The organism is Pseudomonas sp. TE3552 (assembly GCF_056278945.1).
Genome location: NZ_JBWBQJ010000001.1, coordinates 3,439,425 through 3,551,085, shown reverse-complemented (window position 1 = coordinate 3,551,085; position 111,661 = coordinate 3,439,425). Strand labels below are relative to the sequence as shown.

At 58.7% G+C, this 111,661-nt stretch carries 103 protein-coding genes, 4 tRNA genes, 5 pseudogenes and 1 riboswitch (2 of these 113 only partly in view); of the genes and pseudogenes, 67 read left to right on the top strand and 45 right to left on the bottom strand.

Features of this window, described 5'->3' with window-relative positions; all coding sequences use genetic code 11:
- Window positions 1-429: the final stretch of a DUF808 domain-containing protein gene (locus ACZ9BB_RS15915; RefSeq protein WP_476214562.1), read on the top strand. It extends 486 nt beyond the left edge of the window; only the last 429 of its 915 coding nucleotides appear in the window; its start codon lies off the left edge, out of view; its stop codon occupies window positions 427-429.
- Between the two features lie 85 nt (window positions 430-514).
- On the opposite strand, the gene ACZ9BB_RS15910 is transcribed toward ACZ9BB_RS15915, so the two are convergent.
- Together ACZ9BB_RS15910 and ACZ9BB_RS15905 are read right to left on the bottom strand one after the other, a co-directional pair.
- Complete coding sequence (locus tag ACZ9BB_RS15910; protein WP_018925098.1) at window positions 515-1,303, bottom strand: MlaA family lipoprotein; 789 nt, start codon at window positions 1,301-1,303, stop codon at window positions 515-517.
- The gene (locus ACZ9BB_RS15905) at window positions 1,296-2,594 is read right to left on the bottom strand and encodes a serine/threonine protein kinase (RefSeq protein ID WP_476214561.1); all 1,299 of its coding nucleotides are present in this window, start codon (window positions 2,592-2,594) and stop codon (window positions 1,296-1,298) included. Before ACZ9BB_RS15905 ends, ACZ9BB_RS15910 begins: the two co-directional genes overlap by 8 nt.
- A gap of 221 nt (window positions 2,595-2,815) precedes the next feature.
- Between ACZ9BB_RS15905 and ACZ9BB_RS15900 the strand changes: the two genes are divergently transcribed.
- Window positions 2,816-3,184, top strand: a complete 369-nt coding sequence (locus tag ACZ9BB_RS15900; RefSeq protein WP_476214560.1) for a hypothetical protein — start codon at window positions 2,816-2,818, stop codon at window positions 3,182-3,184.
- Between the two features lie 113 nt (window positions 3,185-3,297).
- Here ACZ9BB_RS15900 and ACZ9BB_RS15895 read toward each other — a convergent pair whose 3' ends face one another.
- Window positions 3,298-4,893, bottom strand: a complete 1,596-nt coding sequence (locus tag ACZ9BB_RS15895; RefSeq protein ID WP_476214559.1) for a glycoside hydrolase family 17 protein — start codon at window positions 4,891-4,893, stop codon at window positions 3,298-3,300.
- A 284-nt stretch (window positions 4,894-5,177) separates the two neighbouring features.
- Between ACZ9BB_RS15895 and ACZ9BB_RS15890 the strand changes: the two genes are divergently transcribed.
- The 3 genes from ACZ9BB_RS15890 to ACZ9BB_RS15880 all read left to right on the top strand — a co-directional run bounded on the left by ACZ9BB_RS15890 (window position 5,178) and on the right by ACZ9BB_RS15880 (window position 8,192).
- Window positions 5,178-6,029: a glycine betaine ABC transporter substrate-binding protein gene (locus ACZ9BB_RS15890; RefSeq protein WP_476214558.1), complete on the top strand. Its 852-nt coding sequence runs from the start codon at window positions 5,178-5,180 to the stop codon at window positions 6,027-6,029.
- A 196-nt stretch (window positions 6,030-6,225) separates the two neighbouring features.
- Window positions 6,226-6,537, top strand: coding sequence for a DUF485 domain-containing protein (locus ACZ9BB_RS15885; protein WP_367374776.1), 312 nt, complete (start codon window positions 6,226-6,228; stop codon window positions 6,535-6,537).
- Complete coding sequence (locus ACZ9BB_RS15880; RefSeq protein WP_476214557.1) at window positions 6,534-8,192, top strand: cation acetate symporter; 1,659 nt, start codon at window positions 6,534-6,536, stop codon at window positions 8,190-8,192. The genes ACZ9BB_RS15885 and ACZ9BB_RS15880 overlap by 4 nt, the downstream gene beginning before the upstream one ends.
- Before the next feature lie 197 nt (window positions 8,193-8,389).
- On the opposite strand, the gene gltA is transcribed toward ACZ9BB_RS15880, so the two are convergent.
- A complete protein-coding gene (gltA, locus tag ACZ9BB_RS15875) occupies window positions 8,390-9,676 on the bottom strand; it encodes a citrate synthase (protein ID WP_008071464.1) in 1,287 nt (428 codons plus the stop codon).
- A 363-nt stretch (window positions 9,677-10,039) separates the two neighbouring features.
- Between gltA and sdhC the strand changes: the two genes are divergently transcribed.
- From sdhC to ACZ9BB_RS15815, 12 genes and pseudogenes are all read left to right on the top strand, one after another.
- Complete coding sequence (sdhC, locus tag ACZ9BB_RS15870) at window positions 10,040-10,414, top strand: succinate dehydrogenase, cytochrome b556 subunit (protein ID WP_015096190.1); 375 nt, start codon at window positions 10,040-10,042, stop codon at window positions 10,412-10,414.
- Window positions 10,408-10,776, top strand: a complete 369-nt coding sequence (gene sdhD, locus ACZ9BB_RS15865) for a succinate dehydrogenase, hydrophobic membrane anchor protein (RefSeq protein ID WP_008071469.1) — start codon at window positions 10,408-10,410, stop codon at window positions 10,774-10,776. The genes sdhC and sdhD overlap by 7 nt, the downstream gene beginning before the upstream one ends.
- A 3-nt stretch (window positions 10,777-10,779) precedes the next feature.
- A complete protein-coding gene (sdhA, locus tag ACZ9BB_RS15860; RefSeq protein WP_476214556.1) occupies window positions 10,780-12,552 on the top strand; it encodes a succinate dehydrogenase flavoprotein subunit in 1,773 nt (590 codons plus the stop codon).
- A gap of 11 nt (window positions 12,553-12,563) precedes the next feature.
- Window positions 12,564-13,268: a succinate dehydrogenase iron-sulfur subunit gene (locus tag ACZ9BB_RS15855; RefSeq protein ID WP_007936040.1), complete on the top strand. Its 705-nt coding sequence runs from the start codon at window positions 12,564-12,566 to the stop codon at window positions 13,266-13,268.
- A gap of 262 nt (window positions 13,269-13,530) precedes the next feature.
- Complete coding sequence (locus ACZ9BB_RS15850) at window positions 13,531-16,362, top strand: 2-oxoglutarate dehydrogenase E1 component (protein ID WP_476214555.1); 2,832 nt, start codon at window positions 13,531-13,533, stop codon at window positions 16,360-16,362.
- 42 nt (window positions 16,363-16,404) lie between these two features.
- Entirely contained in the window at window positions 16,405-17,622 is a 1,218-nt protein-coding gene (odhB, locus tag ACZ9BB_RS15845; RefSeq protein WP_476214554.1) for a 2-oxoglutarate dehydrogenase complex dihydrolipoyllysine-residue succinyltransferase, read from the top strand.
- Window positions 17,623-17,732: 110 nt separating this feature from the next.
- Window positions 17,733-19,170 (top strand): annotated as a pseudogene (lpdA, locus tag ACZ9BB_RS15840) (dihydrolipoyl dehydrogenase).
- A gap of 199 nt (window positions 19,171-19,369) precedes the next feature.
- Complete coding sequence (sucC, locus tag ACZ9BB_RS15835; RefSeq protein ID WP_007919879.1) at window positions 19,370-20,536, top strand: ADP-forming succinate--CoA ligase subunit beta; 1,167 nt, start codon at window positions 19,370-19,372, stop codon at window positions 20,534-20,536.
- Window positions 20,536-21,417 (top strand): succinate--CoA ligase subunit alpha, encoded by an 882-nt coding sequence (gene sucD, locus ACZ9BB_RS15830; RefSeq protein ID WP_007919877.1) that lies wholly within the window; start codon window positions 20,536-20,538, stop codon window positions 21,415-21,417. The genes sucC and sucD overlap by 1 nt, the downstream gene beginning before the upstream one ends.
- Before the next feature lie 476 nt (window positions 21,418-21,893).
- Entirely contained in the window at window positions 21,894-23,207 is a 1,314-nt protein-coding gene (gene brnQ, locus ACZ9BB_RS15825; protein WP_476214553.1) for a branched-chain amino acid transport system II carrier protein, read from the top strand.
- Between the two features lie 166 nt (window positions 23,208-23,373).
- Window positions 23,374-24,111: a DUF599 domain-containing protein gene (locus ACZ9BB_RS15820; protein WP_476214552.1), complete on the top strand. Its 738-nt coding sequence runs from the start codon at window positions 23,374-23,376 to the stop codon at window positions 24,109-24,111.
- Window positions 24,111-24,512 (top strand): MAPEG family protein, encoded by a 402-nt coding sequence (locus tag ACZ9BB_RS15815; protein WP_476214551.1) that lies wholly within the window; start codon window positions 24,111-24,113, stop codon window positions 24,510-24,512. Before ACZ9BB_RS15820 ends, ACZ9BB_RS15815 begins: the two co-directional genes overlap by 1 nt.
- A gap of 77 nt (window positions 24,513-24,589) precedes the next feature.
- Here ACZ9BB_RS15815 and ACZ9BB_RS15810 read toward each other — a convergent pair whose 3' ends face one another.
- Window positions 24,590-24,835 carry a hypothetical protein gene (locus tag ACZ9BB_RS15810; RefSeq protein WP_476214550.1) on the bottom strand — a complete coding sequence of 82 codons (246 nt, stop codon included), beginning with the start codon at window positions 24,833-24,835 and terminating at the stop codon, window positions 24,590-24,592.
- Window positions 24,836-24,992: 157 nt separating this feature from the next.
- Between ACZ9BB_RS15810 and ACZ9BB_RS15805 the strand changes: the two genes are divergently transcribed.
- From ACZ9BB_RS15805 to ACZ9BB_RS15790, 4 genes are all read left to right on the top strand, one after another.
- Complete coding sequence (locus ACZ9BB_RS15805; protein ID WP_476214549.1) at window positions 24,993-25,469, top strand: PaaI family thioesterase; 477 nt, start codon at window positions 24,993-24,995, stop codon at window positions 25,467-25,469.
- Window positions 25,466-25,918, top strand: a complete 453-nt coding sequence (locus ACZ9BB_RS15800) for a PaaI family thioesterase (RefSeq protein ID WP_476214548.1) — start codon at window positions 25,466-25,468, stop codon at window positions 25,916-25,918. Before ACZ9BB_RS15805 ends, ACZ9BB_RS15800 begins: the two co-directional genes overlap by 4 nt.
- Before the next feature lie 81 nt (window positions 25,919-25,999).
- The gene (gene htpG, locus ACZ9BB_RS15795) at window positions 26,000-27,904 is read left to right on the top strand and encodes a molecular chaperone HtpG (protein WP_476214547.1); all 1,905 of its coding nucleotides are present in this window, start codon (window positions 26,000-26,002) and stop codon (window positions 27,902-27,904) included.
- A 67-nt stretch (window positions 27,905-27,971) separates the two neighbouring features.
- Window positions 27,972-28,700 (top strand): dienelactone hydrolase family protein, encoded by a 729-nt coding sequence (locus ACZ9BB_RS15790; RefSeq protein ID WP_476214546.1) that lies wholly within the window; start codon window positions 27,972-27,974, stop codon window positions 28,698-28,700.
- 109 nt (window positions 28,701-28,809) lie between these two features.
- On the opposite strand, the gene ACZ9BB_RS15785 is transcribed toward ACZ9BB_RS15790, so the two are convergent.
- The 5 genes from ACZ9BB_RS15785 to purM form a co-directional block, all read right to left on the bottom strand.
- The gene (locus tag ACZ9BB_RS15785; protein WP_476214545.1) at window positions 28,810-29,670 is read right to left on the bottom strand and encodes a pirin family protein; all 861 of its coding nucleotides are present in this window, start codon (window positions 29,668-29,670) and stop codon (window positions 28,810-28,812) included.
- A gap of 61 nt (window positions 29,671-29,731) precedes the next feature.
- Window positions 29,732-30,148: an OsmC family protein gene (locus ACZ9BB_RS15780; protein WP_476214544.1), complete on the bottom strand. Its 417-nt coding sequence runs from the start codon at window positions 30,146-30,148 to the stop codon at window positions 29,732-29,734.
- A gap of 78 nt (window positions 30,149-30,226) precedes the next feature.
- Complete coding sequence (locus ACZ9BB_RS15775) at window positions 30,227-30,940, bottom strand: DUF3108 domain-containing protein (protein ID WP_476214543.1); 714 nt, start codon at window positions 30,938-30,940, stop codon at window positions 30,227-30,229.
- Window positions 30,941-30,948: 8 nt separating this feature from the next.
- Window positions 30,949-31,599: a phosphoribosylglycinamide formyltransferase gene (gene purN, locus ACZ9BB_RS15770; protein WP_476214542.1), complete on the bottom strand. Its 651-nt coding sequence runs from the start codon at window positions 31,597-31,599 to the stop codon at window positions 30,949-30,951.
- On the bottom strand, window positions 31,599-32,657 hold the full coding sequence (gene purM / locus ACZ9BB_RS15765) for a phosphoribosylformylglycinamidine cyclo-ligase (RefSeq protein WP_476214541.1): 1,059 nt from the start codon (window positions 32,655-32,657) through the stop codon (window positions 31,599-31,601). The genes purN and purM overlap by 1 nt, the downstream gene beginning before the upstream one ends.
- Window positions 32,658-33,030: 373 nt before the next feature.
- Here purM and ACZ9BB_RS15760 point away from each other — a divergent pair, with 373 nt between their 5' ends.
- The 6 genes from ACZ9BB_RS15760 (at window position 33,031) to ACZ9BB_RS15735 (ending at window position 38,860) form a co-directional block, all read left to right on the top strand.
- Window positions 33,031-34,089 carry a DUF2066 domain-containing protein gene (locus ACZ9BB_RS15760; RefSeq protein WP_476214540.1) on the top strand — a complete coding sequence of 353 codons (1,059 nt, stop codon included), beginning with the start codon at window positions 33,031-33,033 and terminating at the stop codon, window positions 34,087-34,089.
- A 29-nt stretch (window positions 34,090-34,118) separates the two neighbouring features.
- Window positions 34,119-35,192, top strand: coding sequence for an AI-2E family transporter (locus tag ACZ9BB_RS15755; RefSeq protein WP_476214539.1), 1,074 nt, complete (start codon window positions 34,119-34,121; stop codon window positions 35,190-35,192).
- A 503-nt stretch (window positions 35,193-35,695) separates the two neighbouring features.
- On the top strand, window positions 35,696-36,400 hold the full coding sequence (gene hda, locus ACZ9BB_RS15750) for a DnaA regulatory inactivator Hda (RefSeq protein ID WP_007898944.1): 705 nt from the start codon (window positions 35,696-35,698) through the stop codon (window positions 36,398-36,400).
- Between the two features lie 224 nt (window positions 36,401-36,624).
- Window positions 36,625-37,263: a C40 family peptidase gene (locus tag ACZ9BB_RS15745; RefSeq protein ID WP_476214538.1), complete on the top strand. Its 639-nt coding sequence runs from the start codon at window positions 36,625-36,627 to the stop codon at window positions 37,261-37,263.
- Window positions 37,264-37,429: 166 nt separating this feature from the next.
- On the top strand, window positions 37,430-37,966 hold the full coding sequence (locus ACZ9BB_RS15740; RefSeq protein WP_007936074.1) for a C40 family peptidase: 537 nt from the start codon (window positions 37,430-37,432) through the stop codon (window positions 37,964-37,966).
- A 231-nt stretch (window positions 37,967-38,197) separates the two neighbouring features.
- Window positions 38,198-38,860 (top strand): O-methyltransferase, encoded by a 663-nt coding sequence (locus ACZ9BB_RS15735; protein WP_476214537.1) that lies wholly within the window; start codon window positions 38,198-38,200, stop codon window positions 38,858-38,860.
- Window positions 38,861-38,891: 31 nt separating this feature from the next.
- On the opposite strand, the gene ACZ9BB_RS15730 is transcribed toward ACZ9BB_RS15735, so the two are convergent.
- Window positions 38,892-40,205: a PQQ-dependent sugar dehydrogenase gene (locus tag ACZ9BB_RS15730; protein ID WP_476214536.1), complete on the bottom strand. Its 1,314-nt coding sequence runs from the start codon at window positions 40,203-40,205 to the stop codon at window positions 38,892-38,894.
- 68 nt (window positions 40,206-40,273) lie between these two features.
- Window positions 40,274-40,858: a hypothetical protein gene (locus ACZ9BB_RS15725; RefSeq protein ID WP_476214535.1), complete on the bottom strand. Its 585-nt coding sequence runs from the start codon at window positions 40,856-40,858 to the stop codon at window positions 40,274-40,276.
- Between the two features lie 154 nt (window positions 40,859-41,012).
- Window positions 41,013-41,247, top strand: a riboswitch (cobalamin riboswitch).
- Window positions 41,248-41,328: 81 nt separating this feature from the next.
- Between ACZ9BB_RS15725 and cobO the strand changes: the two genes are divergently transcribed.
- The 13 genes from cobO to ACZ9BB_RS15660 are packed head-to-tail and all read left to right on the top strand — an operon-like array spanning window position 41,329 to window position 52,037.
- The gene (gene cobO / locus ACZ9BB_RS15720; RefSeq protein WP_476214534.1) at window positions 41,329-41,940 is read left to right on the top strand and encodes a cob(I)yrinic acid a,c-diamide adenosyltransferase; all 612 of its coding nucleotides are present in this window, start codon (window positions 41,329-41,331) and stop codon (window positions 41,938-41,940) included.
- Window positions 41,937-43,262 (top strand): cobyrinate a,c-diamide synthase, encoded by a 1,326-nt coding sequence (locus ACZ9BB_RS15715; RefSeq protein WP_476214533.1) that lies wholly within the window; start codon window positions 41,937-41,939, stop codon window positions 43,260-43,262. Before cobO ends, ACZ9BB_RS15715 begins: the two co-directional genes overlap by 4 nt.
- Entirely contained in the window at window positions 43,259-43,909 is a 651-nt protein-coding gene (gene bluB, locus ACZ9BB_RS15710; protein WP_476214532.1) for a 5,6-dimethylbenzimidazole synthase, read from the top strand. Before ACZ9BB_RS15715 ends, bluB begins: the two co-directional genes overlap by 4 nt.
- Window positions 43,906-44,814: an adenosylcobinamide-phosphate synthase CbiB gene (gene cbiB, locus ACZ9BB_RS15705; protein WP_476214531.1), complete on the top strand. Its 909-nt coding sequence runs from the start codon at window positions 43,906-43,908 to the stop codon at window positions 44,812-44,814. Before bluB ends, cbiB begins: the two co-directional genes overlap by 4 nt.
- Window positions 44,807-45,799: a threonine-phosphate decarboxylase CobD gene (gene cobD, locus ACZ9BB_RS15700; protein ID WP_476214530.1), complete on the top strand. Its 993-nt coding sequence runs from the start codon at window positions 44,807-44,809 to the stop codon at window positions 45,797-45,799. The genes cbiB and cobD overlap by 8 nt, the downstream gene beginning before the upstream one ends.
- 8 nt (window positions 45,800-45,807) lie before the next feature.
- Window positions 45,808-47,268 (top strand): cobyric acid synthase, encoded by a 1,461-nt coding sequence (locus ACZ9BB_RS15695; RefSeq protein ID WP_476218331.1) that lies wholly within the window; start codon window positions 45,808-45,810, stop codon window positions 47,266-47,268.
- 48 nt (window positions 47,269-47,316) lie between these two features.
- Window positions 47,317-47,838, top strand: a complete 522-nt coding sequence (cobU, locus tag ACZ9BB_RS15690) for a bifunctional adenosylcobinamide kinase/adenosylcobinamide-phosphate guanylyltransferase (protein ID WP_476214529.1) — start codon at window positions 47,317-47,319, stop codon at window positions 47,836-47,838.
- Entirely contained in the window at window positions 47,835-48,890 is a 1,056-nt protein-coding gene (cobT, locus tag ACZ9BB_RS15685) for a nicotinate-nucleotide--dimethylbenzimidazole phosphoribosyltransferase (protein ID WP_476214528.1), read from the top strand. Before cobU ends, cobT begins: the two co-directional genes overlap by 4 nt.
- Window positions 48,887-49,462 carry an alpha-ribazole phosphatase family protein gene (gene cobC / locus ACZ9BB_RS15680; RefSeq protein WP_476214527.1) on the top strand — a complete coding sequence of 192 codons (576 nt, stop codon included), beginning with the start codon at window positions 48,887-48,889 and terminating at the stop codon, window positions 49,460-49,462. The genes cobT and cobC overlap by 4 nt, the downstream gene beginning before the upstream one ends.
- A gap of 2 nt (window positions 49,463-49,464) precedes the next feature.
- A complete protein-coding gene (locus tag ACZ9BB_RS15675; protein ID WP_476214526.1) occupies window positions 49,465-50,202 on the top strand; it encodes an adenosylcobinamide-GDP ribazoletransferase in 738 nt (245 codons plus the stop codon).
- Window positions 50,203-50,252: 50 nt separating this feature from the next.
- Complete coding sequence (locus ACZ9BB_RS15670; RefSeq protein WP_476214525.1) at window positions 50,253-50,657, top strand: MarR family winged helix-turn-helix transcriptional regulator; 405 nt, start codon at window positions 50,253-50,255, stop codon at window positions 50,655-50,657.
- A 52-nt stretch (window positions 50,658-50,709) separates the two neighbouring features.
- Window positions 50,710-51,918, top strand: a complete 1,209-nt coding sequence (locus ACZ9BB_RS15665) for an MFS transporter (protein WP_476214524.1) — start codon at window positions 50,710-50,712, stop codon at window positions 51,916-51,918.
- Window positions 51,915-52,037 carry a hypothetical protein gene (locus ACZ9BB_RS15660; RefSeq protein WP_476214523.1) on the top strand — a complete coding sequence of 41 codons (123 nt, stop codon included), beginning with the start codon at window positions 51,915-51,917 and terminating at the stop codon, window positions 52,035-52,037. Before ACZ9BB_RS15665 ends, ACZ9BB_RS15660 begins: the two co-directional genes overlap by 4 nt.
- A gap of 208 nt (window positions 52,038-52,245) precedes the next feature.
- On the opposite strand, the gene ACZ9BB_RS15655 is transcribed toward ACZ9BB_RS15660, so the two are convergent.
- The 3 genes from ACZ9BB_RS15655 to ACZ9BB_RS15645 all read right to left on the bottom strand — a co-directional run bounded on the left by ACZ9BB_RS15655 (window position 52,246) and on the right by ACZ9BB_RS15645 (window position 54,644).
- A complete protein-coding gene (locus ACZ9BB_RS15655; RefSeq protein WP_476214522.1) occupies window positions 52,246-53,517 on the bottom strand; it encodes an OmpP1/FadL family transporter in 1,272 nt (423 codons plus the stop codon).
- A gap of 147 nt (window positions 53,518-53,664) precedes the next feature.
- Window positions 53,665-54,147: a hypothetical protein gene (locus ACZ9BB_RS15650; protein ID WP_476214521.1), complete on the bottom strand. Its 483-nt coding sequence runs from the start codon at window positions 54,145-54,147 to the stop codon at window positions 53,665-53,667.
- A gap of 272 nt (window positions 54,148-54,419) precedes the next feature.
- Window positions 54,420-54,644 (bottom strand): hypothetical protein, encoded by a 225-nt coding sequence (locus ACZ9BB_RS15645; protein ID WP_476218329.1) that lies wholly within the window; start codon window positions 54,642-54,644, stop codon window positions 54,420-54,422.
- A gap of 998 nt (window positions 54,645-55,642) precedes the next feature.
- Here ACZ9BB_RS15645 and ACZ9BB_RS15640 point away from each other — a divergent pair.
- Both ACZ9BB_RS15640 and ACZ9BB_RS15635 read left to right on the top strand, forming a co-directional pair.
- Window positions 55,643-55,966, top strand: a complete 324-nt coding sequence (locus tag ACZ9BB_RS15640; RefSeq protein WP_476214520.1) for a sel1 repeat family protein — start codon at window positions 55,643-55,645, stop codon at window positions 55,964-55,966.
- Window positions 55,967-56,141: 175 nt separating this feature from the next.
- Entirely contained in the window at window positions 56,142-57,506 is a 1,365-nt protein-coding gene (locus ACZ9BB_RS15635) for a DNA recombination protein RmuC (RefSeq protein WP_476218328.1), read from the top strand.
- Window positions 57,507-57,683: 177 nt separating this feature from the next.
- On the opposite strand, the pseudogene ACZ9BB_RS15630 reads toward ACZ9BB_RS15635, so the two are convergent.
- A pseudogene (locus ACZ9BB_RS15630) lies at window positions 57,684-61,155 on the bottom strand (hybrid sensor histidine kinase/response regulator).
- Window positions 61,156-61,358: 203 nt separating this feature from the next.
- The gene (locus ACZ9BB_RS15625; RefSeq protein WP_476214519.1) at window positions 61,359-61,898 is read right to left on the bottom strand and encodes a TetR/AcrR family transcriptional regulator; all 540 of its coding nucleotides are present in this window, start codon (window positions 61,896-61,898) and stop codon (window positions 61,359-61,361) included.
- Window positions 61,899-61,989: 91 nt separating this feature from the next.
- Between ACZ9BB_RS15625 and ACZ9BB_RS15620 the strand changes: the two genes are divergently transcribed.
- The 4 genes and pseudogenes from ACZ9BB_RS15620 (at window position 61,990) to ACZ9BB_RS15605 (ending at window position 66,768) form a co-directional block, all read left to right on the top strand.
- A complete protein-coding gene (locus ACZ9BB_RS15620) occupies window positions 61,990-63,183 on the top strand; it encodes an MFS transporter (protein ID WP_476214518.1) in 1,194 nt (397 codons plus the stop codon).
- 42 nt (window positions 63,184-63,225) lie between these two features.
- Complete coding sequence (locus tag ACZ9BB_RS15615; protein WP_476214517.1) at window positions 63,226-63,537, top strand: cupin domain-containing protein; 312 nt, start codon at window positions 63,226-63,228, stop codon at window positions 63,535-63,537.
- Window positions 63,538-63,642: 105 nt separating this feature from the next.
- On the top strand, window positions 63,643-64,794 hold the full coding sequence (locus ACZ9BB_RS15610) for a TDT family transporter (protein WP_476214516.1): 1,152 nt from the start codon (window positions 63,643-63,645) through the stop codon (window positions 64,792-64,794).
- A 98-nt stretch (window positions 64,795-64,892) separates the two neighbouring features.
- Window positions 64,893-66,768 (top strand): annotated as a pseudogene (locus ACZ9BB_RS15605) (MFS transporter).
- Window positions 66,769-66,886: 118 nt separating this feature from the next.
- Here the strand turns inward: ACZ9BB_RS15605 and sugE are convergent.
- The 3 genes from sugE to rdgC form a co-directional block, all read right to left on the bottom strand.
- Window positions 66,887-67,201 carry a quaternary ammonium compound efflux SMR transporter SugE gene (gene sugE / locus ACZ9BB_RS15600; protein ID WP_476214515.1) on the bottom strand — a complete coding sequence of 105 codons (315 nt, stop codon included), beginning with the start codon at window positions 67,199-67,201 and terminating at the stop codon, window positions 66,887-66,889.
- A gap of 118 nt (window positions 67,202-67,319) precedes the next feature.
- Complete coding sequence (locus ACZ9BB_RS15595; RefSeq protein ID WP_476214514.1) at window positions 67,320-68,285, bottom strand: bile acid:sodium symporter family protein; 966 nt, start codon at window positions 68,283-68,285, stop codon at window positions 67,320-67,322.
- A gap of 114 nt (window positions 68,286-68,399) precedes the next feature.
- Window positions 68,400-69,320, bottom strand: a complete 921-nt coding sequence (gene rdgC / locus ACZ9BB_RS15590) for a recombination-associated protein RdgC (protein WP_476214513.1) — start codon at window positions 69,318-69,320, stop codon at window positions 68,400-68,402.
- 160 nt (window positions 69,321-69,480) lie between these two features.
- On the opposite strand from rdgC, the gene ACZ9BB_RS15585 reads away from it, so the two are divergent.
- The 4 genes from ACZ9BB_RS15585 to ACZ9BB_RS15570 all read left to right on the top strand — a co-directional run bounded on the left by ACZ9BB_RS15585 (window position 69,481) and on the right by ACZ9BB_RS15570 (window position 70,006).
- Window positions 69,481-69,556 (top strand) — tRNA-Val (locus ACZ9BB_RS15585).
- 18 nt (window positions 69,557-69,574) lie between these two features.
- Window positions 69,575-69,651, top strand: a tRNA-Asp gene (locus ACZ9BB_RS15580).
- A 187-nt stretch (window positions 69,652-69,838) separates the two neighbouring features.
- Window positions 69,839-69,914: transfer RNA gene (locus ACZ9BB_RS15575), tRNA-Val, on the top strand.
- A gap of 15 nt (window positions 69,915-69,929) precedes the next feature.
- Window positions 69,930-70,006, top strand: a tRNA-Asp gene (locus ACZ9BB_RS15570).
- A gap of 318 nt (window positions 70,007-70,324) precedes the next feature.
- Here ACZ9BB_RS15570 and ACZ9BB_RS15565 read toward each other — a convergent pair.
- Together ACZ9BB_RS15565 and ACZ9BB_RS15560 are read right to left on the bottom strand one after the other, a co-directional pair.
- On the bottom strand, window positions 70,325-71,461 hold the full coding sequence (locus tag ACZ9BB_RS15565) for a catalase family protein (protein ID WP_476214512.1): 1,137 nt from the start codon (window positions 71,459-71,461) through the stop codon (window positions 70,325-70,327).
- A gap of 31 nt (window positions 71,462-71,492) precedes the next feature.
- The gene (locus ACZ9BB_RS15560) at window positions 71,493-73,298 is read right to left on the bottom strand and encodes a di-heme-cytochrome C peroxidase (protein ID WP_476214511.1); all 1,806 of its coding nucleotides are present in this window, start codon (window positions 73,296-73,298) and stop codon (window positions 71,493-71,495) included.
- A 270-nt stretch (window positions 73,299-73,568) separates the two neighbouring features.
- Between ACZ9BB_RS15560 and ACZ9BB_RS15555 the strand changes: the two genes are divergently transcribed.
- The 8 genes from ACZ9BB_RS15555 (at window position 73,569) to ACZ9BB_RS15520 (ending at window position 77,898) form a co-directional block, all read left to right on the top strand.
- Complete coding sequence (locus tag ACZ9BB_RS15555) at window positions 73,569-74,282, top strand: FKBP-type peptidyl-prolyl cis-trans isomerase (protein ID WP_476214510.1); 714 nt, start codon at window positions 73,569-73,571, stop codon at window positions 74,280-74,282.
- A gap of 294 nt (window positions 74,283-74,576) precedes the next feature.
- Window positions 74,577-75,032 (top strand): YkvA family protein, encoded by a 456-nt coding sequence (locus ACZ9BB_RS15550; RefSeq protein ID WP_476214509.1) that lies wholly within the window; start codon window positions 74,577-74,579, stop codon window positions 75,030-75,032.
- 111 nt (window positions 75,033-75,143) lie between these two features.
- Window positions 75,144-75,485: a helix-turn-helix domain-containing protein gene (locus ACZ9BB_RS15545; RefSeq protein ID WP_476214508.1), complete on the top strand. Its 342-nt coding sequence runs from the start codon at window positions 75,144-75,146 to the stop codon at window positions 75,483-75,485.
- Window positions 75,482-75,853 carry a hypothetical protein gene (locus tag ACZ9BB_RS15540; RefSeq protein ID WP_003223109.1) on the top strand — a complete coding sequence of 124 codons (372 nt, stop codon included), beginning with the start codon at window positions 75,482-75,484 and terminating at the stop codon, window positions 75,851-75,853. The genes ACZ9BB_RS15545 and ACZ9BB_RS15540 overlap by 4 nt, the downstream gene beginning before the upstream one ends.
- Window positions 75,854-76,261, top strand: a complete 408-nt coding sequence (locus tag ACZ9BB_RS15535; RefSeq protein ID WP_476214507.1) for a sel1 repeat family protein — start codon at window positions 75,854-75,856, stop codon at window positions 76,259-76,261.
- 84 nt (window positions 76,262-76,345) lie between these two features.
- Entirely contained in the window at window positions 76,346-76,570 is a 225-nt protein-coding gene (locus ACZ9BB_RS15530) for a hypothetical protein (protein ID WP_476214506.1), read from the top strand.
- Window positions 76,571-76,708: 138 nt separating this feature from the next.
- Entirely contained in the window at window positions 76,709-76,984 is a 276-nt protein-coding gene (locus ACZ9BB_RS15525) for a hypothetical protein (protein WP_476214505.1), read from the top strand.
- Window positions 76,981-77,898, top strand: coding sequence for a DHH family phosphoesterase (locus tag ACZ9BB_RS15520; RefSeq protein WP_476214504.1), 918 nt, complete (start codon window positions 76,981-76,983; stop codon window positions 77,896-77,898). The genes ACZ9BB_RS15525 and ACZ9BB_RS15520 overlap by 4 nt, the downstream gene beginning before the upstream one ends.
- Window positions 77,899-78,308: 410 nt before the next feature.
- Here the strand turns inward: ACZ9BB_RS15520 and ACZ9BB_RS15515 are convergent, their stop codons facing one another.
- A complete protein-coding gene (locus ACZ9BB_RS15515; RefSeq protein WP_476214503.1) occupies window positions 78,309-79,214 on the bottom strand; it encodes a LysR family transcriptional regulator in 906 nt (301 codons plus the stop codon).
- Window positions 79,215-79,321: 107 nt separating this feature from the next.
- On the opposite strand from ACZ9BB_RS15515, the gene ACZ9BB_RS15510 reads away from it, so the two are divergent.
- From ACZ9BB_RS15510 to ACZ9BB_RS15500, 3 genes are read left to right on the top strand one after another with little or no spacing between them, the layout of a single operon-like run.
- The gene (locus ACZ9BB_RS15510) at window positions 79,322-80,563 is read left to right on the top strand and encodes a D-amino acid dehydrogenase (protein WP_476214502.1); all 1,242 of its coding nucleotides are present in this window, start codon (window positions 79,322-79,324) and stop codon (window positions 80,561-80,563) included.
- Between the two features lie 27 nt (window positions 80,564-80,590).
- Window positions 80,591-80,941 (top strand): RidA family protein, encoded by a 351-nt coding sequence (locus ACZ9BB_RS15505; RefSeq protein WP_019582769.1) that lies wholly within the window; start codon window positions 80,591-80,593, stop codon window positions 80,939-80,941.
- A gap of 30 nt (window positions 80,942-80,971) precedes the next feature.
- Window positions 80,972-81,874, top strand: coding sequence for a transporter substrate-binding domain-containing protein (locus ACZ9BB_RS15500; protein ID WP_476214501.1), 903 nt, complete (start codon window positions 80,972-80,974; stop codon window positions 81,872-81,874).
- A 220-nt stretch (window positions 81,875-82,094) separates the two neighbouring features.
- Here ACZ9BB_RS15500 and alr read toward each other — a convergent pair whose 3' ends face one another.
- The 6 genes from alr to ACZ9BB_RS15470 all read right to left on the bottom strand — a co-directional run bounded on the left by alr (window position 82,095) and on the right by ACZ9BB_RS15470 (window position 88,189).
- The gene (alr, locus tag ACZ9BB_RS15495) at window positions 82,095-83,336 is read right to left on the bottom strand and encodes an alanine racemase (protein ID WP_476218326.1); all 1,242 of its coding nucleotides are present in this window, start codon (window positions 83,334-83,336) and stop codon (window positions 82,095-82,097) included.
- Window positions 83,337-83,682: 346 nt separating this feature from the next.
- Window positions 83,683-85,110, bottom strand: a complete 1,428-nt coding sequence (locus tag ACZ9BB_RS15490; RefSeq protein ID WP_476214500.1) for an amidase — start codon at window positions 85,108-85,110, stop codon at window positions 83,683-83,685.
- Between the two features lie 4 nt (window positions 85,111-85,114).
- Window positions 85,115-85,798, bottom strand: a complete 684-nt coding sequence (locus tag ACZ9BB_RS15485; RefSeq protein ID WP_349746877.1) for an amino acid ABC transporter permease — start codon at window positions 85,796-85,798, stop codon at window positions 85,115-85,117.
- A complete protein-coding gene (locus ACZ9BB_RS15480; protein ID WP_019582764.1) occupies window positions 85,795-86,451 on the bottom strand; it encodes an amino acid ABC transporter permease in 657 nt (218 codons plus the stop codon). Before ACZ9BB_RS15480 ends, ACZ9BB_RS15485 begins: the two co-directional genes overlap by 4 nt.
- On the bottom strand, window positions 86,451-87,239 hold the full coding sequence (locus ACZ9BB_RS15475) for an amino acid ABC transporter ATP-binding protein (RefSeq protein WP_086945812.1): 789 nt from the start codon (window positions 87,237-87,239) through the stop codon (window positions 86,451-86,453). Before ACZ9BB_RS15475 ends, ACZ9BB_RS15480 begins: the two co-directional genes overlap by 1 nt.
- Window positions 87,240-87,316: 77 nt before the next feature.
- Window positions 87,317-88,189: an ABC transporter substrate-binding protein gene (locus ACZ9BB_RS15470; RefSeq protein WP_476214499.1), complete on the bottom strand. Its 873-nt coding sequence runs from the start codon at window positions 88,187-88,189 to the stop codon at window positions 87,317-87,319.
- Between the two features lie 98 nt (window positions 88,190-88,287).
- Between ACZ9BB_RS15470 and ACZ9BB_RS15465 the strand changes: the two genes are divergently transcribed.
- Window positions 88,288-89,409, top strand: a complete 1,122-nt coding sequence (locus tag ACZ9BB_RS15465) for a GlxA family transcriptional regulator (RefSeq protein WP_476214498.1) — start codon at window positions 88,288-88,290, stop codon at window positions 89,407-89,409.
- Between the two features lie 1,734 nt (window positions 89,410-91,143).
- Entirely contained in the window at window positions 91,144-91,590 is a 447-nt protein-coding gene (locus ACZ9BB_RS15460; protein WP_476214497.1) for a GNAT family N-acetyltransferase, read from the top strand.
- 168 nt (window positions 91,591-91,758) lie between these two features.
- Here ACZ9BB_RS15460 and ACZ9BB_RS15455 read toward each other — a convergent pair whose 3' ends face one another.
- Entirely contained in the window at window positions 91,759-91,929 is a 171-nt protein-coding gene (locus ACZ9BB_RS15455) for a hypothetical protein (protein WP_476214496.1), read from the bottom strand.
- Between the two features lie 294 nt (window positions 91,930-92,223).
- Here ACZ9BB_RS15455 and ACZ9BB_RS15450 point away from each other — a divergent pair, with 294 nt between their 5' ends.
- Complete coding sequence (locus tag ACZ9BB_RS15450; RefSeq protein ID WP_476214495.1) at window positions 92,224-92,547, top strand: hypothetical protein; 324 nt, start codon at window positions 92,224-92,226, stop codon at window positions 92,545-92,547.
- A gap of 107 nt (window positions 92,548-92,654) precedes the next feature.
- Here the strand turns inward: ACZ9BB_RS15450 and ACZ9BB_RS15445 are convergent, their stop codons facing one another.
- On the bottom strand, window positions 92,655-94,445 hold the full coding sequence (locus ACZ9BB_RS15445; protein ID WP_476214494.1) for a bifunctional diguanylate cyclase/phosphodiesterase: 1,791 nt from the start codon (window positions 94,443-94,445) through the stop codon (window positions 92,655-92,657).
- 134 nt (window positions 94,446-94,579) lie between these two features.
- Window positions 94,580-96,661 carry a carboxy terminal-processing peptidase gene (locus tag ACZ9BB_RS15440; protein WP_476218324.1) on the bottom strand — a complete coding sequence of 694 codons (2,082 nt, stop codon included), beginning with the start codon at window positions 96,659-96,661 and terminating at the stop codon, window positions 94,580-94,582.
- Window positions 96,662-96,799: 138 nt separating this feature from the next.
- Between ACZ9BB_RS15440 and ACZ9BB_RS15435 the strand changes: the two genes are divergently transcribed.
- Entirely contained in the window at window positions 96,800-97,762 is a 963-nt protein-coding gene (locus tag ACZ9BB_RS15435; RefSeq protein WP_476214493.1) for a zinc-binding dehydrogenase, read from the top strand.
- Between the two features lie 167 nt (window positions 97,763-97,929).
- Here the strand turns inward: ACZ9BB_RS15435 and ACZ9BB_RS15430 are convergent, their stop codons facing one another.
- The 6 genes from ACZ9BB_RS15430 to ACZ9BB_RS15405 form a co-directional block, all read right to left on the bottom strand.
- Window positions 97,930-98,583 (bottom strand): HAD family hydrolase, encoded by a 654-nt coding sequence (locus ACZ9BB_RS15430; RefSeq protein WP_192346996.1) that lies wholly within the window; start codon window positions 98,581-98,583, stop codon window positions 97,930-97,932.
- A 34-nt stretch (window positions 98,584-98,617) separates the two neighbouring features.
- Window positions 98,618-99,607 carry an ABC transporter ATP-binding protein gene (locus tag ACZ9BB_RS15425; RefSeq protein WP_476214492.1) on the bottom strand — a complete coding sequence of 330 codons (990 nt, stop codon included), beginning with the start codon at window positions 99,605-99,607 and terminating at the stop codon, window positions 98,618-98,620.
- Window positions 99,604-100,404: an ABC transporter permease gene (locus ACZ9BB_RS15420; RefSeq protein WP_476214491.1), complete on the bottom strand. Its 801-nt coding sequence runs from the start codon at window positions 100,402-100,404 to the stop codon at window positions 99,604-99,606. Before ACZ9BB_RS15420 ends, ACZ9BB_RS15425 begins: the two co-directional genes overlap by 4 nt.
- The gene (locus ACZ9BB_RS15415) at window positions 100,391-101,236 is read right to left on the bottom strand and encodes an ABC transporter permease (RefSeq protein WP_476214490.1); all 846 of its coding nucleotides are present in this window, start codon (window positions 101,234-101,236) and stop codon (window positions 100,391-100,393) included. The genes ACZ9BB_RS15420 and ACZ9BB_RS15415 overlap by 14 nt, the downstream gene beginning before the upstream one ends.
- The gene (locus tag ACZ9BB_RS15410) at window positions 101,233-102,039 is read right to left on the bottom strand and encodes an alkaline phosphatase family protein (protein ID WP_476214489.1); all 807 of its coding nucleotides are present in this window, start codon (window positions 102,037-102,039) and stop codon (window positions 101,233-101,235) included. Before ACZ9BB_RS15410 ends, ACZ9BB_RS15415 begins: the two co-directional genes overlap by 4 nt.
- A gap of 214 nt (window positions 102,040-102,253) precedes the next feature.
- Window positions 102,254-103,321, bottom strand: coding sequence for an ABC transporter substrate-binding protein (locus tag ACZ9BB_RS15405; RefSeq protein WP_476214488.1), 1,068 nt, complete (start codon window positions 103,319-103,321; stop codon window positions 102,254-102,256).
- A gap of 350 nt (window positions 103,322-103,671) precedes the next feature.
- Here ACZ9BB_RS15405 and ACZ9BB_RS15400 point away from each other — a divergent pair, with 350 nt between their 5' ends.
- Window positions 103,672-104,385 carry a UTRA domain-containing protein gene (locus ACZ9BB_RS15400; protein ID WP_095633750.1) on the top strand — a complete coding sequence of 238 codons (714 nt, stop codon included), beginning with the start codon at window positions 103,672-103,674 and terminating at the stop codon, window positions 104,383-104,385.
- A gap of 3 nt (window positions 104,386-104,388) precedes the next feature.
- Here ACZ9BB_RS15400 and ACZ9BB_RS15395 read toward each other — a convergent pair.
- From ACZ9BB_RS15395 to minC, 7 genes and pseudogenes are all read right to left on the bottom strand, one after another.
- Window positions 104,389-106,526, bottom strand: a pseudogene (locus tag ACZ9BB_RS15395) (mechanosensitive ion channel domain-containing protein).
- 76 nt (window positions 106,527-106,602) lie between these two features.
- Window positions 106,603-106,779 carry a hypothetical protein gene (locus ACZ9BB_RS15390; protein ID WP_007898847.1) on the bottom strand — a complete coding sequence of 59 codons (177 nt, stop codon included), beginning with the start codon at window positions 106,777-106,779 and terminating at the stop codon, window positions 106,603-106,605.
- Between the two features lie 229 nt (window positions 106,780-107,008).
- Window positions 107,009-108,299, bottom strand: a pseudogene (locus tag ACZ9BB_RS15385) (M18 family aminopeptidase).
- A 239-nt stretch (window positions 108,300-108,538) separates the two neighbouring features.
- A complete protein-coding gene (locus tag ACZ9BB_RS15380) occupies window positions 108,539-109,174 on the bottom strand; it encodes an RluA family pseudouridine synthase (RefSeq protein WP_030131660.1) in 636 nt (211 codons plus the stop codon).
- Window positions 109,175-109,405: 231 nt separating this feature from the next.
- Complete coding sequence (gene minE, locus ACZ9BB_RS15375; protein ID WP_223487640.1) at window positions 109,406-109,660, bottom strand: cell division topological specificity factor MinE; 255 nt, start codon at window positions 109,658-109,660, stop codon at window positions 109,406-109,408.
- A complete protein-coding gene (gene minD / locus ACZ9BB_RS15370) occupies window positions 109,660-110,472 on the bottom strand; it encodes a septum site-determining protein MinD (protein WP_030131659.1) in 813 nt (270 codons plus the stop codon). Before minD ends, minE begins: the two co-directional genes overlap by 1 nt.
- A 201-nt stretch (window positions 110,473-110,673) precedes the next feature.
- Window positions 110,674-111,411 carry a septum site-determining protein MinC gene (gene minC, locus ACZ9BB_RS15365; protein WP_105339951.1) on the bottom strand — a complete coding sequence of 246 codons (738 nt, stop codon included), beginning with the start codon at window positions 111,409-111,411 and terminating at the stop codon, window positions 110,674-110,676.
- Between the two features lie 118 nt (window positions 111,412-111,529).
- On the opposite strand from minC, the gene ACZ9BB_RS15360 reads away from it, so the two are divergent.
- Window positions 111,530-111,661, top strand: the beginning of a protein-coding gene (locus ACZ9BB_RS15360; protein ID WP_476214487.1) for a lipid A biosynthesis lauroyl acyltransferase. It continues 801 nt past the right edge of the window; only the first 132 of its 933 coding nucleotides appear in the window; it begins with the start codon at window positions 111,530-111,532; its stop codon lies beyond the right edge, outside the window.

Sequence of the window (111,661 nt, the reverse complement as noted above, 5' to 3'; positions counted from 1 at the left end):
GGCACCGTGGCTGACGCCTCCTTGACTCAGCAAGTGATCGTGCTCTCGGGTATCGCCATCGTCATGACCATCGGTGTCTACGGCTTGGTGGCCGGCATCGTCAAGCTCGACGACCTCGGTCTGTGGCTGACCCAGAAGCCTGGGCAAATGGCCAAAAGCATCGGCGGCGGGATTCTGCGCGCGGCGCCGTACATGATGAAAAGCCTCTCGGTGATCGGCACGGCGGCGATGTTTTTGGTCGGCGGCGGGATTCTGACCCATGGCGTGCCGGTGGTTCATCACTGGATCGAGAGTGTCACCGCAGCGTCTGGTGGGGCCGGGTTTATCGTGCCGACGTTGCTCAATGCAGTGGCCGGGATTGTCGCGGGCGCGGCGGTGTTGGTGGGGGTGATGGCGGTAGGCAAGCTCTGGAAAACGGTGAAAGCCTGAAGCTCTGGGAGCTGGTGTTTGATACGCCGCGCATGAAAAAGGCCATTCGAGGCAAATCGAATGGCCTTTTTTGTTGCCGACGAAGTTACTCGGCGATCTGCAGCTTGCGCGCCTCGGTATACACGTAACGCACTTTTTCATACTCGAACGGTGTATTCATCTGCCCGTAGCGGAAGCCGTTCTGATAGCGCTTGTCGATGCCGCGCAGTACCCAGATTTCCGGGTGGTTGGAGCTGACTTCGGACACGTTCAGGAAGTTGATCGCCGATTCGCCGGTGTAGTCGACCGCCAGGCCTGCGGTGTCACGCAGGTTCGACGGGCCGAGGATCGGCAGCACCAGGTAGGCGCCGCCCGGTACGCCGTAGAAGCCCAGGGTCTGGCCGAAGTCTTCATTGCGGCGCGGCAGGCCCATGGCGGTGGCCGGATCCCACAGGCCGGCGACACCGATGGTGGTGTTGAGCAGCAGGCGCGCGGTGGTGTCCAGCGAGCGCTGCCCCTTGAATTGCAGCAGGCTGTTCACCAGGTTCGGCACATCACCGAGGTTGTTGAAGAAGTTGCTGACGCCGGTGCGCAGGAAACTTGGAGTGACGTAGCGATAGCCGTTGACCACGGGCAGGAACACCCATTCGTCGAACCGGTAGTTGAAGTGGTAGACGCGGCGGTTCCACTCTTCCAGCGGGTCATAGACGTTCAGTGCGTTGAGCGATGAGCGTTCGAACTCGCGCTGGTCCAGCCCCGGGTTGAATTTGAGTTTGCTCAGCGGTTCCTTGAAGCCGTCTTTATCGATCACCACTGGGGCATTGGCTTTGCTGTTGTCGGCATTGGCGACGCCTGCACAGAGTAACGCTGCGATCAGCAGGAGGTATTTAGCCACGGAAAAACTCCAGCATGGCGTCGCTGTTGACGCGATAGTTGAGGTTGCCGCAATGGCCGCCCAATGGATAAACAGTCAAACGGTCGCCAAAGGTGCGGCGCAGAAAGCCCAGGTCGCCAGGGCCGAGGATCACGTCGTCGGCGTTGTGCATGACGGCGATTTTCGGGCTGTCGTGCAGGTAGTCCTTCAGTGCATACAGGCTGACCTGATCGATCAGTTGCAGCAGGCTGCCACCGTCGGTTCGGGCGCGCCACATCGGGATGACCTGCTCGGTGATGTAGCAGTCGAAGTCGCACTGCAGCGCGCGTTTGAGGAACGGCGTGAGGGTGGTGCCTTCGGTGATCGGGAATTTCGGTGGCGTGATCAGGCCGCGACGGTTGATCAGGTCCGAGGTAAAGGCGATGTCCGCGGCCGAGAAACGGAACGAAGTGCCGATCAGCATCGCCATCTGCTCGTTGCTCAGGTGTTGCTTGGACTGCTGGAAGTCGTAGAGCAGCGCATCGTTGAGGTCGATGTAGCCCTTCTGTTGGAAGTAGCGGGTCAGTTTGTCCAGCACCAGTTCATAGAAAGTGGTGGTGTTGTTGATGCCTTTCACCTCTGTCTGTACCAGCTTGTCCAGGTTGGTGACCGAGGTGTAAAGGTTGACCGGCGGGTTGAGCAGCAAGACTTTCTTGAAATTGAAGCTGCGACGGGTTTCATCCAGGTGCGCAACAAAGGCCGCATCCAGCGCGCCAAGGCTGTAACCGGTCAGGAAAAAATCGGTGACCGGCAGTTTCGGGTTTTGTGCCCGTACGGCCTGCATCACCCGGTACATGTCTTCGGCATCTTCCTTGGTCACGCCCGGGGTGGCGAATCGCGAGGCAGCGGTCATGAAGTCGAAGCTGGTGGGCGATGACAGCTGCACCACGTGATAGCCGGCCTTGTAGTAGAGCTTTTTCAGGTATTCGTTGAGGGTGCTGTCATAGCGCGCACCGGTGCCGGAGATCAGGAAAATCAACGGTGCAGCATGATCTTGTGTGGCGATGCGGTAGGTGAGTTTCTTCACCGGCCAGAAGTTGTCCGGCAGGCTGAACTCACGCTCCGGGCGCAATGTGACGCTGCGATCTTCTTGATTGATATCGTCGTCCAGCGGTAATTCCGGGCGCAACTCCGGCGGTGTCGTGGCGATGGTCGCCTCGAACGGGTTGGTCAGGGGATAGCCATAGCTGGCGGCGTCGATGTCGGCCGCCAGTACGGACGCACTTAAAATCAAGCCGCCAAACAGGGCGGCGAAGCGCAAGGAACGGAGCATGACTAGATCCCTTAGAGGAAGGTGCCGGATGAAGTTCGCAGGCTATGACCATCGGATTTGGGCCAAAGTGCCATGCATCGGCAGCAAACAGGCCTGATTTCGGAGCAACGGTAGCGAAACGATACACTTTGCAGTTATTTCATGAACAGTTAATTGATGTTATTTGCTTACCACGGGCGGGGGATTAAGCTGGCCGCCGATTTCGTTTATTGGAGTGCTTCATGTCCCGCCGTCTACCCGTGATTCTGCTGCTCGTTCTCCTGCCGTTATGGCTGGCCGCCAGTTATGGCGCGCGTTATGGCTTCATGGAGGATGCGCAATGGGTCGGCATCTGCGTTGACGAGGCCAGTCGCTGGGAATGCCAGATTCGTTCGAATCTGGGCTTTATGATTCATTTCAAGGTATTGGGCTGGACGGCAGTGGTCGCCGCCGTGATCGGTTTTGTTCTGCCAGGGCGGGCGGGGTGGTGGCTGGCGGTGCTGGCGCTGGTGTTCGGGTTTCCGGCGCTGGCGTTGTACAACACCACATTGGCGGTGTTTGCGGTGGTGATCGCTGGTTTGCGTCTGGTCAGGGCCTCCCGCAGCGTTTGATAGTCCGTCATCGCGGGCAAGCCCGCTCCCACACTCGACCGCATCTAGCATGAGAACGCGGTTAAATGTGGGAGCGAGCCTGCTCGCGATGGGGCCGGTAGCCACGCTGAAGATCAGCCCTTGCGAACCCGCAAACTGCGCCACAACGCCGCCACCATCAATACACTTACCAGCGCCCAACCCCAGGCCTGCTGGTTCTGCAAACCTTCTTGATACAGTTGCGGCGCAATGCCGGCGCCGATGATGAAGGTCAGCAGAGCAATTTCCCGGCGCGGCACACTCACCGGGCGGCACAGGTACACCAGCGCGGGCAGGATGAGCGCGACACTCGGGAAGCTGCGATAACGCGGGTCGAATACCAGTTCCAGCATCATCACCGCCACGGCAAACCCTGCCGCTGCCAGCCACCAGCCGGCTCGACGTTCCAGTGCATTGAAGGCGCGCTCACGCCAACCGGTACGAGCGCTCAAGGTCAGCGCGGCATGGGCCAGCACCAAAAGATTCAAACCTGTCAGCAAGGCGACCCACAACCATTCACTGGCAAACCGGGTGGTGACACGAGCCAGATCACCCCAGGCACCAATCGAGCAGGCCGCCAAAGCACCGAGCAGTGGTAGAACCAACGCCGCGCGGGTGCTGCGAACGCGACCGCCGAGTAACAACGTGCCAATGAAGATCAAGCCACCCACCGCCAGCCATTGCGACCAGTACGGCACGTTCGAGACTGGCCCGGCGAGTACGCCCTTGTCCTGGCGGTCGGCATCGAACAGCCCCCAATAACCGCCCACCGCACCTTCGCTGGCGCGTTTCCAGGGCTGGTCGAAAGCCTCGATCAGGTTGTAGTGCCAGCCTTGCTGCTCGGCCATGATCACAAAGCTGCGAATGAATTTTGCTTCGTTGACCCGGCTCGGCAGCGCCGTTTCGCGCTGGCGACCTTCGCTCGGCCAACCGGTTTCGCCAATCATCACGTCCTTGGGCGCAAACCTGTTACCGAACACCTGACGCACGTCGGCCACATGCTGCAGCGCGGCGTCGATGTTCGATGGCTCGTCTTCCCAATACGGCAGCAGATGAATGGTCAGGAAGTCCACCGCCGGGGCGACTTCCGGGTGCTTGAGCCAGAATTCCCAGACGTCGGCGTAGGTCACTGGCTGTTTGACGTGGCTTTTGACTTTGTTGATCAGCTGCACCAACTGTGCCCCGGTGACTTCCTTGCGCAGCAGGGTTTCGTTGCCGACGATCACCGAGGTCACCACATCCGCGTTGGCATTGGCCGAGGCGATCAGCAGGTCGACTTCCTTGGCCGTGTCCACCGGATTGCTGTTGACCCAGGCGCCGATCATCAGCTTCAAGCCATGCTTGCGCGCCAGATCGGGCAAGGCCTCGAGGCCGGTCATGGAATAGGTGCGGATGCATTCGAAGCGCGTAGCCAGCAACGCGAGGTCAGCGTCCATGCGCTCGGGGCGCAGTTTGAACGGCACATCGAACGGCGATTGGTCTTTGTCGAACGGGGTGTAGGAGGCGCATTGCAGCTTGTGCGTCGCGCTGGCCACGTCCGGCAGGATCACCGGTTTGCCGAGGCCGTACCAGAAGCCGCCGAGGGCAAATAGCCCCAGCAGGCAAGCGAAAAGATAAGCCAAAAAAGGAAAGCGTGATGTCGCGGGCATGGTCAGGCCGTCTGGGAACAAAGCGGGGCATGTTACCTGCATTTGTCCCGTGCTTGGTGGCCTGCATGGTTTTGACATGCAAAGTTCAGGCGGGATGGCCTATGCATTTTTAGCGGTTGCGATTAATGGCCTTCTGATGTCGTTTCTCGATGCCTTGAGGTCGCTGACAGAGCAGGTCGCCGATGGCGTCAGGTTGATGATCGATACGTCAGTACTCCGCTGATGTTCGAACGAGTTTGAGGTGGCGTGATGGGGGCGCTGTGCACCATAAAAATACGTTGAGCGACTCGGCATCCGCCGGGTGCAGCACTTTCGGGGAAGTAACGATGAAGATGCGACGACTCTTGGGCGCAGGTGCCGCTTTGGTGCTGGCGATCAGTTCTACCGTAGCCAGCGCTGAAAGCAAGGCAGTAACGATCGGTTATGTCGACGGCTGGTCGGACAGCGTCGCCACGACCAACGTGGCTGCTGAAGTGATCAAACAGAAACTCGGTTATGACGTGAAGCTGCAAGCCGTTGCCACCGGGATCATGTGGCAGGGCGTGGCCACTGGCAAACTCGACGCCATGCTGTCTGCGTGGCTCCCCGTGACTCATGGCGAATACTGGGCCAAGAACAAGGATCAGGTCGTCGATTACGGCCCGAACTTCAAGGACGCGAAAATCGGTCTGATCGTACCGGAGTACGTCAAGGCCAAGTCTATTGCTGATCTGAAAACCGACGACAGCTTCAAAAATCGCATCGTTGGCATCGACGCCGGTTCAGGCGTGATGCTCAAGTCCGAGCAGGCGATCAAGGACTATGACCTGACCGGGTATCAACTCAAGGCCAGTTCCGGCGCCGGCATGATTGCCGAGCTGACCCGTGCCGAGAAGAAAAACGAATCCATTGCCGTCACCGGTTGGGTGCCGCACTGGATGTTCGCCAAGTGGAAACTGCGCTTCCTGGAAGACCCGAAAGGCGTTTACGGCGCAGCTGAAACCGTGAACAGCATCGGCAGCAAAGAACTGGCAACCAAAGCGCCTGAAGTTGCGAAGTTCCTGAAGAACTTCCAGTGGGCGTCGAAAGACGAAATCGGCCAAGTCATGCTGGCGATTCAGGACGGTGCCAAGCCTGAAGCCGCAGCGAAAGACTGGGTGGCTAAACACCCGGATCGCGTTGCTGAATGGACCAAATGATTTGAGCTGAAACGTCTGGTCAGCACCTCTCAAGGCCCCTTGGCTTAAATGCCAAGGGGCTTTTTGCTTTCTGTGGAAATTCGGCGGGGGAGAAGCAGTCATGTCGTTCTAATACTAAGGTCGTCTGGAACCTGTCCGGCAGCCGCATAGAGTGGATAACGTTCCAACTAAAATCTGTGCTGCGAGGATAAAAACAATGAACGACAGCATTTACCTCTCGATTCAAAACAGCTCGCGCTTCAAGGAGCTGGTTAGCAAGAGGGAACGATTCGCCTGGATTCTCTCGGCGATCATGCTTGGGCTGTACTCCGGATTCATCCTTTTGATTGCGTACGGGCCGCATATTCTGGGCGCGAAAATCAGCCCTGAATCGTCGATTACCTGGGGCATTCCGATCGGTGTCGGGCTGATTGTTTCGGCCTTTGTCCTGACAGGCATCTACGTGCGACGGGCCAACGGCGAATTCGACGACCTGAACAATGCGATTCTCAAGGAGGCTCAGCAATGATCCGGCGTCTAATGGCTCTATTGAGCATCGCAGCCTTTGCACCTGGCGCCTGGGCGGCTGAAGCCCTGACGGGGGCCGTGCAAAAACAACCGCTCAACGTATCCGCGATCATGATGTTCGTGGTGTTCGTGGGCGCAACCTTGTGCATTACCTACTGGGCGTCCAAACGCAACAAATCGGCGGCCGACTACTATGCGGCGGGTGGCAAGATCACTGGTTTCCAGAACGGTCTGGCGATTGCCGGTGACTACATGTCCGCGGCGTCCTTCCTGGGTATTTCCGCCCTGGTGTTCACCTCCGGCTACGACGGCCTGATCTACTCGATCGGTTTCCTGGTGGGCTGGCCGATCATCCTGTTCCTGATCGCCGAGCGCCTGCGTAACCTGGGTAAATACACCTTTGCCGACGTGGCGTCCTATCGCCTGGGGCAAACCCAGATCCGTTCGCTGTCGGCGTGCGGTTCGCTGGTAGTGGTGGCGTTCTACCTGATCGCGCAAATGGTCGGTGCCGGCAAACTGATTCAACTGCTGTTCGGCCTGGACTACCACGTTGCGGTGATCCTGGTGGGTATCCTGATGTGCCTGTACGTACTGTTCGGCGGCATGCTGGCGACCACCTGGGTGCAGATCATCAAGGCGGTGCTGTTGCTGTCCGGGGCCTCGTTCATGGCGCTGATGGTGATGAAGCACGTCAACTTCGACTTCAATGCGCTGTTCTCCGAGGCGATCAAGGTTCACCCTAAAGGTGAAGCGATCATGAGCCCTGGCGGCCTGGTGAAAGATCCGGTCTCGGCGTTCTCCCTTGGCCTGGCGCTGATGTTCGGTACCGCTGGCTTGCCGCACATTCTGATGCGCTTCTTCACCGTGAGTGACGCCAAAGAAGCGCGTAAAAGCGTGCTGTATGCAACCGGCTTCATTGGCTACTTCTATATCCTGACCTTCATCATCGGCTTCGGCGCGATCCTGCTGGTCAGCACCAACCCGGCCTTTAAGGATGCGGCTGGCGCGCTGTTGGGTGGCAACAACATGGCGGCGGTGCATTTGGCCAACGCGGTGGGTGGCAGCGTGTTCCTGGGCTTCATCTCCGCGGTGGCGTTCGCGACCATCCTGGCGGTGGTGGCCGGCCTGACCCTGGCGGGTGCCTCGGCGGTGTCCCATGACCTGTATGCCAGCGTGATCAAGAAGGGCAAGGCTAACGAGAAGGACGAGATCCGCGTCTCGAAAATCACCACGATTGCCTTGGCGGTGCTGGCGATCGGCCTGGGCATTCTGTTCGAGAAGCAGAACATCGCGTTTATGGTGGGCCTGGCGTTCTCCATTGCGGCGAGCTGCAACTTCCCTGTGCTGCTGCTTTCCATGTACTGGAAGAAACTGACGACTCGCGGTGCGATGATCGGTGGCTGGCTGGGGCTGGTCAGCGCTGTGGGCTTGATGGTGTTGGGGCCAACCATCTGGGTGCAGATCATGGGTCACGAGAAGGCGATCTTCCCGTATGAATACCCGGCGCTGTTCTCGATGATCATTGCCTTTATCGGGATCTGGTTCTTCTCGATCACCGACAAGTCGGCTGAGGGTGTAAACGAGCGGGCGCTGTTCTTCCCGCAGTTTGTGCGTTCGCAGACCGGGTTGGGGGCGAGTGGGGCGGTTTCGCACTAAGGCTTCTATATATAAGCCGCGCTAAAAAGAATGCCCCGGTCGAGAGATCGGGGCATTTTTTATTGGGCGGTTATCGCCCCCTCGTAGGAGCGAGGCTTGCCCGCGAAGGCCCACAAGGCCCACAAACAAAAACGGCCTCTATTTAAATAGAGGCCGTTCCCGGTACAGCTCAAGACGTTATCGCAAGACAGCTCTTATCAGCGGTCTTCAAGCCGAGTGATATCACGCGACTCGTAGCCGGTGTACAGCTGGCGCGGACGGCCAATCTTGTACGGGCTGGAGAGCATTTCTTTCCAGTGGGAAATCCAGCCGACGGTCCGCGCCAGGGCGAAGATCACGGTGAACATGCTGGTTGGAATGCCAATCGCCTTGAGGATGATCCCCGAGTAGAAATCGACGTTCGGGTACAGCGAGCGCTCGATGAAATACGGATCGGTCAGGGCGATCTCTTCCAGGCGCATGGCCAGTTCGAGTTGCGGATCGTTGGTGATACCCAGTTCTTTCAGTACTTCGTCGCAGGTCTGCTTCATGACGGTAGCGCGCGGGTCACGGTTTTTGTAAACCCGGTGACCGAAGCCCATCAGTTTGAACGGATCGTTCTTGTCCTTGGCCTTGGCGATGTACTTGTCGATGTTCGAAACATCGCCAATCTCGTCAAGCATGGTCAGAACAGCCTCGTTCGCGCCGCCGTGGGCAGGGCCCCACAGTGCAGCGATGCCGGCGGCGATACAGGCGAACGGGTTGGCACCCGACGAGCCGGCCAGACGTACGGTAGAGGTCGATGCGTTTTGCTCGTGGTCGGCATGGAGGATGAAGATCCGGTCCATGGCCTTGGCGAGTACCGGGCTGATCGGTTTGATCTCGCACGGGGTGTTGAACATCATGTGCAGGAAGTTTTCCGCGTACGACAGGTCATTGCGCGGGTACATCATGGGTTGGCCCATGGAGTACTTGTAAACCATTGCAGCCAGGGTCGGCATCTTGGCAACCAGGCGGATCGCGGAGATTTCGCGATGCTGCGGGTTATTGATGTCGAGGGAGTCGTGGTAGAAAGCCGAAAGGGCGCCGACTACACCGCACATGACGGCCATCGGGTGGGCGTCGCGACGGAAGCCGTTGAAGAAAGTCTTCAGCTGCTCATGGACCATGGTGTGGTTCTTCACGGTGCCGACGAACTGGGCCTTCTGTTCTGCGGTTGGCAGCTCGCCGTTGAGCAGCAGGTAGCAGGTTTCCAGGTAGTCCGACTTTTCAGCCAGCTGTTCGATCGGGTAGCCGCGGTGCAGCAGGATGCCGTTGTCGCCGTCGATATAGGTGATCTTCGACTCGCAGGAGGCAGTCGACATGAAACCAGGGTCAAAGGTGAAACGGCCCGTGGCCGTCAGGCCCCGAACATCGATAACATCGGGACCAACGGTGCCGGTTAAAATGGGCAGCTCGACGGGGGCTGCGCCCTCGATGATCAACTGCGCTTTTTTGTCAGCCATGTGGCCTCCTATTTATGCTTGAAATCATCAGACAGACCCCCCACGCAGGGCCCGCACCACTATAGTGAGATAAATTCGAATGTCAATTTGCCTAAAGTCTTGCTCCAGAAGGCTTTAACCGGACTTTTTCCTCGAAATTGACTGCCATTTACGCCTTTTATGTCTCTTGTGCAATCAGCTATTAGGGGAAGGTGAACGCGTTGTCATTAGTAGCCTAACTGTCTATACTCGGCCACCGACCGCCAGGGGCTTTTGGGCCTGCTTTATTGGGGGTCGCATCCCTGGGTGGTGGTTACCTGACCAGTGCACTCCCCAACAACTTTGCCCTGATTGTTAGGGGCTCTTCAGTGTGAAAAAAAAGCCGTGAAAAGCCAACGACCTGTAAACCTAGACCTAAGGACCATCAAACTCCCCATCACCGGCGTTACGTCGTTTCTTCACCGTGTTTCCGGCATCATCCTCTTCCTGGGCCTTGGCTTCATGCTTTATGCATTGGGCAAGTCTCTGGGTTCCGAGGAAGGTTTTGCCGAGGTGAAGGCATGCTTGACCAGCCCGCTGGCCAAGTTCGTAGCATGGGGCCTCCTGTCCGCTCTTCTGTATCACCTGGTAGCCGGCGTGCGCCATTTGATCATGGACATGGGCATCGGTGAGACGCTGGAAGGCGGCCGCCTGGGCTCGAAAATTATCATCGCCGTTTCCGTGGTGTTGATCGTTCTGGCAGGAGTTTGGATATGGTAACCAGCGTTACGAACCTTTCGCGTTCGGGCCTCTATGACTGGATGGCGCAACGTGTGTCTGCGGTTGTTCTCGCGGCTTATTTCATTTTCCTGATCGGATACCTCGTTGCGAATCCAGGCATTGGCTACGACCAATGGCATGCCCTGTTCGCCCACAACGGGATGCGTATCTTCAGTCTGCTGGCCCTTGTGGCCCTGGGCGCTCACGCCTGGGTCGGCATGTGGACCATCGCGACCGACTACCTGACGCCGATGGCGCTGGGCAAGTCCGCGACTGCAGTACGTTTCCTTTTCCAGGCAGTATGCGGCGTTGCAATGTTCGCTTACTTCGTCTGGGGTGTGCAGATTCTCTGGGGTATCTGATCCATGGCTAACATTCCAACGATTTCTTTCGACGCCATCATTATTGGTGGTGGCGGTGCCGGCATGCGCGCAGCGCTGCAACTGGCACAGGGCGGTCACAAGACTGCCGTGATCACCAAGGTTTTCCCGACTCGTTCGCACACCGTATCGGCCCAGGGTGGCATCACCTGCGCCATCGCGTCTGCCGACCCGAACGATGACTGGCGCTGGCACATGTACGATACCGTCAAGGGTTCCGACTACATCGGTGACCAGGACGCTATCGAATACATGTGTCAGGAAGGTCCGGCCGCCGTCTACGAGCTGGACCACATGGGTATGCCATTCTCGCGTACCGAGCAAGGTCGTATCTATCAGCGTCCGTTCGGTGGTCAGTCCAAGGACTACGGTAAAGGTGGCCAGGCTGCCCGTACCTGCGCCGCTTCCGACCGTACCGGTCACGCGCTGCTGCACACTCTTTATCAGGGCAACCTGAAAGCCGGTACCGTGTTCCTGAACGAGTACTACGCTGTTGACCTGGTGAAGAACCAGGATGGCGCGTTCGTCGGCGTGATTGCCATCTGCATCGAAACCGGTGAAACCACCTACATCCGTTCGAAAGCCACCGTACTGGCTACCGGCGGTGCAGGTCGTATCTACGCTTCGACCACCAACGCCCTGATCAACACCGGTGACGGCGTTGGTATGGCGCTGCGTGCCGGCGTGCCGGTACAAGACATCGAAATGTGGCAGTTCCACCCGACCGGCATCGCCGGCGCCGGTGTGCTGGTGACCGAAGGTTGCCGTGGTGAAGGTGGTTACCTGATCAACAAGCACGGCGAGCGTTTCATGGAGCGTTATGCTCCGAACGCCAAGGACCTTGCCGGTCGTGACGTTGTTGCCCGTTCGATGGTTAAAGAAATCATCGCCGGCAACGGTTGCGGTCCGAATGGCGACCACGTGATGCTCAAGCTCGACCATTTGGGCGAGGAAGTGCTGCACAGCCGTCTGCCAGGCATCTGCGAACTGTCCAAGACTTTCGCACACGTTGACCCAGTGGTTGCTCCGGTTCCGGTTGTTCCGACTTGCCACTATATGATGGGCGGCGTTGCCACCAACATTCATGGCCAAGCGATGACCCAGAACGCCGAAGGCGTCGACGAGATCATCCCTGGTCTGTTCGCGGTGGGCGAAGTGGCTTGCGTATCGGTTCACGGTGCCAACCGCCTGGGCGGCAACTCGTTGCTCGACCTGGTGGTATTCGGTCGTGCAGCTGGCCTGCACCTGGAAAAAGCACTGACCGACGGTATCGAATACGACGATGCTACCGACGCCGATATCACTGCGGCCCTGTCGCGTCTGTCCGCTCTGAACGAGCGTACCGAAGGTGAAGATGTAGCAACCCTGCGTCGCGAACTGCAAAACTGCATGCAGAACTACTTCGGTGTGTTCCGCACTGGCGAATACATGCAGAAGGGTATTGCTCAGCTGGCTGATCTGCGCGTGCGTATCGCCAACGTCAAGATCAACGACAAGAGCCAGGCGTTCAACACCGCGCGTATCGAAGCGCTGGAACTGCAGAACCTGCTGGAAGTGGCTGAAGCTACCGCCATCGCTGCAGAAGTACGCAAAGAGTCCCGCGGTGCTCACGCCCGTGAAGACTTCGAAGACCGTGACGACGAAAACTGGCTGTGCCACACCCTGTACTTCCCGGGTGAGAAGCGCGTTGCCAAGCGTGCAGTGAACTTCTCGCCGAAGACTGTTCCGACTTTTGAACCTAAGATTCGGACTTATTAAGGGTGGCCGCCATGTTGAAAGTCAGTGTTTATCGTTACAACCCTGATCAGGACGCTGCGCCGTTCATGCAGGAATTCCAGGTTGATACCGGTGGTAAAGACCTGATGGTGCTGGACGTGCTGGCCCTGATCAAAGAGCAGGACGAAGGTTTCTCCTATCGTCGCTCTTGCCGTGAAGGTGTTTGCGGTTCCGACGGCATGAATATCAACGGCAAAAACGGTCTGGCGTGCATCACGCCGCTGTCTGCCGTCGTAAAAGGTAACAAGCTGATCGTTCGTCCTCTGCCAGGTTTGCCGGTTATCCGTGACCTGGTCGTCGATATGAGCATCTTCTACAAGCAATACGAAAAGGTGAAGCCATACCTGCAGAACGACACGCCGGCTCCGGCCATCGAGCGTCTGCAGTCCCCAGAAGAGCGTGAAAAGCTCGACGGTCTGTACGAGTGCATCCTGTGCGCTTGCTGCTCGACTTCGTGCCCGTCCTTCTGGTGGAACCCGGACAAGTTCCTGGGCCCGGCTGCTCTGCTGCAAGCGTACCGCTTCCTGGCAGACAGTCGCGACACCAAGACGTCCGAGCGTCTGGCTTCGCTGGATGACCCGTTCAGCGTATTCCGCTGCCGGGGCATCATGAACTGCGTCAACGTTTGTCCGAAAGGCCTGAACCCGACTAAGGCCATCGGTCACATTCGTAACATGCTGCTGCAAAGCGGCGTGTGATTCAGCTGCTGTACCCGTAGGACCGCAATACCCGTAGATGCTACGGCGCAGGCTTCAACCGGCGCCGTAGTTTTAACCTGAGCAGCAGCCCATAAGGCTGCGGCTCTTATTTTGAAGAAATGAGACAAGCAGGGGCATCCGGGCTGGTACCCGGACTATCAGCGTGATCCTAAGTGGCTTGTTTTAGTCGCTGCATTCGGACTTCTGCAAGTTTGCTCGGTGTCGACGCCGGTGGTGTTCCCCTAACCGAGGGTGACCAAGCATGCAAGAAAGCGTGATGCAGCGCATGTGGAACAGCGCCTACCTTTCCGGTAGTAACGCTGCCTATGTGGAAGAGCTCTACGAGCTCTACCTGCACGACCCTAACGCTGTGCCAGAAGAGTGGCGCACCTACTTCCAGAAGTTGCCTGCTGATGGCAACACTGTCACCGATGTTTCGCACTCCACAATTCGCGATCATTTCGTCTTGCTGGCAAAGAACCAGCGCCGCGCCCAACCGGTTTCCGCCGGCAGCGTGAGCAGTGAGCACGAGAAGAAGCAAGTTGAAGTGCTGCGATTGATCCAGGCCTACCGTATGCGTGGCCACCAGGCAGCCCAGCTTGACCCGCTGGGGCTGTGGCAGCGTCCTGCACCTGCAGACCTGTCAATCAATCATTACGGCTTGACCAATGCCGATCTTGATACGACCTTCCGTGCCGGCGACCTGTTCATCGGCAAAGAGGAGGCGAGCCTACGCGAAATTCACGAAGCGTTGCAGCAGACATATTGCCGCACCATCGGCGCTGAATTTACGCATATCACCGATTCCGAGCAGCGCCAGTGGTTCCAGCAGCGTCTGGAAAGCGTGCGCGGCCGTCCGACGTACTCCGCCGACATCAAGAGCCACTTGCTCGAGCGCGTGACCGCCGGTGAAGGCCTGGAAAAATACCTGGGCACCAAATACCCGGGTACCAAGCGTTTCGGTCTGGAAGGCGGCGAAAGCCTGATTCCAATGCTTGACGAACTGATCCAGCGTTCCGGTTCCTACGGCACCAAGGAAATCGTCATCGGCATGGCCCACCGTGGTCGTCTGAACGTATTGGTCAACACCTTCGGCAAGAACCCGCGCGAGCTGTTCGACGAGTTCGAAGGCAAGAAGAAGGTCGAGCTGGGTTCCGGTGACGTTAAATACCACCAGGGCTTCTCGTCCAACGTGATGACCGCCGGCGGTGAAGTTCACCTGGCCATGGCGTTCAACCCGTCCCACCTGGAAATCGTTTCTCCGGTGGTCGAGGGTTCGGTTCGCGCCCGTCAGGACCGTCGTAACGATCCTACCGGTGAGAAAGTCCTGCCGATCTCCATCCACGGTGACGCTGCATTCGCAGGTCAAGGCGTGGTCATGGAAACCTTCCAGATGTCGCAGACCCGTGGTTTCAAAACCGGCGGCACCGTGCACATCGTGATCAACAACCAGGTCGGTTTCACCATCAGCAACCCGCTGGACTCGCGTTCCACCGAGTACGCCACCGACGTCGCGAAAATGATCCAGGCGCCGATCCTCCATGTGAATGGTGATGATCCGGAAGCTGTATTGTTCGTGACCCAGCTGGCCATCGACTACCGCATGCAGTTCAAGCGTGACGTGGTGATCGATCTGGTCTGCTACCGTCGTCGCGGCCACAACGAGGCTGACGAACCAAGCGGTACCCAGCCGATCATGTATCAGCAGATCACCAAACAGCGCACTACCCGTGAGCTGTATGCCGATCGCCTGACCCAGAGCGGTGTGCTGGACGCAGAGCGTGTGCAGTCGAAAATCGACGAATACCGCAACGCGCTGGACAACGGTCTGCATGTTGTAAAAAGCCTGGTCAAAGAGCCGAACAAAGAGCTGTTCGTGGACTGGCGTCCGTATCTGGGCCATGCCTGGACTGCGCGTCACGACACTCGCTTTGATCTGAAAACCTTGCAGGAACTGTCCGCCAAGCTGCTGGAAATTCCTGAAGGCTTCGTGGTTCAGCGCCAGGTCGCGAAAATCTACGAAGACCGTCAGAAGATGCAAGCCGGCGGCCTGCCGATCAACTGGGGTTACGCCGAAACCATGGCGTACGCGACCCTGGCGTTCGAAGGTCACCCGATTCGCATGACGGGTCAGGACATCGGTCGCGGTACGTTCTCGCACCGTCACGCTGTCTTGCACAACCAGAAAGACGCGGGCACCTACATCCCGTTGCAGAACCTGTATAACGGCCAGCCACGTTTCGACCTGTACGATTCGTTCCTGTCCGAAGAAGCCGTACTGGCGTTCGAATACGGTTACTCGACCACCACGCCTGATGCGCTGGTGATCTGGGAAGCCCAGTTCGGCGACTTCGCCAACGGTGCCCAGGTGGTTATCGATCAGTTCATCACCAGTGGCGAACACAAGTGGGGCCGTCTCTGCGGTCTGACCATGTTGCTGCCGCACGGTTATGAAGGTCAGGGTCCTGAGCACTCCTCGGCTCGTCTGGAGCGTTACCTGCAGCTGTGCGCCGAGCACAACATTCAGGTAGCCGTGCCGACTACGCCGGCTCAGATCTATCACTTGCTGCGTCGTCAGGTGATTCGCCCGCTGCGCAAGCCATTGATCGTTCTGACTCCAAAGTCGCTGTTGCGCCACAAACTGGCCATTTCGACCCTGGAAGATCTGGCCGAAGGTTCGTTCCAGACCGTTATCCCGGAAATCGATGCGCTTGACCCGAAAAAGGTCACTCGCATGATCCTGTGCAGCGGCAAGGTCTACTATGACCTGCTGGAAAAACGCCGTGCCGAAGGTCGTGAAGACATCGCCATCGTGCGTATCGAGCAGCTGTATCCGTTCCCTGAGGACGACCTGATGGAGACGCTCGCCCCTTACACCAACCTCGAAAACGTGGTCTGGTGCCAGGAAGAGCCGATGAACCAGGGCGCCTGGTACAGCAGCCAGCATCACATGCGTCGCAGCCTGACCAACCACAAACAAGGCCTGGTCCTGGAATACGCTGGTCGTGAGGCGTCTGCCGCACCTGCTTGCGGTTACGCTTCGATGCACGCCGAGCAGCAGGAACAACTGCTGCAAGATGCTTTCACTGTTTAACGCCTTCGCGCACCTGAAACCGAATTTAAGGACCCACAGATAATGGCTATCGAAATCAAAGCCCCCACTTTCCCGGAATCGGTTGCCGATGGCACCGTTGCCACCTGGCACAAAAAACCGGGCGACGCCGTCAAGCGTGACGAACTGATCGTCGACATTGAAACCGACAAAGTCGTACTGGAAGTTCTGGCCACCGCTGATGGCGTGCTGGGCGCGATCGTCAAGAACGAAGGCGACACCGTTCTGTCCGACGAAGTTCTGGGCTCCATCGGCGAGGGCGGTGCTGCCGCCGCTCCAGCCGCTGCTGCTGCACCTGTCGCCGCTGCCGCTGCTCCTGCCGAAGCGGGCGAAGACGATCCTGTTGCTGCTCCGGCTGCTCGCAAACTGGCTGAAGAAAACGGCATCAACATCGCTTCCGTTGCCGGCACCGGCAAAGGCGGTCGTGTGACCAAGGAAGACGTGGTAGCAGCTGTTGCTGCCAAGAAAGCCGCTCCGGCTGCTGCACCTGCCAAAGCGGCTGCACCGGCTGCTTCGGCTCCGGTATTCGCTGCCGGTGACCGCGTTGAAAAACGCGTTCCGATGACCCGTCTGCGTGCCAAGGTTGCCGAGCGTCTGGTTGAAGCTCAGTCGAACATGGCCATGCTGACCACGTTCAACGAAGTCGACATGACCGAAGTCATGGCCCTGCGTTCGAAGTACAAGGACCTGTTCGAGAAGTCCCACAACGGCGTGCGCCTGGGCTTCATGTCGTTCTTCGTGAAAGCGGCCACCGAAGCGCTGAAACGCTTCCCGGCTGTCAACGCGTCGATCGACGGTGCCGACATTGTTTACCACGGCTACGCCGACGTCGGTGTCGCAGTTTCCAGCGACCGCGGTCTGGTTGTACCGGTTCTGCGTAACGCCGAACTGATGAGCCTGGCTGAAATCGAAGGCGGCATCGCTACCTTCGGCAAGAAAGCCCGTGACGGCAAACTGTCGATGGAAGAAATGACCGGCGGCACGTTCACCATCACCAACGGTGGTACTTTCGGTTCGATGATGTCGACGCCGATCGTCAACCCGCCGCAGGCTGCGATTCTGGGTATGCACAACATCATCCAGCGTCCTATGGCGATCAACGGTCAGGTGGTTATCCGTCCGATGATGTACCTGGCGCTGTCCTACGATCACCGTCTGATCGATGGCAAAGAAGCTGTGACCTTCCTGGTGACTATCAAGAACCTGCTGGAAGACCCGGCTCGTTTGCTGCTGGATATCTGATTTCGTTGCTCGGGCCGCCCAGTGATGGACGGCCCTTCTGTAATGACCAGCTTCGTCCCACGACGGTCCTCAAAAGGGGCCGTCCGGTTTGATTCGAGAAGGAATGACACATGACTCAGAAATTCGACGTGGTAGTGATTGGCGCGGGCCCTGGCGGCTACGTGGCTGCCATTAAAGCAGCGCAACTGGGCCTCACCACTGCCTGCATCGAGAAATACACCGACAAGGAAGGCAAACTGGCCCTCGGCGGTACTTGCCTGAACGTCGGCTGCATTCCATCCAAGGCGCTGCTGGACAGCTCCTGGAAGTTTCACGAAGCGCAAGACGGCTTCGCGATCCACGGTATAAACCACGCTGGCGTGACCATGGACGTGCCAGCAATGGTCGGCCGTAAAGCCAACATCGTCAAAGGCCTGACCTCCGGTGTTGCGACCCTGTTCAAGGCTAACGGCGTTACTTCGATCCAGGGCCACGGCAAACTGCTGGCCGGCAAGAAAGTCGAAGTCACCAAGCCTGACGGTTCGGTTGAAGTCATCGAAGCCGAAAACGTCATCCTGGCTCCGGGCTCGCGTCCGATCGACATTCCACCGGCTCCGGTCGACCAGAATGTGATCGTCGATTCGACTGGCGCTCTGGAATTCCAATCCGTACCAAAACGCCTGGGCGTGATCGGCGCTGGTGTTATCGGTCTGGAACTGGGTTCGGTATGGTCCCGTCTGGGCGCCGAAGTCACCGTTCTCGAAGCGCTGGATACCTTCCTGATGGCAGCGGACACCGCTGTTTCCAAGGAAGCGCTGAAAACCCTGACCAAACAGGGTCTGGACATCAAGCTGGGCGCTCGCGTGACCGGTTCCAAAGTGAACGGCGACGAAGTCGTTGTGAACTACACCGATGCCAACGGCGAACAGAACATCACTTTCGACAAGCTGATCGTAGCCGTTGGTCGCCGTCCCGGTGACCACTGATCTGCTGGCTGCCGATTGCGGCGTGACCCTGGACGAGCGCGGTTTCGTGCACGTTGACGATCACTGCGCCACCACCGTACCGGGCGTTTACGCCATCGGTGACGTGGTTCGCGGCATGATGCTGGCTCACAAAGCCTCGGAAGAGGGCATCATGGTTGTCGAGCGCATCAAGGGCCATAAAGCCCAGATGAACTATGACCTGATCCCTTCGGTTATTTATACTCACCCGGAAATCGCGTGGGTCGGTAAAACCGAGCAGGCCTTGAAAGCTGAAGGCGTAGAAGTTAACGTCGGCACCTTCCCGTTCGCAGCCTCTGGCCGTGCCATGGCCGCCAACGATACCGGTGGTTTCGTCAAGGTCATCGCTGATGCCAAGACTGACCGCGTATTGGGCGTCCACGTGATTGGCCCGAGCGCTGCAGAACTGGTTCAGCAGGGCGCGATCGGCATGGAATTCGGCACCAGTGCTGAAGACCTGGGCATGATGGTTTTCTCCCATCCGACCCTGTCTGAAGCCTTGCACGAAGCAGCGTTGGCAGTGAATGGCGGCGCCATCCACATCGCCAACCGCAAGAAACGCTAAGCGGATAATAAGAAACCACGGCGGTACGGCCCGTCGTGAGCCTTGCATGCAAGACTCACCGCGGAAAGTCCGCTGGACGCAGTCTTGCGTAGCTGCACCGGGTAGCCGGAAAGGTTACGCAAGCAGCAGTCACAGGTGGTGCGGCACTTGAATGAGTGCAGCACCGAATGCGCAGTACCTAACGAAGACGGTAATAAGCATGAATCTTCACGAGTATCAGGGTAAGCAGCTGTTCGCTGAGTACGGCCTGCCAGTATCCACCGGTTACGCGGTAGACACCCCGGAAGCAGCAGCAGAAGCTTGCGACAAAATCGGCGGCAGCGAATGGGTTGTCAAAGCCCAGGTTCACGCCGGTGGTCGCGGTAAAGCGGGCGGCGTAAAGCTGGTTCGCAGCAAAGAAGACGCTAAAGCATTCGCACAGCAGTGGCTGGGCAAGCGTCTGGTGACTTACCAGACTGACGCCAATGGTCAGCCAGTCACCAAGATCCTGGTTGAATCGTGCACTGATATCGCTAAAGAGCTGTACCTGGGCGCTGTCGTTGACCGTTCGAGCCGTCGCATCGTGTTCATGGCTTCCACCGAAGGTGGCGTGGACATCGAGAAAATCGCTCACGACACTCCAGAAAAAATTCTGAAAGCCACTATCGATCCACTGGTTGGCGCTCAGCCATTCCAGGGTCGCGAGCTGGCATTCCAGCTGGGTCTGGAAGGCAAGCAAGTTGCTCAGTTCGCCAAGATCTTCGTAGGTCTGGCCAAGCTGTTCAAGGATCACGACCTGGCTCTGCTGGAAGTGAACCCGCTGGTGATCAAGGCTGACGGCGATCTGCATTGCCTCGACGCCAAGATCAACATCGACGCCAACGCCATGTACCGTCAGCCTAAGCTGAAGACTTTCCATGATCCGTCGCAAGACGATCCGCGCGAAGCGCACGCTGCCAAGTTCGAACTGAACTACGTAGCGCTGGAAGGCAACATCGGTTGCATGGTCAACGGTGCTGGCCTGGCCATGGGTACCATGGACATCGTCAACCTGCATGGCGGCAAACCAGCCAACTTCCTCGACGTGGGCGGCGGTGCTACCAAAGAACGCGTGACCGAAGCGTTCAAGATCATCCTGTCCGACACTAACGTCGCTGCAGTACTGGTCAACATCTTCGGCGGCATCGTTCGTTGCGACATGATTGCCGAAGGCATCATCGGCGCTGTGAAAGAAGTCGGCGTGAAAATCCCGGTTGTTGTTCGCCTTGAAGGCAACAACGCTGAGCTGGGCGCTAAAGTACTGGCAGAAAGCGGTTTGAACATCATCGCTGCTACCAGCCTGACCGACGCTGCTCAACAAGTTGTCAAAGCTGCGGAGGGCAAATAATGAGCGTCCTGATCAATAAAGACACCAAAGTTATCTGCCAGGGTATTACCGGTTCGCAAGGTAGTTTCCACACCCAGCAAGCCATCGAGTACGGCACCAAGATGGTTGGTGGTGTAACTCCGGGCAAAGGCGGCACCGAGCACCTGGGTCTGCCAGTGTTCAACACCGTGAAAGACGCTGTAGCTGCCACTGGCGCCACCGCCAGCGTGATCTACGTTCCAGCTCCTTTCTGCAAGGACTCGATCCTGGAAGCTGCCTTCGGCGGCATCAAGCTGATCGTGTGCATCACCGAAGGCATTCCTACCCTGGACATGCTGGACGCTAAAGTTAAGTGCGACGAGCTGGGCGTAGTCCTGATCGGCCCTAACTGCCCAGGCGTGATCACCCCAGGCGAATGCAAGATCGGCATCATGCCAGGTCACATTCACTTGCCAGGCAAGGTCGGTATCGTTTCCCGTTCCGGCACCCTGACCTACGAAGCTGTGAAGCAGACTACTGACGCCGGTTTCGGTCAGTCGACTTGCGTCGGCATCGGTGGTGACCCGATCCCGGGTTCGAACTTCATCGACATCCTGAAGCTGTTCCAGGAAGACCCGAAGACCGAAGCGATCGTGATGATCGGCGAGATCGGCGGTTCGGCTGAAGAAGAAGCGGCTGCCTACATCAAGGCACACGTGACCAAGCCGGTTGTTTCCTACATCGCTGGTGTGACTGCTCCTCCGGGCAAGCGCATGGGCCATGCTGGCGCAATCATCTCTGGCGGCAAAGGCACTGCAGACGAGAAATTCGCTGCTCTGCAAGACGCAGGCGTTAAAACCGTGCGTTCGCTGGCAGACATCGGCAAGGCCCTGGCCGAGCTGACCGGTTGGGCTGTCAAGTAAGCCTCGCGCTTAACTGACGCTTCACCAAACAAAGGCCGCCTTCGGGTGGCCTTTGTCGTTCCCGGGGTTTGAGATATTCGCAGCGCTTATTGTGGCGAGGGAGCTTGCTCCCGCTGGGTTGCGAAGCGACCCCAAAACCTGCACTCGCGTTACATCAGGCAGTGTGTGTTTGTCTGTTTGCGTCTGCTGCGCAGCCGAGCGGGACGGTGCGGCGATCCGACAAGCTCCCTCGCCACAGGGCGGTTGTGAAATTTAGATATGTAAACGCGACATTGAAATGTCGCGTATCGGATAGTTCGCCCTGTAATAGTGCGTTTGTCAGACAAATTCGTTACGCTAGCCGCCATTTTTGCGTCTGCGGCCCACAAGGCAGCGGCGCGCTAAACGGGTCAGTCCTATACGGATCGACAGCATTTCCCTCACCCATAAGGGAAATCCCTCTCTAAATTCCGATTCAGTAGTGTGGTATTTCCTTAATGAAAGTGTTGAAAGGCCAGGACATCCTGGCACTGGGTTTTATGACGTTTGCCCTGTTCGTCGGGGCTGGCAACATCATCTTCCCGCCTATCGTCGGTTTGCAGTCCGGGCCTAATGTCTGGATGGCGGCGCTGGGTTTCCTGATCACTGCGGTCGGCCTGCCGGTGATCACCGTAGTCGCCCTGGCCAAGGTCGGTGGTGCAATGGATGCATTGAGCAGCCCGATCGGTAAAGTTGCCGGTGGCCTGCTGGCCGCTGCGTGCTACCTCGCTGTCGGCCCGTTGTTCGCGACGCCGCGCACCGCGACCGTGTCGTTCGAAGTGGGCCTGGCGCCGATAACCGGCGAGAGCCCGTTGGCACTGTTCCTCTATAGCTCGGTGTATTTCCTGCTGGTGTTCTTCATCTCGCTTTACCCGGGCCGTCTGCTGGACACCGTAGGACGCTTCCTCGCACCGCTGAAGATCATCGCCCTGGCCGTTCTCGGCATCGCGGCGTTCGCGTTGCCGGCTGGCGATATCGGCGTGGCCACCCCTGAATATGTGGCGGCACCGTTCTCCCAGGGCTTCATCAATGGTTACCTGACCATGGATACGCTGGGCGCCTTGGTATTTGGCATTGTCATCGTCAATGCCATTCGCTCTCGTGGTGTGGAATCGCCAGCCCTGATCACCCGTTACGCGATCATTGCCGGGCTGATTGCCGGTGTGGGCCTGGCGCTGGTTTACGTCAGTCTGTTCCGACTCGGTTCGGGCAGTCATGAAGTGGCCGTCGGTGCGACCAACGGCGCAGCGGTATTGCACGCCTACGTTCAACATACTTTCGGCTCCCTGGGCAGTGGTTTCCTTGCGGTGCTGATTTCGCTGGCCTGTCTGGTCACAGCGGTCGGCCTGACCTGCGCCTGTGCTGAATACTTCAGCCGTGTACTGCCGCTGTCCTACAAGACGCTGGTGATCATCCTGGCTGCGTTCTCCCTGCTGGTGTCCAACCTGGGCCTCACCAAGCTGATTGCGTTCTCGATTCCGGTGCTGACCGCCATCTACCCGCCGTGCATCGCCTTGGTGGCGCTGAGCTTCTGCAAGGACTTCTGGCATGAGCAAAGTCGTATCGTCGGGCCGGTGATGCTGGTGTCGTTCATCTTCGGCATGATCGATGCGCTCAAGGGCGCCGGTCTGGCAGACTGGATGCCGACTCAACTGGCTCACCTGCCGCTGAGCGAGCAGGGCCTGGCATGGCTGGTGCCGTCGGTCATGACACTGGTGGTTGCGGTGGTCTGCGACCGCCTGCTGGGCAAGCGCGAAGAAGTGCTGGCTTAAGCTGCTACCGGGCCCGCCACAAGCGGGCTTGAGCTGCAAATGAAATGCCCCGTATCAATCGATACGGGGCATTTTTTATGCGTGTGATGCAGTGTCTTTTTCCATGAGCTAACGTCGAAGCACTATCCGCAGGTTTCATCATCGCCTACACATCACAAGGAACTGCATGTCGTTCATTCACACCAATCTGATCCATCTCATCGCCGCGCTCTGGTTTGTCGTTTGCTGGGGCGGCTACACCCGTTATGCGACATGGAAGGGCCGCGACACCGCGTGCCTGGCCAGCGTGCTGCACCTGTATCGCGAAGACTGGATGCGCCGCATGCTGCTGCGTGACAACCGTATTGCCGATGCCAGCGTGATCGGTAACCTGGAGCGCAACGCCTCGTTCTTCGCCTCCAGCACATTGATTATCCTGGCCGGTATTCTCACGGTGCTGGGGGCGTCTGAAAGAGCCGTGTCGTTGCTGGCGGATATCCCGATGGTGCAACAGGCATCCCAGGGCATGTCGGAGATCAAGTTGTTGTGCCTGGCGCTGGTGTTCGTCTATGCGTTCTTTACGTTCAGCTGGTGTATGCGTCAGTACAACTTTGCGGCCATTCTCGTGGGTTCCGCACCGATGATCGGTGAGCGCCATGTGTCCGAGCAAGAACGTAAAGCCTTCGCTTCCCGTGCAGCCCGTGTCATCTCCATGGCGGCCAACCAGTTCAACTTCGGCCTGCGTTCCTATTACTTCGGCATGACCATGCTGGCGTGGTTCGTTAGTCCCTGGTTGTTTATGTTGATGAGTGCCGGCGTCGTGCTGGTGTTGTATCGCCGCGAATTTCACTCCGACGTTCTCGATGTGATGGTCTATACCCCCACAGAGGCGCCATTGCCTGAAGTTAACAAGGAGGCTGCTTGATGAGTATTCCGTTCTGGTGTGTGTTTATCAGTGCATTGTTGATTTTCGTGGCAAAGATCCCGGTGGCCAAAGCCATGAACGAGCAGGGTGGTTACAACAATCACCTGCCGCGCCAACAGCAGGCGCAACTTACAGGCTTCGGTGCCCGTGCATTGGCGGCCCATCAGAACAGTTTCGAGGCGTTCATGATCTTTGCGGTGGGGGTGTTGATGGCGCACACCACGCAGACGGCGGGATGGCTGATCGATGCTCTGGCGATAGTCTTTGTGATCGCGCGCATCATATATCTGTTGTGCTATTGGGCGGACTTGGCCTGGCAGCGCAGCCTGGTGTGGTTCGTCGGCTTAGTGTGTTCGTTGTTGCTGATGATTAGTCCGACTTTTAGGACGATTTTGATCTAATACTGCATTGCAAACAAAAGCCGCAGATAAAAGAAAACCCGCACTTGGCGGGTTTTCTTTTGTCACTAAAAACGTTTTTAGTTTTTAGGAGCTTCTGGCGCGGCTTCTTTTGTCGCTGCTGCGTTCGATTCGGCCTGAGCTTTGGCAGCTTCGGCGTTTTCTTTTGCTGCCTCGTTCACTTTATCCTGAGCTTCGCTCATTTTTTCTTGAGCTTGCTCAGCATGTTTGGTGGCTTCTTGAGCTTTGTCCTCGGATTTTTTATCGCAGGCAGCGAGACCGAGGGAAGCGGTCAACATCAAGGCAATAGCTAAAGTCTTACGCATGGGGTGTTTCTCCTGATGGAAAGTATCTACTGGCCTTTCGAGCGCAGCCGACAGCTTTAAGTTCCTCAATTCGTTCAGATATATAAGTTTGTTTTTCTGCGGAACTTTTACCCACTAGCCTGCTACTTTGCCGGGACACTAAGAAGAGTTTTATCAAATGGCCGAAAACCCCGTTTTTGAGCGTGCGACGCGATTCCTGTCGGCGTTGCGGCATTGTCAGGTACTCGGAATGCGCGTACACAGCGCGAGCAGCGAAGGGTTGACGGTGATTCTGCCGTACAGCCCACAGATCGTTGGCAACCCACAAACCGGGGTGATACATGGCGGCGCGCTGACCTCGCTGATGGACACCGCCTGCGGCATGGCCACCCTCTGTGTACTGCCTGAGTTCGAAGTCTGCCCGACGCTCGATTTGCGCATCGACTACATGCACGCCGCCGAGCCGCACAAGGATGTGTACGGTTTTGCCCAATGCTACCGAGTGACCACCGACGTGATCTTCGCCCGCGGTTTTGCCTATCAGGACGATCCCGAACAGCCCATCGCCCATGTGGTGGGTACGTTCATGCGCATGGGCAAAGGCGTAAAAGGTACCCAAGGTTTTGCCGGTGCGATTGCCGGAGGTGCGAAATGACCGACACGTTCAAGGAGCAATTTCAACAGGCTCATGCGCAGGGGGACTACGCTTCGCTGCTGCAGATGATTCCCTACGCCGGGTTGATTGGTGTCGAATGTTCGCGAGTGGGGGATGAGCTGCTGTTTCGCCTGCCAGCCAACAAGGACAACATCGGCAATCCTTTATTGCCGGCGATCCATGGTGGGGTGATTGCCGGGTTCATGGAGCTGTCGGCGGCGCTGCACCTGCTGATTTGCACCGGTTCGCCCGGCGTGCCGAAAATTATCGACTTTTCCCTCGACTACCTGCGTACGGGGCAGTTTCGCGATACCTGGGCCAGATGTCAGGTTTGCCGACAGGGGCGTCGGGTGGCAAACGTGGCGATTACCGCTTGGCAAAGCACTGAATCCGAACCCATTGCCACGGCCCGTGCCCACTTCAAAATCGAAGAGCCCTTGAAATCCTGATCTCAGCCCCCAACTTTGATGACAACCCGCCGCCGACCCTCAAGGTCGCGGCCACTGCCATCTGATTGGAGTTTGATGACCATGAGTGTGGAAACTCAAAAGGAAACCCTGGGCTTCCAGACCGAGGTGAAGCAACTGCTGCACCTCATGATCCATTCGCTGTATTCCAACAAGGAAATTTTCCTTCGCGAATTGATCTCGAACGCCTCTGACGCTGTCGACAAATTACGCTTTGAAGCGCTGGCCAAGCCTGAATTGCTGGAAGGTGGCGCTGAACTGAAAATCCGTGTGAGCTTCGACAAGGACGCGAAAACCGTCACCCTCGAAGACAACGGCATTGGCATGAGCCGCGAAGACGCGGTCACCCATCTGGGCACCATCGCCAAGTCCGGCACGGCCGATTTCATGAAACACCTGTCTGGTGATCAGAAAAAAGATTCGCACCTGATCGGTCAGTTCGGTGTCGGTTTCTACTCGGCGTTCATCGTCGCCGACAAAGTTGATGTATTCAGCCGCCGTGCCGGCCTTGCTACCAGCGAGGGTGTGCACTGGTCGTCCAAGGGCGAAGGCGAATTCGAAATCGCCACCGTCGAGAAAGCCGACCGCGGTACGCGCATTGTCCTGCACCTGAAGTCCGCTGAAGACGAGTTCGCCGATGGCTGGCGTCTGCGCAACATCATCAAGAAGTACTCCGATCACATCGCCTTGCCGATCGAGTTGCCGAAAGAAGTGGCAGCCGTCGAAGGTGAAGAGCAGCCGGCCGTTGAGTGGGAAACCGTCAACCGCGCCAGCGCCCTGTGGACTCGCCCTCGCACTGAAGTGAAGGACGAGGAATACCAGGAGTTCTACAAGCACGTTGCCCATGATTTCGAAAACCCGCTGAGCTGGAGCCACAACAAGGTCGAAGGCAAGCTCGAGTACACCTCGCTGCTGTATGTGCCGACCCGTGCGCCGTTCGACCTGTACCAGCGTGAAGCGCCGAAAGGCCTGAAACTGTACGTACAGCGCGTGTTCGTGATGGATCAGGCCGAGTCGTTCCTGCCGCTGTACCTGCGCTTCATCAAAGGCGTGGTCGACTCCAACGACCTGTCGCTGAACGTGTCGCGGGAAATCCTGCAGAAAGATCCGATCATCGACTCGATGAAGTCGGCGCTGACCAAGCGCGTCCTGGACATGCTGGAAAAACTGGCGAAGAACGAGCCCGAGCAATACAAAGGCTTCTGGAAGAACTTCGGTCAGGTCATGAAAGAAGGCCCGGCAGAAGATTTCGCCAACAAAGAGAAAATTGCTGGCCTGCTGCGTTTTGCATCCACTCAGGGCGATGACGGCGAGCAAGTTGTAGGTCTGGCCGACTACCTGGCCCGCGCCAAGGAAGGTCAGGACAAGATCTACTACCTGACTGGCGAAACCTACGCGCAAGTCAAAAACAGCCCGCACCTGGAAGTCTTCCGTAAGAAAGGCATCGAAGTGCTGCTGCTGACCGACCGCATCGACGAGTGGCTGATGAGCTACCTCAGCGATTTCGACGGCAAGAGCTTTGTCGACGTGGCGCGCGGTGATCTGGACCTCGGTAACCTGGACTCGGAAGAGGACAAGAAAGCCGCGGAAGAAGTCGCCAAGTCCAAAGAAGGTCTGGTTGAGCGTCTGAAGACTGCACTGGGCGATTCTGTTGCTGAAGTGCGGGTTTCCCACCGTCTGACCGATTCCCCGGCGATTCTGGCCATCGGCGAGCAGGACCTGGGCCTGCAAATGCGTCAGATCCTGGAAGCCAGCGGTCAGAAGGTTCCGGATTCGAAGCCGATTTTCGAATTCAACCCGGCTCACCCGCTGATCGAGAAGCTCGACAACGAGCAGAGCGATGAGCGCTTCGGCGACCTGTCGCACATTCTGTTCGATCAGGCGGCCCTGGCGGCCGGCGACAGCTTGAAAGACCCGGCCGCTTATGTGCGCCGTCTGAACAAGCTGCTGGTTGAACTGTCGGTTTAACCAAGTTGTATAAAAACCCGCTTCGGCGGGTTTTTTCATTCTGGTGCTTTTTTACTGGGAGTCAGTTATGAGCCAAATCACTGTTCGTTCCGTTGCCTATCAGATTGATGGCCAGTCGTATGAAAGCCGTCTGGCCTTCGATGCCGACCATAAAGGCCCGCGCCCGGGTCTGTTGATGGCGCCGAACTGGATGGGCGTCAGTGCCGGTGCCGAAGAAATCGCCAGGTCGGTGGCCTCCAAGGGCTACGTGGTATTGATCGCGGACCTCTACGGCCAAGCGGTTCGTCCGCAGAACGGCGACGAGGCAGGCGCGGCGATGATGCCGTTGAAGAATGATCGCGCCTTACTGCGCAAACGCATGCAGGCTGCCTTCGAACAGCTGCAAAGTCAGGGCGAAGCGGCGGTCGATACCTCGAAACTGGCGACGTTCGGTTTCTGCTTTGGTGGTTGCTGTGCGCTGGAATTGGCGCGTGCCGGTGCGCCAGTGAAAGCGGCGGTGTCGTTCCACGGCACCCTCGATACGCCGAACGTGAACGATGCGAAAAACATCAAGGGCTCGGTGCTGGTGCTGCATGGCGCTGCCGATCCGTTGGTGGCGAAAGAGCAGCTGCCGGCGTTTGAAGCTGAAATGAATGCCGCTGGTGTGGATTGGCAATTGCTGAGCTACGGTGGCGCAGTGCATTCGTTCACCGATCCCCGTGCCAACGTGCCGGGGACGATGATGTATGACGCGAAAACGGCCGCTCGTGCGTTTACGTCGATGCATAACTTGCTGGATGAAGTGTTCAAGGGCTGATTGCCCTTCAGATCAAAAGATCGCAGCCTCGTTTCACTCGACAGCTCCTACAGGGGGCGCGTACCTCTGTAGGAGCTGTCGAAGGCTGCGATCTTTTGATGTTTACGCGCTACGGCAACTCAATCCGTTCGCTTTCCCCCGGCACTGTCGGCCAATCCCCGGCCGCCCAGCGCCGACGTGCCTCATCGATCAATGCCGGGTCACTGGCCACGAAATTCCAGTTGATCCGTCGCGGCCCATCCAGTGGCGCTCCGCCAAACAGCACGGCATGACAGTCGCTCTCGGCGAACAGCGTCATCTCTTCCCCGGTCGGCAGCACCACTAGTGTGTAGGGTTCCAGCAGCTCGCCATCGAGCTGCGCCGCGCCGCTCAACACATACAGCGCTCGCTCTTCGTGCTCAGTGGGTATGAGCAACGTGGTCGCCGTTTGCAGGTTCAATTCGGCATACAGCGTAGGGGAAAGCACCGGGACCGGCGATTCGAGGCAAAAGCCTGACCCGGCGATCATTCGTATCTTCACCCCAAGGTTATCGCTGACTGGCAGCGTGGCGGCCGGATGGTGGCTGTAGTGCCCCGGACCGTGTTCACGGTCCTTGGGCGAAGCCAGCCAGATCTGCAAGCCGTGCATGGTGAAGCCGCTTTCCTTCAATGCTTCGGGCGTGCGCTCGACGTGGGCGATTGCACTGCCGGCGGTCATCCAGCTGGCATCACCGGTGTCCACCACCTGATCGGAACCGAGACTGTCCTTGTGCTGGATTTTCCCTTCGAACAGGTAGGTGAGGGTGGACAGACCGATGTGCGGATGCTGACGGATGTTCATGCCTTTACCCGGTGGATAGCGGGTTTCGAGCATGTGGTCGAAAAACACGAAAGGTCCGACGTTGCGGCATTTGGCTGACGGCAAAGGCCGAAGGATCGGCTGGCCTTCGACATCTTCGGCGCGGGGACGGATCACGAGCGGAGTGTTCATGGTGCATTCCAGGCTGAGCGGGTGACGCAGGGAGCATAACCCGCTTGCGCGGCCCTTGCCGCTATTGGCTGAAGGCACCTTCGGACAGATGGGTTTCGATACTGACTTCAGAGGTGGTCATCAGCTTGTGTACCGGGCAGCGGTCAGCCACACGATGCAGCTCGTCGCGCTGGGCGTCGGTGAGTACGCCTTTGAGTGTGAGTTCGACGTGCAGGGCGTATTTGCCTTTCTGTTCTTCACTGTTGTCGCGCTTTACCTCAACCTCGACGCCTGTCAGCGGGATGTTCTTTTTCTTGGCATACATTTTCAGCGTCAATGCCTTGCAGGCACCGAGGGCTGCGTCGAAGTAGTCGTGTGGTTCAGGCGCGGAGCCTTCGCCGCCAGAGGTTTTCGGCACATCGGCAAAGAGTTCGTGGTCATCGATCTGGACGCTGTGACGAAAACCTTCGGCAGAGACTGTATTGACGGTAACGGTCATGGAAACCTCGCAGGCATTAGGAAGAAGTCATTCGATCAAAAAAGCCCCGCGTTTGCGGGGCTTTCGTGTCGTTGCGGATCAGCTGCCTTTGACTGTCTTGCCGTTGACCGTACCGTCGAGGAGCATGATGTTGTACTCCTTGCCGTCGGTTTCGACTTGTTGCAGACGGACCAGCAGGTAATCCCAGTCCTTGGCGAACCACAGCACGGTGATGCGCTTGCTTTGTGTCGGATCGCGCACGCGCTCGACCTTGATCGCATCGATCTGGCCAGCCTTGGTGTCGACCTTCTCCGAACCCAGTACGCGGAAGTCATAGGTATCGACTTCGCCGCCATCGACGACCGGGTAGCTCATGGTCTTTTTGCCGGCCGCCACATCGTGCTGCAAGGCCAGTTGATAGGTGGATTTGTCGACCATGCCGCGATTGAGCGGGATCTTGACCGGATCGCCGCGATCAGTGCCGGTGACCATCTTGTTGGTCCAGTCGAAGTCCAGATCAGCTTTCTTGGCTTTGCCCAGGCCACCGCGTTCGAAGTGGTAGGACTGTGGCAGCAGCGTGTCCTTGTCCAGGGTCAGGGTGCTTTCTTCGGTCAGGCTGGCGATCATCATCGACGCCTTGAAGCTGAGTTTCCAGACGCCGTTGGCTGCCTTGGTCAGGCTGCGCTCGGCGGTGCCGCTCATGGGCAGTTGCTTCCAGTCGGCGGTGTAGCTGGCGGAGAACGGTTGAAGGTCTGCGGCCTGCGCAAACGGCAGGGCAAGCAGAGCACAAGCGAAGAGCAGGGCACGACGCATAAAATCTCCTAGGTTCGAATCAAGTGGCCGCTGGCCGCGAGCAACTGTCCATCCAGTAAAGCACCTTGTTCGTCGAGCGCTAAACGACCTTCGGCAAACCAGCGTACGGCCATCGGGTAGATCAGGTGTTCCTGGGTATGGACTCGCTGCGCCAGGCTCTGCGGCGAATCGTGCAACTCTACCGGTATTACTGCCTGTACGACCAGTGGTCCGCCATCGAGTTCCTCGGTGACGAAGTGCACGGAACAGCCGTGTTCAGTATCGCCGGCCTCCAGCGCGCGCTGATGAGTGTGTAACCCTTTGTATTTGGGCAGCAGCGAGGGATGGATATTGAGCAGGCGACCCGAATAGTGGCGCACGAAGTCAGCGCTGAGAATGCGCATGAAACCGGCCAGTACCACGAGTTTTGGGTTGAAGGCGTCGATCAGTTCGATCAGCGCGGCATCGAAGGCCTCGCGACCTTCGAAAGCCTTGTGATCCAGGGTGCGGGTGTCGATACCCGCGTCCCTGGCGCGTTGCAGGCCGTAGGCGTCGGCGCGGTTGGAAATCACCGCAGCGATGCGGACCGGGCTGTCGCCGGTCCGCGTGCTGTCGATCAAGGCCTGCAAGTTACTGCCGGTGCCGGACAGCAGCACCACCACATCACAGGTCTGGGACATTAATGAGCCTTGAGGTTCTTCAGTTCGACCTGGGCCGCGCCTTCGGCAGCGGTGGAGATCTGACCGATGACCCATGGTTGCTCGCCGGCTTCACGCAGGACCTTCAGCGCGGATTCAACGTGCTCTTGAGCGACGCAGATAACCATGCCGACGCCGCAGTTCAGCACGCGGTGCATTTCGGTTTCGTCGACGTTGCCTTTCTCTTGCAGCCAGTCGAACACGGCAGGGCGAGTCCAGCTTGCAACGTCAACCACCGCTTGAGCGCCTTTTGGCAATACGCGCGGGATGTTGTCCAGCAGGCCGCCACCGGTGATGTGGGCCATGGCTTTGACAGCGCCGGTGTCCTTGATCAGCTTGAGCAGCGGCTTCACGTAGATACGGGTCGGGGCCATCAGCAGGTCAGTCAGCGGTTTGCCGTCGAGCTGGATGTTCTCGATGTCGGAACCCGACACTTCGATGATCTTGCGGATCAGCGAGTAGCCGTTGGAGTGTGGGCCAGAAGACGGCAGGGCGAGCAGGGCATCGCCGGCAGCGACTTTGGAACCGTCGATGATTTCGGATTTTTCCACGACGCCGACGCAGAAACCGGCCAGGTCGTAGTCTTCGCCTTCGTACATGCCAGGCATTTCAGCGGTTTCGCCGCCGACCAGGGAGCAGCCGGACAGTTCGCAGCCGGCGCCGATGCCGGTCACAACTTGTGCGGCGGTGTCGACGTTGAGTTTGCCGGTGGCGTAGTAGTCGAGGAAGAACAGCGGCTCGGCGCCGCATACCACCAGGTCGTTCACGCACATGGCCACCAGGTCGATGCCGATGCTGTCGTGCTTGTTCAGGTTCAGCGCCAGGCGCAGCTTGGTACCGACGCCATCAGTGCCCGAGACCAGTACTGGTTGCTTGTAACCGGCCGGGATTTCGCAGAGGGCGCCGAAACCGCCCAGGCCGCCCATGACTTCCGGGCGCGCAGTGCGCTTGGCGACGCTCTTGATGCGTTCGACCAATGCTTCACCGGCGTCGATGTCTACACCGGCGTCCTTGTAGCTCAGGGAGGGTTGCTTGCTCATGATCCAGGCCTTTAGGGGGGATTCAGGGGTAACGACCGAGTCCAGTGGGGCCACTGAAGCTGGCGAAGGGCAATGCCGTACGCGAATTTCAGGGCGCCCGGCTGTTGCCGGTCTGCGAAGGCGCGCGATTTTATCAGGCTTGAGGGGCAGCGGCCATCCTCGTGCCGACGGGCAGGGGCATATCGCGTTAAAAAAACCGATATTGCCCGTGTTAGTGGCGTCCCGGTTGGCTGTATAAGGTATCGACGTTAACCGTCTATCGTTATGACAGTGCGAAAACTTACCGGGACCGGGTGAATGTTTTGCGTGGGCGTGTGGTCACAGCCTAGTTCATGCGGTCTGTTCCAGCCGCTCTTGTCGTCAGGAATCTTTCATGCGTTTTCTTAAATTCATGTTCGTGGGCTGTTTATCCGTGGTCAGCCTGAGCAGTCATGCTGAAACCGTCAAAGGCCTCTATCAAGTGCGCCAACCTGTTAGTAGCCAGACGCCGGAGGAGCGCGATCAGGCGACTCAGCGGGCGCTGGAAACGCTGGTGTTGCGCCTGACCGGCGATCCCAAGGCTGCGCAGAGCCCCGGTCTGGCGGCCGTGCGTAAAGACCCTCAGCAGATTATCAGCCAGTTCGGTTACGACGCCGGGCCGCCGGAGGTCTTGAAAGTCGATTTCGATCCGGCCACCACCGAACAGGCGTTGCGCCGTGCCGGGTTGCCTGTGTGGAGCGCCAATCGGCCATCGATCCTCGGCTGGTGGTTGAACGACTCCACCGAAGGTTCGAGCCTGGTGGGCGATGGCCAGGCCAGCGCAGCGCCCCTGCGTCGGGCGGCTCAGCACCGTGGGCTGCCGTTGCGTCTGCCGCTGGCGGACCTGAATGAACAGATCGTCGCCACTGCGCCGAATCTGGAAAGTGCAGACCCTGCGCCGCTGCAGGGCGCATCCGACCGTTACAATGCTGATGCCTTGCTGGCGGTGCATGCCCGTGAAGAGGGTGGCCAATGGCAAGCCAAGTGGCGTTTGTGGCTGGGCGATCAGAAAGAAGCCGGTAGCGTGCAGGGCGCCGATACCGCCGCTGTGGCCGATGCGGTGATGCTGGCGGTCAGCGAGCGTCTGGCAACGCGTTTTGTCGCCAAGCCGGGTGTGTCGAGCGAGCAATTGCTGGAAGTGCAGGGGATGAATCTGGAGCGTTATGCGACGCTCGGGCGTTTGCTGGAGCCATTTGGCGCGCGTCTGCAAAGCGTCGATGGTGACCGCGTGCTTTATCGCGTCAATGGCAGCCCCGATCAGCTGCGGGCGCAATTGTCGCTGGCGAAGTTGCAGGAAGTTCCGGCCGGTGAGGCGCCGGCATCCGTGGCACCTGTTCAACCCGTGGCTGCTGGCTCGGCACCGGCCGTAGCGCCAGCCCCGGCCCCGATGCCGCAGTTACGTTTTCGCTGGTAGTTTTCTTTATATAGAAGCAGGAGTGGTACATGGCCGATACACGGCGTTGGTTCTGGCTCGGTGGGGTGGTCCTGCTTTGCGCGTTTGTTTACCTGTTGCACCCGATCCTGACGCCGTTCCTGGTGGCGCTGTTGCTGGCTTATCTGTTCGACCCGTTGGTGGATCGCCTGGAGAAGTTCGGTCTGTCACGGACCTGGGGCGTGGTGGCGGTGTTCGCGCTGTTTACCTTGATCTTCACGACCTTGCTGTTGGTGTTGGTGCCGATGCTCGCCAAGCAGCTGTTTCGCTTGTACGAACTGGCGCCGCAGATGCTCGATTGGTTGCAGCACACCGCATTGCCGTGGGCGCAATCGAAATTTGGGCTATCGGATAATTTCTGGAAATTCGACAAGCTCAAGGCGGCGATCAGCGAGCACATGGGCCAGACCTCTGACATTGTTGGCGTGGTGCTGAGTCAGGCGACCGCTTCCGGTCTTGCGTTGATCGGTTGGCTGGCCAATCTGGTGCTGATCCCGGTGGTGAGTTTTTATCTGCTGCGCGATTGGGACCTGATGATGGCCAAGGTCCGTAGCCTGCTGCCGCGTGATCGTGAAAAGCGTGTCATGTCCCTGGCGGGCGAGTGTCATGAAGTGCTCGGGGCGTTCGTGCGCGGGCAGTTGCTGGTGATGCTGGCGCTGGGCGTGATCTATGCCGCAGGCTTGATGATGGTCGGGCTGGAACTGGGGCTGTTGATCGGTCTGATCGCGGGGCTGGCGGCGATCGTGCCGTACATGGGATTCGTTATCGGGATTGGTGCGGCATTGATCGCCGGATTGTTCCAGTTCGGTGGCGATCTGTATCCCATGATCGGTATCGTCGCGGTGTTCATGGTTGGCCAGGCGCTGGAAGGCATGGTCCTGACACCGTTGCTGGTGGGCGACCGGATCGGCCTGCACCCGGTGGCGGTGATCTTCGCCATCCTGGCAGGCGGCGAGCTGTTCGGTTTTACCGGTGTGCTGCTGGCATTGCCGGTGGCGGCGGTGATCATGGTCCTGGTGCGCCACGTGCATGATTTGTATAAGGACTCGGATATCTACGGCGGTGCCGACAAACTTGAACCATAAGGTTTTTTGATCGTTCGTAGCGGGCATTCCGGTTTCATGCCAGGTTTGCCCGCCTCCCTGGTCCGGCTGTCACTTGCGTGCGCCAAAGAAACTGTCATAAAACCAGTGCATCAGGGGGCGCTCTCAATTAGTTTTCCCGCCGCGTTGTCGCCTTAAAGCGGGCCAGGCAAGGCGCAGGCCGCTGGGAATGGTTGTTCCCTTTCCAAGGCCTGCAACGCAGCCTGGCCCGCTTTAAGGCACAACCCGAAGGGCCGGGCCTGCTGTTGTGCAGGGCTGCGTTGCTCGAAGCTTATTTGGAATGACCAAACTACGCTTCTCGCGCCTTGCCCTGCACAACAGCAGACCCGGCGCGGCGGGAAAACTAATTGAGAGCGCCCCCTAACTAACGCAAACCTTTGATTTTGCTTGTGGTCTGTCGCATTGTGCGGTCAGCTTCACGGGTATAAACTTCGCAAACTTTACACAGAGGCCACTAACGGTTCCTTTGGAACTGTTCAGTCAGCATGAAACCGATTCAGCTGCCCCTAGGTGTGCGTCTGCGTGATGACGCTACCTTTATCAATTACTACCCAGGCGCCAATGCCGCTGCACTCGGCTATGTCGAGCGGCTATGCGAAGCCGATGCCGGCTGGACGGAAAGCCTGATTTACCTCTGGGGCAAGGACGGGGTAGGGCGCACGCATTTGTTGCAGGCGGCGTGTCTTCGCTTCGAGCAGTTGGGGGAGCCGGCGGTGTACCTGCCGTTGGCCGAATTGCTGGATCGCGGTATCGAAATCCTCGATAACCTCGAACAATACGAACTGGTCTGCCTGGATGATCTGCAGGCGGTTGCCGGCAAGGCGGATTGGGAAGAGGCGCTGTTCCATCTGTTCAATCGTCTGCGGGACAGCGGTCGGCGTCTGCTGATCGCCGCCTCGACGTCCCCGCGCGAACTGCCGGTGAAACTGGCGGACCTCAAGTCGCGCCTGACACTGGCCCTCATCTTCCAGATGCGTCCGCTCTCTGACGAAGACAAATTGCGTGCCTTGCAGTTGCGCGCATCCCGTCGTGGCCTGCACCTGACCGACGAAGTCGGGCATTTTATTTTGACCCGTGGCACCCGCAGCATGAGTGCACTTTTCGAGTTGCTTGAGCGCCTCGATCAGGCTTCCCTCCAAGCTCAGCGCAAGCTGACAATCCCGTTCCTGAAAGAAACCCTGGGTTGGTAAAAAATCTGCCAAGCCCAGGTTTTACGCGGGGTTCGGCATATTCCAGGCGTCAAAAAAGCCGCTTTCCTGCATGGGGGCAGGCTGCGTCAAGATTCAAAATGGGCTTAAGCGCTTAGATGTAAACGGGAAACCGATAAGTCACATAAAGATCGATTGAATTTGCAAATGAGGTTGATAGCGGGCATAGTCTCGGCTTCTTCAAACTATCAGCCACGGTCGTGCCCATGCTAAATCGCTTCGCACCCCTCGTGCCTCTCGCACTCGTCACCCTGTTGTTCGGTTGCGCTGCCCACTCTCCAGTGTCCCAGCAAGAGCAACAACAGCGGGCTACAAATTCAGTTACCGCGCAATCTTCCGTGCTTTTCCAGCAAGATCTTTACCAGGAAGAAGTGGCCACCAATAAAGAACTGGCAGACTTCGCCGGCGGCAAGTCGTACCAGCTTCCGGTTCTGGCCGACAGTATCCTCGAACGTGGCATGTCCCTGATCGGTACCCGTTACCGTTTCGGCGGCACCTCCGAGGCAGGCTTCGACTGCAGCGGCTTCATCGGTTATCTGTTCCGCGAAGAAGCCGGTATGGACTTGCCGCGCTCTACTCGCGAAATGATCAACGTGAATGCTCCGCTGGTCGCTCGCAATAATCTCAAGCCGGGTGACCTGCTGTTCTTCGCTACCAATGGTCGTCGCGGTCGTGTCAGTCACGCCGGGATCTACTTGGGCGACAACCAGTTCATCCACTCCAGCAGCCGCAAAAGCGGTGGTGTCCGGGTCGATAACCTGGGCGACAGCTACTGGAGCAAGACCTTCATCGAAGCCAAGCGCGCACTCGCGATGGCGCCGACTATGGTCACTGTACGCAAGTAAACGTACGACTTGTAAGGCGAAGTTAAAGTCTTACTTGAAGTTTGCCGCGTAGCCGCTAGAATCCTGATCTATTATTGATGGCAAACCGCCTGCGTTCTGCGCAGGCGGTTTTCTTTTCTGTCTTCGGGGCAGAAAAAAGCCGCAGCCAGATCAGGATGTTCTGTTTATGACGATGTCGGCCCGCCTCGCACTCATGTTCTTCGCAGCGCTGCTCAGCGCCTGTGCCAGCCGTACACCACCCCCGGCGCCGGTGGTTCGCGCGCCCATTGTTTTCGGTTCCTCCCAAGCCTTTTCCCCTGCGGCAGAAGACGTGCTGTTTCGCGCGCTTGGTCTGGTGGGAACGCCTTATCGCTGGGGCGGCAACACGCCGGATTCCGGGTTCGATTGCAGCGGCCTGATCGGTTATGTCTATCGCGATGTTGCCGGCATTTCCTTGCCGCGCTCCACACGCGAGATGATCGGCATGCAGGCCCCCAATGTCGGCAAGGAAGGCCTGCAAACCGGTGACCTGATTTTCTTCGCCACCAATGGTGGTTCCCAGGTCAGCCACGCCGGGATCTACGTCGGCGAAGGCCGCTTCGTTCATGCGCCGGCCACGGGCGGCACAGTCAAGCTGGACAGCTTGTCCAAAGCTTACTGGCAGAAAGCCTATCTGAGCGCCAAGCGCGTCTTGCAGCCTGAGCACTTGGCACATAATCCCTAGGGCCCCCCCTAACGGTAATGCTGTTCATTTAGGCGCGCTCTTGGATCGTGCGTCCCTTTGTGGCGAGCGAGCTTGCTCGCGCTGGGCTGCGTAGCGGCCCCAAAAGTCTGACAATCATCGCCAATTTTTGTGAGTGCTACGCACTCAAGCGGGAGCAAGCTCCCTCGCCACAGGTTTCTCTGATTCAAGACTCTCTTAAGTGAATAGCATTACCCGCTGACGGAGGTTGTCATGACCGCTCGCACACTCAATCTCGACGATTCTCTCTACCAATACCTGCTCGACGTTTCCCTGAGGGAAACGCCACTGCTCAAGCGTCTGCGTGACGAAACCCAGGCGCTGCCCATGGCTCGCTGGCAGGTGGCGCCGGAGCAGGGGCAATTCCTCGCGTTGCTGGTCAAGCTCATTGGCGCCAGGCGTTTGCTGGAAGTCGGCACCTTCACCGGTTACAGCGCCTTGTGCATGGCCGCTGCATTACCAGATGACGGTTCGCTGATCTGTTGCGACATCCCCGGCGATTACAACGCCACGGCGCGCCGTTACTGGCAGGAAGCAGGCCTGGCCGGGCGCATTGATTTGCATCTGGCGCCCGCGCTGGAAACTCTCGCCCAGCTAGAGCAGCAAGGGCAGGGCGAGAACTTTGATCTGATATTCGTTGATGCCGACAAGGCTAACTATCCGGCTTATCTGGAGCATGCGTTGCGTTTGTTGCGGGTCGGCGGTCTGGCGGTGTTCGATAACACGCTGTGGAGCGGGCGGGTGCTTGAGGCGAATCCTGAGAGTGAAGACACCCGAGCCATCCAGGCGCTCAATCGCGCCTTGAAGGATGACTCGCGGGTGGATCTGTCGCTGTTGCCGTTGGGTGATGGCCTCACCCTCTGTCGCAAGCGCTGATCCCCCGCTCCCACAGGAATGTGTGTTGCAGTTATTGGGCTGCGCAAACGCGCCAAATCTTGTTCCCCACATCATCCGCCACCAACAGGCCGCCCTGCTGATCGATCACTACGCCCACCGGCCGGCCCATGGCTTTTTCGTCGTCGGTGAGGAAGCCAGTGAGCACATCCACCGGCTGCCCGGTCGGTTTGCCGGCGCTGAATGGCACGAAAATCACTTTATAGCCACTGTGTGGTTTGCGGTTCCATGAGCCGTGTTGGCCGATGAAGGCGCCTTGGGTGAATGGCGCTGGCAACTTGCTGCCTTCGGCGAACGTCAGGCCCAGCGATGCGGTATGTGGCCCCACCGCGTAGTCTGGCGCGATCGCCTTGGCCACCCGTTCGGGATTTTGCGGCGTTACACGCACGTCGACGTGCTGGCCGTAGTAACTGTAAGGCCAGCCGTAGAACCCGCCATCCTTCACTGAAGTGATGTAGTCCGGCACCAGGTCGCTGCCGATTTCGTCACGCTCGTTGACCGCCGTCCACAGCGCGCCGCTCTGCGGTTCCCAGGCCAGGCCGTTTGGATTGCGAATCCCCGAGGCGAAGATCCGATGGCTGCCGGTGGCGCGATCCACTTCCCAGATCGCTGCGCGTCCTTCCTCCTGATCCATGCCGTTTTCACCGACGTTGCTGTTCGAGCCCACGGTGACGTACAGCTTGCTGCCGTCCTTGCTGGCGATGACATTTTTGGTCCAGTGGTGATTCAGTGTGCCGCCCGGCAAATCAACCACCTTGATCGGCTGTGACTTGATCGCCGTCTCGCCGTTTTCGTAGTGGAAAAGCAGCAGGCGGTCGGTGTCGGCGACGTACAGGTCCTTGCCGACCAGCGTCATGCCGAAGGGCGAGTTGAGGTTTTCCAGGAATACCGTGCGGGTTTCGGCAATGCCGTCGTGGTTCTGGTCCCGCAGCAGGGTGATGCGGTTCGGGCTGGGAACGCCGGCACCGGCGCGGCCCATCACTTTGCCCATGACCCAGCCGCGTATGCCTTTGCCGTCATCGGGTTTGGGCGGCGCATTGGTTTCGGCCACCAGTACATCACCGTTGGGTAGCACATAGAGCCAGCGCGGATGATCGAGGCCTTCGGCAAATGCCGCGACTTGAGTGCCTGGCGCGGCGATGGGTTTCGCGCCAGCAGGCCAGCCGATCGCCGGGGCAATGTTCACCGTCGGGATCAGGGTTTTATTCGGTTCTGGCAGCTTGGGCGAGGGGCCTGTGCCATCCGAGACTTGCAGGCTGGAGGTTTCACCACAAGCGGCGAGCCCTCCGGCGAGCGCGATGATGAAAACGAGTTGGGGTTTGCGCATTACTGATCTTCCCTATGAATGCATTGACGTAATCATAGAGAAGCGTAGACACCCGATGGTTCAACCGGTCAGCCGCGGGCTTCCTTGAACAGTACGGCGATCCCCGGATGGTAGTTGCCGGCTTCATTGTGCAACTTGCGGTAGGCGTAGGGAAAATACCAGGCCACGGCGCAGGTGTGTTCCTTTTGCAGGTCGTCGAGCATGTCCTGGAGTTCTTCCGGGGTGGCGCTGTGCTGGGCTTTTTGTGGGGCGACAAACAGGCAGCCGAGTTTCAGGTCGCTGGCGTAGCTGATGCGCTTCGCATCGCTGGTGATGTCCGCAAGTGCCTGGGTCAGGTTCAAGCTATTGACCCGCGGCCAGCGTTGGGTGGCCTGGAGGTACGCGCGCTCTTCGCTGGTGGCGATAAACAGATCGGCGCGGGCGTTGCGTTCGCCTTCTTCGGTCTGTTTGCGCGTCGGTGTTTGCTGCAGCGTGACCATTTCCGCCATCCAGGCCGCGGCGCAGAGCAGGCCGAGGTTGGCCTTTTCGTCGTACCAGTAAGGCGTATCGTTATCGCCGCGCACGGCGTTGTAGCGGTCGATACAGTCAAACCAGCGTTCCAGCACCGGTCGCAGGAATTCCAGCTTCGGATTGCTGATGATCATGCCTTGCATGTGGCTCACCCTTGTTATTGTGTTATGAGGTTGTGGCTCTTTGATATCACTGCTGACAGTGTGGCACAAGATTGGCGTCAGATAATTGATCGACGGCAGTTATTCGCCGGAAGGCGTCCCGTCTTTAATTGACGCTCCACCCCCAACCCTCTAACCTTCGCGGCTTGTTTCAGGTGCTCTGTGGCCTTGGTCGACAGAGTGAAACAGGGAAGCCGGTGAGTGGATTTCTTCCAGCGAAGAATGATCACGATCCCGGCGCTGCCCCCGCAACGGTAAATGAGTGAAGACTGCGCCTGATGCCACTGTGTCGATGAACGATGCGGGAAGGCGCGCAGTCGGGCCAAGTGCCGCTCATGAGCCCGGAGACCGGCCTGATCCATTCAGCGGCATCACGGTGGGCGATGCCAGGCTTCTTGCCGTCTATTCTTGTGCCTGCCCGCCGTTATCCAGCCTCAACGGAGAGCTCCCCTATGACTGATATCCCCGATCGTGACGAACGCCATCTGGCGCGCATGCTGCGCAAAAAAGCGGTGATCGACGAACGCATCGCCAACTCGCCGAATGAATGCGGTTTGCTGCTGGTGCTTTCCGGTAACGGCAAAGGCAAAAGCAGTTCGGCGTTTGGCATGCTTGCGCGGGCCATGGGCCACGGCATGCAGTGCGGCGTGGTGCAGTTCATCAAGGGGCGCAACAGCACTGGCGAGGAGCTGTTCTTCCGGCGCTTCCCGGAACAGGTGCGTTTTCATGTGATGGGCGAGGGCTTCACCTGGGAAACCCAGGATCGCCAGCGCGACATCGCCGCCGCCGAAGCCGCCTGGGCGGTGTCCCGCGAACTGCTGAGCGACCCGTCCATCGGTCTGGTGGTACTCGATGAGTTGAACATCGCCCTCAAGCACGGTTATCTCGACCTCGATCAGGTGCTCAGCGACTTGCAGGCCCGTCCGCCGATGCAGCACGTGGTGGTCACCGGTCGCGGCGCCAAACCGGAGATGATCGAACTGGCTGACACCGTCACCGAAATGGGCATGATCAAGCACGCCTTCCAGGCCGGGATCAAAGCGCAAAAAGGCGTCGAGTTGTGAGTCAACCACGTCAATGCCCGGCGGTATTGATTGCCGCGCCGGCCTCCGGTCAGGGCAAGACCACCGTCACCGCCGCGCTCGCCCGTTTGCATCGCAATCAGGGGCGCAAGGTTCGCGTGTTCAAATGCGGCCCGGACTTTCTCGATCCGATGATTCTCGAGCGCGCAAGCGGTGCACCGGTCTATCAACTGGACATGTGGATGGTCGGCGAGCAGGAAAGTCGTCGTCTATTGTGGGAAGCCGCTGGCGAAGCCGATCTGATCCTCATCGAAGGAGTCATGGGGCTGTTCGACGGTACGCCGTCCAGTGCTGATCTGGCGCGGCACTTCGGCGTGCCGGTGCTGGGCGTGATCGACGGCACTGCCATGGCGCAGACGTTTGGCGCATTGGCCCTGGGCCTTGCGCGCTATCAGCCGGATTTGCCGTTTGCCGGCGTGTTGGCCAACCGGGTCGGCACTTTGCGTCACGCGCAATTGCTCGAAGGCAGCCTGACTGAAGGCTTGCGCTGGTACGGCGCGCTGTCGCGAGAAACGGGAATCGAACTGCCGAGTCGGCATTTGGGCCTGGTTCAGGCCAGCGAGCTGAATGACCTCGATATGCGTCTCGATGCGGCAGCCGATTCATTGGCCAACAGTTGCGACGTAGCGCTGCCGCCGGCCGTGGAATTCGCCGCGCCTGAAATGATCGCGGCCGAACCGTTGCTGGCCGGTGTGCGGATTGCCGTGGCCCGCGACGAAGCCTTCGCGTTTACCTATGGCGCGAGCCTGGATCTGCTGCGGGCGATGGGCGCCGAATTGTCTTTCTTCTCGCCGATTCGCGATAGCGGGTTGCCGGAGGCAGACAGCCTTTATCTGCCGGGTGGTTACCCTGAATTGCACCACGTGGCGTTGGCGCAAAACACCTCGATGCTGACGGCGATCCGCGCTCACCATGCCGCGGGCAAACCGCTGTTGGCCGAATGTGGCGGCATGCTCTATCTGCTGGATTCGCTGACCGATGTCGAGGGCACTCGCGCCGAACTGGTCGGCTTGTTGAGCGGTGACGCGGTGATGCAGAAGCGTCTCGCTGCGTTGGCCCTGCAGGCGGTTGAATTGCCGGAAGGTTTGCTGCGGGGGCACACCTATCACCATTCGCTGACCAGCACCGAGCTTGAACCGATTGCTCGTGGGCTGAGCCCGAATGGTGGGCGAGGGGCGGAGGCGGTTTATCGTGAGGGGCGGATGACCGCTTCTTATGTGCATTTTTATTTTCCGTCTAACCCTCAAGCGATTGCTGCGCTATTTGTGCCTGATCGTGAGACCGCCATCGCGAGCAGGCCATGACCGACAACGCCTTTTCCGCAGTCGAACGCGCAGCCGTCTATCGAGCCATCGGCGAACGTCGCGACATGCGCCACTTCAGCGGTGGCACGGTCGAGCCTGCGTTATTGAGGCGTCTGCTCGAAGCCGCGCACCAGGCGCCGAGTGTCGGCCTGATGCAGCCCTGGCGTTTCATCCGCATCAGCGATCGGGCCCTGCGCGGTAAGATCCAGCAACTGGTGGAAGACGAACGTATCCGCACCGCCGAAGCCCTCGGCGAGCGCTCCGACGAATTCATGAAGCTCAAGGTCGAAGGCATCAACGACTGCGCCGAGGTGCTGGTCGCCGCGCTGATGGACGATCGTGAGCGGCATATCTTCGGCCGACGTACCTTGCCGGAAATGGACATGGCGTCGCTGTCTTGCGCCATCCAGAACCTTTGGCTGGCGTCCCGCGCCGAAGGCCTGGGCATGGGCTGGGTGTCGCTGTTTGAACCGCAAGCCCTGGCGGAGTTGTTAGGGCTGCCGGCCGGGGCCAAGCCTTTGGCTGTTCTTTGTCTGGGACCGGTCAAGGAATTCTATCCGGCGCCGATGCTGGTACTCGAAGGTTGGGCGCAGGCGCGTCCCCTTGGCGAATTGCTGTATGAAAATTATTGGGGAGTGAGTCAATGAGTGTGGCGTTGTTGAGTGTCGCCGCGGTCGCGCTGGATGCGCTGCTGGGTGAACCCAAACGCTGGCATCCGCTGGTGGCGTTCGGTCGTTTTGCCGATCGCATCGAGCAGCGTTTCAACTCCGGCGGCCGTGGCTGGCGCAGCCACGGGGTTACGGCTTGGGTGATGGCGGTCGTGCCGCTGACCTTGCTGGTCACCGCACTTTCCTGGGCGCCTTATGTCGGTTGGATTGTCGAGATTCTCGCGCTCTATTGTGCCCTCGGCATGCGCAGCCTCGGCGAGCACGTCGAGCCGGTGGCCAAGGCCCTGCGCGGTGATGATCTGATCGAGGCGCGGGCACGCGTCGGCTATCTGGTCAGCCGTCAGACCAGCGAACTGGACAAAACCGAAGTCGCCCGCGCCGCCACCGAGTCGGTGCTGGAGAACGGCAGCGATGCGGTGTTCGCCGCGCTGTTCTGGTTTGCCGTGGCCGGTGCACCCGGTGTGGTGCTTTATCGTCTGAGCAACACCCTGGATGCCATGTGGGGTTATCGCAACGAACGCTTCGAACGTTTCGGTTGGGCTGCAGCGAAGATCGACGACGTCCTCAACTACATTCCCGCACGACTGGTAGCGTTGACCTATGCGCTGCTGGGTAAAACCCGGTTGGCGCTGAAATGCTGGCGTACCCAGGGCCCGACCTGGGACAGCCCGAACGCCGGGCCGGTCATGGCGGCCGGTGCCGGTGCGCTGGGGGTCGAGTTGGGCGGGGCGGCGATCTATCACGGTGAATTGCATCAGCGTCCACAACTGGGCGAAGGCGTGCCGGCGGATGCCGATTCCATCGACCGTGGCTGGCAATTGGTCCAGCGCGGGGTATGGTTATGGCTGCTGATTCTTTGCGTGGGGGCTGAATTCTATGCTTGAACACGGTGGCCGGTTGCGTAAGGCGGCGCTTCAATATGGCATCGCCGAAGCCGATTGGCTCGACCTGTCCAGTGGCCTCGCGCCCTGGCCATTCCCGGTTCCGGACATTCCACTGCGAGCCTGGGCGCGTTTGCCGGAAACCGATGACGGTCTGGAGCAAGCGGCCTGTGATTATTACGGTGCGGCCCAAGTGTTGCCGGTGGCCGGGTCGCAAATGGCGATTCAGTTACTGCCGCGTTTGCGTCGCGCCGGCAAGGTCGGTGTGCTGTCGCCGAGTTACGCCGAGCACGCCGAAGCCTGGCGCCGTAACGGTTACATCGTGCGTGAAGTCCTGGAGTCGGAAGTCGATTTCTTTCTCGACAGCCTCGACGTGCTGGTGGTGGTCAACCCGAACAATCCCACGGGGCTGAGCCTTACCCCGGCTCGCCTGTTGGACTGGCATTCACGCTTGGCCCAGCGCGGTGGCTGGCTGGTGGTGGACGAGGCGTTCATGGACAACACACCGCATTTGAGTCTGGCGCCGTTCGCCAATCAGACCGGCTTGATCGTGTTGCGCTCCTTCGGCAAGTTTTTCGGCCTGGCCGGAGTGCGGCTGGGGTTTGTGCTGGCCGAGCGCAAGTTGCTCAAACTGCTGGCCGAACAGGTCGGGCCCTGGGCGGTCAGTGGGCCGACCCGAGTCCTGGGCCAGGCTTGCCTGACGGATACGGATGGGCACACCCGGCAGCGCATTCGCACTGACGAGGCTGGCGAGCGTCTGGCGTTGCTACTCGAGCAGTACGGTTTCAAACCTCAGGGCGGCTGCGCCTTGTTTCAGTGGCTGATCACCGAGTGCGCTGAAGCACTGCATGAGTTCATGGCCCGGCGCGGCATTCTGTTGCGATTGTTCACCCACAACAGCAGCCTGCGATTTGGCTTGCCAGCAGATGAAGCGGATTGGCAGCGTCTCGCGCAAGCGCTTGAAGCCTACGTCAAGGAAGCGCAATGACCGGATTGATGGAGCAGGGCGCCACGTTGATGGTGCAAGGCACAACGTCCGACGCTGGTAAAAGCACACTGGTGACGGCGCTGTGTCGCTGGGTCAGGCGTCAGGGCGTGAGCGTCGTGCCGTTCAAGCCACAGAACATGGCCCTCAACAGTGCAGTGACCGCCGACGGTGGCGAGATCGGTCGCGCTCAAGCGGTGCAGGCCCAGGCCGCCAACCTTGAACCGCACACCGACATGAATCCGGTGCTGCTCAAACCCAACAGCGATACCGGCGCCCAAGTGATCATTCATGGTCGCGCCGTTACTACGATGAACGCGGTCGCTTATCACGACTACAAGGCCATCGCCATGCAAGCGGTGCTGGCCTCCCATAAGCGTTTGAGCGCGGCGTATCCAGTGGTGATGGTCGAAGGTGCGGGCTCGCCGGCAGAGATCAACCTGCGCGCCGGCGACATCGCCAACATGGGGTTTGCCGAGGCGGTGGACTGCCCGGTGGTGCTGATCGCCGACATCAATCGCGGCGGGGTTTTCGCCCATCTGGTAGGCACCCTGGAACTGCTATCGCCTAGCGAACAGGCACGGGTCAAAGGCTTCATCATCAACCGTTTTCGCGGTGACATCGCCTTGCTGCAACCAGGCCTCGACTGGCTGGAGGAGCGCACTGGCAAACCGGTGATCGGCGTTTTGCCTTACGTGATGGATCTGCATCTTGAGGCCGAGGACGGCATCGATCAGCGTCAGACCGACAAGGCCGATCAAGTATTGAAAGTGGTGGTGCCGGTACTGCCGCGCATTAGCAACCACACCGATTTCGATCCGCTGCGCCTGCATCCGCAAGTGGACCTGCAATTCATAGGCCCCGGTCAGGCGATTCCGCCGGCTGACCTGATGATTCTTCCCGGCTCGAAAAGCGTGCGCGGCGACCTTGCGTATCTGCGGGCCAACGGTTGGGATAAGGCCATCTCGCGGCACTTGCGCTATGGCGGAAATGTGCTGGGGATCTGCGGCGGTTTGCAAATGCTCGGCGAGCAGGTGCATGACCCGTTGGGCCTCGAAGGCGCGCCGGGTTCCAGTGCCGGTTTGGGTTTGCTGGCATTCGAAACGCAGCTCGAACAAGAGAAGCAGTTGCGTAATGTACGTGGGCGTCTGGCGCTGGAAGATGCGCAGGTCAGTGGCTATGAAATCCATGCCGGCGTGACCACCGGGCCGGCGCTGGAAAGCGCCGCCGTGCAGCTGGACGATGGTCGCCGCGATGGTGCGCAAAGTGCCGATGGGCAGATTTTCGGCACGTATTTGCATGGCTTGTTCGAGTCGCCGGCAGCGTGCAGTGCGCTGCTGCGCTGGGCGGGTTTGCAGGATGTGCAGGAGGTGGATTATCACGCCTTGCGCGAGCGCGATATCGAGCGGTTGGCGGATCTGGTGGAGAAGCATCTGGATACCTCGTTGCTGCGTGAACTCTGTGGGATTTGAGGTGGCTGCACTGGCCCGCCCCGACACCGCACATTTTAAGGAATGAACATGCTGCAACTGATCCTCGGCGGCGCCCGTTCAGGCAAAAGCCGCCTGGCTGAAAAACTCGCCTCCGACAGCGGTCTGGCCGTGACGTATATCGCCACCAGCCAACCCCTGGACGGTGAAATGAACGAACGGGTGGCCCATCACCGCGCCCGTCGTCCGGCCGAGTGGGCGTTGATCGAAGAACCACTGGAACTCGCCCGGGTGCTGCGCGAAAACGCCAGTGCCAACCGTTGCTTGCTGGTGGATTGCCTGACGCTGTGGCTGACCAATCTGCTGATGCTCGACGATGCCGAGCGCCTTTCGGCCGAACGCGAGGCCCTGCTGGACTGCCTGGCGTCGTTGCCGGGTGAAATCATTTTTGTCAGCAACGAGACCGGAATGGGTGTCGTGCCGCTGGGCGAATTGACTCGCCGCTATGTCGATGAAGCCGGTTGGCTGCATCAAGCCTTGGCCGAGCGCTGCCAACGTGTCGTCCTGACCGTCGCCGGCCTGCCCCTGACTTTGAAAGGAACTGCGTTATGACTCACTCCTGGTGGCTGAACCCGTGCAAGCCCATCGATGCTCAAGCGGTCGAACAGGCGCAGGCGCGTCAACAGCAGCTGACCAAACCGGCTGGATCTCTCGGCCGGCTCGAAGCAGTAGCGGTGCAACTGGCCGGGTTGCAGGGGCAGGTCAAGCCGACGCTCGATCAGCTGTGGATCGCGATTTTTGCCGGCGACCATGGCGTGGTCGCCGAAGGGGTGTCGGCATTTCCGCAGGAAGTCACCGGGCAGATGCTGCACAACTTCGTCAGCGGCGGTGCGGCAATCAGCGTGTTGGCGCGGCAGTTGGGGGCTTCCCTTGAAGTGGTCGACCTCGGCACCGTGACGCCGTCGTTGAACCTGCCGGGTGTGCGTCACCTGAACATCGGCCCGGGCACGGCGAATTTCGTCCTGGGACCAGCGATGACTCAGGCTCAGGGCGAACTCGCCTTGCAGGCCGGCCGCGACAGTGCGCAGCGTGCTATTGCGGCAGGTGCGCAGTTGTTCATCGGTGGCGAAATGGGCATCGGCAACACCACGGCGGCCAGCGCGTTGGCCTGTGCCTTGCTCGATTGCCCGGTGGTGCATCTGGCCGGGCCGGGCACCGGGTTGAACGCAGCGGGTGTCAGCCATAAAGCCCAGGTCATCGAACGCGCCCTGGCGTTGCATGGCGCTCAACGTGGCGATGCGCTGCAGACCTTGTTCAACCTCGGCGGTTTTGAAATCGCTGCGCTGGTCGGCGCGTACCTGGCTTGTGCTCAGGAAGGCGTCGCGGTGTTGGTCGACGGGTTTATTTGCAGTGTCACTGCGCTGGTGGCCGTGCGTTTGAATCCGGCTTGCCGTGAGTGGTTGCTGTTTGGTCATCGTGGCGCCGAGCCGGGTCATCGTCATGTACTCGAAACCCTCAACGCCGAACCGTTGCTGGACCTCGGTCTGCGGTTGGGCGAGGGCAGCGGTGCGGCGTTGGCCGTGCCGTTGCTGCGCCTGGCTTGTGATCTTCACGGGCAGATGGCGACCTTCGCCGAAGCCGCGGTGGCGGATCGCCCGGCATGACCTTGCACCTGGACCTGTTGCGCCATGGCGAAACCGAACTCGGCGGCGGTTTGCGCGGCAGCCTCGACGATGCGCTGACCGGCAAGGGCTGGGAGCAGATGCGCGCTGCAGTGGTCGAGCAGGGACCTTGGGATCGTTTGGTCAGCTCGCCGTTGCAGCGTTGTGCACGCTTTGCGCAAGAGCTTGGGGCGCAACTGGATTTGCCGGTGCTGCTGGATAAAGACCTGCAAGAGCTGCATTTCGGCGCCTGGGAAGGGCAGAGCGCGGCGGCGCTGATGGAAACCAGTGCCGAGGCATTGGGGTTGTTCTGGGCCGATCCCTATTCATTCACCCCCCCTGACGGTGAGGCGGTTGCGGACTTTTCGACGCGGGTGTTGGCGGCCATCGAACGGCTGCACGCGGCCTACGCGGGGGAGCGAATCCTGTTGATCAGCCATGGCGGCGTCATGCGGTTGCTGCTGGCTCAGGCGCGCGGATTGCCTCGTGAACAGTTGCTCAATGTCGAGGTTGGCCATGGTGCGCTGTTCTCGTTGTCGGTTGATGCGGGTGTTTTACTAAGGGAAGCGATCTGACCATGTTGCCCTTCTGGATCGCCCTGCAATTTCTGAGCAGCTTGCCGATTCGCCTGCCGGGTATGCCGACACCCGAAGAATTGGGCCGGTCGCTGCTGTTCTATCCGCTGGTCGGCTTGCTGTTCGGCGCCATTGTGTGGGCGCTGAACGGGCTGTTGCTGGGCACGCCGTTGTTGCTTCACGCCGCGCTGCTGTTGACCGTGTGGGTTGTACTCAGCGGCGCGTTGCACCTGGATGGCCTGGCCGATAGCGCCGATGCGTGGCTCGGCGGTTATGGCGACCGGGAACGCACTCTCAGCATCATGAAAGACCCGCGCAGCGGGCCGATCGCGGTGGTAACGCTGGTGCTGGTGTTGCTGCTCAAGTTAGCCGCGTTGCTGGCGTTGATTGAGCAGCAGCACAGCGTGGTGCTGATCATCGTTCCACTGATTAGTCGCAGTGCCCTGCTGGGGTTATTCCTGACCACGCCTTATGTGCGTCCCGGTGGATTGGGGCAGGCGCTGGCCGACCATCTGCCGCGTTTGGCCGGGAAACAGGTGTTGGTGATCAGCGCGGTGGCCTGTGTATTGATGGCGGGCCTCAGCGGAGTATGGGCGCTCGCGCTGGCAGCTGTGATGTTTGTCTGGTTGCGGCAAGTGATGTTGCAGCGATTGGGTGGGACGACTGGTGATACTGCCGGTGCGTTGCTGGAGTTACTGGAGGTGGCGGTGCTAGTGGGGCTCGCGTTGCCCCTACGGTAATATGTTTCAAAAAATTTGCTTTCATTTAACCGCGGGTATATACACGCACCATGCTTCCTTCTCAATGTTTGTGTACCAACCTGCGTCGCGCCGCTCGTGGCGTCAGCAGGCACTACGACGGCGCTCTCGACGGCTTCGGGATCAACGTTGCCCAGTATTCTTTGCTGTGCAACCTGCAGCGTCTGGATCAGCCGAGTATCTCGACGCTGGCCGAGGCCATGGGCCTGGATCGCAGTACTTTGGGGCGCAATTTGCGGGTGCTGGAGGGCGAAGGCCTGGTGACGCTGGTCGAGGGCGAGGACATGCGCAATCGCATCGTCGTACTCACTGAAACGGGGCGTGAACGCCTGGCAGCGGCCTTGCCGGCCTGGGAAGCGGCGCAGCAGCGGTTGATTGATCGTCTGGGTGCCGAGAAGCGTGAAACCTTGCTGAAACTGCTGGACGAACTGGCTTGAAGCCGGTTTGTTCGATCTTAAGCGGGTATATACCCGCTACCGGAGAACAACAATGACATCGATGTGGCGTACGTGCGGTTGGGTGCTGTTGGGGAGTGCGCTGATCCTGGCGTTGTCCTTGGGGGTGCGACACGGCTTCGGGCTGTTCCTGGCGCCCATGAGTGCCGAGTTTGGCTGGGGTCGTGAAGTGTTTGCCTTCGCCATTGCCCTGCAGAACCTGATCTGGGGCCTGGCGCAGCCGTTCACCGGTGCACTGGCCGACCGCTTTGGCGCCGCCAAGGTGGTGCTGATCGGTGGTGTTCTGTACGCCGTGGGCCTGGTGTTCATGGGGTTGTCCGACTCAGCGGTGACTTTGTCCTTGAGCGCCGGACTGTTGATCGGTATCGGTCTGTCCGGCACTTCGTTTTCGGTGATCCTTGGCGTGGTAGGCCGTGCCGTGCCGCCGGAAAAACGCAGCATGGGCATGGGGATCGCCAGCGCCGCCGGTTCTTTCGGTCAATTCGCCATGTTGCCCGGCACGCTGGGATTGATCGGCTGGCTTGGCTGGTCTGCGGCGTTGCTGGTGTTGGGTCTGCTGGTGGCGCTGATCGTGCCGCTGGTAAGCATGCTTAAAGACAAACCGCTGCCGGTGCTTGGGCACGAGCAAACCCTCTCTGAAGCGCTGCACGAAGCCTGCTCGCATTCGGGGTTCTGGCTGTTGGCGTTCGGCTTTTTTGTCTGCGGTTTTCAAGTGGTGTTTATCGGTGTGCACCTGCCGGCCTATCTGGTGGACCAACATTTGCCCGCCTCCGTCGGCACCACAGTGCTGGCGCTGATCGGGCTGTTCAATATCTTCGGTACCTATACCGCGGGCTGGCTTGGCGGGCGGATGTCCAAACCGCGTTTGCTCACCGGTCTGTATCTGTTGCGGGCAGTGGTGATTGCGCTGTTCCTCTGGGCGCCGGTCACTCAGGTCACGGCGTATTTGTTCGGCATGGCCATGGGCTTTCTCTGGTTGTCGACGGTGCCGTTGACCAATGGCACCGTGGCAACCTTGTTCGGTGTACGAAATCTGTCCATGCTCGGTGGGATCGTTTTCCTCTTTCACCAGCTCGGCTCGTTCCTCGGCGGCTGGTTGGGCGGGGTGGTGTATGACCGAACCGGGAGCTACGACTTGATCTGGCAGGTGGCGATTCTCTTGAGTCTGTTGGCCGCAGCCCTGAACTGGCCGGTGCGCGAGCAGCCTGTGGCGCGTCTGCAAACCCGGATGAGTGCAGCATGAACAGTCTTTGGCCGCGAATGGCTGCTATCGCCCTCGGCGTCATGTTGCTGGCCTTGGCGTGGTGGGGCTGGCGTCAGGGTGGTCTGGCATTGATGCAGTTGGGCATGGGGGCTTGCTAGCGAGCGGCGAAGGCGAGTATTTCGTTTTCTGACGATTGCTCAAGGATGCCTCGATATATCGATGCGTTCCCGTACTGCCGATGGCTTTTGCCGGATTGGCCCTGGCCTCGAAACCCTGACCAGCGGCCACTAAAAAGCCCCGCCTCTATACAAGAGCGCGGGGCTTTTTCAATTCAGGCGGCGAGAGGTTCAGGTTCGCCGTGAATCATCAGAAACGGTAGGTCGCGCCTACACCGAAACCGTTCGCCCAGTTTTCATACTTGGCGTTGTAGGTCTGGCCACGGTTGTTGCTGTTGTTGATCTTGACCGACTCTTCATGCAGGTACGAGTACGCCACGTCGATGGTCAGGTCGTCGGTCGGGCTCCAGCCGGCGCCCAGGCTGAAAATCTTGCGATCGCCCGTCGGGATGCGTGGGGAGCGGTTGACGTTGTTGGTCGGTGCCTGGTCGAAAGACAGGCCAGTACGCAGCACCCATTCCTTGTTCAGCTGGTAGGACGCGCCGATGGCGTGAGCCCAGGTGTCATGCCAGTTCTGCTCTTCGGTAATGGTACCGAACTGGCCGTTCAGAATGGCCGGAACACCTTTGTTTTCGACGGAGATTTCTTTCAGGCGGCTCCAACGAGTCCAGGTGCTGCCTGCGTAGAGAGTCCACTTGTCGTCGAGTTGGTGAGTGAGCGAGAGGTCGACCGACTCAGGCGTGGTGATGTCCAGTGACGCGTCGTACTTCTGGCTTGGGTTCTGGCCCACGGCCGCGAGGACGTTGTAGTTGACCTTGGTATCACCTTCGAGCTTGTACTTCACTTTCGAGTGGTAGGTCAGGCCGACGCGCGTGCTGTCGGTGGCTTGAACCAGTACGCCGATGTTGTAACCCAGCGCAGTATCGTCGCCTTTGATCTTGACCTTGCCGTCCGGTGCGGCCTGGGTGATCGACAGGTTCGACTCCAGGGTGCCGTCAATGCGGTTGATGGTCGGACCGAAGCCGATCGACACCTTGTCGTTGAAGGCATAGCTGACGGTTGGCTGCAGGGTTACGATTTTTACTTCGCTCTTGCTGCCGAAGTAACGGCCGGCAAAGCCGTTCTCATAATCGGTGACCAGGCCGAATGGAGCGTAGACGCCGAAACCGAATGCCCAGTGGTCATCGATTGGCTTTACGTAGTAGCCCATGGGCACGCCCATGAAAGGGACCATGTCACCTTTGTTGGTGCCACTATTCGGACTTGAGCTCGCATCACTGATATCAGCGTGCGCGTCGATAAATGCAACACCACCGGTCACTTGTTCGCGCTTGAGGCGAGACATGCCGGCAGGGTTACCAAAAACTGTAGATGCGTCGTCGGCAGATGAAGATCGCCCGGCAAAACCTGTCCCCATCCCGCTGATGCTTTGTTCGTTGAGGGCGAAGCCACTTGCGAAAATCTGGGTGGATGCCAAGGCAACGGCGAGGCTAAGGGTGGTTTTGAGTATTACTTTTTTCATTATTAGAACTCCTGGTGATCACCGGGGCGAAAATTACCAACATTTTCGTTCGGGCGCCATAGGCTGTATCGCTTGAGTTATAGCGGTTTTGTAGGACAATCCGACCAGAATCGCGACATGTTGTGCGATCTTCGGAAAAACGGGTGATCAGCAGGCAAGCTGATTCAGCGGTGAAACACAGGTTTGCCAGGCGTAGGTGAAATCTCTCAAACGACCTTGGGGTTGAAAGGTCTGGCGCCAGATTCGCGCCATTCCCAGCAAGTCGTCGGAGGCGGGGAGGGGAGTGTTCTGTTCTTCTACCAACAGCCAGGCGATAGCCGTGGCATAACGCAGATTGACGGTCAATTCCAGGTGCGGCCCGCTGAGAAAAGCATGCTGGCTGGCCAGGCCGCGGACCAGGCTCGCCCGTTCCGGGTCCAGGGCCAGGTAATGATCCCAGAGGGCCTGGTGGCGAGGTTCGGCGATTCGGTACAGGCCGTGTCCGCGGCGGTCATGCAGGGCAGAGCCAAGGGCGGACTGGCTGGCGGCGATGCCCAGCAGCAGGGATTCGGCAGTCGCGCTATGGCGTCCGAGGTAGATCAACGTCGGACGGATCACATAACGGCACAGTTCGCTGGCAGCGATACCCATAACGCCCTCGAAACATGAAGTGGTCGGCGATACCTGAAGGTGGCCTTGGCAGCAATGGATCGACTCAGGCTCGCCGGAAGCGGATCAAGCCGCTTGAGTTGAAGTGTAGTGTCATTATTTTGCTGTAAAGGACTGTTTTTAAAATATTTCCGGCATCTAGTTATAACCGTTATATCGGTTGGTGCTTAGGCCATGGAGTCTAAAAGAGAAACATCGGGCAATAAAAAGCCCCGCTTTAGCAGGGCTTTTGAGGTTTCGGCCTTTCTGGTATCTCAGGCAGTCAGTGCCTGGCGAGTACGGTCGATCACGGCCTGCAGCGGTTCGGCGCTGGAGTATTGATCGGGGTACAGGCGTTCGCTGTGACGAGCGATGCCGTGTTCGTTGACCAGGGTAAAGCTGAAACAGCCTTTGCGAGCGGCCATGATCAGGCAGTTCATTGGTGCAAAAGCATTGGTTAGGGTGCGAATGGCATCCTGGGTGTGGATTTGAGTAGACATAGTCATTGGGTGTTCCTACAAGCGACACGGATAAGAACCGTGCAAAATTAAAACGTTCCAGTGACGACGACCACCGTTGGTCGAACGAAGAACCTGACTGGAACAAAGCAGCCAGTTTGAAGCGCTGATAAGTTGGCGCGCTTGGGCTGGCAGGTAGGTACTTAGGAGGGCAGGCAACACATCAAGGGCAAAGGTTCTGGGCCCTGGGTGAAGATCCTGATCAATTTGCAGGTTGGTTCGGTCAGAGTAAGTGAGCTTCGCAACACCCTTTGTTTTCGATTCAAAGGCTGTGTTGGCGCAAGATTTACCTGGAAACCATCGAGGTGGTCGATCCCGCTTTTTCGGTGGAGGCTCTCTTCAGAGAAGGCTGACCGGGGGGATTTGTTCGGCCAGAATTGACTTTCAGCTTGGTACTAACGCCGCGGATACTAACGGATTGAATTACCAAAGGGAAGTCTGTTCGCAAAAAAGATCGCTGGAGTGGCTACCGACCACGACCGCATAGGCTGTCGGAAAAAGGCCACCGGCAGACACGCGCCCCGTAATGGCCCAGCGTTGGACCGTTGATCCGAGAGGACGATCGAGCCAGGATCAATCGGTAGCGCGGGTTACCCGGGTTTATCCCCAAGCATTACGAAAAAGCGCGCCGAAAAAGCGCATCGATATAACCGCCTCGCGGGCACTTGTGCACATAAGTTGCGCGCACTGTCATCCCACTGTCATCCTTGCTTCAAGTGGAGTGGGTGCCTGTAACGAAAATTTAAGTCAATGAAAAACATCGCTTTTTTTTACTGGTGAAAAAATCGTCAGTTTGACTGCAGGCCCCATTCCATAGGGCTTTGCGCGAGTTCGAGGGCGGTTGTCCACTGAGTTATCCACAGCTTCTGTGGATTGTCCCGAGCGCTTGCTCTAGGACGGGCGTGCAGGCTTTTTTCGACTTTACCTGTACGAAAAAAAGAGTAGAGTGGCGCGCCTTCCGATCTGCCCCACAGTGCTTTATGAAGTTTCGCTCAGTATCAGCCTCTGTTGCCTCAACCTCCCTCAGTATTGTTCCACCCAAGCGCTTTTCGATGCGTGTGGCCGAATGGCTACTGGACAACCCGCGCCTGGGCGAAAACCCCAACGTCAAACACTTCGCCGGGCACTTGCTCAAGCAGCCTGCCCGTGAAGGCGTCGTGGCTGCACAAAGCCGTCTAGGCCAGCTGATGTGCCGCGAATGCGGTAATGCCCGGGATCGCCGCATTGGGCAGGAGCTTCTGCGTCAGGCTGCACGTGCCGGGGATCGGCGCGCGCAACAGGAACTCGGTCTGATCGAAGACTGAGCTGTCCAAGACCTGAGGCCTTGGTTAACCTTCACGCTTTATCTGATCGGCAGGAGTGGCTATGGCGATGGACTTGACCAGCGCATTGCTGGGGCTGGCGGGCGCCGCGCTGCCGTTACTGGCACTGGCCTGGCAACTTCAGCGTCGGACCAATGCGGGGCAGGCCGAACTGGCATTGCTGGAAGAGCGCCTTGCCATGGCCCAGCTGATGCACGATGGCTTGAATGCCCAGCTCGACACCTGCCGTGATGAAATCGCTGACCTGAGCCAGGCCAACGCCGCCAAACAGGCTGATTTGGCTGCTGTGCGCCGTGAAGTCGAACTGCTCCAGATCGAACGCGACGATGCCCGCGACGCGGCCCACGCCTGGAACATCGAACGCGCCGGCAAGGAGGCTGAGTTGCGCCGCCTGGACGCGCAGGCCGCCTCCCTGAATGCCGAGCTGCGTGAACAGCAAGAAAGCCATCAACAGCGCCTCAATGACCTGCAAGGTTCGCGTGACGAGCTGCGAGCGCAATTCGCCGAGCTGGCGGGCAAGATCTTTGACGAGCGTGAGCAACGTTTTGCCGAAACCAGTCAACAGCGTCTGGGGCAGTTGCTCGATCCGCTGAAGGAACGCATCCAGTCGTTCGAAAAGCGCGTCGAGGAAAGCTATCAAGCCGAAGCCCGCGAGCGCTTTTCCCTGGCCAGGGAACTGGAGCGGTTGCAACAACTGAACCTGCGCCTAAGTGACGAAGCCACCAATCTGACGCGAGCCTTGAAAGGGCAGAAAACCCAAGGCAACTGGGGCGAGCTGATTCTCGAGCGGGTGCTTGAGCATGCGGGTCTGGAGAAGGGGCGCGAGTACCAGACCCAGGTCAATCTCAAGGGGCCGGACGGTGAGCGTTTCCAGCCGGATGTGATTATTTACCTGCCCGGCGACAAGCAGGTCGTGGTCGATTCCAAGGTCAGCCTCACCGCCTATCAACAATATGTGGCGGCCGAGGACGATGCCATCGGCCAGATCGCCATCAAACAGCACGTACTGTCCCTGCGCAATCACGTCAAAGGCCTGGCCGGCAAGGATTACAAGCGGCTCGATGGCTTGCACAGCCTGGATTTCGTCCTGCTTTTCGTCCCGATCGAGGCGGCGTTTTCGGCGGCGTTACAGGCTGAACCGACACTGTTTCAGGAAGCATTCGATCGCAATATCGTCATCGTCAGCCCGACCACGTTGCTGGCCACCTTGCGGGTCATCGACAGTCTGTGGAAGCAGGAACGCCAAAGCCAGAACGCCCGGGAAATCGCCGAGCGCGCCGGTTGGCTGTACGACAAGTTCGTTTTGTTCATCCAGGATCTGGATGAGGTCGGCAATCGCTTGCAGCAACTGGACAAGGCCTACAGCAACGCACGCAACAAGCTGACAGAAGGCCGTGGCAACCTGGTCAGTCGCAGCGAGCAGTTGAAGTTGCTTGGTGCGCGGGCCAGCAAGAGCTTGCCGGCGGACCTGCTGGAGCGAGCGATGACGGATGTAGATGGCTTGGCCGAGTTGCCGGAATAAGCAAGGCACCACTTAATCTCTGTGGCGAGGGAGCTTGCTCCCGCTGGGCTGCCAAGCAGCCCCAAGTGCTGCCACGATGACTGTCAGGTATGCCGCGCTGTCTGCTTGACGACTGCTGCGCAGCCGAACGGGAGCAAGCTCCCTCGCCACAGGTTTTGGGTGGTCTGGAGGGCGGCACTACAACGGCAAATGCCGACTCAACAACGCCCGCAACGCCGCCGGTTTCACCGGTTTGGCCAAGTAATCCAGGCCTGCTGCATGCACCTGGGCCACCGTTTCCGGCCGTCCATCGGCACTGATCACTACCCCTGGCACCGGCTCGCCCAGTTGCGTGCGCAGCCACGCCATCAATTCGGTTCCAGTCTCGCCATTGTCCAGGTGGTAATCCACCAGCGCCAATTGCGGGTGCATTCCATCGCCGAGCAGCGTCGCGCATTCATCACGGTTGCGCGCGGTCCAGACCTGGCAACCCCAGCGCGTGAGCAAACTGTTCATGCCGATCAGAATGCTGTCTTCGTTATCGATACACAGCACCTGCGCGCCGCTGAGTAAATGGCCATTGAGTTCGGCGACCTTGGTTGGCGCCGCGGTTTGTGCCCGAGCCAAGGGCACGCTGACACTGAACACGCTGCCGCGACCCGGCCAGGAACGCACGCGTAAGGTGTGGCCCAGCACGCGACATAGCCCATCGGCAATCGCCAACCCCAGGCCCAGGCCTTTTTCGGCACGGGTCTGGTGGCTGTCGAGGCGTTTGAACTCTTCGAAAATCACCTGCAGCTTGTCTTCCGGAATGCCTGGCCCACGGTCCCAGACCTCCAGGCACAGTTCGCCATTGCGTCGCCGCACACCGAGCAGCACTGGCCCTTTGGCATAGCGGAAAGCATTGGTCAGGAAGTTCTGCAAGATCCGTCGCAGCAGTTTGATGTCGCTGTCGACCCGCAATGCACTGCCCCGGACGCGGAATTTCAGCCCCTGTTCCTGAGCCAGAGCCTTGAACTCGGCGCCGAGCGTATGGAACAACTCATTAAGCACGAAGGGCTTGCGGTCAGGGTTGATCTTGCCGTTTTCCAGGCGGGATATGTCCAGCAGATCGCTGATCAGGTCCTCGGCCGAGCGCAGTGAACTGTCCAGATGATGCACCAGTTTCTGGGCTTCCCTGGACAAACCGTCCTCCTGATGGGAGAGGGCGGCAGAGAACAGACGCGCGGCATTCAACGGTTGCATCAAGTCATGGCTGACGGCGGCCAGGAAGCGGGTTTTCGACTGGTTGGCCGATTCGGCGTTGCCCTTGGCTTCGGTCAGGGCAACGTTGAGTTGTGAGAGTTCGTGGGTCCTTTCGGTGACCCGTTGCTCGAGGCCTTCATTGGCTTCGGTCAACGCCTGCTCAGCCTCGCGGAATGCAGTGATGTCGGTGAAACTCATGACGAAGCCGCCGCCGGGCATCGGGTTGCCGATGAGTTCGATCACTCGACCATTGGGGAACAGTCGCTCGGAGGTATGGGCGCGGCCCTGACGCATCCAGTGCAAGCGGCGGGCGACATGCACTTCTGCTTCGCCAGGGCCGCACAGGCCGCGCTCGGCGTTGTAGCGAATGATGTCGGCAATCGGCCGGCCGACGCTGATCAAGCCGTCGGGATAGTTGAACAGTTCAAGGTAACGCCGGTTCCAGGCCACCAGTTTCAACGACTGGTCGATCACGCTGATGCCCTGGGTGATGTTCTCGATGGCGCCTTGCAACAGGGCGCGGTTGAACTGCAGTACTTCCGAGGTTTCGTCGGCGATCCGTACGACATCCTCGAGTTGCATTTCCCGACCTTCGATGGCGGCTTTTACCACCGCGCGAGTCGAAGAGGCGCCGAGTACACCGGCCAGCAAGCGTTCGGTATGGGCGATCCATTCACCGTCGGCGTTCTGGTTCGGGTTGAAGCCCTTGCCTTGGCGGTAGGCGAAACGGATGAAACTCTGGCGAGCCCGTTCTTCGCCGACAAAACGAGCGGCCAGTTGCAGCAAATCGTTGATTTGCACTGCCAGCATCGAACGGGCGTTGGGGCGGGCGCTGATTTCCTGGCCGATGAAGCGACCAGCCTGCCAGTGTTCCGAAACCCGCGTGCGCGACAGTACCGAGACCCAGGCGAACAAGGTGAAGTTACCCGCCAGGGACAGCACCACGCCTTGTGTCAGCGGTGTGATCGGTAGGTTCAGCGGGTTGCTTTGCAGCCAGGCCAGGCCCGGAAAACTGCTCAGCGGCAAGCCGAGACTGTTGGCGGCGATCGGCAACACCAGGGTGTAGAACCAGAGGAACGTCCCGGTGGCTAGCCCGGCGAACACTCCTCGGCGGTTAGCCTGTTTCCAGTACAGTGCGCCGAGCATCGCTGGGGCCAGTTGGGTCACGGCAGCGAAAGCGATCTGGCCGATGGTCGCAAGGCTAGCGGTCGAGCCCAGCAGGCGATAGCTGACGTAGGCCAGCAACAAAATGACCACGATGCTTACCCGGCGCACCGAAAGCATCCACTGGCGGAACACTTCGAATGGCCGCTCGGCGTTATTGCGTCGCAGCAACCAGGGCAGCAAACAGGTCGTTGGAGAGCATGGTCGACAACGCTACGCTGGCCACGATCACCATGCCGGTCGCCGCAGAGGCACCGCCGATAAACGCCAGCATCGCCAGGGCAGGGTGAGATTGGGCCAGGGGCAGGCTGATGACGAAGGAGTCCGGCAGCACCGAACTGGGCAGCAGCATCTGACCGGCCAGTGCGATCGGCACCACAAACAACGCCGCCAGCGCCAGATAGACAGGGAACACCCACTTGGCCAAACGCAGATCCTGGGGGTCGATGTTTTCCACCACGGTCACGTGGAATTGCCGGGGCAGGCAGATGATCGCCATCATCGCCACACCGGTCTGCACCACCATGGACGGCCAGTTGATGGTTTCTTTCCAATAGGCTTCGAGGCGCGGGGCGAGCATGGCCTGATCGAACAGGTCGTCGAAACCGTCGTACAGACCGTAGGTCACGAACGCGCCGACCGCGAGAAAAGCGAACAGCTTGACCAGCGATTCGAAAGCAATCGCCAGCACCATACCGCGGTGGTGTTCCGTGGCGTCGAGGTTGCGGGTACCGAAAACGATGGTGAATAGCGCGAGCACCAGCGACACGATCAGCGCCGTGTCCTGCGCGCGGGTGCCCATGGCATCGGCTCCGGCGCCGATCAGCAGGTTCACGCCCAGCACGATGCCCTTGAGCTGCAAGGCGATGTAGGGCAACACACCGACCAGGCAGATCAGCGCCACCACCACGGCCAGTGACTGGGATTTGCCGTAGCGGGCGGCGATGAAGTCGGCGATGGAGGTGATGTTCTCCTGTTTGCTGATCATCACCATTTTTTGCAGAACCCACGGCGCGCACACCAGCAGCAGGATCGGCCCGAGGTAGATCGGCAGGAATGACCAGAGTTGTTCCGCCGCCTGGCCCACGGCGCCGAAGAACGTCCAGCTGGTGCAATAAACGGCCAGCGACAGGCTATACACCCAGGCACGCACCCGCGGCGGCAACGGCGTGCTGCGACGGTCGCCGTAAAAGGCGATGGCGAACAAAATGGCCATATAGGCCAGGGCGACAGTGGCAATCAGCCCGGTGGACAGCGACATGGGAACTCCAGACAAAAGACATCCGGGACTGCGCCCGATCCAGACAGTCTCGCATGACCGCCTGAGTTAGTCAGTGTCGACCAAGGTCGTGGCGTGGCGGGGTGTCGCAGGTTGGGAGTCAGTTGGATCTTTGGTGTCTTTTCGGGCCTCTTCGCGGGCAAGTCGGATCGCCGCACCGCTCGCTCCTACAAGCGAAGGCGGCGTTACTGACTCAACGCAATATCAATCAACCGATGCAACTCTTCAACCTCCAGCGCCTGCGCCGAAAACAGGATGCGAAATACCGTCGGCGCCACCACCATATTGATCAGTCGATCGACACTCGGCTTCGGCTGCCCGGGATAGCGATCCAGAATCGTCTGCAACTGCCCGCCAATGATCGTCACGCAATAGCCCGGCGTGGCGCTGGATTGCACGTCGCGCATCATGTTGCGCCCGGGTTCGGAACTCATTTCGTCCAGATACTGCTCCGCCCAGGCCAGCACGTCACCGCGCAGGCTGCCGGTGTTGGCCGGTTCGCTGTCGGGGCGCATGCGGGCGAGGGCGACGTCGGCCAGCAGCGCTGACAGATCGCCCCAGCGTCGGTAAATGGTCGACGGCGTCACTCCGGCCCGTGCAGCAATTTGCGGCACCGTCACGCTGGCGCGATCCTGTTCTTCGAGGAGTGCGCGGACTGCCGAGTGAATCGACTCTTGCACCCTGGCGCTACGGCCACCTGGGCGTAAACCTTCTTTAATAGCCATACGGCGGACCTTAACACAAAGAATTTGCTTTAAGCGTTAGCCGGTAGCACACTCCGCAAAAGCAAAAAGTTAGCTTTTGCGGAGTGTGCCTATGTCCCGTCTCACGTCAAACCGTTCCAGCCTGTGGTTTCTGGCGATCACCTTACTCAGTTTTCTCGCCGCTTCCACCGCGCCGACACCGTTGTATCACTTGTATCAGGAACACCTGCAGTTCTCGGCAGCGACCCTGACCCTGATTTTCGGCGTCTACGCCCTCAGTTTGCTGGCGGCGTTGCTCACCGTCGGTTCGCTTTCGGATTATCTGGGGCGCAAACCGGTGATTTTTACCGCCGTTTTGCTGAACATGCTGGCGATGTTGCTGTTCATCAACGCCGACAGCGTCGCCTGGTTGATCAGTGCGCGGGTACTTCAGGGGTTTGCCACGGGAATGGCCACCGCCGTTTTGAGTGCGGCACTGCTGGACACCGACCGTCAGCAAGGGCCGATGGTCAACAGTGTTGCGCCGTTGTTGGGCATGGCGCTGGGTGCCATGGGCTGCGGCTTGTTGGCGGAGTTTGCGCCGCAGCCGCTGCAATTGACCTATTGGGTACTGTTCGCGTTGTTTGTGATGCAAGCGCTGTACGTTTGGCGCCTGTCGGAAAGCGTCACCCGACAACCGGGCGCATGGGCCTCGTTGCGCCCGACCTTGCATGTGCCGATTCAAGCACGGCGTATGTTGTGGCGGGTGCTGCCGATAGATCTGGCGGTGTGGGCGCTCGGTGGTTTTTTCGCCTCCCTGGCGCCGTCTCTGGTGCGGACTGCCACCGGGTCCACCTCGAATCTGATTGGCGGGGCGACGGTGGCCGTGTTGACGGTGACCGGCGCATTGATGATCTATACCTTGCGCCATCGGCCGGCCGACAAAGTCTTGCTCTTGGGCGCGAGCCTGCTGCCCGCAGGTGTTGCGCTGATTTTGCTGGCGGTACACAGCGCCAGCCTGCCACTGTTTTTCTTCGGCACACTGGTGGCGGGCGGCGGTTTTGGCGCGGGCTTCCTGGGTGCTCTGCGAAGCATCGTGCCGCTGGCCTTGCCTCATGAGCGGGCGGGTTTGATGTCGGCGTTTTATGCGCTCAGTTACCTGGCGTTCTGCTTGCCGTCGTTGCTGGCCGGCAACCTGACGCGGACCTTTGGTCTGGTGGCAGCTACTGATGGTTATGGTGCGGTGCTGATCATCCTTTCGCTCGGTGCGTTGGTCGGCTTGATGCGTGAGCAGGCAGTCAAAGTCTGTGGCGTCGATGTTCGATGACCATTAGCCTTGGCGCCGACATTCATTTCGATGGACCGACCCATGAAGATCATCCGCAGCAAATCCTTCACAGGTGACCGCGCCTGGGCGGCGCTGGACATCGCCAACATGAACGGCATCACCACCCGTTTGCACTGGACCGATCAGCCCTATAAATGGCACATCAACGACGGTCAGGAAGTGTTCGTGGTGCTCGATGGGCAGGTGCAGATGCGTTATCGCGAAGAAGGCCTGGAGAAGGAAACGCTACTCGAAGTCGGCGATATCTTTTATGCCTCGGTGGGCACCGAGCATATGGCTCATCCACTGGGTGTGGCGAGGATATTGGTGATCGAGACGGAAGGCAGCGTCTGATGCTGTATCTGTAAAATAGATAACAGTTAGAGATATTTCCCGTTATATCGATATTCGATTCGGATCTATCATGAGCTCCACCTCACCAGAGGACAGGAGTTCACCATGACATGCGCCCATAGCGTTAAACCCGGTTTCCGGCCATTGAGCCAGCTTCCCCATCCCCGGGAAGCCATTCGCCAGTTCACCCCCAACTGGTTCGCCGCGACCATGGGCACCGGGGTATTGGCGCTGGCGCTTGCGCAATTGCCGGTGTCGAATCCCGGTCTGCATGCGTTTGCCGAAGGCCTGTGGCTGTTCAATATTGTTCTGTTTGTCTTGTTCACAGCCATGTATGCCGCCCGTTGGGTCATGTTCTTCGACGAGGCGCGGCGGATTTTCGGTCATTCCACGGTTTCGATGTTTTTTGGCACCATTCCCATGGGCCTTGCGACCATCATCAATGGCGTTCTGCTGTTCGGTCTGCCGCGCTGGGGGGACGGTGTGGTTCATGTCGCCCAAGTGCTGTGGTGGCTGGACGTAGCGATGTCGCTGGCCTGCGGCGTACTGATTCCCTACATGATGTTTACCCGTCAGGAGCACAGCATCGACCAGATGACCGCCGTCTGGCTGTTGCCAGTGGTGGCGGCGGAAGTGGCAGCGGCCAGCGGCGGTCTACTGGCGCCACACCTGGCCGATGCACATTCGCAACTGGTGGTATTGGTCACCAGCTACGTACTCTGGGCCTTTTCCCTGCCGGTGGCGTTCAGCATTCTGACCATCCTGTTGCTGCGCATGGCGTTGCATAAATTGCCCCACGAAAACATGGCTGCCTCAAGCTGGCTGGCCTTGGGGCCGATTGGTACCGGAGCGCTGGGCATGTTGCTACTGGGCGCCGACGCGCCGGCGGTTTTCGCCGCCAATGGTTTGCCAGGTATCGGCGAGATTGCTGCAGGGCTTGGTTTGGTGGCCGGAATCATGCTGTGGGGCTTCGGGTTCTGGTGGATGTTGATAGCGCTGTTGATCACCGTGCGTTACTTGCGCGACGGTATACCGTTCAACCTTGGCTGGTGGGGCTTCACCTTCCCGCTGGGCGTCTATTCTTTGGCGACGTTGAAACTTGCGAGCACATTGCACCTGACTTTTTTCAGCATCTTTGGTTGTGTGCTGGTGGCGTTACTGGCAGTGATGTGGCTGATTGTCGCCAAACGCACGGTGCAGGGCGCGTGGCGGGGGGAGTTGTTTGTTTCGCCATGCATTGCAGGATTAAAGAAATAACCGGCAAGGATTAGGTAATGTGTGGCCTGGATCGACGTTTGATATTCCAATAATAGTATCCACGCCACCCTTTACCCAAAATCAGGGACACATGGAAGATGAGTCACCCCTCGCAATTTACCTTGCTTCGCACTCGGCGCTTCCTGCCGTTTTTTGTCACGCAGTCTCTCGGGGCCTTCAACGACAACATCTTCAAGCAGTCGCTGATCCTCGCCATTTTGTACAAGCTGACGATTGAGGGTGACCGCTCGATCTGGGTCAACCTGTGTGCGTTGCTGTTTATCCTGCCGTTTTTCCTGTTCTCGGCATTGGCCGGGCAATTCGGGGAAAAGTTCGCCAAGGACGCGCTGATCCGTCTGATCAAGCTCGGGGAAATCGTCATCATGACGGTGGGCGCGGTCGGTTTCATGTTCGATCATTTGTCGCTGATGCTGTTGGCGCTGTTTGCCATGGGCACCCACTCGGCGCTGTTCGGGCCGGTGAAATACTCGATCCTGCCGCAGGCCTTGCGCGAAGAAGAACTGGTGGGCGGCAACGGCCTGGTGGAAATGGGCACTTTCCTGGCGATTCTCGCCGGGACCATTGGCGCCGGGATCATGATGTCGGCCAGCAACTATGCACCGGTGGTGTCCACGGCGATCATCGGCATCGCAGTGCTCGGCTACCTGGCCAGCCGCAACATTCCCCGGGCTGCGGCGGCATCGCCGCAAATGCGCCTGAACTGGAACATTTTCAGCCAGTCCTGGGCCACCTTGAAGCTGGGTCTGGGGCAAACCCCGGCGGTAATCGCGTTCGATCGTCGGCAACTCATGGTTCTGGTTTGTCGGGGCGATTTATCTGACGCAAATCCCGGCGTATGCCAAGGAGTGGATGCACGGCGACGAGACCGTGGTGACGCTGATTCTTACCGTGTTCTCGGTCGGTATCGCACTGGGCTCGATGCTCTGCGAGAAATTGTCCGGGCGCAAAGTCGAGATTGGCCTGGTGCCGTTCGGCTCGTTCGGTCTGACGGTTTTTGGTCTGTTGCTGTGGTGGCATTCCGGCGGAATTCCGGACGGCGTTACCGGCCATGGCTGGATCGAAGTGCTGGGGTTCGGCCACACCTGGCTGGTGTTGATCGATATCCTGGGGCTTGGAGTCTTCGGCGGTTTCTACATCGTGCCGCTGTATGCGTTGATCCAGTCGCGCACCGCCGAGAATGAGCGGGCGCGGGTGATCGCCGCCAACAATATTCTTAACGCGCTGTTCATGGTGGTGTCGGCGATTGTGTCGATCGTCTTGCTGAGCCTCGCCAAGCTGTCGATCCCGCAGCTGTTCCTGGTGGTGTCGCTGCTGAATATCGGCGTCAACGCCTACATCTTCAAAATCGTCCCCGAGTTCAGCATGCGCTTCATGATCTGGCTGCTCGGCCATTCCATGTACCGGGTCGAGCACCGCAACCTGGAGCTGATTCCCGACGAAGGCGCCGCGTTGCTGGTTTGCAACCATGTGTCGTTCGTCGACGCGTTGCTGATTGGCGGCGCAGTGCGTCGGCCGATTCGCTTTGTGATGTATTACAAAATCTACAACCTGCCGGTACTGAACTTCATCTTCCGCACAGCCGGGACAATTCCGATAGCAGGGCGCCAGGAAGACATTCAGATCTACGAAAAAGCCTTCACCCGCATCGCCCAGTACCTGAAGGACGGTGAGCTGGTGTGCATTTTCCCTGAAGGCAAGTTGACCGCCGATGGCGAGCTCAACGAATTCAAGGGTGGGCTGACGCGGATTCTTGAAGAAACACCGGTGCCGGTGATTCCGCTGGCGTTGCAGGGATTGTGGGGGAGTTTCTTCAGCCGCGATCCGAACAAGGGGATGTTTCGTCGGCTGTGGTCGCGGGTGACATTGGTGGCGGGGCCGGCGGTGGCGGTCGAGGCGGCTGAGCCAGCCAGATTGCAAGGGTTGGTGGGGGAATTGCGTGGGGCTGTCAGGTAATCGTTGATCGGGCGGGCCTCTTCGCGGGCGAGCCTCGCTCCTACAAGGGTGGTGGTGTGTCCACAATATGGCACAACTCAAACCTGGAGCGAGGCTTGCCCGCGAAGACGGTAGAGGCCTAAGCGCTGACCTTGAGCCCAATCAGTCCGGCAATGATCAACGCCACACTGGCCAGCCGAAATAGCGCCATGGATTCACCAAACAAAATGATCCCGGCGATCACCGTTCCCACCGCACCCACGCCAGTCCAGACCGCATAGGCCGTGCCCAACGGCAATTCCTTCATGGCAAGGCCCAGCAGGCCCAGGCTGACTGCCATGGCGGCAATGGTCAGTGCGGTAGGAAACGGGCGGCTGAAGCCGTCCGTGTACTTCAGGCCGACGGCCCAGCCGACTTCGAACAGGCCGGCGAAAAACAGAATGATCCAGGACATTGAAGACCTCCATCGATGGATGGGGTCGTCCCCGGATTAATGACTCGATCGAGCCGCGAGGTCGTCCCCGCGTTGCGCAATAGAGTGCCGATCATTAACCCGAGGATCAAGTTTGCGCTTAGTCAGTTGCCTGCTGAGCCGCGATCTGCCGGTCTTCTTTCTCGCTCATGCGGCGGAAATACGTTGAGAGCAGCGCCCCGGAAATGTTGTGCCAGACGCTGAACAACGCGCTTGGCACCGCCGCCAGCGGCGAGAAGTGGGCACTGGCCAGCGCTGCGCCCAAGCCGGAGTTCTGCATGCCGACTTCCAGTGCCAGGGACTTGCGCTGGGCCAGCGGCAGGTTGAACAGGCGCCCGGTGAAATATCCCAGCAAGTAGCCGAAGCTGTTGTGCAGCATCACCACGGCCATGATCAGCAGGCCGGATTCGGCAATCTTCGCCTGGCTGGCGGCCACCACGGCGGTGACGATGATCACGATGCTCACCACCGACACCAGCGGCAACACATCCACCGCGTGACGAACCCGATCACCCAGTGCCCGCTGGGCAACCACGCCGAGCACGATCGGCAGCAGCACGACTTGCAGGATCGACCAGAACAGCTCCATGAACGACACCGGCAACCAGGCCGAGGCCAGCAGCCAGATCAGCGCTGGCGTCAGCAGTGGAGCGAGGAGGGTGGTGACGGCGGCAATGGCCACCGACAACGCCAGATCGCCGCGGGCCAGCCAGGTCATCACATTCGACGACGTGCCGCTCGGGCAGCAGCCGACCAGAATCACGCCGACGGCGATTTCCGGCGGCAGGTGGAAAACCTGGCAGAGCAACCACGCCACGCCGGGCATGATCACGAAATGAGCGACCACGCCCAGGGCCACGCGCCACGGATGGCGAGCGACTTCGGCGAAGTCTTCAAGCTTGAGGGTCAGGCCCATGCCAAACATCACCAGCCCCAGCAGCGGCACAATGGCGCCTTTCAAGCCGATGAACCAGGCCGGTTGCACAAACGCGACGACGGCGAAAATCAGTACCCAGTAAGCAAAGGTGTTGCCGACAAAACGACTTAATGCAGCCAGTGCGCGCATGGCCTGATCCTTGTTATATAAGTGGGATTCCCAGTTTGGAAATCCAATCAATGTGGGAGCTGGCAAGCCAGGTCCCACATTTGATCCGGTTCCTTCAAAGGGAACCGGTTGTTTTTAGATCCCTTGCGGGGTCTCTTCGCCACCCAACGCCTCAACCATCGCCGGCAGGAAGTCGCCGAAGGTCAGCATCATCAGGGTGAAGCTGGCGTCCAGTTGGCCCAGGGCTTCGTCGCCACCGTCCTGTTCCGCCTGATCTTGCAGCAGGTCTTCGAACTTCAGGCGCTTGACCACCATTTTGTCGTCGAGCACGAACGACAGTTTGTCCTGCCAGGCCAACGACAATTGCGTGACCACTTTGCCGGTGCTCAGGTGCAACTGGATCTCTTCGCTGGTCAGGTCCTGACGCTTGCAACGAACAATACCGCCGTCTTCGTGGGTGTCGCGCAGTTCGCACTCGTCCAGCACGAAGAAATCGTCCGCGGCTTTCTGGGTGGTGACCCACTCGGTCATGGTGGCGGTCGGCGACATCTTCACCGTCAACGGACGCACCGGCAGCGAGCCGATCACTTCGCGCAGGGTAGAGAGCAGGTCTTCGGCGCGTTTCGGGCTGGCCGAGTTCACCAGGATCAGGCCCTGTTTCGGCGCGATGGCGGCGAAGGTCGACGAGCGACGGATAAAGGCGCGGGGCAGGAAGGCCTGGATGATTTCATCCTTGATCTGATCGCGTTCCTTTTTGTAGACCTTGCGCATTTGTTCGGCTTCGATCTCTTCGACCTTTTCCTTCACCGCGTCGCGCACGACGCTGCCCGGCAGAATGCGTTCTTCCTTACGGGCGGCGATCAGCAGGAAGTCACCGCTGACGTGTACCAGCGGCGCGTCTTCGCCCTTGCCGAATGGCGCGACGAAACCGTAGGTGGTCAACTCCTGGCTTGCACATGGACGCGCCAGTTTGGTGGCCAGTGCAGTTTCCAACGCCTCGGCATCAAAAGGCAGATCTTGGGTCAGGCGATAGATAAGCAGGTTTTTGAACCACATGGGGTGAGTCTCTCCTTTATACAAAGGGGGGCATTATTCTCTTAGCGGCGCCATAGGCCAACCCTTCGCTAAGCCTTTGGAAGGCCTGAAAAAATTAATTAAAAAAGTGCTTGCCAGAGGTGTGGTCGCTCCGTAGAATGCGCGCCACACCGAAAGTGAAGGGTGATTAGCTCAGCTGGGAGAGCGTCTGCCTTACAAGCAGAATGTCGGCGGTTCGATCCCGTCATCACCCACCATTCGCTTTAGTGTTACGCGCAGCGGTAGTTCAGTCGGTTAGAATACCGGCCTGTCACGCCGGGGGTCGCGGGTTCGAGTCCCGTCCGCTGCGCCATATTCGGTAACCTGGAACACTGAACGCCAGGTCACCACGGAAAAGCCCGCTAACGCGGGTTTTTTTCTGTCTGAGGTTCCTGCAGGGTGTGTCGTTTTACCGGTTTTCAGATTTTTTTGATTTTTTATCAATTAAATCAACACTTTATGAAAATCTGTGGCACAATGCGCCCCGCAACGAAGGTAAAGGGTGATTAGCTCAGCTGGGAGAGCGTCTGCCTTACAAGCAGAATGTCGGCGGTTCGATCCCGTCATCACCCACCACTTTCAACGCTACGCGCAGCGGTAGTTCAGTCGGTTAGAATACCGGCCTGTCACGCCGGGGGTCGCGGGTTCGAGTCCCGTCCGCTGCGCCATATTCGGTAACCTGGAATACTGAACGCCAGGTCACCACGGAAAGCCCGCTTAGTGCGGGCTTTTTGCTGTCTGGGATTTGGCTTTGTGCCGGATTCACTGGAAAAGCGACCTGTTCGGGTAATGCCAGCGATTTCCGTCATGCCACACTCCTTGTAGCAGCTGCCGAAGGCTGCGTTCGGCTGCGTTCGGCTGCGTAGCAGTCGTAAAACCAGAAACTTCGGTGTGTCAGGCAGACTGCGTCAGTCGATTTCACGACTGCTTCGCAGCCGAACGCAGGCTTCGCCAGCTGCTATCTCATTCCGGCTTAAGTGTCTTGTTCATTGTTCAGCATTGCGGCTGTGCCGGTAGTCGCTGACAGCCTCGTACACCGCTTTGCGTAACCGGTTGATCCCGCCAATCGGCCTATGGTCTTCAAGACCGAACCATGGATTGAACGACTGATTGTCGCATTGCAGGTTCAGCGCCGGGGTGTCGAAATCCTGGGCAGGCAGTTTGATCCTGGCCACGGTTTCGAAAGGCGCGTCTTGTTCACGCCACTCGACGCTGGTGTCTTCAATCGGCATGTATTGGCTCGGGTCCTGACGCTGGATCTGTAAGACGAAACAGGCCGGCACCCGATCAGTTGATAACTGCTGATTCAGCGCGCTGCGCAGGAAATTCGGCAGGTTTTGATTTTGCGTGGGCAGAACGTAGGCCGGGCAGCTATCAGGATCCGGCATCACCCGGAATTTGGCGTTGGCCTCACCAAACTTGTACGGCGAAACCGAAAAGTAAGTGGTCTGCGTCGGGCTTGTTGGGGCAGGGGAGAGCGTCGCCAGCGCAATAAACAGATGGCGAACCTGCCAGGTGCGCGGGTCCCAACCCGGGAAGAACGCCATCACCTTTTTGCCGTCAGCCTGAGCGGCCACATTCTGACGATACTCGGCGACATCGCTGACAAAGAAGTTCGGATGGTTAAACATCACGAAATCCTGTTCGCTATGCCCTTGCCGATCGCTCAGCAACTGTTTGCCTGGCACATCGAGCAATTTGATCGCCATGCCCCGCGCATCGCGAATGCTGTCGAACTGCGGATACGCATTGCCGTTGGACAGCCGCATCGTTGCTTGCCAGGTTTTGCCAGGTTCGCTGAACACGCCTTGACGCAACTCCGTCGCCAGATTCGGCAGCACCTGAACTTCGGCCTTTACGCAGCCATGGGCTTTGGCGTGGGCATCGCGCAGGTAGCGGGTGCTTTCACGGTGTTGATCGACGATGCGCACGGCTGTCTGGATGATGTCCTGGGTCATTGCCGCTTCGCCATCGGGAATCAGCTCTTCAGCCGATACCGGGCCACGATGCTGCCAGGCGAGCCATGCCATGGCCAGCGTCCAGCCGAGCAGGCCCAGCCCCAGCAACCACAGCAGGGTTTTGCCGAGGAAGGCGCCGAGGCGCAGCCAGAGTGTGATCAGCATGGGTCAATCCTTTTGACTGAGGAGGTGGTCATCACAATTGCGACTCCAGCGGGCCGCCCAACACTTTCAGATACTCCAGCAACGCCCAGCGCTCCTGTGGTTGCAGCAAGCGACCGATCACGCCCTTGCCACGCTCGCCTGCGCGAAACTCGTGGCCGCTGTTGTGATTGCCGGTGATGCGCGTGTCGAACACAAAGCCGTTGGTGAAGGCTTCGGTGCGATAGCCCAGCTGTTTGGGATCGTATTCGAAGGTGCCCTTGTAGAACGTGGTCGCGCGTTCATCCTGAGGCGAGAGCAACTGATAAATGCTCGGTACCGAACCGTTGTGCAGAAACGGCGGCGTGGCCCAGATGCCCGCCAGTGGTCGGGCCTTGTAGCTGCGCAATTCCTGGACGCCGATAGGCAGGCCGAAACCGTCCAGGTTCGGGCGTTCCGCGGGTGTCACATTAGCTTCGCGGTACGCCTGGTTTCCCACGAACGCAGTGACGTAGGCCAACCCCTTGGCCACTGACAACTGGCTCAAATCCAATGGTTCCGTGGGTTTGGGATGCAGTTGTACGTCCAGTTGCGCAAGCTCTGCCGGATCCCACTGCAAGGCCGTCAGGTCGAAGCGATGGTCGGCAATATTGTTGGCGGCGCCGGGGTCTGTGCCAATCGCCTCCACGGGCAGCAATTTCAGATGTTGTACCGGTCTGCCGTCGCTTTGGGTAACACGGGGTACGTGGCACCCGGCGCAGTTTTCAGCGAACAGGGTGCGGCCTTTTGCGGCCAAAGGTTTGTCAATGTTGCCCAACAGGGCTTCCGGCCAGGCGGGCGGCTTGAGTCGTTGCAGGGTTTGCTCGATGCGGTGCAGATCACGCACCCGGACGCTGGACGGGTAGCGGTCATCGCCCTTGAGGGGTTGCCCGCTGCCGTCGAAGAAATTCAGCGTGGCGCCGACGCCCAGGGCCTCGCCGATATTGCGGGCCATCGGTTGTTGCGCCGAACCGTTCCACTGCACCCAGTCGAAGGTCCACATGTCCCACAGTTGCGGGTAGTCCACCGGCGCGTTGGCCACGCGGTAGTTGGCGGGTGAAATCGCGTCGCCGAAACTGGCGTTGGCAATGCGCCCGAAGGCGTCGGTGCGGCCGGGGCCTTCTTCGGTGGGGTAGAGCCCGCGATGGGTGTCGTTCCAGGCCACTTTCAAGAAGGTATCGAGGGAGACTTTGAAATCTTCGCGTAGCTGTTGATGTAGGGCGTCGTAGTCCTGACCCAGGACGTTGCGCGCGAAACGTTCGAATTTCCAGGGGTTGTAGTACGTCGAGGCGAGGCTGGCCACCAGTGCCTGGCCGAAGCTGCCGCCACGCAGGGTCGGGACGCTGGACGGCAACACATGCTGGGCCGAGCCGCCATCGATGCGCACGGCCTGGCCATTGAAGCGTAATTCGCCGGTGTGGCAGGCGGCGCACGTGATGTCCAGAAACTGGTCCTGGCTGCCGGCGTTTTGATGACGGGCAAAGCCTACGGGCAGGTTGCCGGGGTTGTTCGGCGTGGCCTTCTGACTCGGGTCGATCAGAAAACCGAAGCGGGCTAGGTATTCGGGAGCGGCGAACCGGCGTTGCGAGAAGGGCAGTTCGAGGGCATTGAACCAGTCATAGCGCAAGCCTTTGACCTGGGTACCCTGAGGCGTGAAGTAATAAGCCTGGCGGTCTGCGGCGCTCCATTGCTCCAGGTAATGCACCTGTTGCGCCGGTGACCAGGCCGGCAACTTCGGGTTGGCAACGTAATACAGCACCACGGCGAGGCCCAGCCCCAGCAGCACTGCGATCAAAACCAGCAAGCGGAATATGAGGCGCAATATAAACATCCTTGTCAATTTGTAGCCCTACTTATGCCTCAGCTGATGAGGTGCGGCAAGAGGCCATTACGCCAGAGGTTGTGGGAAGCGGTATCTGAGTCTGTAAGAGCCGGATGACAGAAGCTTCATCCTTCTACGCCCCAAATGCGTTTAAACACCTGAACTTATCGGACGTTTCCTGCTCTTATGCCGGTAGCCATTGGTCGTGGCCGCCTGATAAGCTCGCGGCTTTATTCGATTGCCCTTTAGGCGCATGAACAAGGAAATAGCATGAAACAGCATCGGTTGGCGGCGGCGGTGGCCCTGGTTGGCCTGGTACTTGCGGGTTGTGATTCGCAAACCAGCGTAGAGCTGAAAACCCCGGCGCAAAAAGCTTCCTACGGCATTGGCCTGAACATGGGCAAAAGCCTGGCTCAGGAAGGCATGGATGACCTGGATTCCAAAGCTGTAGCCCAAGGCATCGAAGATGCCGTCGGCAAGAAAGAACAGAAGCTGAAGGACGAGGAACTGGTTGAAGCCTTCGCAGCACTGCAGAAGCGTGCCGAAGAGCGTTTGGCCAAGATGAGCGAAGAGTCGGCAGCTGCCGGCAAGAAATTCCTCGAAGAGAATGGCAAGAAAGCCGGTGTCGTCACCACGGCTTCCGGCCTGCAATACGAAGTGGTCAAGAAGGCCGATGGCCCACAGCCAAAGCCGACCGACGTGGTGACTGTTCACTACACCGGTAAACTGACCAACGGCACCGTTTTCGACAGTTCCGTGGAGCGTGGCAGCCCGATCGATCTGCCGGTCAGCGGTGTGATTCCGGGTTGGGTCGAAGGCCTGCAACTGATGCACGTTGGCGAGAAGTACAAACTGTACATCCCTAGCGACCTGGCTTACGGCGCCCAAAGCCCAAGCCCGGCGATCCCGGCCAACTCGGTGCTGGTGTTCGACCTGGAGCTGCTGGCCATCAAGGATCCAGCCAAACAAGACGCCACCAAGTAATTCGCGTCTGCTCTGAAAACAACGCCTCGCTTATGCGGGGCGTTGTTGCATCTGGCGTTCGGCAAAGGTAAACAAAGCGAACGGATGCTATACGCTGGAGTCATAGCCAGTGAAGGCACCCGAGCTAGACGGACCGGAGCGCCAAGTCAATGAAATCTTGGGTTTTTTTTGGTGAGTAAAAAACGCCCGATCTGAGCGGGGGCCTTATGTAACGGGGCTTTCAGCCGTGAAATGCAGCTCTGTTCACAAGGTTATCCACAATTTGTGTGGATAACATTTCAGTGGGAAGAAATGATGAAGACACCCTGGAATTTTGCTCGTTTCCTACCGTTGGCCGGACGCCTGCTCGCCCGTGGTCGATTGCCGACCCTGCTGTTTGCGGTCGCCAGCAAAGGTGCCCGCCAAGGCAATCGTCTGGGCAAGCTTAAAGACGATCTGCGCTTGTTGCAGGCGCTCTGCCTGGCTTACTGGCGTGGCGAGTACCGGGCCATCAGCCCCAAAGCACTGGTCTCGGTGGTGGCTGGCTTGATGTATTTCCTGAGCCCGGTGGACGCGATCCCGGATTTCATCCCGGTATTCGGCATGCTCGATGACATTGCCGTACTGGCCTGGTTGATGAAAGTCCTCGATGACGAACTCAACGCCTTCCGCGCCTGGCGCAAGCGTCAGTTGCCGGAAAAACTTGCGGTGGTTGAGCGCCTGCCCGACACCCCGGAACAACTGCAGCTTCAGGGCCCGAAAAAAACCTGAACCGATTCAGGATCATCCATATTCATCCCCCCGCGACCTTGGCCGCTGTTAGGATTACACTTCTAGGGAAAAGTGCCGACTCGCTAAGTGTCGTTGTCCTACGGGGTAGTCATGGATATTCAGATAATTACACGCGAAGGCGAACCAGAATATGCGGTTCTGCCATGGGCTCAGTATCAGGCTCTACTGAAAGCAGCAGGCATCAAGCAACAACCACCGCGCGACGCCACAGTGCCTCCCGCGGCCACACCAGACCCGATTCTTCCGGGGCTGGATCAACTACGCAGTTTGCGCGAAGGGAAGGGCATCGCCATTGAGGCGCTCGCCCGCACGGTAGGCATCAGTCCGTCATATCTCGCCTTGATCGAAAGCGGTGAGCGTCAACCCGACGCTGCTATTCGCCGCAGCCTCGCCTGGGAATTGACGGTGCCAGGATGGAGGGATGAATCGTGAGCGTACGCATCAGTCGTCAACATTGGGACGGATTGCTGGGGGAACTGGATCAGGCGCGTCGTCAGCGCCATCTTTTGACGTATCGGGCGTTGCTGGAGCGTTTGCAGCTACCCACGCCGGCCATGCAAACCCTGACCGCGGCGCTTGAGCATTTGGCTGCGCTAGATGCCAAGGCCGAGCAGCCGCTACGCAGCTCGTTGGTAATCAGCCAGGGCGCCAGCCGTTTGCCGCGCACCGGCTTTTTCGAATGTGTCGAGCGCCTCGGGCGCTTCTCCGGACCGTCCGATGGCGTGGCTGCCGCATCCTGGCATGCCTCGGAAGTGGTGCGGGTGTTCGAATACGAGTACCCCGAGTCGGCGGAAGCCTGAGTGTTTTTACGGCTCAAGGCGCGGGCCAGTTACTGGCTGGCCCGCCGGTTGTTCCATTGGTCGTGGTTTGTGCGCCAGCCGCGAGGCTGGAGCTGGCTCGAGGGCCAGTTCGCGCGTATGGCGAACCTGGGTGATGTCGGCGCCCAGAGCTTCTACGGCCACATTCTGGTCTTTCGCGGTGTCGGTCTCGGGGCTCGCGAGGAGGGTGTGCGATTACTGCGCCTGGCCGCGTTGGCGGGGGATGCGAAAGCGGCGTATCAGGTTGGGGTGATCAGCCTTGCGGGAACGCCGAGCAAGGCGCCGGATCCGGTGGAAGCGGCGCGGTTTTGGCGTATTGCCTTGAAGGCCGGGCATCCGTTGGCTGAGATCAAGTTGAAAGGGTTGGCGAGCGGCGATACTGAGCAGTGATTCGATGTCGTTCGATAAGCAAGCGCTGTGGTGAGCTGCTTTCGGCTAGAACGCTCAACTGACAAGGAGCCACGAGAATCAAAAATGGATTTCATCTTTGATATCTTAATCAACCTGTTGGCTCATAAGATTGGCGTTTACGTGCTTGGCTTGCTGAGTGGCGGCCGTTTCAAGGGAGAAAGCGGTTTTGCCTGGGGCTGGGCAGTCGCCCGTCGGCGGCTTGGTGCTGTTCGCTCCATTCGTGGCTTTCATAGCGTTGCTCATCCATACCAGTGGTTCATACACCATTGCGCGCTGACATCCGCATGACTTCAAAATACCTCCATTCCGTCATGTTTTCGCAATGAAAGCATACGAGTCTTGTCGGCAGAAAATAGGGCACAGCAGAATGTTTCGACACGCTAGTGCGCTGTTTTAATTATGGGAAATGGATTTTAAGGAAAGCCGATGTCGATGTTTTGTCAGATCATGGATAAATCTGAGAGTGGTGGGTGCGGGTGCAAGATCCCATCCAGTGTGTTAACGAAGATTCTGTCGCAAACTGCAGCCAATACGGTTTCGGATGACAAGGTGGTATTGGGCTTTGAGTCTTCTGATGATTGCGCCGTCTATGACGCAGGTGAGAAACATCTTTTATTCACCACCGATTCTTTCTCCCCGCTAGTCAACGATCCTTATGTCTTCGGCCAATTGGCAGCCAGCAATGCGGCCCACGTGTTATGAGGGTGGTGACCTCAGGCTCGGCGTACCTGGACATCGACGCGTATGCCTGTTGCATTGCGTACGCCGAGCTATTGAATCACCAAGGCGTTGATGCTCGGGTCGTCAGTAGCGCCCCGCTCAATGCCAGCATCTCCAGCACCGTGCTCGGATGGCAATCATCTCTGGACGATTATCTGCCGAGAGCGGGTGATGATTTCGTGTTGGTGGATGTCTCCGACTACCACCACTTCGACCCGGTGGTGGTTCTTGAACAGGTGGTGGAAGTCATTGACCATCACCCAGGCTTTGAAAACTATTGGGCGCAGAAGCTCGGATCTGCGGCAGACATCCTGCCGATCGGCGCAGCGGCGACTCTGATTTTTCAGCGTTGGGAAGCGGCAGAGCTGTTGCCGCTGATCAGCGAAAAAAGTGCCGCTTTGCTGGCCACGGCAATTCTGGACAATACCCTGAATTTCACAGGGCAGTTGACCACCCAATCGGATATCCGGGCTTATGAAGTCCTCGCACGGCGGGCGAAACTGGAAGCGGACTGGCCCGAGCGGTATTTCTCCGAGTGCCAAGCCACTATCGAGTCAGACCTAATTGGCGCGTTGGCGGTTGATATGAAGCGGCTGAAAGCCGATAGCAACCTGCCGCAGGTTTTCGCGCAGATGGCGGTGTGGGATGCCAGTGCGCTGATCCGAACGCATCGTTCAACGATCGGCCACTGGCTGGCGGCGCAGGGTGGAGACTGGCTGTTGAACGTCATCAGCATCCGCGAGTGCAAAAGCTACTTTCTGGCTGAGCCCTTGGTCAGCCAACAAAAGCTGTGCCATTTGCTGTCGATCGAATGGCAGGCCGGAATGGCTGTGCTTGAGCGCTCGCTGCTACGTAAGGAGTTGTTGAAGTTGGGGTTGGCCGCATCTCCGTTGTAAGTAAACCGCCTCTGGTTTTGTAGATACATCGAAGGGCTGCTTTTGGCTGTGGATTCAACCGGTCGACCACATGCTCGGATGGACTATACCGCATCGGACCTAACCTCCAGCGATGCTTGTATCCCGTCGAACGCTCGACATTCCCCCGCGATTTGCAAGGGGGAGATCGAGCGTCCTGTCGTTTTACCAAACGCCCTTTTCCTCAAAGACTCAGGCAGTTAGACCCCCTGGCCAAATCGCGTACAGCGTGCTCACCCGCTCCTGCCCCAACTCGTAGGCGTAGAACCCTCCACTGACTTCCCGGGACTTTGCCCGCCACTCTGCCGAGGTCTCGGTCGCAGCATCGTCCACCCTGCGATACGGAAGCGTCACTGAAGGCTTGATGTACCCGTTTCTGGGTCAGTTCTCAATCAGCGCCAACAATCCAATTGCCCTTGCGCACGACTGCTGAAGATCGTCAGCAGCTCGCTCAGTGTATGCGGCGGCGGTTCGGCAGTGCGGGTCACCGCGTACAGGGTGATCGGCAGCGCCGGGGCCAGGGGACGAATGGCGGTAGCCCCAGGCGACGCGCCAAGGGCGGTGAAGGGGTCGATCACCGCCAGCCCTGCACCGGATTCGACCATCGCCCTGGCCAGTGAATAGGTTTGCACCGCGATGCTCACCCGTGGCGGCGGCTTTACCGCCTTGAGGTAGCTGTCGAGGCGGGCCGAAAGCGGGTCGGCGCTGGACAGCCCGATCAAGGGCGCATCGGCCAGGGCCATCAACGGCAGCGGCTTGCCTTCATCTTCCTGCGGCCAATAACCTGCCGGTGCCAACGCCACCAACACCCCGCTAGCCAGCGCCTGGGCCTTGAGCGCGGGGTGATCAGGCTGTTGCAGAGTCAGGGCGACATCAACTTCACGCATCAGCAGGTTCTGCACCAGTTCGCGACTGTGGGCGCTGGACAGCTCGCAAGCGATGTCCGGATAGCGCTGGGTCCACTCATGAATGGTCGGCGGCAGCAGCGACAGGGCCAGTGCCGGGGTCGCACCGATCCGCAGGCTATGGCCCGGCTCACGGCGCAGGCTTTGCGCCAGGCGTCGCACCCCTTGCAGGCTCTCCGTGACCTTGTCGACCTCGCGCTCCAGCGCCAGCGCTTCGGGCGTGGCCTGCAGTTTACCGCGCACCCGCAGAAACAACGGGAAGCCCAATTGCTGCTCGGCGTGTTGCAGCACCTTGGTCACGGCAGGCTGGGAAACGTGCAGCAACTGCGCGGCACCGCTGACCGAGCCGGTCTGGCGGATGGCCTGGAAAATCTCGATATGGCGAAGGCGCATGGCAAGTCCATAACCTTTGTTTATGGGTTAGCCATCTTTATTCATTGTTCGACGCCTGTCACCTGGCTCTAACCTCGGGCTCGTCTCAACAACGATTAAGGACTGACATGGCTCAGCATGTATGCATCATCGGCGGTGGCGTCATTGGCCTGGCAACGGCTTACGCACTGGTGCGCGATGGCGTTGACGTGACGCTGGTCGAGGCTCGCGAGTCGCTGGGCAGTGAAACCAGCTTCGCCAACGGCGGCCAGTTGTCCTATCGCTACGTGGCGCCCCTGGCCGACGCCGGTGTGCCATTGCAGGCCATTGGCTGGATGCTGCGCGGTGACTCCCCGCTGAAACTGCGCCCGCGCTTCGATCCTGCGCAGTGGCGGTGGATGGCATCTTTCCTCGGTGCTTGCCGCTCCTCGGTCAACCGCGCCAACGCGGCCCATCTGTTGCGCCTCGCGCTGTTGAGCCAGTCTACTTTGCAAACCTGGCGTGAAGAGGATGCCTTGGGCGGATTCCACTGGCGGCGCAACGGCAAGCTGGTGACCTTTCGCCAGGCCAGCAGCTTCGAACATGCCCGCAACAGCCTTGCCGCCCCCCGGCAACAACAGGTGCTGTCGCACGCCGACTGCGCCCGTCTGGACCCGGCGCTGGCGGAGGCGCCCTTTGTCGGCGCCATTTATACCCCTGATGAAGAAGTCGGTGATTGCCACGGCTTTTGCCAGCAACTGGCGGCGCGCTTGCAGGCGTCGGGACGTTGCGAGTTCCGCCTGGGCCAGGCCGTAACCGGAATTCGCCATGCCCATGGCGCGGTGAGTGCGATTGAACTGGGCGACGAAGTGCTGCCGGTGGAGCAGTTGGTCATTGCGGCCGGCCATCGCAGTCCGTTGTTGGCACTGCCCGGAGTCAACCTGCCGCTGTATCCCCTCAAGGGTTATAGCCTGACGGTACCGATCGGCGCCCAGCACCGGACGCCGGACCTGAGCATCACCGACTACGACCGCAAGATCGTCTACGCCCGGATCGGTGAGCAGTTGCGGGTGGCGGCGATGGTCGACATTGTCGGTTTCGATCCGTCGCTGGACCCCAAGCGCCTGGCCCTGATCAAACGCCAGGCGCGCGATACTTTCGCCAATGCCGGCGACTACGACCAGGCCATTGAATGGGCCGGTATGCGTCCGGCGACCCCCAGCGGCGTGCCGCTGCTGGGCGCAACGGCGTATCGCAACCTGTGGCTGAACCTCGGCCATGGCGCACTGGGCTTCACCCTGGCCTGCGCCAGTGCTCGATTGCTCAGTGAACTGATCGGCCAGCGCCGCCCCTCCATCGACCTGCAGGGTTTTACGCCCCGTGCGGCTTGAACGCTTACTCCTTAGAAGGACCACCCGATGACCATTAACCGTATCCAGCCCAATCCACGCTTGTCCGGCGCCGTGACCTTTGGCGACCTGGTGTTTCTCTCCGGCCAGGTGCCGGGCGACGCCACTGATGCCGGCGGCCAGACTAGCCAAGTACTGGAAAAAATCGACGCATTGTTGGCCGAGGCGGGCAGCGACAAGAATCATCTGCTCAGCGCGACCATTTACCTGAAGGACATCGGCGAAGATTTCGCAGCGATGAATGACGTCTGGTCTGCCTGGTTGTCGCCCGGCCAGGCACCAAGTCGCACCACCTTGCAGGCCGAACTGGCGCGTCCGCAGGTGCGGGTGGAAATAACCGTTATCGCGGCACGCCGCTAAACCACCCCTCACCCACAACGGAGAATAACAATGCAAAAAATCACGTTGATCGGCTGCACCCTGGGCCTGTTGCTAGGTACTCATGCTCATGCTGACGAAGCATCGCTGGGTCCTACCTTGAGCAAGATTGCCAGCGCCAATAGCATCACCCTGGGCTATCGCGATGCTTCAGTGCCGTTCTCCTACGTGGGCGATCACTCGGGACAACCCATGGGCTACTCGGTAGACCTAGCGAGCAAGATCGTCGAGCGGGTGCAGCAGAAGCTGGCGTTGCCCCAGCTCAAGGTGAAGTACAACCTGGTGACATCGCAAACCCGCATTCCGCTGGTGCAGAACGGTACCGTTGACCTGGAGTGCGGCTCGACCGGCGTTACCGCAGAGCGACAAAAGCAGGTGGCGTTTTCCTATGGGTTTATCTATGTCAAAGGTCAATTGCTGACGGCCAATGACAGCGGGATCAAGAGTTTCGCCGATCTGCGCGGCAAGAATGTGGTAACCACCGCCGGCACCACCAACGAACGCTATCTGAAAAGCTACAACGTCGATCACAAGATCGACATGTTCGTGATCAGCGCCAAGGATCACGGTGAAGCCTTCCAGATGTTGCAGTCCGGTCGGGCGGTGGCGTTCTACATGGACGATGCGCTGCTCTACGGCGAACGCGCCAAGGCCCGCGATCCGCACAAGTGGGTGGTGGTCGGGGAAGAGCAGTCGCGGGAAATCTACAGCTGCATGGTACGCAAAGATGATCCGCAGTTCCTCGCGCTGGTGAACTCGTCGCTGGGCGAGCTGTACAGCTCCGGGGAAATCAACGGGATCTACAAGCGCTGGTTCGAACAGCCGATTCCGCCTAAAGGCTTGAACCTGGAGTTCCCGATGACCAGCGAACTCAAGGCCATCATTGCCAAGCCGGTGAGTGATCCGGTGCAGTAGCTTCAGCTCAGCGTCCATCCCTGTAAAGTCGGGTTGAGCAGCCCTATCAAATTGACCTGTTTGGTCGCCTTGGCTGCTTCAAGGCTCTGGAGAATAAAACAGCCTTGAACGTCAGCACCGTTTTAGTGGTCACGGGTCGGCAGTGACCAGCGAGCGTCACTGCCAAAAGTCGTTACTGTATGAGCGTTACCACCGCAGTAGCGACTAGCACCCTCACTGGTTAGTCGGAGGCTTTATCCGCCACCAGGGCTTTGGGATTGCTACTCCCCCAAACGGTAGCAAGGTCCACCAGCAATGTTCCACTGAGTTCTTCAAGTTCACTCTGGGCGATCTCACTGTCGCCTTGTTTACCGAAGAGCACCACTTGATCGCCAGCGCGCACAGCAGGGATATCTGTCACGTCCACCATGAGTGTATTCATGGAGACCTTTCCTACCACTGGAGCACGCTGCCCATCTATAAGGACAACGCCTTTATTGGTAAACGCTCGACGATAGCCATCAGAGTAGCCCACTGGAATATTCGCAAGCTTTGAATCACGACTCAGTGTCACTGTTCGGTCATACCCCACTGTATTGCCTTTAGGGTATTGATTAACAGACGCCACGTATGACTTGACCTGCATGACCGGTTTGTACTCGGCATGCGAAGGTTCCATCATCCCATACAAGGCGCCTCCGGCACGTACCATGTCCAAATGCGACTCTGGCACTTCTAACGTCGCGTAAGAGTTCGCCGCATGAAGGGTGATTTTACTTCTATCAATTCCGGCGGCCTTTATCAGCCAAGCCGTTTGCTCATTGAAAGCCTTGAGCCCTTGCCGAACATCATCCTTATCCTGCACCGCGAAGTGAGTCATGATTCCGACCAACTCCAGAGGAGCCAAACGATTGATCGCCAAGGCTTCTTGCCGACCGTGTTCAGTGCTCATTTCCAGGCCGTTACGACTCATACCACCTGCGTTCAACGCCAAGTGAACCTTCAGGCGATTCCCATGCTTTTCAGCAATAGCGGCCGTTTCTCGAGCATAATCGAGGCTACTGACTAACTCCTCTATCTTGTACGGCAATGCTCCTTCCACCTCGGCCAACGTCGCTGTACGCACTCGGACAAGTTCCCCCTTGAATCCACTTTCACGTACAACTCGAGCCTCTTCATTGCTGGCAACGCCTACGCAGGGCACTTCCATTTTCATGACAGATGGCATCAATAACGCGACACCATGACCATAGGCATCCGCCTTGAGGATGGCACAAAGCCGTGATTTATTCGTCAAGGTACTCTGGAGCGTACGAATATTGTTTTCAAACGCCGCCTGGTTAATTTCAACCCATGCATTACTGGTTGCCACGGCCCGTTCAGACTGACCATTATCCAAAGAAAGCAGCGGTGCAGCCTGAACATACCCATGCCCTATAATCAGGCCTAAAGAAAGAGCAATAACAGTCCGTGTGAAAGGCATCCAATACATCTCCTGATACAGAACGTTGTTGGTGACAACTAACGATTTGACGACATACATGACTTTGCGCAAGCCACTACCCAACTAAGGAAGTGGCCTGACTTTATGGGCGGCAGGGTACACCACTGATAGCGACAAAAGCAAAACTCAGTACAGGGCGAACAACGTTATTGAAACGCTATCCTTGGAGTAACCCTTCCGGTGAAATTTTTGATGACTCGCGAAAACACTGGGCAGATATATATTATATTTTTTATATAGATTTATAGCTGGCACTTTCTAACCCCACTTTAACTTGGAGCGCTGGCAGGGTGATACCCAGGGATATATCAAGCAGTTATATCCATCACGCAACCGCGTTGTCCGCCAGCTCCCAGCCCTCAGGCCGTAGCGTGTGCCAATCGCTGACCTGTTGATAGGCATGGCCGATGCGCAGAATCAGCGGTTCGGCGAATGCCCGACCCACAATCTGCATCGAGACCGGCATGCACTTTTCATCGAGCCCAATGGGCAGCGCCACCGAACACAGGTTCAGCAAGTTGGCGAACCGCCCCAACAAGGCCAGTGGCGTGCCATATTCATCGACCTCATCCAACGGTACACTGCCAATAGCGTTGGTCGGGAAAGCGCAGGCGTCTATGTTGGTCATGGCCTCCTGCATGGCGTGCCGAGCGGCACGGCGCTGATTGTGCAACTGGATATACGACGCTGCGTCGATGGCGCGACCACTGAGTACGCGACGTTGAACATGGGGGTCGAAACGCAGATCGTCGCGCTCGAACAAGCTACCCAGGCTGGCATAACCTTCTGCGCTCATCAGCCCCCCAGCGATGCGCATGCACTGCTCCAACGACGTGGGTAGCGGTTGCTCGATCAGTTGCATGCCCAACGCGGCCAACTGCTTGAGCCCCAAATCGTAAGCCTTCAGCACCCCGGGAGCGACATGCGCTCGTTCGGCCTGTGGCAACACCCAGATGCGCAAACCGGCTACCGGCTGATTGAGACCGGCAGCGGAGCTGAATACAGGTGCCTGGGCCGAAACCGGATCCAGCGGGTCCGGGCCCAGCAGTGCATCCAACATCCACGCCGCATCTTCAACGGTGTGAGTGATAGGCCCTACCGAATCCAGCGAAGGACACAGTTCGATCAAGCCATGGCGACTGATAAGCCCACGCGTGGTTTTCAGCCCGACCAAGCCGCACATGCCCGCCGGAATCCGCACCGAGCCGCCGGTATCGGTGCCCAACGCAGCGCTCGCCAACCCGCTGGCCACGGCCACTGCCGAGCCGCTGCTTGAGCCACCCGGAGCGCGATGCACGTTACGGTCCCACGGGTTCCACGGCGTGCCCATCACCGCGTTAGTGCCCCAGCCACCGAAAGCGAATTCGACGGTGTGGGTCTTGCCAAGAATGATTGCACCGGCACGCTCCAGGCGTTGCACTGCAGTGGCGGTCAACCTCGAAACACGCGGTGCCTGTGCCAATGATCCACCCGTGATGGCCTGGCCATCGATCTCGAACAAGTCCTTGATCGCCAGAGGAATGCCATGTAGCGGTCCCAGGTGTATACCGGACGCACGCTGGCGATCAGCGGCGATGGCCGCGTTCAAAGCACGCGAGGGATAGGCCTCGACATAGGCATTGAGCTGCTCGTCAAAGCGCTCGATGCGCGCCAGTTGCGCACGAACCAGCGCTTCGCTAGTCAGCGATCCCGCCTGCAGCGCCTGCTGCAACTGGGCAATGCTGTGGGAAGTAACTCGATCTATGGTGCTCATATGTTCAACCTCGCACGGTTTTGCGCCCGCGTGAAAAGTGCTTTTCAAGCACACGCGACAGCATTGAAAGAGGGAAAGCGATAACAAAATAGAACAGCCCTACCAGCAGGAAGACATGCATTGGCAGGAAGGTTTCCGAAGCGATGGCTCGCGCCGCCAGCATCAACTCATCGGTGGCGATCAGAGCGCACAACGAGCTGTCCTTGAGGATCGACACATAGGCGTTAAGCAGTGGTGGCAACATGCCACGAATCGCTTGCGGCAGGATGACGGTGGTAAACGCTTTCAGTGGCGTCAGTCCGATGGCGATGGCGGCTTCGCGCTGGCCGCGATGCAGCGAATCCAGGCCGCCACGGAGGATTTCCGCAACGTAAGCGGCACCCTGCAAACCCAGACCGATGGCCCCGGCCCAATAGCCGGACAACGTCAACCCCAGGCTGGGCAACGCGAAATACAGAGCCAGCAGCAACGCCAGAAGAGGTACAGCGCGCATGCTCTGAATAAAGAACGTTGCCAACCGTTTTAGGATGACACTTGGACTTCTCATCGCCCAGACCAACAACGCCCCCAGCACGACCGCCAGAGCGAACCCCATCAGGGACAATTCGGCAGTGATCCGTGCACCGAGCAACAGGCGAGCAATCCAGTCGCTCCAGTACTCCGGGTATTGCTGAAAAAAACTGATCATCGCGCGCTCCCAAAATGACGTTCGAGCCGAATGAATCCCACACCGATCGGTAAAATCATCGCAGCGTAGATGCACATCACAGCCAAATAGATCAGTGAAGTCTGGAAGGTGGAGGTCACCAGATTGCGCGCCAGGAACATTATTTCCGGCACGGCGATGGCCGAGGCGATGGACGTGTCCTTGACCAATTGCGTGACGTAGTTGGCGAACGCAGGCAACGTCACGCGCAGGGCCTGGGGCAAGAGAATGCAGTGCAAAATCTGCATCCGGCTCAGACCGACAGCCAACCCGGCTTCATGCTGACCGACATGCAGCGACTGCAAGCCGCTACGGAAAATATCGGCCAACACCGCGCTGCCCACCAGACTCAAGCCAACGATGGCGGCCAGCCACGCGGGCAAGTTGATGCCAAGGTAGGAGAGACCGAAATAGATCAGGAACAGATGCGCCAGCGCGGGAACATTGCGCATCCACTCAATGAAACAGCCGATCACCCCATGCAACACCCGTGACCGACTGAACGTCAGCAACACCGCCAGTACTACCCCTCCGGCACTCGCCAGCAGCAAGGTACACAGCGCGATTTCCAGGGCGGTGAGCGCGCCTTTCAACAACAGAGGCAGTAGCCCGAGAAAGACCTCGAAGTTCGCCATCAAGCGCCCTCCATGGCCATGCGCCCAAGAAAACTGCGGGTGCGCTCATGGCTTGGGTTGTCGATTACCTGCGCCGAAGGCCCTTGCTCGACAATGTGTCCGCCGTCCATAAAGATCACCCGATCCGCCACATCCCGAGCGAAGCGCACTTCATGGGTTACCATGATCATGGTGCGGCCCTCTTGCGCCAGCTCACGAATCACGGCCAGTACTTCACCCACCAGTTCGGGGTCCAGCGCCGAGGTCGGCTCGTCGAACAGGATGACTTTAGGTTGTTGGGCCAACGCGCGGGCGATAGCGACCCGCTGTTGCTGTCCGCCGGACAACTGCTCGGGATAGACCTCGGCCTTGTGCCGCAGATGGACTTTTTCCAACATGGCATCAGCCAGCTCATAGGCCTGCTTGCGCGGCATACCCTGTGCCTTGATCGGCCCCAGTGCGACGTTGTCGCGTACGCTCAAATGTGGCCAGAGGTAGAAGAGCTGAAACACCATCGCGATCTCGCGTCGCTGCGGAGCCATTTCCCGATCACTCATCAGACGTATGCGTTTACCGTCCTTGATCTGCCCGATCAACTCGTCGCCCAGCCAGATATCGCCTCGAGTGGGTTTTTCCAGGTAATTGATGCAACGCAGGCAAGTGGACTTTCCCGACCCGCTGGGGCCGATCAACGACAGGGTTTCACCGGCTTTCAACTCCAGGTTGATACCCTTGAGCACCTCCAGATCACCATAACTTTTGTGCAGGTCATGCACTCGCAGCAATGCAGGTTCGGACGGGGTCGACATCTTGGCTAACCTCTTTTTGTTATAGACATGGCGATGAATCGGCACGGGCCATCAGGCCGATTCATCCGCTCAAGCGCTTATTTGCAGCCGGGCAGTTTCCAGTCCGCCGGGCGGTCGACACCCAGCCTCAGGTCCTTGCCTTCCGGCACATACCAGACATCCTGAGTCAGACCGTAGCGGGCACCGATCTTGCGCATTTCACAACTTTTCCAGAGGGTCTGGATCTGCTCGTTCACGGCAGCCACCAGCTGCGGGCTGGCCCCTTTATTGAAGCCGTACACCACCTGACCCAGACCCGTCAGCAGTGGGAAATTCGGATCGTTGTCGGTGAAAGCGTTGAAGTGCAGGTGCCACTGCTCGTTGCGAAAAATGGCGTATTGCATGACCGGAGGATCGCCAATCACTGCATCGATGCGCCCGGCGAGGAGATCGCGCACCGCGGCATCGGAGGTGTCGTACAGCGCTACTTGCAGCCCTTCGATCTTGCGCATCTCAGGGATGAACGAAAAACCCGTGATGGTGCCGACCTTCTTGCCCTGCAAATCTTTGAGGCTGCTCCAGTTGGTCTTGTTGGTCTGGGTGATCCCGTTCTTGAAATAGTGAATCGGGTCGCTCACGGTCATGATCTTCGCGCGCTGCTCGGTCCAGCCCATGGTGCCGGCCATGACATCCACGCGTTTAGCTTGTACTGAGGCGATGGTGCCGGCCCAGTCCATCAAAGCAGGTTTAACCTTCAAACCCAGCTTCTCAGATATTTGTTGAAGGATTTCACCGTCGTAGCCGACCATCCGGCTGTCTTGATAACCGGTCCCCGGCATATCGCCAGTGAACGCGATAGTCAGGCTTCCCGGCTCTACCGTTTCCAGTGCGAATGCCGGTACCGAGGCCAGCATGGATACCAGCAGACCCGCATAGATACCGGCAAAACGTTGAACGCTGGGCTTCTTCATCACGTGCTCCTCGATTGTTTTTTTATGAACAGCATGGTGTTAGGCAGGAGCTCATCGTATGGTGATCAGCGGTATAACTTGTTGGATGGTTTGCATGAATGATTGAACATTTGCGACATTTCGGAGATGTACTGCCCAGGGCCTCCAGCGACAGCCTCGTGGAAGGGCTTGATAATGGTCAGGCACGACATCCGCCAAGCCGACGCGGCGCCACCGAGTTGTCTATTGGTATTGTTTTGTGGCCGCGCTTCCCCTTGCTGTCACTCTCAGGGCTGACCGATGCGTTGCGACATGCTGCCGATACGGGTGATCAGAGCCGCCCGATACGATGCCAATGGAAAGTACTCGGTACCCCTGGGCAAAGAGTCATTTCCAGTTGCGGACTGGATGTACCTATCGACAGTGAACTCACCCATCCTCATCAATTTGATTACATCGTGGTGATTGGTGGACTGCTTGATTCCCTTGAGGCAGCACCAAAGACTTATCCGGCATTTCTGCATCAGGCGGCAGCCGCTGACGTGCCATTGATCGGTCTATGCACGGGCAGCTTCGTGCTCGCTCGACATGGCCTGATGGAGGGACGTACTGCTTGCGTGCATGCCTACCATTGCAACGACTGGAAACGTCTGTTCCCCAGATTGCGCTTTGTCAGCAACAGTGACTTCCTCATCGACAAGGATCGGATCACCTGCGCAGGCGGTATCTCGGTGATTGAGTTGGCCATCCATCTTATTGGGGTACATTGCGGCCCGGATCGGGCCGGCAAAGTTGTTCATCAGATGACGGTCGCAAAAAACAGCTCCGGCAGTTTCGTCGACCGGCGCAAGGCACTTGGCTACGCCAGCTCTTCGAACAGGCGCCTGCACGAAGCCGTGATGCTGATGGAAAAGCACATGACCGAGCCTTTGGATATTGACACAATCGCGAACCTTGTCGGTACCAGTAAACGGCAACTGGAGCGGCTGTTTGTCGCTGAAACCAGTAACACTCCGGCCCAATTCTATCGCCACGTTCGACTCAGGTTTGGCCGATGGCTTCTCATCAGCTCGGACCGACATATCGGGGAAATCGCTTTCGAATGCGGGTTCGCCGATGCGCCCCATTTCATTCGACATTTTCAGAACATGTTTGGCATGTCCCCCGGAAAATTGCGCAAAGAGTTGATGCAAAAAGCGACACTCACCCAAGGGGGGAGGTTTTTTTTATATAGACAGTGAAGCATTGATCGGTCGCGGGGCAGAATATGAAGATCAAGTTGGAATGAGATTAACGGTTTTTCGACAGGCAGCTTTTGGTTGTGAATTCTGCCGTTCGTGAAGGGCAGAAATCGGCCATTTTTGGTCAGTCGTGACAGATACAAACTCGCCAGCGGGCCTTGCTGCGGCTCCAGATTTTTGCCCGAAGTGGGGTGCCCGAGCATATCGGATTAACATCCCACCTTCTCAATGTCACATCTATCGCATTTCATGTCGCAGATAATTGAGAACCTGCGACAGACTCACACGACATCATAAAGCCTTTACCGTCAAGCCCGAGTGAGTCGTCGCATAACTTAGAAGTTATACGACAGTTTTTTTCAAAGCCGCTACACCAGTATCAAAGCGCAAGGTCAATCGTAAAAAGTGAACTCACTCATCTTGAACGCTGCGCCCACGCCCCCCTAAATTCATAAGTTCGTTAGTCATCATCAGCCAAATGACCATGCGAGGGGTGTAGTGCCGCTTACCTCACGTAAATTCCCGAGACGGCTCCCCATTAATATGTATGGTTTGAGTGAGGCAGTAGCCACGATTTCTGACTGCGCGAAAGAGATGCCTTCCTCCAGCGCTTTTCTTGAATTTTACTTGCAGTCTACTCAAGCTCATCTCCAGGCCGCGATAGAGGTCAGGATCTCTCCCAATACCACTAATTAGCTCTGCTCTACTGATTACGCGCTCCTCCTTGAGGAGCATGTTTTTTACAATTATGCCCTCAATATTTGTTAAGTGTATTTGATTGGCGCCGTCGAATAGAATTCGGTTATTTATATCGAGCTTCCAGCATTGAGGGTGTTGAAGTGATATCTCTGTAAAGTTTGTCATGATTCTTGATTATAAAATTCATGGATGCAACAAAAAACAAATCGCAAAAATATTACTTATTTTTGTCTTCCGCAATGTAGTTCTAGGGGCGTATTTTTTAAATGTGAGCCTTATTGTAATCGCTACACAGTAGGGTGTGGATTTATAGTAATGTATTTGTAGACTGGATATTAAAGGCTTGCTAATAGAATTAGTTTATTAAAATCCTTAATTATTCAGATTCAACGTTGAAACAGGTAATCGTAGGGTGTATCGGTCAGCCGTGGCTTTATCGACCGCTCATTGTCTCTTCTCCATTCGTGGGAAATGCGCAAATTTCTCCAAAGATGTTTCGCGTCCGTGAGAGCCAACAACCAAGTAGCTGGGCTTGCTGCGCTGGCTTGAGGAGGAGTTTATAGACGGGGCGCGTGCCAGCCTTTCATTTGGCGACAGCGCTTTTTCATTTCATGACAACCCATAACCTTTGTTTGATCTGACATTGCACATAGCGTTGTTTGAGTCAGTTTTTGCCCTCTCCCGACGTACCAATATGTCGTCAGTGGTGCGCAAATTCGCGGATGGGGTTTGAGAGTACGAAATCCTGAGGGTCAGCTTTGGGTCGATTCTGTTGAAAAAAGTCGATCATGGTTTCCACGGCTGAAAAGTACGTGCTTGAGATTGAAATCTTTGCCCTGAGCACAGGACTCCGGGCTCAGATTTCGTGTAGCTGCGCGCAATAAAGGCGTTTTCAGCAGTCCGTATGCAGGCAGTCCTGAGGGATCGACTTTTTCAACAGAATCGGTCGATAACTGCCACTTGCATCTCTACATAGCGTGCACGCGAAGATCCTCGGCCAGCCAAAACGGTTTCACACAGAATCAAGGACGATGCATGGAACAAGTCGAGATTCATCAGATCACGCACCTGCCGCCACAGATTCTAGCCTTGGAAAAAGAGGCAGTTGGAGAGGGTTTCAGGTTTCTCACTCGGCTGATTGCCGAATGGCACTCCGGAGCGAATCGCTTCGATGCCCCCGGAGAATGTCTTATGGCGGCGTATTTCAACCAGCAACTGATAGGCATCGGAGGCCTTTCAGTTGATCCATATGGCGGGACTAATACGGCAAGGCTGCGACGGGTTTACGTCGCAGCTTCTTCAAGAGGGCAACACGTGGGTCAAACGCTAGTAAAAGCGCTGGTCGCACATGCCACTCCTCGCTTTCAGAACGTGCGTCTTTCCACCGATACGCCCGAAGGAAACGCGTTTTACCTGCACTGCGGTTTCATGCGAACAGTGGATGTCCATGCTACTCATATCATGCTGCTAGGCGACGCCTGATTCAGTCTATCGGCCAGCAGGGTCGCGAACGTCTGCAATGGGCCGATTCTGTTGAAAAAGTCGGTTTTCCCAAAACGCTCGAACATTGATGGGTGAAAACACCTCTTTTGCACGCTGCTACGTGAAATCCGAGTCCTGAACCTTCTGCCAAAAACACAGATTTCAATCTCAGGCGCGTACTTTTCTGCCGTGGAAACCGAAGCCGACTTTTTCAACAGAATCGGTCGAAACCGGCCAACCCCCGGTGGAGAAATCAAGCCAACCTTCAGCGAAGCCTTCCGCCACGTTTTTCCTTTTTGAGCGAAATTTCTGGGCAAGGTCTTCGGAAGTTTCCTTCAAGTTGTGGCGGTTTTCGTGAACTGGTGCGCAGTGAGTTCGATCGGTAGGCTTTGGTGGTCACTGAATATCAGTGAGGGGGTGTAGGAACCCTTTAAGCATCGGTAATGCGTTAGCAATCGAAGTCAGATTTGCGGCCGTCAATGTGCGTCCGTAATATCTGTCGCGGCGGCTATGCGCGGGCACGCTTCGGCGTGGTCGAGTTTCCGATGCTCGGTATTCCTACCCCGCGTATAGCTGCCACCCGAGCCTGTAGGAAGGCTTTTGGCAGTTCCCATTTTCATCGGAAGGTCTCAAATGCCAACACTTCATCCCGATCCACCCTACGAAAAACCAATCCCCCACCCCAAAAACCGCTTCATGGCGTTGACCAGCAACTGCACCGACATGCCCACCCTGTTTGTCGATACCCATGCACCGCTGGACATTCTGACTGAAGCCGCCAGCTATCGAATCCGCGCCGTCACCCAAGTGCTTGAGAACTTGTCCATGCGTGGCTCAGTCGAATGTGATTCGATGATCCTCAGCGATTTTGCCTTGCTCTGTGCCATTCCACTGCGCGATGGCTGCGATGTGCTGGATGTGATTGGGCGGCGGTTGCGGGCAATGCCGTCGGAATAGCGTCGAGTACTGTTTTGTGGCGAGGGAGCTTGCTCCCGCTGGGTCGCGAAGCGGCCCCAAAAGGGGACTGCTGCGCAGTCCAACGGGAGCAAGCTCCCTCGCCACAATCACCGATGCCCGGCAACCAACGTTTCCTCGGCTGCTGGCACCGCCAGGCTATCAATCACATGCACGCTATACCCCGGCACATTCTTGGCGTGGTGTTTGGCTTGCGACGCCATCTCCGCCAACTGGCTGGCATCGAGTTGTCCACAGGCCTGTGGATGCAAATGCACCACACCGATGGACAGAGACAGCAGCGCAAACTCCTGCCGCACACCCTGGCGATTAGGGGCGATGAAGCAGCCGGCTTCCAGGTGTTCGCTGCGGTAGAAGCGTCGGCATTGGCTGTGGAAGTCGTCCAGCAGTTGATTCAGGCGTTTGCGCCAGTCTTCCGGGCCGAGCACCAGCAGGAAGTCGTCACCGCCGATATGGCCGACAAAGTCGCGGGATGGGTCGACGCGGTCGTTCAGGCATTGCGCCAGGCACAGTAGGACTTCGTCCCCGCGACCGTAGCCGTAGATGTCGTTGAAGGGTTTGAAGCTGTCGATGTCCACGTAGCAGATCACCGACTCCCGTTCCTGTTGTAGCAGGCGTGTCAGGCATTGCTGGATGGGCACGTTGCCTGGCAGCAGGGTTAGCGGGTTGGCGTAGCGGGCTTGTTGGATTTTCAGTTCGGTAATCAGTTTGAGCACGTCGATCACTCGGCCCAAGCCCAGATAGCCGCCGTTGAGGGTGATGATGAAGTCTTCTTCGATGCGTTGGCGGGCGCGGCTGGTGATCAAGCGGCTGACCTGTTGCAGCGACTGGCTCAGTTCCACGGCGAGGAAGTCGTCGCTCATCAAGCGGCTGATGGGTTTGCGGGCGAACAGGTCGGTGGCAAAGGGCTTGAGCAGGGCATCCGAGAGCGAATGACGGTGAACGATGCCGCACGGCCTGCCCTGCTTGTCGAGCACTGCCAGGGAGTTCAGGTTGGCCTGGCGCCGGAAGGCTTCCAGTACGGTGGCGGTCGGGGTGTCGCTGGCCATCGCCGGTTGGTCGTTGAGCAGGGCGCTGAGGTCACTGGCTTCCTCGTTCAGCATCGCTGCGGCGCTGGTTGGTTTGGGCATCAAGGTTCGGGCATCGCGGGGCGGATGCTCCTGGGGCCGGCAGAGCAGATAGCCTTGCACCAGATCGACGCCCATTTCGGTCAGTACGGCGAGTTCTTCTGGCAATTCGATGCCTTCGGCGATCACTTTTGCCCGCGAAGCCTTGGCGATCTGCAGGATCGAACCGACGAATTCACGCTTGAGCGCGTCCTGATGAATGCCGTCGATAAAGTGCCGATCGATCTTGACGTAATCCGGGCGTAATTCAGACCAGAGCCGCAAGCTTGAATAACCTGCGCCCAGATCATCCAGCGCAATCGAAAAACCCATCGCCCGATAGTGATGCAGAGCGGTTTGCAACAACTGGAAATCGTCGGTCGGGGTCTGTTCGGTGAGTTCGATCACCACCTGGCTCGGCGGTATGCCGAAATCCTGCAGCAGTTGCAGGGTGCGTCCGGGTTGGTGGGCGGCTTCGAGCAGGGATTCCGGGGACACATTGAGGAACAGCTTGCCGGGCAGTTGCTGTTCATTGAAACGTCGGCAAGCGCTTTGGCGGCACGCGATCTCCAGCTCGCTGAGGCGACCGGCCTGGCGAGCTACCGCGAACAGGGCGATGGGGGAGTGCAGCGGGCTGTTGGAGGGGCCACGGCTGAGGGCTTCGTAGCCGATGATTTGTCGTTCGCAGAGGGAGATGATCGGCTGGAACAGGCTGTGCAAACCGCTTTGAGTCAGTATTGAGCTCAAGGCACTCAGCTGTTCGGTTGTGGTCATGGCGATCTCTGGCGATAAAAAAAGGACTGGGAGCGCAAAGCTCCCAGTCCTTTATTTCACGACAGAATGATGTCTGTTTGATGACGCTCCGGGGAGCGTCAGCATTAAATTGCCATCATCTTGATTGTAACCACTTAGTGTTTGGCCACCGCGGTGTTGAGTTTCAAGTAATCCAACAGAATCCGCCCGGTTTCGCTCAGGTAGGCATCGTCTTCTGGCTTGGTCTTGTCCGGCTCGGCCGCGATGGCATCTTCGTCTTCTTTCTTCAGCTCTTTGAGCGGCTCTTCACCCTTGGCCTTGCGACGGATGTTTTCCATGGCCAGTTGCTTGGCTTCGATATCGGCGTGTTGTGCACGACGGTCGGCTTCATTGAGGCTGACGGTTTTTTCGGCCATCAACTTCTGGGCCAGAGCCAGTTTGTCGCGGATGAACACGAACTCCGCGTCTTTGGCCGAACGCATATCATGCTCGGACTTGAGCTGCGAGATGTACGGCTTGAACGGGTCGAGCGCCGGCTTGATGGCCGCGCGGATGGTGTCCCACGGCATGGCTTCCGGCAGGGCGCTTTCGCCGATTTCCTTGGTGTCGATGACCGACGGGTAGTCGATGTCCGGCAACACGCCCTGATGCTGGGTGCTCTGGCCGGAAACCCGGTAGAACTTGGCCAGGGTCAGTTTCAGTTCGCCATGGTTCAGCGGCTGAATGGTCTGCACGGTGCCTTTGCCGAAGGTCTGGCCGCCGATGATCAGTGCGCGATGGTAGTCCTGCATGGCACCGGCGAAGATCTCCGAAGCCGAGGCGGACAAGCGGTTGACCAGCAACGCCATCGGGCCTTTGTAGAACGCGCCCGGGTTTTCATCTTCCAGTACATCGACCCGGCCGTCGGCGTTACGCACCAGCACGGTCGGCCCTTTGTCGATGAACAGGCTGGTCAACTCGGTGGCTTCCTGCAAGGAGCCGCCGCCGTTGTTGCGCAGGTCGATGACCACGCCGTCGACCTTGTCTTTCTGCAATTCGGTCAGCAGCTTCTTGACGTCGCGGGTGGTGCTCTTGTAATCCGGATCGCCAGCACGGAAGGCCTTGAAGTCCAGGTAGAAAGCCGGAATCTCGATGACGCCGAGCTTGTAGTCCTTGCCATCCTGCTTGAGGTTGAGGACCGACTTCTTCACCGCCTGATCTTCAAGTTTCACCGCTTCGCGGGTGATCGGCACGATCTTGGTGGTCTGGTCGTTTGGCGCATTGCTGGCCGGGATCACTTCCAGGCGCACCACGGTGCCTTTCGGACCACGAATCAGTTTGACCACTTCGTCCAGGCGCCAGCCGACCACGTCGACCATTTCTTTATTGCCCTGGGCCACGCCGATGATCTTGTCGGCCGGTGCAACCTGCTTGGTCTTGTCGGCCGGGCCGGCAGGCACCAGTCGTACGACTTTCACTTGGTCGTTATCGCTCTGCAACACGGCGCCGATGCCCTCCAGGGACAGGCTCATGTTGATGTCGAAGTTCTCCGCGTTATCCGGCGACAGATAGTTGGTGTGCGGGTCGTAGGACATGGCGAAGGTGTTGATGTACGCCTGGAAGATGTCTTCCGCACGGGTCTGGTCCAGACGCGTCAGCTGATTCTTGTAACGCTTGGTCAGGGTTTCCTGAATCTGCTTCGGCTCTTTGCCGGAGATCTTCATCCGCAGCACTTCGTCCTTGACGCGTTTGCGCCACAGGTCGTCCAGCTCGGCGGTGGTCTTGAGCCAAGGGGCATCCTTGCGGTCGACCAGCAAGGTTTCCTTGGTGGTGAAGTCGATCTTGTCGACGCCCTTGTTCAACTCGGCAAGGGCAAAGTCCAGACGCGCCTTGACGCGGTCCAGGTAGCGCTTGTAGATGGTGAACCCGGCGTTCAGGTCGCCGCTTTTGAGGAAGTCGTCGAACTGGGTTTTCCACTTGTCGAATTCGGCAATGTCGCTGGCCATGAAATAGCTGCGCGATGGATCCAGCAGCTTGAGGTAGCTGTCGTAGATGATCATGGAGCGTGCATCGTCGAGCGGTGGCTTGCTGTAGTGGTGGCGCTTGAGCAATTCGACGACGTTCAGGCTGGCAATCACTTCGTCACGATCGGGCTGAAGCTTGTCCCAGCTATTGGCTGCGAACGAATTGCTCGACATCGGCAAAAGACCGAGGCCAATGACAAGAGCGAGGGCGGTGCTGGGAAACAAATGCTTCATGCTGATTCGACGCAGGGACAATTGATAACGCATATTAGGCCGTCTTTGAAGTCGCCGGATCCACAAGGACCGGTCGCATAATGCAAAAAGCCCGGCGCTACAGCTTCGGGCTCAGTCCAGACTCACTATGGAGGCACTGTGAAAGCATTGCAAGGCGTTGAGGGGCGAGTGGAGTGGGTTGAAGAGCCGAGTCCTACGTGCGATGTAGGACAAGTTCGCATCCGAGTAGCGGCATCAGGACTCAATCGCGCCGATTTGTTACAGAAAGCCGGACTTTATCCGCCACCGCCGGGGGCCAGTCAAGTACTGGGTCTTGAGTGTTCGGGGGTGATCAGCGAGGTCGGCCCGGGCTCGTCCTGGCAGGTCGGCGATCGGGTTTGCGCCTTGCTGGCCGGGGGTGGGATGGCCGAAGAGGTAGTTGTCGACGGACGGCATGTGTTGCCGGTTCCTGAAAGTTTGTCCCTGGCCGAGGCCGCAGCGTTGCCAGAAGTGTACGCAACCGTTTGGCTGAATTTGTTTCAACTGGCTGCGCTCAAACCGGGTGAGAAAGTTCTCTTGCACGCCGGGGCAAGTGGAATCGGTTCAGCTGCCATTCAGCTGTGCAAGGCGTTTGGTAACCCGTGCTGGGTCAGCGTCGGTTCTGCCGAGCGTCTGGCTTACTGTGAAGCATTGGGCGCCCAGGGTGGCGTGGTGCGCAACGAAAACCTGGACAGCTTGAACGATCTGGGGCCGTTCGATGTGATCCTCGACCCGGTGGGGGGCAACTATGCTGCCCTGAACGTCAAACTGCTGGCTCGCGATGGGCGTTGGGTGCTGATCGGTTTGATGGGCGGTCGTGAGGCTCAGCTGGATCTGGCCCAGGTGCTGGCCAAGCGTTTGCAACTGCTGGGTTCGACCCTGCGTAATCGCGACGAGCAGTTCAAGGCCGATTTGTTCAGCGATCTTGGCCAACACGTCTGGCCGCTGTTTGCCGAAGGGCGTTTGAGCCCGCAACTGGCCAAGACGTTTGCGATCGAGGAGGCCGAAGCGGCGTTTGCGGAACTGGCGACCAATAAGGTGTCGGGGAAGTTGGTGTTGGTGATTGACGAGAGCCTGAGCTGACAACATGAACCTGTGAGTGCCTTTGTGGCGAGGGAGCTTGCTCCCGCTCGGTTGCGAAGCAGCCGCAAAACCTGAAAACCGGTTTTACCTGGCTAGCCACAGTGACTGATCTCAGGGCCGCTTCGCGGCCCAGCGGGAGCAAGCTCCCTCGCCACAGGGGATCCGGGTTATTTCCAGATATGGATTGGCCAGCCGGCTTTTTCGGCGTGTTCGAGCAAGACTGGATCCGGATTGACCACATGCGGGAAATCCACCTTCAGCAACAACGGCAAATCATTGCGTGAATCCGAATAGAAACTCGCGCCTTCCAGGTTTTCCTCTTCGGCATCCAGCCATTCCAGCAACCGGGTGATCTTGCCCTCGCGGTAGGTCAACGTGCCAACGGTATTGCCGCTATACACCCCGTGTGCCACTTCCAGCTCGATACCGAGAATCTCGTCGATGCCCAAGCGGTCGGCAATCGGCTTGACCAGATGCGTGCCCGAGGCCGAGATCACGAGGATTCGGTCGCCGGCCTTGCGGTGGGCGGCGATGGCTTTGGTGGCGTCGCTGAAGATGATCGGCTCGATGAAGTCTTCTACCCAAGGCGCCACCAAGTGCTCGACCTCTTGCGGTGTGCGACCGATCATCGGCTCAAGGCTGAAGGTCATGTACTCCTCCATGCGCAACTTGCCGTGGCTGTAAGCGTCCATCAGTTCGTTGTTCTGACGCATGAACGACTCGGGATCGACCCAGCCCAGGCGTCCCATTTGCTCGCTCCAGAGGGTGGCGCAGTCGCCATGGATCAGGGTTTCATCCAGATCAAAAATTGCCAGGGCCATCAGTGCAGTTCTCTCTTCAACATCAGCAAGGTCATCAGGCTACCTCACGCAGGGCCGTCGGATCGATGGAAAGTGCCAGGCGCTGACCATCGGGATGCAAATCGGCCGCCGAGCGGTTCAGTACATCCACCACCAATTCCACGCCCCGGGCTTCGACCCGGTAGCGAATCACGTTGCCCAACAGGCTGTGGCTGCGGATCTGCGCGTCGAGTTCGCCGTTGAGGCTCAGCTCGATGGCCTCCGGGCGAATGGCGATGCGGTGGGTGATCGTTCGTTGCAGCAGTTTCGTCGCGCTGGCGGCGTCCAGCAGGTTGTAGTTGCCGATGAAGCCTGCGGCAAACACATCGACTGGTGCGGTGTAGAGGGTTTCGGCATCGCCGCTCTGTACGATCTTTCCCTGATTCATCAGGAAAATTCGGTCAGACATGGTCAGGGCTTCTTCCTGATCGTGAGTGACGAAGATCGTGGTCAGGCCCAGTTCGCGCTGGATCTGACGGATCTGTTCGCGCAGGTGCTTGCGAATCCGCGCATCCAGCGCCGACAGCGGTTCATCCAGCAGCAACAGGCGAGGCCGTGTTACCAGAGAGCGGGCCAGCGCGACACGCTGGCATTGGCCGCCGGACAGTTGATGGGGGTAACGGGCGGCGAAGTCATTGAGTTCCACCAGTTGCAACACTTCGGCGACGCGTTTGTGGCTGTCGTCGGCATTGACCTTTTGCATGCGCAAACCGAAGGCGACGTTCTGCTCCACGGTCATGTTCGGAAACAGCGCATAACTCTGGAACACCATGCCGATCCCGCGTTTCTGCGGGCTCAACGGCACGAGATCGTGACCCTCCAGCAGAATCTTGCCGCCGTCCACCGAAGTCAGCCCGGCAATGCAGCGCAGCAGGGTGGACTTGCCGCAACCGGACGGGCCGAGGAGGGTGACGAATTCACCTTTCTGGATTTCGCAGTTGATGTCGCTGAATACGGTAGTTCCAGAGTAATTTTTCTGAAGGTGTTGGACGCTGACATAGCTCATTCGCTTTTGTCCTTGTTCAAAATATTGGCCGCCCAGGTCAGAACCAGCACAAAGAAGAAGTAGGAGATCACCAGCGCACTGGTGAAGTGGCCGCTGCTGTTACGCATGTTGTTGAGGTAGACCTGCAGGGTTTCGTAGCGGGTGCCGACGAGGATGTTGGCGAACACGAACTCACCGAACAGGAACGAAAACGACAGCAGCAACGCCACCATCAGACCCTTGCGCAGGTTCGGCAGCACCACCAGGAATGCCGCTTGCCAGGTGCTGGCCCCGAGCAGTTGCGCGGCGTCCATCAGGTCGCGCAGGTTGATCGCTTGCAGGTTGTTGGTGATCGCCCGGTACATGAACGGCAGCGCCACGGTGAAGTAGCAACCGATCAGAATCCACGGCGTACCAACCATCGCGAACGGCCCCGAACCATAGAGCTGCAACAACCCCACCGAGGACACCACCGGCGGCACCGCGAAGGGCAGCAGGATCAGGATGTTCATCAAGGCGTCGAGTTTCGGGAAGTGGTAATGCACCACGAACAGCAGCGGCAGAATCAGCACCACCGACAGAATCAGCGAGCCAACACAGACCAGCAACGATTGACCGAATGCGTCGAGAAAGCGCGGATCGCTCCACAGCTGGATGTACCACTTGAAGGTAAAACCGCTGGGCATAATCGTCGCCGACCAACTGCTGGCGATCGAATAGATCAGCGTGCCGGCCAGTGGCAACAGCAGAATGGCAAACAGCAGATACACGACAAACCGGTGGTAGATACCAACGGGCCCCAGTTCAGTGCGAGACATGGTAGCTCCTCTTCAACAGCAGCTGATGCACGATGGTCACCAGGGTCATCAACGCCACCAGCACTACGGCCAGAGCGCTGGCCAGGTTCGGGTCCAGAGAAATGTCCCCGGAGACCATCGCCGCGATACGGATCGGCAACACGTTGAAGTTGCCGGTGGTCAGGGCGTAGACCGTGGCATACGCGCCGAGGGCGTTGGCCAGCAGAATCACGAACGTGCCCAGTAAAGCCGGGGTCAGCACCGGTAAACCGATGTGTCGCCAGAATTGCCAGCCGTTGGCGCCCAGCAAGGCTGCGGACTCACGCCAGTCTTCGCGCAGGGCGTCGAAGGCCGGGTAGAGCAGCAACACGCCCAAGGGGATCTGGAAGTAGGTGTAGAGGATGATCAGCCCGGTTTTCGAGTACAGGTTGAAATCCTGAATGATCCCGGCCTGTTTCAGCATGATGGTGATGCTGCCGTTGAACCCCAGCAAAATGATGAACGCGAAAGCCAGGGGCACGCCGGCGAAGTTGCTGGTCATGTTGGCGAAGGCGTTGACGAAGTTGCGCAGTTTCGAATCGACCCGGCGCAGGGAATAGGCGCCGAGCACGGCGATGATGATTCCAAACACGCTGGACCAGAAACTGATCTCGAGGCTGTACTGGATTGCCTGCAAATAGAACTTCGAGTTGAAGATTTTGCTGAAGTTGGCCAGGCCCCAGCCGAACTCTTCCGATTGCAGGCTGTTGATCATCACCCAGAGCAGCGGGGCGATCTCGAACACAATAAAAAACAGTGCGAAGGGCACCAGACACAACGCTGCCAGCCATTTACCACGGGTGATGGCATTCACTTGAGCAGCTCCCGGCACACAGGTTTGTCGTGGGGCGCGCCGAGCAATTCGCAGACGGTACCGCACAGTTCGATTTGTTTCGGAGTGGCGCTTTTGTTGAAACTGAAAGCATCGCCGAGGACGAACAGCGGCACTTCGCGTTCTTCGGCCAGCAGACCGTTGTGGGAGCGGTCGTTGTTCATGCCGTGGTCGGCGGTCACCAGTACTTGATAACCGGCGTCGAGCCAGTCTTGCAGGTAGTCGGCGAGGATGATGTCGGCCGAGCGGGCGCTGTTGCGATACTGCGCCGTGTCGAGGCCGTGCTTGTGCCCGGCATCGTCGATGTTCATGGGGTGGACCAGCAGAAAGTTCGGGGCGTGGCGCAGGCGCAGGTTTTCCGCGTCGGCGAACAGGTGCGAGTCCGGGTAGTGGTCGCTCCAGTAGAAGTGACCGTGCTGGATCGGCAGTTTCGGGTCGTCGGTGTGACGGTCCCGGGCGGCCACGAACGGCGAACGGTTATACAGCTCGCTGACCCAGTGATAGGCCGCGGCGGCGGTGACCAGGCCGGCGTCGGTGGCGTAATGGTAGATGCTGCGCTGGTTGGACAGGCGCGAGACGTTGTTGTGAACGATGCCGCTGTCGATCGGCGTAACGCCGGTCAGGATGCATTCATAAAGCGGTCGGGACAGGGCCGGCAGTTCGCACTCCAGTTTGTAGAGTGCCGCGCGTCCTGCGCCAACATAAGCCTGCAGATGCCCCATGGCGTGGCGCGCGACTTCGTAATTGAGGCCGTCGAGCACGACAAGGATGACGTTGTGCTTCATAGGGGCTGGGACTCCGCGAAAACAGATGATTCAAATACGCAACCAATCCCCTGTGGGAGCGAGCTTGTGGCGAGGGGGCTTGCCCCCGTTCGAGTGCGCAGCGCTCGCAGATCCTGGGTCCGCTGCGCGGCCCAACGGGGGCAAGCCCCCTCGCCACACAAGCCCGCTCCCACACTGGATCTCCATTGGGTACCCAATGTGGGGATCTACAGGCTTACGGCATATTGATGATGACTTCTTCCTGCCACTTCTGTGGCAGCCCCTTGGAGGTCTTTTCCCATGCCTCGGCGTCTTTGATCGGCGTGACCTTTTTGTACTGCTCGTTAGGCAGCAGCTTGGTTTTCACGTCTTCCGGCAGTTTGATGTGCTCGGCGCGGATCGGACGGGCGTTGCCTTTGGCCAGGTTGATCTGGCCGGCGTCGCTGAAGATGTATTCGCGGGCCAGTTTGGCGGCGTTCGGGTTCTTCGCGTATTTGTTGATGATGGTGGTGTAACCGGAAATCACCGAGCCATCGGATGGAATCAGCACGGTGTAGTCATCCGGATTCGCCATCTTGGCCCTGTAGCTCAGGCCGTTGAAGTCCCAGACCACGCCGACTTCGATTTCACCCTTTTCCATGGTGGCGATCGTCGGGTTGGCCATCGACAGGCGGCCTTGCTTGGCGATGTCGGCGAACAGCAACAGGGCCGGCTGAATGTTTTTCTCGTCACCGCCATTGGCGAGGGCGGCGGCCAGTACGCCGTTGGCCGCTTGGGCCGCAGTACTCACGTCACCGATAGAGACCTTGTACTTGCCGGTCTTGAGGTCGGCCCATTTGGTCGGCGCTTCGGAACCGTGCAGCAGCTTTTTGTTGACGATGAACGCGATGGTGCCGGTGTAGGCCAGCGCCCAGTTGCCGTCCTTGTCCTTGGCCCAATCCGGAACCTGTGCCCAGGTGGTGGGTTTGTAAGGTTGCACCACGCCCTGCTTGACCGCGATCGGGCCGAAGGCCGCGCCGACGTCGCCGATGTCGGCAGTGGCGTTGTCTTTTTCGGCGGCGAACTTGGCGATTTCCTGGGCCGAGCTCATGTCGGTGTCGATGTGTTTGAGGCCGTATTTTTTGGCCAGGTCTTCCCAGGTGCCTTTCCAGTTGGCCCAGTCATCGGGCATGCCGACGCTGTTGACTGCGCCTTCCGCTTTCGCAGCGGCTTCCAGGGTTTTCAAATCGGTATCAGCCGCCATGGCGGTGGTGCACAGGGCGATGGTCGAGCCTAACAGTGATGCCAGGAAAAGCTGTTTCATCCGAAGCTCCTTTGGGCGTTTTCAACGCTGCGATTGCGGTTGTGTTGGTCTAGGTCAGCAATACCTGAGCCAATTTAGGCGCCCTCGATGACATTTTGATGTCGACGACCGGTTTGCCTGGATTTTCTGCGCTCGGGTACGCGGGGTGCGAGTTAAGCGTAGACCATGGCTAAAGGGCTGATATGAAAGGGACTTGGCCATGAAATTGCAGGTGTCTGGTGCAACCGTTCGGCGGCTTTGTCATCTGCCAGTCATGTGCAGTGCCTAGGCTTGCAGGCAGTTGAAGGAACCGATTTGAGTCGCGGTTCTGCCCTGAATCAGTGCTGGTCTAGTCCAGATAGGTAACGTTGATGCGCATCGAGACAACCAAAGCGGTGACAGCGATCGGGCAGGTTCTGCAGGAACAGCTCGACCATGGTCTGTTGGCGCCCGGGAGCAAGTTGCCGGCAGAGCGCAAGCTCAGTGAGTTGTTCGGTACCACGCGGATCACCGTGCGTGAGGCTTTATTGCAGTTGGAGGCCCAGGGCCAGATTTATCGCGAGGAACGACGCGGCTGGTTCGTATCGCCGCCGCGGCTGGCCTATAACCTGATGCAGCGCAGTCACTTTCACGCAATGGTCAGTGCGCAGGGGCGAGTGCCGTCCACCGAAGTCATTTCAGCGCGCTTGCAACCGGCCTCGGCGGCGGTATGTGCCTGGTTGCAATTGCCGGCGCTGTCGAGCGTGATTCAGATCTGCCGATCACGGCGCATAGACGGGCGCCTGGTGCTTTACGTGGAGCACTATTTGAATCCGCAGTATTTTCCAGGGATTCTCGATTTCGACCTGAATCAGTCCATCACCGAACTGTACGCGCGGCATTACGATTTGCATTACGGACGGGTGCGCTTCGAGATTGTGCCGACCGCGCTGTCGGTGGACGCGGCGGCGGCTTTACGGGTGTCGGTGGGTAGCCCGGGGCTGCGGATTGCCCGGGTCAACTACGATCAGCATGAGCGGTTGATCGATTGCGACCTCGAATTTTGGCGCCATGATGCGATTCATGTCGGGGTGGATGTGGTCTGAGCTTTATTCCTTGGCGACGTGCACACTCATGCGCGGCGTCGCCAGATCCAGCCCGGCTTCATCCAGGTGCCGCTTGAGCGACAGGTTGAACGCCCGGGAAACTTCCCACTGTTTGATCGGCGCGGTCTTGAAGCGCGCGCGAAGAATCGCGTTGCCGGATTCGAAACTTTCTACCCCCTGAATCTCCAGCGGCGACCAGATATTTCGCCGTTGCAGCGGGTCGGTGCGCATTTTCTGGCCGACGTCACGCATCAGTTTGATCGCCTCATCGATGTCCATGTTGGAGGGCACCGCCACCCGGAAGATCGCGTAGCCGAATTCCCGGGAATAGTTCTTGATGCTTTTGATTTCGCTGAACGGAATGGTGTGAACGATGCCGTCGATGTCCCGCAGGCGCACGGTACGGATGGTCAGGCCTTCGACCGTGCCCAAGTGGCCGCCGACGTCTACGTAGTCATCGATGGCCAGGGAATCTTCGATGATGATGAACAGCCCGGTGATCAGGTCGGCCACCAGTGACTGCGCGCCGAAACCGATGGCCAGGCCGATCACACCGGCACCGGCCAGCAACGGCGTGACGTTCATGCCCATGTTTGCCAGGGCGACGATCAGCGCGATGATGAAAATCGCCACGAACAGTACGTTGCGGATCAGCGGCATCATTGTCTGTGCGCGGGCATTGGCCTGGCCTTTGCGCGCGAGCGGGTGAGGGCGTGATGCACGGCGGTGTCGCTGAGAATCCAGATCAGCCAGGCAAAAATCAGTGTGCCACCGAGGCTGAACAGTTTGACGCTGACTTCATGGCCTTCGCCTTCGGTGAAGCGGATCAGTGACATGCCCCAGACCCGCAGGCCGAGTTCGATGAAGGCCAGCCATACCACCAGATGGGCAAGGGTGTAGAAGAAGCTTTTCAGGCGATCCGAATACAGTGCGTGGCGCTTGGGGCCGCGTTGTGGTTTGAGTGCGTGACGGCGCACCAGCCCGTTGATGACCATGCACAACACCAGCAATACGGTGCAGATCAGCGACTGACGCAAGGCGGTGCTGGTGTCACCGGCAGAGATAAAGGTGGCGAACAGCGAGATGCCCACCAACACCAGCGCAGGCAGATACCAAAAGGTCCCGAGGATTTCTATCGTGTCGCTCAGGGCCCGGCGAGTCAGGCGCCGGGACAGCGGCTGGTTGCGGATCAGGTGCGCGATGGGCCGCCGGAAACGCAGAATGAAAAAGCCTGTAAAGATCGCCGCCAGCACATTGGCGAACGTCGCTGCAGTGTGGGCCAGGTGGCTGCCGAGACTGGCGATCAGACGCGGGTCATTCAGGGCTTCACCGAAGGCGGCGAAACTGCCGATCAGCCACAACGGGCGAAAGGCCTGATGCCGCAGGATGTACAAGGCGCGGTGGCGATGCGGGCCATCCAGCACGGAAAATGCGATGACGCAGATCGCCGAGAAACAAGTGCCGACCACCAGCGCATAGGCCAGCACCATGGCCAGGCTTTTGCCCAATGACGAGGGCAGGGCGTAGGTCATGTAAACCGTCATGACCAAGGCAATCATCCATGGTCCGAGTTTGCGCAAGGCGAAACGCAGCATGTCCAGCGCCTTGGGGTGTTGCGGCAATTCTTCGGTGAGGCCAAAACGCATGCGCACCCGGTGACCGAGCCAGATCAGGGCGGCGGCCAGCAAGCTCCAGACCATCAGAATCATGGCGAAGGCCAAGATGATCGGCAGCCATTCATTGGCCGGCAACATCAGCGCCACCAGTTCATCCTTGGCCAGGTCGACCTCTTCGGACCAGCGCGTGAGGGGGCTGTCGGCGCCGGAAAATTGCTTTTCGAAACTGGCCAGGGTGCCGCCGATCAGGCCCAGCACGCCTTCTTCGGTGGTCGGTTGGGCTTTTTTGGCGACGTCACGCAGCTTCTTCAGGTCCGCCAGGAGTTTGGTTCGCTGCTGATCGTTTTCCAGGGACTTGATGACTTCGTCCAGGGATTGCCCCAACGGCTCTTGTGCTTCTGGCTGGGTTTTCGCCGAGCCGTTGAGCAGTCCCGGCAAACCAACCGCCTGGGCAGGCGCCATCGGCAGCAGTGTCATCAGGCAGACAAGGAAAAAACACGGCAGGGCAAAAAGACGAGCGAACACTAGGCGGTCAACCTCGCGATGAGAATCGGCCGAGTGTACGAGCCCGTCAAAATCAATGCGAGCCGGGCACGAGTATTTATTCGTTGAGTTTGGCGAGGATCTTGTAGATCACGGTGGCGAGGATCATCAGCATGCCGACCCACATCGCGAACACACCGGCGTTTTTGTCGCGAAAGTTGAAGCCGATGGCCAGCATGATCATCCCGGAAAGAATCGGGATCAGCATGGCGTGGAACGAAGACAACGAGATCATGGTGACAGCCTTGTCGGAGGGGGGTACTGCAAGTCTAGGCGGATTTCGGACGAGCGGAGGTGATGAAGATCATCGTGGCGAGGGAGCTTGCTCCCGTTGGGCTGCGAAGCAGCCCCAAAACAAGCAATATCGGGTTATCAGACAGACCGAGCTTGCCAAGTTACGACTGCTTCGCAGTCGAGCGGGAGCAAGCGCCCTCGCCACAAAAGTTACTTTTTAATCCCCAAAACTACGGCAATTCCTGGCAGGCGTAAAACGCGCTCAGCACTTTGACCAAGTGCGCCAGGTCATGACTGCCGCACAGCTCTCGGATCGAGTGCATGGCGAACGTCGGCAGGCCGATGTCTACGGTGCGCACGCCCAGGTGGCTGGCGGTGATCGGGCCGATGGTCGAGCCGCAGCCCATGTCGCTGCGTACCACGAAGCTCTGCACCGGTACTTCTTCGGCCATGCACAAATGGCGGAAGAAGCCGGCGGTTTCACTGTTGGTGGCGTAGCGCTGGTTGCTGTTGACCTTGATCACCGGGCCGGCGTTGAGTTTCGGGCCGTGGTTGGCGTCGTGCTTGTCCGCATAGTTGGGGTGCACGCCGTGGGCGTTGTCGGCCGAGACCAGCAGGGATTTCTGAATGGTCCGTACGAATTCATCCCCTTCGGGCAACAGACGACGCAGGGTTTGCTCAAGCATCGGACCATCGGCGCCACACGCCGAGCAGGAGCCGACTTCTTCGTGATCGTTGCAGACCAGTACGCAGGTTTCGTCGGTTTCCGCCGTCAGCAAAGCTTGCAGGCCGGCGTAGCACGACAGCAAATTATCGAGGCGCGCACCTGCAATGAAATCGCCATGCAGGCCGATGACCGCGGCGCCTTGGGTATCGTAGAAGCTCAGCTCGTAATCGAGTACCACGTCGGCGTTCAGGCCATGTTCGCGGGCCAGTTGATCGGTGAGCACAGCGCGAAAGTCCACGCGCTCGTCACCGGCGAATTGCGCGAGGACCGGCGGCAATTCGGTCTGGGCATTGATCGCCCAGCCCATGTTGGCTTCACGGTTGAGGTGAATGGCCAGGTTCGGAATGATCGCGATGGGTGCCTTGAAGTCGATCAACTGGCTCTCGACCTTGCCATCACGGCGGAAGGTCATGCGGCCGGCCAGGGACAGGTCGCGGTCGAACCACGGCGCCAGCAGGGCGCCGCCATAGACTTCAACGCCAAGTTGCCAGAAACCCTGACGTTGCAGCTCCGGCTGGGGTTTGACTCGCAGGCACGGGCTGTCGGTGTGCGCGCCGACCAGGCGAATGCCGCCATTGCAGGGGGGAATGACGACCCATTTTGATCGCGACGATCGAAGAGTCGTTGCGGGTGACGTAGTAACGACCATTGGCTTCGGTTGTCCACGCCTCGCGCTCGTCGAGGCGCACATAACCGGCCGCTTCCAGGCGTTGGACAAGGCTGGCGGTGGCATGGAACGGGGTAGGGGAGGCCTTGAGGAAGTCGATCAGGCCTTGGTTCAACTCTTCGCGCATAAGAAGCTCCAGACAGCAGTGGCGCCAGTTTAGCGTATTGAAAGCGCAAAGTGCGGCGGGCCTGTTCTTGGTGGTGTATGAGTTTTAATGTGGCGAGGGAGCTTGCTCCCGCTCGGCTGCGTAGCAGCCGCAAATCCTGCTTGCACGGTGTGCCCGGCAGGATACGGTCGCTGGTTTTGGGAGCGCTCCGCACTCCAGCGGGAGCAAGCTCCCTCGCCACAGAAGCCTGTTCGCCACAGTTAAAACGGTGCCGGGCACTCGAAGCGCAGGCGTTCGCCCGTCTGGGGGTGAGTGAAGCTGAGCATGCTCGCGTGCAGGCACAAGCGTGGCCAGGCAGCCAGTGCCTGTTCATGGGCATAGAGCCCGTCACCTAACAGCGGATGCCCAATGGAGAGCATGTGCACGCGCAACTGGTGAGAACGGCCGGTGATCGGTGTCAGCTCGACGCGGCACCAGTCGCCACATCGCTCCAGCACACGCCAGAAGGTCAATGCGTGCTTGCCGAACTCGTGGTCCACTACATGGCGTGGCTTGGTTGGCGGATCGTAGCGCAGGGGCAGGTCGATGCTGCCGCTGTCCAGTTCCGGTTGTCCCCAGCACAGGGCGGTATAGGCCTTTTCGGTTTCGCGGTCGTGAAATTGTCGAGATAGCTCACGATGAGTGTCCGGATCACGGGCCAGCAGAATGATGCCGGACGTTTCCCAGTCCAGCCGATGGACAATTCGCGCTTCCGGGTAGCCGTTTTCTTGCAGGCGCGTAATCAGGCAGTCCTTGTTGTCGTCGGCCCGGCCAGGGACGGAGAGCAACAGGGTCGGTTTGTCCACCACCAGTACGGCGGCGTCCTGATGGATGATGCGGATGTTGGACAACGGCATTAAAACAGCCTCGTAACAAACACCAACGGCGGCTCAGGCCCCGCGCCCTGTAGGAGCGACCTGTGGCGAGGGGGCTTGCCCCCGTTGGGCTGCGAAGCAGCCCCAAAACTTCCGGTGTACCGAAGGTCCTGTGAGTGCTGCGCACTCAAACGGGGGCAAGCCCCCTCGCCACAGTTCGCCCCCAAACAGGATCTGGAGGGCCTGAGCCGCCGTGGCTCCTGCCGGATCGACTCAGCGATCTGGCAGGGTGATATTGAGTTCCAGGATCGAGCAACTGCCCTGGTTTTCCAGAGCGACGTGCACGTCATCGGACCCGATATTGACGTACTTGCGGATAACCTCCACCAGTTCCTTCTGCAAGGCTGGCAGGTAATCCGGCGTACTGCGCTGGCCGCGTTCATGCGCCACGATGATCTGTAGACGCTCTTTCGCTACCGACGCGGTGTTTTGCTTTTTGTTGGCACGAAAGAAGTCAAAAAGATTCATTACCTACCTCCAAAAAGGCGCTCGAAGAAACCCTTCTTCTCGACATCAAGGAACCGGTGTTCGCGATTTTCGCCCAGCAGGCGGTCAACGGTATCGCTGTAGGCCTGACCAGCATCGCTCTGGTCGTCGAGAATCACTGGAATACCCTGGTTGGATGCCTTGAGCACCGCCTGGGATTCAGGGATCACGCCGAGCAATGTCACCGAGAGAATATCCTTGACGTCTTCGACGCCGAGCATTTCGCCCTTGCTTACACGTTCTGGATGGTAGCGGGTGATCAGCAGGTGTTCCTTGATCGGGTCTTCGCCTCTTTCGGCACGACGGGACTTGCTGGCCAACAGGCCCAGCATGCGGTCCGAGTCACGTACGGAGGAGACTTCCGGGTTGGTCACCACAATCGCTTCGTCGGCGAAGTACATGGCCAGGTGGGCACCTTTCTCGATGCCGGCCGGGGAGTCGCAGACCACGAAATCGAAGTCTTCCTTGAGCTGCATCAGGACTTTTTCCACACCTTCGACGGTCAGCGCGTCTTTGTCGCGGGTCTGACTGGCGGCCAGCACGTAGAGGTTTTCCAGGCGCTTGTCTTTGATCAGGGCCTGTTGCAGGTTGGCTTCGCCGTTGACCACGTTGACGAAGTCGTACACCACGCGGCGTTCGCAACCCATGATCAGGTCGAGGTTACGCAAACCAACGTCGAAGTCGACGATAACTGTTTTGTGACCGCGCAGAGCGAGGCCGGTACCGATAGCGGCGCTGGTGGTGGTCTTACCCACACCACCCTTGCCGGATGTAACCACGAGAATCTTGGCCAAGGTGTTTTACCCCTAAGGAAAAAGGACGTTTAGCCCCTGAAAAACATCTCTTGAAAAACTACTGCAGTCGGACAGCCTTGGCTGGAATCCGGCTCTGAGCGGCGTTTACCCCCGGTAAACACTGCTTTTAGCCTTTTTCCTACTTCGTTTGAGCCGTTTTCGCTATGTTTTAGAGATGCTTGGAAAATGCGGCAGTATCCGTTAAAGCCGAATGATGTTCAACACGTCGCCCGACAGGCTGACTTGTACGCCCGCGCCCCACAATGGATCACGACGCAGATCCTCGGAAACCTTGTAGTGACCGGCGATGGAGACCAGTTCAGCGGTCATTTGCTGGCAGAAAATCCTGGCTTTCGTGTCACCTTTGACGCCGGCCAAGACACGACCGCGCATCGGGCCGTATACATGGATGTTCCCATCGGCGAGAAGTTCCGCCCCCGGGCTGACCGACGAAATCACCACCAGATCGCTGCCCTGGGCATAAATCTGCTGACCACCACGTACTGGCGACGTGATGATTTTCGTCGGTTTGATGGTCGGCTCCGGTGGTTTTTCCGGTTTTTTCGCTACGACGCCTTCGAGCGGGTCGAGCGGGCGTTCTCGCGCGCCGGACGGCGGCAGCACTGGCAGATCGACCGCAATGGCCGCTGCGATGTCTTCGATGCGGCTGGCCCGGATCGCCAGGGTGCGCAGGCCATGCTGGCGGCAGATGCGCATCAATCCCGGCAGGTCGACCGAGCCTTCGCTGGCCGGGAGTTTGTCCAGGGCCAGTACCAGCGGCGCGTTGCTGAAGAAGTTGGGTGCCTGGGCGACCTTGGCGGCCAATTGCCGATCAAGGTTCTCGAGGTCGTTACGGGCCAGTTCCAGCACCGTAATGGCGAGCATGCTGCCCTTCAACTGGAACACGGGATCTTGGTCTAGCGGTTCGGTTTGGCTCATGGTCGGCATACAACGGCTTGTCACTAAAAGTGCCGAGACTTATAACGAGAACGCCCGCGGGCCGCAAGCCGGGTCGAACGATGTAGAATGCGCGGCCATTAACTTTCCGGAACCTTTAATGGAACGCCCGCGATTTCGAACAGCATTTCTTTCTCCGCGTTTCTGGCCGCTGTGGTGTGGCCTGGGGCTGTTGTGGCTGATTGTGCAGTTGCCGTATCCGGCGTTGCTGGCGATCGGTCGCGCCCTGGGT

Excerpts from the sequence above, each read along its gene's own strand:
- ACZ9BB_RS15905 (WP_476214561.1), bottom strand. The coding sequence starts at position 2,594 with ATGCTCCGTTCCTTGCGCTTCGCCGCCCTGTTTGGCGGCTTGATTTTA.
- ACZ9BB_RS15900 (WP_476214560.1), top strand. The coding sequence starts at position 2,816 with ATGTCCCGCCGTCTACCCGTGATTCTGCTGCTCGTTCTCCTGCCGTTA.
- ACZ9BB_RS15895 (WP_476214559.1), bottom strand. The coding sequence starts at position 4,893 with ATGCAGGTAACATGCCCCGCTTTGTTCCCAGACGGCCTGACCATGCCC.
- ACZ9BB_RS15890 (WP_476214558.1), top strand. The coding sequence starts at position 5,178 with ATGAAGATGCGACGACTCTTGGGCGCAGGTGCCGCTTTGGTGCTGGCG.
- ACZ9BB_RS15885 (WP_367374776.1), top strand. The coding sequence starts at position 6,226 with ATGAACGACAGCATTTACCTCTCGATTCAAAACAGCTCGCGCTTCAAG.
- ACZ9BB_RS15880 (WP_476214557.1), top strand. The coding sequence starts at position 6,534 with ATGATCCGGCGTCTAATGGCTCTATTGAGCATCGCAGCCTTTGCACCT.
- gltA (WP_008071464.1), bottom strand. The coding sequence starts at position 9,676 with ATGGCTGACAAAAAAGCGCAGTTGATCATCGAGGGCGCAGCCCCCGTC.
- sdhD (WP_008071469.1), top strand. The coding sequence starts at position 10,408 with ATGGTAACCAGCGTTACGAACCTTTCGCGTTCGGGCCTCTATGACTGG.
- sdhA (WP_476214556.1), top strand. The coding sequence starts at position 10,780 with ATGGCTAACATTCCAACGATTTCTTTCGACGCCATCATTATTGGTGGT.
- ACZ9BB_RS15855 (WP_007936040.1), top strand. The coding sequence starts at position 12,564 with ATGTTGAAAGTCAGTGTTTATCGTTACAACCCTGATCAGGACGCTGCG.
- ACZ9BB_RS15850 (WP_476214555.1), top strand. The coding sequence starts at position 13,531 with ATGCAAGAAAGCGTGATGCAGCGCATGTGGAACAGCGCCTACCTTTCC.
- odhB (WP_476214554.1), top strand. The coding sequence starts at position 16,405 with ATGGCTATCGAAATCAAAGCCCCCACTTTCCCGGAATCGGTTGCCGAT.
- sucC (WP_007919879.1), top strand. The coding sequence starts at position 19,370 with ATGAATCTTCACGAGTATCAGGGTAAGCAGCTGTTCGCTGAGTACGGC.
- sucD (WP_007919877.1), top strand. The coding sequence starts at position 20,536 with ATGAGCGTCCTGATCAATAAAGACACCAAAGTTATCTGCCAGGGTATT.
- brnQ (WP_476214553.1), top strand. The coding sequence starts at position 21,894 with ATGAAAGTGTTGAAAGGCCAGGACATCCTGGCACTGGGTTTTATGACG.
- ACZ9BB_RS15820 (WP_476214552.1), top strand. The coding sequence starts at position 23,374 with ATGTCGTTCATTCACACCAATCTGATCCATCTCATCGCCGCGCTCTGG.
- ACZ9BB_RS15815 (WP_476214551.1), top strand. The coding sequence starts at position 24,111 with ATGAGTATTCCGTTCTGGTGTGTGTTTATCAGTGCATTGTTGATTTTC.
- ACZ9BB_RS15810 (WP_476214550.1), bottom strand. The coding sequence starts at position 24,835 with ATGCGTAAGACTTTAGCTATTGCCTTGATGTTGACCGCTTCCCTCGGT.
- ACZ9BB_RS15805 (WP_476214549.1), top strand. The coding sequence starts at position 24,993 with ATGGCCGAAAACCCCGTTTTTGAGCGTGCGACGCGATTCCTGTCGGCG.
- ACZ9BB_RS15800 (WP_476214548.1), top strand. The coding sequence starts at position 25,466 with ATGACCGACACGTTCAAGGAGCAATTTCAACAGGCTCATGCGCAGGGG.
- htpG (WP_476214547.1), top strand. The coding sequence starts at position 26,000 with ATGAGTGTGGAAACTCAAAAGGAAACCCTGGGCTTCCAGACCGAGGTG.
- ACZ9BB_RS15790 (WP_476214546.1), top strand. The coding sequence starts at position 27,972 with ATGAGCCAAATCACTGTTCGTTCCGTTGCCTATCAGATTGATGGCCAG.
- ACZ9BB_RS15785 (WP_476214545.1), bottom strand. The coding sequence starts at position 29,670 with ATGAACACTCCGCTCGTGATCCGTCCCCGCGCCGAAGATGTCGAAGGC.
- ACZ9BB_RS15780 (WP_476214544.1), bottom strand. The coding sequence starts at position 30,148 with ATGACCGTTACCGTCAATACAGTCTCTGCCGAAGGTTTTCGTCACAGC.
- ACZ9BB_RS15775 (WP_476214543.1), bottom strand. The coding sequence starts at position 30,940 with ATGCGTCGTGCCCTGCTCTTCGCTTGTGCTCTGCTTGCCCTGCCGTTT.
- purN (WP_476214542.1), bottom strand. The coding sequence starts at position 31,599 with ATGTCCCAGACCTGTGATGTGGTGGTGCTGCTGTCCGGCACCGGCAGT.
- purM (WP_476214541.1), bottom strand. The coding sequence starts at position 32,657 with ATGAGCAAGCAACCCTCCCTGAGCTACAAGGACGCCGGTGTAGACATC.
- ACZ9BB_RS15760 (WP_476214540.1), top strand. The coding sequence starts at position 33,031 with ATGCGTTTTCTTAAATTCATGTTCGTGGGCTGTTTATCCGTGGTCAGC.
- ACZ9BB_RS15755 (WP_476214539.1), top strand. The coding sequence starts at position 34,119 with ATGGCCGATACACGGCGTTGGTTCTGGCTCGGTGGGGTGGTCCTGCTT.
- hda (WP_007898944.1), top strand. The coding sequence starts at position 35,696 with ATGAAACCGATTCAGCTGCCCCTAGGTGTGCGTCTGCGTGATGACGCT.
- ACZ9BB_RS15745 (WP_476214538.1), top strand. The coding sequence starts at position 36,625 with ATGCTAAATCGCTTCGCACCCCTCGTGCCTCTCGCACTCGTCACCCTG.
- ACZ9BB_RS15740 (WP_007936074.1), top strand. The coding sequence starts at position 37,430 with ATGACGATGTCGGCCCGCCTCGCACTCATGTTCTTCGCAGCGCTGCTC.
- ACZ9BB_RS15735 (WP_476214537.1), top strand. The coding sequence starts at position 38,198 with ATGACCGCTCGCACACTCAATCTCGACGATTCTCTCTACCAATACCTG.
- ACZ9BB_RS15730 (WP_476214536.1), bottom strand. The coding sequence starts at position 40,205 with ATGCGCAAACCCCAACTCGTTTTCATCATCGCGCTCGCCGGAGGGCTC.
- ACZ9BB_RS15725 (WP_476214535.1), bottom strand. The coding sequence starts at position 40,858 with ATGCAAGGCATGATCATCAGCAATCCGAAGCTGGAATTCCTGCGACCG.
- cobO (WP_476214534.1), top strand. The coding sequence starts at position 41,329 with ATGACTGATATCCCCGATCGTGACGAACGCCATCTGGCGCGCATGCTG.
- bluB (WP_476214532.1), top strand. The coding sequence starts at position 43,259 with ATGACCGACAACGCCTTTTCCGCAGTCGAACGCGCAGCCGTCTATCGA.
- cbiB (WP_476214531.1), top strand. The coding sequence starts at position 43,906 with ATGAGTGTGGCGTTGTTGAGTGTCGCCGCGGTCGCGCTGGATGCGCTG.
- cobD (WP_476214530.1), top strand. The coding sequence starts at position 44,807 with ATGCTTGAACACGGTGGCCGGTTGCGTAAGGCGGCGCTTCAATATGGC.
- ACZ9BB_RS15695 (WP_476218331.1), top strand. The coding sequence starts at position 45,808 with ATGGAGCAGGGCGCCACGTTGATGGTGCAAGGCACAACGTCCGACGCT.
- cobU (WP_476214529.1), top strand. The coding sequence starts at position 47,317 with ATGCTGCAACTGATCCTCGGCGGCGCCCGTTCAGGCAAAAGCCGCCTG.
- cobT (WP_476214528.1), top strand. The coding sequence starts at position 47,835 with ATGACTCACTCCTGGTGGCTGAACCCGTGCAAGCCCATCGATGCTCAA.
- cobC (WP_476214527.1), top strand. The coding sequence starts at position 48,887 with ATGACCTTGCACCTGGACCTGTTGCGCCATGGCGAAACCGAACTCGGC.
- ACZ9BB_RS15675 (WP_476214526.1), top strand. The coding sequence starts at position 49,465 with ATGTTGCCCTTCTGGATCGCCCTGCAATTTCTGAGCAGCTTGCCGATT.
- ACZ9BB_RS15670 (WP_476214525.1), top strand. The coding sequence starts at position 50,253 with ATGCTTCCTTCTCAATGTTTGTGTACCAACCTGCGTCGCGCCGCTCGT.
- ACZ9BB_RS15665 (WP_476214524.1), top strand. The coding sequence starts at position 50,710 with ATGACATCGATGTGGCGTACGTGCGGTTGGGTGCTGTTGGGGAGTGCG.
- ACZ9BB_RS15660 (WP_476214523.1), top strand. The coding sequence starts at position 51,915 with ATGAACAGTCTTTGGCCGCGAATGGCTGCTATCGCCCTCGGCGTCATG.
- ACZ9BB_RS15655 (WP_476214522.1), bottom strand. The coding sequence starts at position 53,517 with ATGAAAAAAGTAATACTCAAAACCACCCTTAGCCTCGCCGTTGCCTTG.
- ACZ9BB_RS15650 (WP_476214521.1), bottom strand. The coding sequence starts at position 54,147 with ATGGGTATCGCTGCCAGCGAACTGTGCCGTTATGTGATCCGTCCGACG.
- ACZ9BB_RS15645 (WP_476218329.1), bottom strand. The coding sequence starts at position 54,644 with ATGTCTACTCAAATCCACACCCAGGATGCCATTCGCACCCTAACCAAT.
- ACZ9BB_RS15640 (WP_476214520.1), top strand. The coding sequence starts at position 55,643 with ATGAAGTTTCGCTCAGTATCAGCCTCTGTTGCCTCAACCTCCCTCAGT.
- ACZ9BB_RS15625 (WP_476214519.1), bottom strand. The coding sequence starts at position 61,898 with ATGGCTATTAAAGAAGGTTTACGCCCAGGTGGCCGTAGCGCCAGGGTG.
- ACZ9BB_RS15620 (WP_476214518.1), top strand. The coding sequence starts at position 61,990 with ATGTCCCGTCTCACGTCAAACCGTTCCAGCCTGTGGTTTCTGGCGATC.
- ACZ9BB_RS15615 (WP_476214517.1), top strand. The coding sequence starts at position 63,226 with ATGAAGATCATCCGCAGCAAATCCTTCACAGGTGACCGCGCCTGGGCG.
- ACZ9BB_RS15610 (WP_476214516.1), top strand. The coding sequence starts at position 63,643 with ATGACATGCGCCCATAGCGTTAAACCCGGTTTCCGGCCATTGAGCCAG.
- sugE (WP_476214515.1), bottom strand. The coding sequence starts at position 67,201 with ATGTCCTGGATCATTCTGTTTTTCGCCGGCCTGTTCGAAGTCGGCTGG.
- ACZ9BB_RS15595 (WP_476214514.1), bottom strand. The coding sequence starts at position 68,285 with ATGCGCGCACTGGCTGCATTAAGTCGTTTTGTCGGCAACACCTTTGCT.
- rdgC (WP_476214513.1), bottom strand. The coding sequence starts at position 69,320 with ATGTGGTTCAAAAACCTGCTTATCTATCGCCTGACCCAAGATCTGCCT.
- ACZ9BB_RS15565 (WP_476214512.1), bottom strand. The coding sequence starts at position 71,461 with ATGCTGATCACACTCTGGCTGCGCCTCGGCGCCTTCCTCGGCAAAACC.
- ACZ9BB_RS15555 (WP_476214510.1), top strand. The coding sequence starts at position 73,569 with ATGAAACAGCATCGGTTGGCGGCGGCGGTGGCCCTGGTTGGCCTGGTA.
- ACZ9BB_RS15550 (WP_476214509.1), top strand. The coding sequence starts at position 74,577 with ATGAAGACACCCTGGAATTTTGCTCGTTTCCTACCGTTGGCCGGACGC.
- ACZ9BB_RS15545 (WP_476214508.1), top strand. The coding sequence starts at position 75,144 with ATGGATATTCAGATAATTACACGCGAAGGCGAACCAGAATATGCGGTT.
- ACZ9BB_RS15530 (WP_476214506.1), top strand. The coding sequence starts at position 76,346 with ATGGATTTCATCTTTGATATCTTAATCAACCTGTTGGCTCATAAGATT.
- ACZ9BB_RS15525 (WP_476214505.1), top strand. The coding sequence starts at position 76,709 with ATGTCGATGTTTTGTCAGATCATGGATAAATCTGAGAGTGGTGGGTGC.
- ACZ9BB_RS15520 (WP_476214504.1), top strand. The coding sequence starts at position 76,981 with ATGAGGGTGGTGACCTCAGGCTCGGCGTACCTGGACATCGACGCGTAT.
- ACZ9BB_RS15515 (WP_476214503.1), bottom strand. The coding sequence starts at position 79,214 with ATGCGCCTTCGCCATATCGAGATTTTCCAGGCCATCCGCCAGACCGGC.
- ACZ9BB_RS15510 (WP_476214502.1), top strand. The coding sequence starts at position 79,322 with ATGGCTCAGCATGTATGCATCATCGGCGGTGGCGTCATTGGCCTGGCA.
- ACZ9BB_RS15505 (WP_019582769.1), top strand. The coding sequence starts at position 80,591 with ATGACCATTAACCGTATCCAGCCCAATCCACGCTTGTCCGGCGCCGTG.
- ACZ9BB_RS15500 (WP_476214501.1), top strand. The coding sequence starts at position 80,972 with ATGCAAAAAATCACGTTGATCGGCTGCACCCTGGGCCTGTTGCTAGGT.
- alr (WP_476218326.1), bottom strand. The coding sequence starts at position 83,336 with ATGCCTTTCACACGGACTGTTATTGCTCTTTCTTTAGGCCTGATTATA.
- ACZ9BB_RS15490 (WP_476214500.1), bottom strand. The coding sequence starts at position 85,110 with ATGAGCACCATAGATCGAGTTACTTCCCACAGCATTGCCCAGTTGCAG.
- ACZ9BB_RS15485 (WP_349746877.1), bottom strand. The coding sequence starts at position 85,798 with ATGATCAGTTTTTTTCAGCAATACCCGGAGTACTGGAGCGACTGGATT.
- ACZ9BB_RS15480 (WP_019582764.1), bottom strand. The coding sequence starts at position 86,451 with ATGGCGAACTTCGAGGTCTTTCTCGGGCTACTGCCTCTGTTGTTGAAA.
- ACZ9BB_RS15475 (WP_086945812.1), bottom strand. The coding sequence starts at position 87,239 with ATGTCGACCCCGTCCGAACCTGCATTGCTGCGAGTGCATGACCTGCAC.
- ACZ9BB_RS15470 (WP_476214499.1), bottom strand. The coding sequence starts at position 88,189 with ATGAAGAAGCCCAGCGTTCAACGTTTTGCCGGTATCTATGCGGGTCTG.
- ACZ9BB_RS15465 (WP_476214498.1), top strand. The coding sequence starts at position 88,288 with ATGATTGAACATTTGCGACATTTCGGAGATGTACTGCCCAGGGCCTCC.
- ACZ9BB_RS15460 (WP_476214497.1), top strand. The coding sequence starts at position 91,144 with ATGGAACAAGTCGAGATTCATCAGATCACGCACCTGCCGCCACAGATT.
- ACZ9BB_RS15450 (WP_476214495.1), top strand. The coding sequence starts at position 92,224 with ATGCCAACACTTCATCCCGATCCACCCTACGAAAAACCAATCCCCCAC.
- ACZ9BB_RS15445 (WP_476214494.1), bottom strand. The coding sequence starts at position 94,445 with ATGACCACAACCGAACAGCTGAGTGCCTTGAGCTCAATACTGACTCAA.
- ACZ9BB_RS15440 (WP_476218324.1), bottom strand. The coding sequence starts at position 96,661 with ATGAAGCATTTGTTTCCCAGCACCGCCCTCGCTCTTGTCATTGGCCTC.
- ACZ9BB_RS15430 (WP_192346996.1), bottom strand. The coding sequence starts at position 98,583 with ATGGCCCTGGCAATTTTTGATCTGGATGAAACCCTGATCCATGGCGAC.
- ACZ9BB_RS15425 (WP_476214492.1), bottom strand. The coding sequence starts at position 99,607 with ATGAGCTATGTCAGCGTCCAACACCTTCAGAAAAATTACTCTGGAACT.
- ACZ9BB_RS15420 (WP_476214491.1), bottom strand. The coding sequence starts at position 100,404 with ATGTCTCGCACTGAACTGGGGCCCGTTGGTATCTACCACCGGTTTGTC.
- ACZ9BB_RS15410 (WP_476214489.1), bottom strand. The coding sequence starts at position 102,039 with ATGAAGCACAACGTCATCCTTGTCGTGCTCGACGGCCTCAATTACGAA.
- ACZ9BB_RS15405 (WP_476214488.1), bottom strand. The coding sequence starts at position 103,321 with ATGAAACAGCTTTTCCTGGCATCACTGTTAGGCTCGACCATCGCCCTG.
- ACZ9BB_RS15400 (WP_095633750.1), top strand. The coding sequence starts at position 103,672 with ATGCGCATCGAGACAACCAAAGCGGTGACAGCGATCGGGCAGGTTCTG.
- ACZ9BB_RS15390 (WP_007898847.1), bottom strand. The coding sequence starts at position 106,779 with ATGATCTCGTTGTCTTCGTTCCACGCCATGCTGATCCCGATTCTTTCC.
- ACZ9BB_RS15380 (WP_030131660.1), bottom strand. The coding sequence starts at position 109,174 with ATGCCGTTGTCCAACATCCGCATCATCCATCAGGACGCCGCCGTACTG.
- minE (WP_223487640.1), bottom strand. The coding sequence starts at position 109,660 with ATGAATCTTTTTGACTTCTTTCGTGCCAACAAAAAGCAAAACACCGCG.
- minC (WP_105339951.1), bottom strand. The coding sequence starts at position 111,411 with ATGAGCCAAACCGAACCGCTAGACCAAGATCCCGTGTTCCAGTTGAAG.